The organism is Tsukamurella sp. 1534 (genome assembly GCF_000312385.1).
Classification (GTDB): domain Bacteria; phylum Actinomycetota; class Actinomycetes; order Mycobacteriales; family Mycobacteriaceae; genus Tsukamurella.
On the sequence record NZ_HE997628.1, the window covers coordinates 192,997 to 305,884 of the forward strand.

The 112,888-nt window shown below is 70.6% G+C and carries 113 protein-coding genes, 2 tRNA genes and 1 pseudogene (1 of these 116 cut by a window edge); 72 read left to right on the plus strand and 44 right to left on the minus strand.

Annotated features, from left to right (window positions below):
- A pseudogene (locus tag BN39_RS19000) lies at window positions 1-463 on the plus strand (thiamine-phosphate kinase); the annotation flags it as partial.
- Window positions 460-1,155: a uracil-DNA glycosylase gene (locus BN39_RS19005; RefSeq protein ID WP_040768718.1), complete on the plus strand. Its 696-nt coding sequence runs from the start codon at window positions 460-462 to the stop codon at window positions 1,153-1,155. The pseudogene BN39_RS19000 and the gene BN39_RS19005, both read left to right, overlap by 4 nt.
- A gap of 93 nt (window positions 1,156-1,248) precedes the next feature.
- Here the strand turns inward: BN39_RS19005 and rpmB are convergent, their stop codons facing one another.
- Window positions 1,249-1,440, minus strand: a complete 192-nt coding sequence (gene rpmB / locus BN39_RS19010) for a 50S ribosomal protein L28 (protein ID WP_019204033.1) — start codon at window positions 1,438-1,440, stop codon at window positions 1,249-1,251.
- Between the two features lie 169 nt (window positions 1,441-1,609).
- On the opposite strand from rpmB, the gene BN39_RS19015 reads away from it, so the two are divergent.
- Both BN39_RS19015 and BN39_RS19020 read left to right on the plus strand, forming a co-directional pair.
- Complete coding sequence (locus BN39_RS19015; protein WP_148281536.1) at window positions 1,610-3,283, plus strand: DAK2 domain-containing protein; 1,674 nt, start codon at window positions 1,610-1,612, stop codon at window positions 3,281-3,283.
- Window positions 3,280-5,640: an ATP-dependent DNA helicase RecG gene (locus BN39_RS19020; protein ID WP_019204035.1), complete on the plus strand. Its 2,361-nt coding sequence runs from the start codon at window positions 3,280-3,282 to the stop codon at window positions 5,638-5,640. Before BN39_RS19015 ends, BN39_RS19020 begins: the two co-directional genes overlap by 4 nt.
- Window positions 5,641-5,677: 37 nt before the next feature.
- Here the strand turns inward: BN39_RS19020 and BN39_RS19025 are convergent, their stop codons facing one another.
- The 9 genes from BN39_RS19025 to BN39_RS19065 all read right to left on the minus strand — a co-directional run bounded on the left by BN39_RS19025 (window position 5,678) and on the right by BN39_RS19065 (window position 16,386).
- Window positions 5,678-6,298: a TetR/AcrR family transcriptional regulator gene (locus BN39_RS19025; protein WP_019204036.1), complete on the minus strand. Its 621-nt coding sequence runs from the start codon at window positions 6,296-6,298 to the stop codon at window positions 5,678-5,680.
- A gap of 10 nt (window positions 6,299-6,308) precedes the next feature.
- Complete coding sequence (locus BN39_RS19030; protein ID WP_019204037.1) at window positions 6,309-7,124, minus strand: enoyl-CoA hydratase family protein; 816 nt, start codon at window positions 7,122-7,124, stop codon at window positions 6,309-6,311.
- Window positions 7,125-7,133: 9 nt separating this feature from the next.
- Window positions 7,134-8,291 carry an acyl-CoA dehydrogenase family protein gene (locus BN39_RS19035; protein ID WP_019204038.1) on the minus strand — a complete coding sequence of 386 codons (1,158 nt, stop codon included), beginning with the start codon at window positions 8,289-8,291 and terminating at the stop codon, window positions 7,134-7,136.
- A 14-nt stretch (window positions 8,292-8,305) separates the two neighbouring features.
- Window positions 8,306-10,273 carry a biotin carboxylase N-terminal domain-containing protein gene (locus BN39_RS19040; RefSeq protein ID WP_019204039.1) on the minus strand — a complete coding sequence of 656 codons (1,968 nt, stop codon included), beginning with the start codon at window positions 10,271-10,273 and terminating at the stop codon, window positions 8,306-8,308.
- Between the two features lie 7 nt (window positions 10,274-10,280).
- Window positions 10,281-11,870, minus strand: coding sequence for an acyl-CoA carboxylase subunit beta (locus BN39_RS19045; RefSeq protein ID WP_019204040.1), 1,590 nt, complete (start codon window positions 11,868-11,870; stop codon window positions 10,281-10,283).
- A 28-nt stretch (window positions 11,871-11,898) separates the two neighbouring features.
- Window positions 11,899-13,071 carry an acyl-CoA dehydrogenase family protein gene (locus BN39_RS19050; RefSeq protein ID WP_019204041.1) on the minus strand — a complete coding sequence of 391 codons (1,173 nt, stop codon included), beginning with the start codon at window positions 13,069-13,071 and terminating at the stop codon, window positions 11,899-11,901.
- A complete protein-coding gene (locus tag BN39_RS19055) occupies window positions 13,068-14,789 on the minus strand; it encodes an acyclic terpene utilization AtuA family protein (RefSeq protein ID WP_019204042.1) in 1,722 nt (573 codons plus the stop codon). Before BN39_RS19055 ends, BN39_RS19050 begins: the two co-directional genes overlap by 4 nt.
- Window positions 14,786-15,568: a TIGR03084 family metal-binding protein gene (locus BN39_RS19060; protein WP_019204043.1), complete on the minus strand. Its 783-nt coding sequence runs from the start codon at window positions 15,566-15,568 to the stop codon at window positions 14,786-14,788. Before BN39_RS19060 ends, BN39_RS19055 begins: the two co-directional genes overlap by 4 nt.
- Window positions 15,569-15,654: 86 nt before the next feature.
- Window positions 15,655-16,386 (minus strand): HNH endonuclease family protein, encoded by a 732-nt coding sequence (locus BN39_RS19065; protein WP_019204044.1) that lies wholly within the window; start codon window positions 16,384-16,386, stop codon window positions 15,655-15,657.
- 42 nt (window positions 16,387-16,428) lie between these two features.
- Between BN39_RS19065 and BN39_RS19070 the strand changes: the two genes are divergently transcribed.
- From BN39_RS19070 to holA, 13 genes are all read left to right on the plus strand, one after another.
- Window positions 16,429-17,703, plus strand: coding sequence for a glutamate-5-semialdehyde dehydrogenase (locus tag BN39_RS19070; protein ID WP_019204045.1), 1,275 nt, complete (start codon window positions 16,429-16,431; stop codon window positions 17,701-17,703).
- A gap of 31 nt (window positions 17,704-17,734) precedes the next feature.
- A complete protein-coding gene (locus BN39_RS19075; RefSeq protein WP_019204046.1) occupies window positions 17,735-18,181 on the plus strand; it encodes an SRPBCC family protein in 447 nt (148 codons plus the stop codon).
- 57 nt (window positions 18,182-18,238) lie between these two features.
- A complete protein-coding gene (locus BN39_RS22875) occupies window positions 18,239-18,691 on the plus strand; it encodes an SRPBCC family protein (RefSeq protein WP_019204047.1) in 453 nt (150 codons plus the stop codon).
- Entirely contained in the window at window positions 18,688-19,593 is a 906-nt protein-coding gene (locus BN39_RS19085) for a MoxR family ATPase (protein ID WP_051159090.1), read from the plus strand. Before BN39_RS22875 ends, BN39_RS19085 begins: the two co-directional genes overlap by 4 nt.
- Before the next feature lie 9 nt (window positions 19,594-19,602).
- On the plus strand, window positions 19,603-21,087 hold the full coding sequence (locus BN39_RS19090; protein WP_019204049.1) for a VWA domain-containing protein: 1,485 nt from the start codon (window positions 19,603-19,605) through the stop codon (window positions 21,085-21,087).
- A gap of 31 nt (window positions 21,088-21,118) precedes the next feature.
- Window positions 21,119-21,793, plus strand: coding sequence for a nicotinate-nucleotide adenylyltransferase (gene nadD, locus BN39_RS19095; protein ID WP_019204050.1), 675 nt, complete (start codon window positions 21,119-21,121; stop codon window positions 21,791-21,793).
- Window positions 21,790-22,206 (plus strand): ribosome silencing factor, encoded by a 417-nt coding sequence (gene rsfS / locus BN39_RS19100; RefSeq protein ID WP_040768720.1) that lies wholly within the window; start codon window positions 21,790-21,792, stop codon window positions 22,204-22,206. Before nadD ends, rsfS begins: the two co-directional genes overlap by 4 nt.
- A complete protein-coding gene (locus BN39_RS19105) occupies window positions 22,206-22,907 on the plus strand; it encodes a histidine phosphatase family protein (RefSeq protein ID WP_019204052.1) in 702 nt (233 codons plus the stop codon). The genes rsfS and BN39_RS19105 overlap by 1 nt, the downstream gene beginning before the upstream one ends.
- Before the next feature lie 10 nt (window positions 22,908-22,917).
- Window positions 22,918-23,634: a diglucosylglycerate octanoyltransferase gene (gene octT, locus BN39_RS19110; RefSeq protein ID WP_019204053.1), complete on the plus strand. Its 717-nt coding sequence runs from the start codon at window positions 22,918-22,920 to the stop codon at window positions 23,632-23,634.
- The gene (locus BN39_RS19115; RefSeq protein ID WP_019204054.1) at window positions 23,631-24,473 is read left to right on the plus strand and encodes a DegV family protein; all 843 of its coding nucleotides are present in this window, start codon (window positions 23,631-23,633) and stop codon (window positions 24,471-24,473) included. Before octT ends, BN39_RS19115 begins: the two co-directional genes overlap by 4 nt.
- A 136-nt stretch (window positions 24,474-24,609) precedes the next feature.
- Complete coding sequence (locus tag BN39_RS19120; RefSeq protein WP_019204055.1) at window positions 24,610-25,530, plus strand: ComEA family DNA-binding protein; 921 nt, start codon at window positions 24,610-24,612, stop codon at window positions 25,528-25,530.
- Between the two features lies 1 nt (window position 25,531).
- On the plus strand, window positions 25,532-27,118 hold the full coding sequence (locus BN39_RS19125; RefSeq protein ID WP_019204056.1) for a ComEC/Rec2 family competence protein: 1,587 nt from the start codon (window positions 25,532-25,534) through the stop codon (window positions 27,116-27,118).
- Window positions 27,018-27,995 carry a DNA polymerase III subunit delta gene (holA, locus tag BN39_RS19130; RefSeq protein ID WP_019204057.1) on the plus strand — a complete coding sequence of 326 codons (978 nt, stop codon included), beginning with the start codon at window positions 27,018-27,020 and terminating at the stop codon, window positions 27,993-27,995. Before BN39_RS19125 ends, holA begins: the two co-directional genes overlap by 101 nt.
- 135 nt (window positions 27,996-28,130) lie before the next feature.
- On the opposite strand, the gene rpsT is transcribed toward holA, so the two are convergent.
- A complete protein-coding gene (gene rpsT, locus BN39_RS19135; RefSeq protein WP_019204058.1) occupies window positions 28,131-28,391 on the minus strand; it encodes a 30S ribosomal protein S20 in 261 nt (86 codons plus the stop codon).
- Window positions 28,392-28,516: 125 nt separating this feature from the next.
- Between rpsT and BN39_RS19140 the strand changes: the two genes are divergently transcribed.
- The 3 genes from BN39_RS19140 to BN39_RS19150 are packed head-to-tail and all read left to right on the plus strand — an operon-like array spanning window position 28,517 to window position 31,996.
- The gene (locus tag BN39_RS19140; RefSeq protein WP_081586230.1) at window positions 28,517-30,187 is read left to right on the plus strand and encodes a circularly permuted type 2 ATP-grasp protein; all 1,671 of its coding nucleotides are present in this window, start codon (window positions 28,517-28,519) and stop codon (window positions 30,185-30,187) included.
- Complete coding sequence (locus BN39_RS19145) at window positions 30,174-31,157, plus strand: alpha-E domain-containing protein (RefSeq protein WP_019204060.1); 984 nt, start codon at window positions 30,174-30,176, stop codon at window positions 31,155-31,157. The genes BN39_RS19140 and BN39_RS19145 overlap by 14 nt, the downstream gene beginning before the upstream one ends.
- Entirely contained in the window at window positions 31,154-31,996 is an 843-nt protein-coding gene (locus BN39_RS19150) for a transglutaminase family protein (RefSeq protein WP_040768724.1), read from the plus strand. Before BN39_RS19145 ends, BN39_RS19150 begins: the two co-directional genes overlap by 4 nt.
- A gap of 7 nt (window positions 31,997-32,003) precedes the next feature.
- Here the strand turns inward: BN39_RS19150 and BN39_RS19155 are convergent, their stop codons facing one another.
- Window positions 32,004-32,618, minus strand: coding sequence for a type II toxin-antitoxin system PemK/MazF family toxin (locus tag BN39_RS19155; protein WP_019204062.1), 615 nt, complete (start codon window positions 32,616-32,618; stop codon window positions 32,004-32,006).
- Window positions 32,619-32,725: 107 nt separating this feature from the next.
- On the opposite strand from BN39_RS19155, the gene BN39_RS19160 reads away from it, so the two are divergent.
- Window positions 32,726-33,337: a maleylpyruvate isomerase family mycothiol-dependent enzyme gene (locus BN39_RS19160; RefSeq protein ID WP_019204063.1), complete on the plus strand. Its 612-nt coding sequence runs from the start codon at window positions 32,726-32,728 to the stop codon at window positions 33,335-33,337.
- 7 nt (window positions 33,338-33,344) lie between these two features.
- Window positions 33,345-34,316 carry an RNA polymerase subunit sigma-70 gene (locus tag BN39_RS19165; RefSeq protein WP_019204064.1) on the plus strand — a complete coding sequence of 324 codons (972 nt, stop codon included), beginning with the start codon at window positions 33,345-33,347 and terminating at the stop codon, window positions 34,314-34,316.
- Between the two features lie 18 nt (window positions 34,317-34,334).
- On the opposite strand, the gene BN39_RS19170 is transcribed toward BN39_RS19165, so the two are convergent.
- Genes BN39_RS19170 through betT form a run of 3 tightly spaced genes read right to left on the minus strand, consistent with a single transcriptional unit; the run spans window position 34,335 to window position 39,585 of the window.
- Window positions 34,335-35,918 carry a GMC family oxidoreductase gene (locus BN39_RS19170; protein WP_019204065.1) on the minus strand — a complete coding sequence of 528 codons (1,584 nt, stop codon included), beginning with the start codon at window positions 35,916-35,918 and terminating at the stop codon, window positions 34,335-34,337.
- On the minus strand, window positions 35,915-37,432 hold the full coding sequence (locus BN39_RS19175) for an aldehyde dehydrogenase family protein (RefSeq protein ID WP_019204066.1): 1,518 nt from the start codon (window positions 37,430-37,432) through the stop codon (window positions 35,915-35,917). The genes BN39_RS19170 and BN39_RS19175 overlap by 4 nt, the downstream gene beginning before the upstream one ends.
- Complete coding sequence (gene betT / locus BN39_RS19180) at window positions 37,429-39,585, minus strand: choline BCCT transporter BetT (RefSeq protein ID WP_040768727.1); 2,157 nt, start codon at window positions 39,583-39,585, stop codon at window positions 37,429-37,431. The genes BN39_RS19175 and betT overlap by 4 nt, the downstream gene beginning before the upstream one ends.
- A 111-nt stretch (window positions 39,586-39,696) precedes the next feature.
- Here betT and BN39_RS19185 point away from each other — a divergent pair, with 111 nt between their 5' ends.
- Together BN39_RS19185 and lepA are read left to right on the plus strand one after the other, a co-directional pair.
- On the plus strand, window positions 39,697-40,272 hold the full coding sequence (locus tag BN39_RS19185; RefSeq protein WP_237741735.1) for an N-acetyltransferase: 576 nt from the start codon (window positions 39,697-39,699) through the stop codon (window positions 40,270-40,272).
- Window positions 40,273-40,320: 48 nt separating this feature from the next.
- The gene (lepA, locus tag BN39_RS19190; protein ID WP_019204069.1) at window positions 40,321-42,174 is read left to right on the plus strand and encodes a translation elongation factor 4; all 1,854 of its coding nucleotides are present in this window, start codon (window positions 40,321-40,323) and stop codon (window positions 42,172-42,174) included.
- A gap of 20 nt (window positions 42,175-42,194) precedes the next feature.
- On the opposite strand, the gene BN39_RS19195 is transcribed toward lepA, so the two are convergent.
- Window positions 42,195-43,379, minus strand: a complete 1,185-nt coding sequence (locus BN39_RS19195; protein ID WP_019204070.1) for an MFS transporter — start codon at window positions 43,377-43,379, stop codon at window positions 42,195-42,197.
- A 148-nt stretch (window positions 43,380-43,527) separates the two neighbouring features.
- Here BN39_RS19195 and BN39_RS19200 point away from each other — a divergent pair, with 148 nt between their 5' ends.
- Window positions 43,528-44,001, plus strand: coding sequence for a MarR family winged helix-turn-helix transcriptional regulator (locus BN39_RS19200; RefSeq protein WP_040768881.1), 474 nt, complete (start codon window positions 43,528-43,530; stop codon window positions 43,999-44,001).
- A gap of 137 nt (window positions 44,002-44,138) precedes the next feature.
- Window positions 44,139-44,531: a hypothetical protein gene (locus tag BN39_RS19205; protein ID WP_148281537.1), complete on the plus strand. Its 393-nt coding sequence runs from the start codon at window positions 44,139-44,141 to the stop codon at window positions 44,529-44,531.
- 19 nt (window positions 44,532-44,550) lie between these two features.
- Here the strand turns inward: BN39_RS19205 and BN39_RS19210 are convergent, their stop codons facing one another.
- Window positions 44,551-45,660: a winged helix DNA-binding domain-containing protein gene (locus tag BN39_RS19210; protein WP_019204073.1), complete on the minus strand. Its 1,110-nt coding sequence runs from the start codon at window positions 45,658-45,660 to the stop codon at window positions 44,551-44,553.
- A gap of 35 nt (window positions 45,661-45,695) precedes the next feature.
- Here BN39_RS19210 and BN39_RS19215 point away from each other — a divergent pair, with 35 nt between their 5' ends.
- Together BN39_RS19215 and BN39_RS19220 are read left to right on the plus strand one after the other, a co-directional pair.
- Window positions 45,696-46,661 (plus strand): nitronate monooxygenase family protein, encoded by a 966-nt coding sequence (locus tag BN39_RS19215; protein WP_019204074.1) that lies wholly within the window; start codon window positions 45,696-45,698, stop codon window positions 46,659-46,661.
- Window positions 46,661-47,314, plus strand: coding sequence for a pentapeptide repeat-containing protein (locus tag BN39_RS19220; protein WP_019204075.1), 654 nt, complete (start codon window positions 46,661-46,663; stop codon window positions 47,312-47,314). Before BN39_RS19215 ends, BN39_RS19220 begins: the two co-directional genes overlap by 1 nt.
- Window positions 47,315-47,329: 15 nt before the next feature.
- Here BN39_RS19220 and BN39_RS19225 read toward each other — a convergent pair whose 3' ends face one another.
- Together BN39_RS19225 and BN39_RS19230 are read right to left on the minus strand one after the other, a co-directional pair.
- The gene (locus tag BN39_RS19225; RefSeq protein WP_019204076.1) at window positions 47,330-49,336 is read right to left on the minus strand and encodes an HNH endonuclease signature motif containing protein; all 2,007 of its coding nucleotides are present in this window, start codon (window positions 49,334-49,336) and stop codon (window positions 47,330-47,332) included.
- A gap of 94 nt (window positions 49,337-49,430) precedes the next feature.
- Complete coding sequence (locus BN39_RS19230) at window positions 49,431-49,817, minus strand: hypothetical protein (protein WP_019204077.1); 387 nt, start codon at window positions 49,815-49,817, stop codon at window positions 49,431-49,433.
- Between the two features lie 203 nt (window positions 49,818-50,020).
- Here BN39_RS19230 and BN39_RS19235 point away from each other — a divergent pair, with 203 nt between their 5' ends.
- On the plus strand, window positions 50,021-52,054 hold the full coding sequence (locus BN39_RS19235) for a M3 family metallopeptidase (protein ID WP_019204078.1): 2,034 nt from the start codon (window positions 50,021-50,023) through the stop codon (window positions 52,052-52,054).
- A gap of 15 nt (window positions 52,055-52,069) precedes the next feature.
- Here BN39_RS19235 and BN39_RS19240 read toward each other — a convergent pair whose 3' ends face one another.
- Window positions 52,070-55,084 (minus strand): glycoside hydrolase family 38 C-terminal domain-containing protein, encoded by a 3,015-nt coding sequence (locus BN39_RS19240; protein WP_019204079.1) that lies wholly within the window; start codon window positions 55,082-55,084, stop codon window positions 52,070-52,072.
- A 171-nt stretch (window positions 55,085-55,255) separates the two neighbouring features.
- On the opposite strand from BN39_RS19240, the gene BN39_RS19245 reads away from it, so the two are divergent.
- The 7 genes from BN39_RS19245 (at window position 55,256) to BN39_RS19275 (ending at window position 60,982) form a co-directional block, all read left to right on the plus strand.
- Window positions 55,256-55,492 carry a hypothetical protein gene (locus BN39_RS19245; protein ID WP_019204081.1) on the plus strand — a complete coding sequence of 79 codons (237 nt, stop codon included), beginning with the start codon at window positions 55,256-55,258 and terminating at the stop codon, window positions 55,490-55,492.
- 158 nt (window positions 55,493-55,650) lie between these two features.
- Window positions 55,651-56,745 carry a sulfate ABC transporter substrate-binding protein gene (locus BN39_RS19250; RefSeq protein WP_019204083.1) on the plus strand — a complete coding sequence of 365 codons (1,095 nt, stop codon included), beginning with the start codon at window positions 55,651-55,653 and terminating at the stop codon, window positions 56,743-56,745.
- Complete coding sequence (gene cysT, locus BN39_RS19255) at window positions 56,745-57,536, plus strand: sulfate ABC transporter permease subunit CysT (protein ID WP_019204084.1); 792 nt, start codon at window positions 56,745-56,747, stop codon at window positions 57,534-57,536. Before BN39_RS19250 ends, cysT begins: the two co-directional genes overlap by 1 nt.
- Complete coding sequence (cysW, locus tag BN39_RS19260) at window positions 57,533-58,351, plus strand: sulfate ABC transporter permease subunit CysW (RefSeq protein WP_019204085.1); 819 nt, start codon at window positions 57,533-57,535, stop codon at window positions 58,349-58,351. Before cysT ends, cysW begins: the two co-directional genes overlap by 4 nt.
- Complete coding sequence (locus BN39_RS19265; protein WP_040768730.1) at window positions 58,341-59,339, plus strand: sulfate/molybdate ABC transporter ATP-binding protein; 999 nt, start codon at window positions 58,341-58,343, stop codon at window positions 59,337-59,339. The genes cysW and BN39_RS19265 overlap by 11 nt, the downstream gene beginning before the upstream one ends.
- A gap of 27 nt (window positions 59,340-59,366) precedes the next feature.
- Window positions 59,367-60,608, plus strand: coding sequence for a GNAT family N-acetyltransferase (locus BN39_RS19270; RefSeq protein WP_148281538.1), 1,242 nt, complete (start codon window positions 59,367-59,369; stop codon window positions 60,606-60,608).
- Complete coding sequence (locus BN39_RS19275) at window positions 60,608-60,982, plus strand: hypothetical protein (RefSeq protein WP_019204088.1); 375 nt, start codon at window positions 60,608-60,610, stop codon at window positions 60,980-60,982. Before BN39_RS19270 ends, BN39_RS19275 begins: the two co-directional genes overlap by 1 nt.
- 150 nt (window positions 60,983-61,132) lie before the next feature.
- On the opposite strand, the gene BN39_RS19280 is transcribed toward BN39_RS19275, so the two are convergent.
- Genes BN39_RS19280 through BN39_RS19295 form a run of 4 tightly spaced genes read right to left on the minus strand, consistent with a single transcriptional unit; the run spans window position 61,133 to window position 65,800 of the window.
- Window positions 61,133-62,410 (minus strand): sulfate adenylyltransferase subunit 1, encoded by a 1,278-nt coding sequence (locus tag BN39_RS19280; RefSeq protein ID WP_019204089.1) that lies wholly within the window; start codon window positions 62,408-62,410, stop codon window positions 61,133-61,135.
- Window positions 62,410-63,339 carry a sulfate adenylyltransferase subunit CysD gene (gene cysD / locus BN39_RS19285; protein ID WP_019204090.1) on the minus strand — a complete coding sequence of 310 codons (930 nt, stop codon included), beginning with the start codon at window positions 63,337-63,339 and terminating at the stop codon, window positions 62,410-62,412. The genes BN39_RS19280 and cysD overlap by 1 nt, the downstream gene beginning before the upstream one ends.
- Window positions 63,336-64,070, minus strand: coding sequence for a phosphoadenylyl-sulfate reductase (locus BN39_RS19290; RefSeq protein WP_019204091.1), 735 nt, complete (start codon window positions 64,068-64,070; stop codon window positions 63,336-63,338). Before BN39_RS19290 ends, cysD begins: the two co-directional genes overlap by 4 nt.
- A complete protein-coding gene (locus BN39_RS19295; protein ID WP_019204092.1) occupies window positions 64,067-65,800 on the minus strand; it encodes a nitrite/sulfite reductase in 1,734 nt (577 codons plus the stop codon). The genes BN39_RS19290 and BN39_RS19295 overlap by 4 nt, the downstream gene beginning before the upstream one ends.
- Before the next feature lie 257 nt (window positions 65,801-66,057).
- On the opposite strand from BN39_RS19295, the gene hemW reads away from it, so the two are divergent.
- Entirely contained in the window at window positions 66,058-67,227 is a 1,170-nt protein-coding gene (gene hemW / locus BN39_RS19300; protein WP_019204093.1) for a radical SAM family heme chaperone HemW, read from the plus strand.
- 12 nt (window positions 67,228-67,239) lie between these two features.
- On the opposite strand, the gene BN39_RS19305 is transcribed toward hemW, so the two are convergent.
- The 3 genes from BN39_RS19305 to BN39_RS19315 all read right to left on the minus strand — a co-directional run bounded on the left by BN39_RS19305 (window position 67,240) and on the right by BN39_RS19315 (window position 69,033).
- Complete coding sequence (locus BN39_RS19305; protein ID WP_040768731.1) at window positions 67,240-67,974, minus strand: SIMPL domain-containing protein; 735 nt, start codon at window positions 67,972-67,974, stop codon at window positions 67,240-67,242.
- 67 nt (window positions 67,975-68,041) lie between these two features.
- Window positions 68,042-68,668 carry an SIMPL domain-containing protein gene (locus BN39_RS19310; RefSeq protein ID WP_019204095.1) on the minus strand — a complete coding sequence of 209 codons (627 nt, stop codon included), beginning with the start codon at window positions 68,666-68,668 and terminating at the stop codon, window positions 68,042-68,044.
- An 11-nt stretch (window positions 68,669-68,679) separates the two neighbouring features.
- Complete coding sequence (locus BN39_RS19315; protein ID WP_019204096.1) at window positions 68,680-69,033, minus strand: type II toxin-antitoxin system VapB family antitoxin; 354 nt, start codon at window positions 69,031-69,033, stop codon at window positions 68,680-68,682.
- Between the two features lie 71 nt (window positions 69,034-69,104).
- Between BN39_RS19315 and hrcA the strand changes: the two genes are divergently transcribed.
- The 12 genes from hrcA to BN39_RS19375 all read left to right on the plus strand — a co-directional run bounded on the left by hrcA (window position 69,105) and on the right by BN39_RS19375 (window position 79,339).
- A complete protein-coding gene (gene hrcA / locus BN39_RS19320) occupies window positions 69,105-70,139 on the plus strand; it encodes a heat-inducible transcriptional repressor HrcA (RefSeq protein WP_019204097.1) in 1,035 nt (344 codons plus the stop codon).
- Window positions 70,140-70,253: 114 nt separating this feature from the next.
- Window positions 70,254-71,420, plus strand: coding sequence for a molecular chaperone DnaJ (dnaJ, locus tag BN39_RS19325; RefSeq protein WP_019204098.1), 1,167 nt, complete (start codon window positions 70,254-70,256; stop codon window positions 71,418-71,420).
- Window positions 71,421-71,426: 6 nt separating this feature from the next.
- A complete protein-coding gene (locus BN39_RS19330) occupies window positions 71,427-72,185 on the plus strand; it encodes a 16S rRNA (uracil(1498)-N(3))-methyltransferase (RefSeq protein WP_019204099.1) in 759 nt (252 codons plus the stop codon).
- A 29-nt stretch (window positions 72,186-72,214) separates the two neighbouring features.
- A complete protein-coding gene (locus BN39_RS22445; protein ID WP_019204100.1) occupies window positions 72,215-72,937 on the plus strand; it encodes a S9 family peptidase in 723 nt (240 codons plus the stop codon).
- A gap of 125 nt (window positions 72,938-73,062) precedes the next feature.
- Window positions 73,063-74,124, plus strand: a complete 1,062-nt coding sequence (locus BN39_RS19340; protein WP_019204101.1) for a PhoH family protein — start codon at window positions 73,063-73,065, stop codon at window positions 74,122-74,124.
- Window positions 74,121-74,663 (plus strand): rRNA maturation RNase YbeY, encoded by a 543-nt coding sequence (gene ybeY / locus BN39_RS19345; protein ID WP_019204102.1) that lies wholly within the window; start codon window positions 74,121-74,123, stop codon window positions 74,661-74,663. Before BN39_RS19340 ends, ybeY begins: the two co-directional genes overlap by 4 nt.
- The gene (locus tag BN39_RS19350; protein ID WP_019204103.1) at window positions 74,664-75,980 is read left to right on the plus strand and encodes a hemolysin family protein; all 1,317 of its coding nucleotides are present in this window, start codon (window positions 74,664-74,666) and stop codon (window positions 75,978-75,980) included.
- A complete protein-coding gene (locus tag BN39_RS19355) occupies window positions 75,977-76,300 on the plus strand; it encodes a cytidine deaminase (protein WP_019204104.1) in 324 nt (107 codons plus the stop codon). Before BN39_RS19350 ends, BN39_RS19355 begins: the two co-directional genes overlap by 4 nt.
- The gene (gene era, locus BN39_RS19360) at window positions 76,297-77,265 is read left to right on the plus strand and encodes a GTPase Era (RefSeq protein ID WP_019204105.1); all 969 of its coding nucleotides are present in this window, start codon (window positions 76,297-76,299) and stop codon (window positions 77,263-77,265) included. The genes BN39_RS19355 and era overlap by 4 nt, the downstream gene beginning before the upstream one ends.
- A gap of 79 nt (window positions 77,266-77,344) precedes the next feature.
- The gene (gene recO / locus BN39_RS19365; protein WP_019204106.1) at window positions 77,345-78,151 is read left to right on the plus strand and encodes a DNA repair protein RecO; all 807 of its coding nucleotides are present in this window, start codon (window positions 77,345-77,347) and stop codon (window positions 78,149-78,151) included.
- Window positions 78,129-78,938, plus strand: a complete 810-nt coding sequence (locus BN39_RS19370) for an isoprenyl transferase (protein ID WP_051159080.1) — start codon at window positions 78,129-78,131, stop codon at window positions 78,936-78,938. Before recO ends, BN39_RS19370 begins: the two co-directional genes overlap by 23 nt.
- Window positions 78,935-79,339 carry a hypothetical protein gene (locus BN39_RS19375; protein ID WP_019204108.1) on the plus strand — a complete coding sequence of 135 codons (405 nt, stop codon included), beginning with the start codon at window positions 78,935-78,937 and terminating at the stop codon, window positions 79,337-79,339. The genes BN39_RS19370 and BN39_RS19375 overlap by 4 nt, the downstream gene beginning before the upstream one ends.
- Before the next feature lie 39 nt (window positions 79,340-79,378).
- On the opposite strand, the gene BN39_RS19380 is transcribed toward BN39_RS19375, so the two are convergent.
- The 3 genes from BN39_RS19380 to BN39_RS19390 are packed head-to-tail and all read right to left on the minus strand — an operon-like array spanning window position 79,379 to window position 81,317.
- The gene (locus BN39_RS19380; RefSeq protein ID WP_019204109.1) at window positions 79,379-80,377 is read right to left on the minus strand and encodes a zinc-binding dehydrogenase; all 999 of its coding nucleotides are present in this window, start codon (window positions 80,375-80,377) and stop codon (window positions 79,379-79,381) included.
- Window positions 80,378-80,407: 30 nt separating this feature from the next.
- Complete coding sequence (locus tag BN39_RS19385; RefSeq protein WP_019204110.1) at window positions 80,408-80,833, minus strand: organic hydroperoxide resistance protein; 426 nt, start codon at window positions 80,831-80,833, stop codon at window positions 80,408-80,410.
- Between the two features lie 58 nt (window positions 80,834-80,891).
- Window positions 80,892-81,317 (minus strand): MarR family winged helix-turn-helix transcriptional regulator, encoded by a 426-nt coding sequence (locus tag BN39_RS19390; protein WP_019204111.1) that lies wholly within the window; start codon window positions 81,315-81,317, stop codon window positions 80,892-80,894.
- A 210-nt stretch (window positions 81,318-81,527) separates the two neighbouring features.
- Between BN39_RS19390 and BN39_RS19395 the strand changes: the two genes are divergently transcribed.
- The 5 genes from BN39_RS19395 to BN39_RS19415 are packed head-to-tail and all read left to right on the plus strand — an operon-like array spanning window position 81,528 to window position 84,944.
- Window positions 81,528-82,790, plus strand: coding sequence for an alkane 1-monooxygenase (locus BN39_RS19395; RefSeq protein WP_019204112.1), 1,263 nt, complete (start codon window positions 81,528-81,530; stop codon window positions 82,788-82,790).
- Window positions 82,787-82,948, plus strand: coding sequence for a rubredoxin (locus BN39_RS19400; RefSeq protein WP_019204113.1), 162 nt, complete (start codon window positions 82,787-82,789; stop codon window positions 82,946-82,948). The genes BN39_RS19395 and BN39_RS19400 overlap by 4 nt, the downstream gene beginning before the upstream one ends.
- 30 nt (window positions 82,949-82,978) lie before the next feature.
- Window positions 82,979-83,167, plus strand: a complete 189-nt coding sequence (locus tag BN39_RS19405; protein ID WP_013127360.1) for a rubredoxin — start codon at window positions 82,979-82,981, stop codon at window positions 83,165-83,167.
- Entirely contained in the window at window positions 83,164-84,342 is a 1,179-nt protein-coding gene (locus BN39_RS19410; protein WP_019204114.1) for an NAD(P)/FAD-dependent oxidoreductase, read from the plus strand. The genes BN39_RS19405 and BN39_RS19410 overlap by 4 nt, the downstream gene beginning before the upstream one ends.
- Window positions 84,339-84,944 carry a TetR family transcriptional regulator gene (locus tag BN39_RS19415; protein WP_019204115.1) on the plus strand — a complete coding sequence of 202 codons (606 nt, stop codon included), beginning with the start codon at window positions 84,339-84,341 and terminating at the stop codon, window positions 84,942-84,944. Before BN39_RS19410 ends, BN39_RS19415 begins: the two co-directional genes overlap by 4 nt.
- Window positions 84,945-84,948: 4 nt before the next feature.
- Here the strand turns inward: BN39_RS19415 and BN39_RS19420 are convergent, their stop codons facing one another.
- Window positions 84,949-85,371 (minus strand): Fur family transcriptional regulator, encoded by a 423-nt coding sequence (locus tag BN39_RS19420; protein WP_040768896.1) that lies wholly within the window; start codon window positions 85,369-85,371, stop codon window positions 84,949-84,951.
- Complete coding sequence (locus BN39_RS19425) at window positions 85,368-85,721, minus strand: metalloregulator ArsR/SmtB family transcription factor (RefSeq protein WP_086010339.1); 354 nt, start codon at window positions 85,719-85,721, stop codon at window positions 85,368-85,370. Before BN39_RS19425 ends, BN39_RS19420 begins: the two co-directional genes overlap by 4 nt.
- A 149-nt stretch (window positions 85,722-85,870) precedes the next feature.
- Here BN39_RS19425 and BN39_RS19430 point away from each other — a divergent pair, with 149 nt between their 5' ends.
- Window positions 85,871-87,274: a glycine--tRNA ligase gene (locus BN39_RS19430; protein ID WP_040768897.1), complete on the plus strand. Its 1,404-nt coding sequence runs from the start codon at window positions 85,871-85,873 to the stop codon at window positions 87,272-87,274.
- A gap of 57 nt (window positions 87,275-87,331) precedes the next feature.
- Here BN39_RS19430 and BN39_RS19435 read toward each other — a convergent pair whose 3' ends face one another.
- Complete coding sequence (locus BN39_RS19435) at window positions 87,332-87,763, minus strand: lipoprotein LpqH (protein WP_019204119.1); 432 nt, start codon at window positions 87,761-87,763, stop codon at window positions 87,332-87,334.
- Window positions 87,764-87,812: 49 nt separating this feature from the next.
- Between BN39_RS19435 and BN39_RS19440 the strand changes: the two genes are divergently transcribed.
- From BN39_RS19440 to dnaG, 3 genes are read left to right on the plus strand one after another with little or no spacing between them, the layout of a single operon-like run.
- The gene (locus tag BN39_RS19440; protein WP_019204120.1) at window positions 87,813-88,280 is read left to right on the plus strand and encodes a cold-shock protein; all 468 of its coding nucleotides are present in this window, start codon (window positions 87,813-87,815) and stop codon (window positions 88,278-88,280) included.
- On the plus strand, window positions 88,281-89,618 hold the full coding sequence (locus tag BN39_RS19445) for a deoxyguanosinetriphosphate triphosphohydrolase (RefSeq protein ID WP_019204121.1): 1,338 nt from the start codon (window positions 88,281-88,283) through the stop codon (window positions 89,616-89,618). It abuts the gene before it with no gap.
- 20 nt (window positions 89,619-89,638) lie between these two features.
- Window positions 89,639-91,564, plus strand: a complete 1,926-nt coding sequence (gene dnaG / locus BN39_RS19450; protein ID WP_019204122.1) for a DNA primase — start codon at window positions 89,639-89,641, stop codon at window positions 91,562-91,564.
- On the opposite strand, the gene BN39_RS19455 is transcribed toward dnaG, so the two are convergent.
- Window positions 91,561-91,803, minus strand: a complete 243-nt coding sequence (locus BN39_RS19455; RefSeq protein WP_019204123.1) for a hypothetical protein — start codon at window positions 91,801-91,803, stop codon at window positions 91,561-91,563. The genes dnaG and BN39_RS19455 overlap by 4 nt on opposite strands.
- 33 nt (window positions 91,804-91,836) lie before the next feature.
- On the opposite strand from BN39_RS19455, the gene BN39_RS19460 reads away from it, so the two are divergent.
- Complete coding sequence (locus tag BN39_RS19460; RefSeq protein WP_019204124.1) at window positions 91,837-92,592, plus strand: YggS family pyridoxal phosphate-dependent enzyme; 756 nt, start codon at window positions 91,837-91,839, stop codon at window positions 92,590-92,592.
- Between the two features lie 34 nt (window positions 92,593-92,626).
- On the opposite strand, the gene BN39_RS19465 is transcribed toward BN39_RS19460, so the two are convergent.
- A complete protein-coding gene (locus BN39_RS19465; RefSeq protein WP_019204125.1) occupies window positions 92,627-94,150 on the minus strand; it encodes a glyceraldehyde-3-phosphate dehydrogenase in 1,524 nt (507 codons plus the stop codon).
- Window positions 94,151-94,357: 207 nt separating this feature from the next.
- Here BN39_RS19465 and BN39_RS19470 point away from each other — a divergent pair, with 207 nt between their 5' ends.
- The gene (locus tag BN39_RS19470; protein ID WP_019204126.1) at window positions 94,358-94,564 is read left to right on the plus strand and encodes a hypothetical protein; all 207 of its coding nucleotides are present in this window, start codon (window positions 94,358-94,360) and stop codon (window positions 94,562-94,564) included.
- Between the two features lie 62 nt (window positions 94,565-94,626).
- On the opposite strand, the gene BN39_RS19475 is transcribed toward BN39_RS19470, so the two are convergent.
- Together BN39_RS19475 and BN39_RS19480 are read right to left on the minus strand one after the other, a co-directional pair.
- Window positions 94,627-95,721, minus strand: coding sequence for a hypothetical protein (locus BN39_RS19475; protein ID WP_019204127.1), 1,095 nt, complete (start codon window positions 95,719-95,721; stop codon window positions 94,627-94,629).
- Between the two features lie 250 nt (window positions 95,722-95,971).
- Entirely contained in the window at window positions 95,972-96,328 is a 357-nt protein-coding gene (locus BN39_RS19480; RefSeq protein ID WP_019204128.1) for a hypothetical protein, read from the minus strand.
- 1,042 nt (window positions 96,329-97,370) lie between these two features.
- Between BN39_RS19480 and BN39_RS19485 the strand changes: the two genes are divergently transcribed.
- The 4 genes from BN39_RS19485 to BN39_RS19500 all read left to right on the plus strand — a co-directional run bounded on the left by BN39_RS19485 (window position 97,371) and on the right by BN39_RS19500 (window position 101,038).
- Window positions 97,371-98,264, plus strand: coding sequence for an MspA family porin (locus BN39_RS19485; protein ID WP_159103265.1), 894 nt, complete (start codon window positions 97,371-97,373; stop codon window positions 98,262-98,264).
- A gap of 30 nt (window positions 98,265-98,294) precedes the next feature.
- A complete protein-coding gene (locus BN39_RS19490) occupies window positions 98,295-98,516 on the plus strand; it encodes a hypothetical protein (RefSeq protein ID WP_148281540.1) in 222 nt (73 codons plus the stop codon).
- Complete coding sequence (locus BN39_RS19495) at window positions 98,513-98,995, plus strand: helix-turn-helix transcriptional regulator (protein ID WP_019204133.1); 483 nt, start codon at window positions 98,513-98,515, stop codon at window positions 98,993-98,995. The genes BN39_RS19490 and BN39_RS19495 overlap by 4 nt, the downstream gene beginning before the upstream one ends.
- A gap of 192 nt (window positions 98,996-99,187) precedes the next feature.
- Window positions 99,188-101,038, plus strand: a complete 1,851-nt coding sequence (locus tag BN39_RS19500; RefSeq protein WP_148281541.1) for a hypothetical protein — start codon at window positions 99,188-99,190, stop codon at window positions 101,036-101,038.
- Between the two features lie 663 nt (window positions 101,039-101,701).
- On the opposite strand, the gene BN39_RS24090 is transcribed toward BN39_RS19500, so the two are convergent.
- The 4 genes from BN39_RS24090 to BN39_RS19515 all read right to left on the minus strand — a co-directional run bounded on the left by BN39_RS24090 (window position 101,702) and on the right by BN39_RS19515 (window position 103,367).
- Window positions 101,702-101,842 carry a hypothetical protein gene (locus BN39_RS24090; RefSeq protein WP_371190643.1) on the minus strand — a complete coding sequence of 47 codons (141 nt, stop codon included), beginning with the start codon at window positions 101,840-101,842 and terminating at the stop codon, window positions 101,702-101,704.
- A gap of 69 nt (window positions 101,843-101,911) precedes the next feature.
- Window positions 101,912-102,142 (minus strand): hypothetical protein, encoded by a 231-nt coding sequence (locus tag BN39_RS19505; RefSeq protein ID WP_019204134.1) that lies wholly within the window; start codon window positions 102,140-102,142, stop codon window positions 101,912-101,914.
- A 523-nt stretch (window positions 102,143-102,665) separates the two neighbouring features.
- Window positions 102,666-102,742: transfer RNA gene (locus BN39_RS19510), tRNA-Ile, on the minus strand.
- Between the two features lie 76 nt (window positions 102,743-102,818).
- Window positions 102,819-103,367, minus strand: a complete 549-nt coding sequence (locus BN39_RS19515; RefSeq protein ID WP_019204135.1) for a GNAT family N-acetyltransferase — start codon at window positions 103,365-103,367, stop codon at window positions 102,819-102,821.
- 119 nt (window positions 103,368-103,486) lie between these two features.
- Between BN39_RS19515 and BN39_RS19520 the strand changes: the two genes are divergently transcribed.
- The 5 genes from BN39_RS19520 to BN39_RS19540 all read left to right on the plus strand — a co-directional run bounded on the left by BN39_RS19520 (window position 103,487) and on the right by BN39_RS19540 (window position 107,046).
- The gene (locus BN39_RS19520) at window positions 103,487-103,672 is read left to right on the plus strand and encodes a hypothetical protein (protein WP_019204136.1); all 186 of its coding nucleotides are present in this window, start codon (window positions 103,487-103,489) and stop codon (window positions 103,670-103,672) included.
- Between the two features lie 55 nt (window positions 103,673-103,727).
- Window positions 103,728-104,561, plus strand: a complete 834-nt coding sequence (locus tag BN39_RS19525; RefSeq protein ID WP_019204137.1) for an adenylate/guanylate cyclase domain-containing protein — start codon at window positions 103,728-103,730, stop codon at window positions 104,559-104,561.
- A 146-nt stretch (window positions 104,562-104,707) separates the two neighbouring features.
- Window positions 104,708-106,264 (plus strand): hypothetical protein, encoded by a 1,557-nt coding sequence (locus BN39_RS19530; RefSeq protein ID WP_040768736.1) that lies wholly within the window; start codon window positions 104,708-104,710, stop codon window positions 106,262-106,264.
- Window positions 106,265-106,359: 95 nt separating this feature from the next.
- Window positions 106,360-106,432, plus strand: a tRNA-Asn gene (locus BN39_RS19535).
- A gap of 71 nt (window positions 106,433-106,503) precedes the next feature.
- A complete protein-coding gene (locus tag BN39_RS19540; protein WP_040768902.1) occupies window positions 106,504-107,046 on the plus strand; it encodes a pyridoxamine 5'-phosphate oxidase family protein in 543 nt (180 codons plus the stop codon).
- Here BN39_RS19540 and BN39_RS19545 read toward each other — a convergent pair.
- Genes BN39_RS19545 through BN39_RS22450 form a run of 3 tightly spaced genes read right to left on the minus strand, consistent with a single transcriptional unit; the run spans window position 107,043 to window position 110,111 of the window.
- Window positions 107,043-108,029 carry a bile acid:sodium symporter family protein gene (locus BN39_RS19545; RefSeq protein WP_019204139.1) on the minus strand — a complete coding sequence of 329 codons (987 nt, stop codon included), beginning with the start codon at window positions 108,027-108,029 and terminating at the stop codon, window positions 107,043-107,045. The two genes, BN39_RS19540 and BN39_RS19545, sit on opposite strands and share 4 nt — an antisense overlap.
- A gap of 54 nt (window positions 108,030-108,083) precedes the next feature.
- On the minus strand, window positions 108,084-108,674 hold the full coding sequence (locus BN39_RS19550; protein WP_019204140.1) for a class I SAM-dependent methyltransferase: 591 nt from the start codon (window positions 108,672-108,674) through the stop codon (window positions 108,084-108,086).
- A 30-nt stretch (window positions 108,675-108,704) separates the two neighbouring features.
- Complete coding sequence (locus BN39_RS22450) at window positions 108,705-110,111, minus strand: hypothetical protein (RefSeq protein WP_019204141.1); 1,407 nt, start codon at window positions 110,109-110,111, stop codon at window positions 108,705-108,707.
- 831 nt (window positions 110,112-110,942) lie between these two features.
- Between BN39_RS22450 and BN39_RS19560 the strand changes: the two genes are divergently transcribed.
- The 3 genes from BN39_RS19560 to BN39_RS19570 form a co-directional block, all read left to right on the plus strand.
- Complete coding sequence (locus BN39_RS19560) at window positions 110,943-111,764, plus strand: serine hydrolase (RefSeq protein WP_019204143.1); 822 nt, start codon at window positions 110,943-110,945, stop codon at window positions 111,762-111,764.
- 136 nt (window positions 111,765-111,900) lie between these two features.
- Entirely contained in the window at window positions 111,901-112,416 is a 516-nt protein-coding gene (locus BN39_RS19565) for a DUF3145 domain-containing protein (protein WP_040768737.1), read from the plus strand.
- Between the two features lie 154 nt (window positions 112,417-112,570).
- Window positions 112,571-112,888, plus strand: the 5' portion of a protein-coding gene (locus BN39_RS19570; RefSeq protein WP_019204145.1) for a pyridoxamine 5'-phosphate oxidase family protein. The gene runs 102 nt beyond the window's last position; only the first 318 of its 420 coding nucleotides appear in the window; the start codon lies at window positions 112,571-112,573; the stop codon falls past the right edge of the window.

Genomic DNA, 112,888 nt, shown 5'->3' on the forward strand with positions numbered 1-112,888 from the left:
CCTTGCCGGGCGCGGTGCGGACTTCCCCGCGCTCGTCGAGGTGTACCGCTGCCCCGAACCCCCGCTGGCCGCGGGACCGCGGGCCGCCGCCGGCGGAGCCACTGCGCTCACCGACGTCTCCGACGGCCTGCTGCGCGACGCCCGGGCCGTCGCGCGCGCCGCCGGGGTGGCCATCGAGCTCGACGGTGCCGCGCTCGCACCGGAACCCCTTCTGGCGGAATGTGGTTCGGCGCTCGGCGAGGACCCCCGCGCCTGGGTGCTGACCGGGGGCGAGGACCACGCCCTGCTCGCCACGTTCCCGCCGGAGGCGGCGTTACCGGCCGGCTGGCGGCCGATCGGCGCCGTGCGGGCGCCCGAGGACGGCGCCGCGGGGACGGTCACCGTCGACGGTGTCGCCGGGCCGGCGCACGACGGGTGGAATACGTTCGAGGAGACGGGCGAGAACGAGGAGAGCGGCCGATGACTGCGAGACCGTTGGCGGACAGTGTGGAGGCGGGCTGGGCGCGGGCGTTGACGCCCGTGGCCGACGACATCGCGGCGATGGGCGAATTCCTCCGCTCCGAGATCGCCGCGGGGGCGGGCTACCTCCCGTCCGGCGGGAACGTACTGCGCGCGTTCACCCAGCCGTTCGACGACGTGCGGGTGCTCATCGTGGGACAGGACCCGTACCCGACGCCGGGGCACGCGGTGGGCCTGTCGTTCTCGGTCGACCCGTCGGTGCGGCCGATCCCGCGGAGCCTGCAGAACATCTACACCGAGTACTGCTCGGACCTCGGGCTGCCGATGCCGGCCAACGGCGATCTGTCACCGTGGGCGCGGCAGGGCGTACTGCTGCTCAACCGGGTTCTCACGGTGCGTCCGGGCACACCCGCGTCGCACCGCCGCAAGGGCTGGGAGAAGATCACCGAGTGCGCGATCGACGCCCTCGTGGCGCGCGACGCACCGATGGTCGCGATCCTGTGGGGCCGGGACGCGGCCTCGCTGGGGCCCCGGCTCGGGGACACGCCGCGGATCGAGTCGGTGCATCCGTCGCCGCTGTCGGCGTCTCGCGGCTTCTTCGGGTCGAGGCCCTTCTCCCGCGCCAACGAGGCCCTGGCCGGGCTCGGCGCGGAGCCCGTGGACTGGCGCCTGCCGCACCTCGCTCAGGTTCCTTGAACCGGCGGCCGGGCTTCGGCGGGATGTGGGGCCCGGATACACGAAGGCCCGCGACCGAAACGGTCGCGGGCCCTCGTCGACTGTGGCGCGGAACTAGCCGCGGACGACCTTGCCGGCCTTGATGCACGAGGTGCACACGTTGAGGCGCTTGCTCTGGCCGGGCGCCACCTGGGCGCGCACGGTCTGGATGTTCGGGTTCCACCGGCGGTTGGTACGCCGATGCGAGTGCGACACCGACTTACCGAAGCCGGGGCCCTTGGCGCAGACGTCGCAGACGGCAGCCATGTCGTGTACTCCTCGCAATAGATTGAATCTGTCGTTCCGCCCCGCCGGTCGGGTCCGCGTGGGGCACGCCCGGACGCGAGGCAACCCTGCAATCATAGACCGATAAGGGTCCGCGGGCCAAACCGCTCCGGGCCCCTCCGGCCCGCGGAGGCCCGATAGGCTGGAACCCGTGACGGTACCGATGGCGCAGGACGGCCGCGTGGTGGTGGCCTGGCTGCGGCGCGCCGTCCTCGGTCTCGAGCGCGCCGTGGGCGAGATCAACTCCCTCAACGTGTTCCCGGTGGCAGATGCCGATACGGGCACGAACATGCTGGTCACGCTCCGCGCGGCCGCGCGCGCGGCGGAGGAGGCGGACCGCTCGGAGGGGCCGCACGCCGTGGCCCGCGCGACGGTGGCGGGCGCCGTCTCGGGCGCGCGCGGCAACTCCGGCGTCATCGTGTCGCAGATCATGCGCGGCGTGGCCGCGCAGCTGGGGGCCGACGCCGATCTCACCGCCGACGGGCTGGCCCAGGGCCTGCGCTCCGCGACCGACCTGGTGACCTCCGCCGTCGCCGATCCCGTCGAGGGCACCATCCTCTCCGTGCTCCGCGGCGCGGCCGACGGCGCCGGTGCGGCACTGGCCGGCGGCGCGGACCTCGCCGGATGCGCCCGCGGCGCGGCCGACTCCGCGTTCGACGCACTGCTGCGCACCCGCGATCAACTCGACGTCAACGCCCGCGCCGGCGTGGTCGACGCGGGCGGTCGGGGCCTGCTCGTCCTCCTCGACGCGCTCGTCGAGGTGACGGCCGGGGGCGCGTCCGAGCGCCCCGTCTTCGCCCGGCAGGTGGCTCCGCACGTCCACGTCGACGTCGACGCGCAGGGGGAGGGCACCGTCGGGCATCACCACGGCCACGACGACCCGCCCCGCGGGCCGCACGCCGACTACGAGGTCATGTACCTGCTGCCCGACGCCGCCGAGGCCGCCGCGCACCGCCTGCGAGACGAACTGCAGACCTTCGGGGACTCGGTCGTCGTGGTCGCCGCCTCGGACCCCGACCCCGTCGCCACCTGGTCGGTGCACACCCACACCACTGAGCCCGGCCGCGCCATCCAGGCCGGGCTCGCCCACGGCAAGCTCCGCAGCATCGCGGTCAACGTGCTCCAGGAGGCGGCGCACGGGGACACGCCGCTGCAGGCGCTGCTCGACGCGCCGCGGGCGATCGTCGCGCTGGTCTCCGGCGACGGTGCCGCCGAGCTGTTCACCGAGGCCGGCGCGGACGTGATCCGCTGCGACGCCGGGATGACCCACGCCGAACTGCTCACCGCACTGCACCGGTTCGAGGGCCGCGAGGTGCTGCTCATGCCCAACGGCGCGCTGCCGACGCCCGAACTGCTCGCGGTGGCCGCGCGCTCCCGGGAGTCCGGCGTGCTGGTGACGCTCCTGCCGACCTCGTCGATGGTGCAGGCGATCGCCGCGCTCGCGGTGCACGACCCCGACGGCCCGGCCGCGGACGACACCTACTCCATGGCCGAGGCCGCCGCCGGCGCGCGGTGCGGGTCCGTCGTGGCCGTCACGGAGGACGCGCTGACGATCCTCGGCCCCTGCGGGCCGGGCGACTACCTGGGGATGGTCGGCGGCGAGGTGGTGGTCCTCGAGGAGGATCAGTACTCGGCGGGAGAGGCTCTCGCCGAACTGTTGCTCGCGACCGGCGGCGACATGGTGACCGTGCTGCTCGGGGACGCCGGCGACGGCGACTTCCCGGACCGGGTGAGCGCCGCGCTGCGGCCCGACCGCCCGGAGGTCGAGGTGATCGGGTACCGCGGCGGACAGGCCGCGAGCGTGCTCGAGATCGGCGTCGAATGACGGGCGCCGCACGCGATCTCACCCTGCAGACGCCGCTCGATCAGGCCCTCGACGCCGAGATCGCCGAGTCCGTCACCGCGGAGCTGGGCGCGGTGACGGTCGGTGACCTTCTGCGGCACTTCCCGTTCCGCTACGAGGGCGGCGCCGTCTCGGACGAGGGCACGCGGCACACCGATCCGCGCGTCGGTGACGACGTGGTGCTGATCGGCACGGTCACGTCGATCACCCCGCCCAAGCCGCACCACCGGGGCAAGAAGATGTTCCGGCTGCAGGTGGTCAACAAGGTGCGCGCCTACGAGGTGACGTTCTTCAACTACCTGCCCAAGCCGATCAAGCCCGACCGCCAGATCCTGCTGATGGGCAGGCTCGGCGAGTTCAACGGGAAGCTCCAGTTGACTCATCCCGACTGGCTGCTCATGCCGGACCGCACCATCACCACCGCGCAGGCGCTGGCGGACAACGAGACCGGGAACACCAAGGCCGGATCGAAGCGGCTCAAGTACGCGGACCTGTCGCTGCTGCTCAAACCGATCGTGCCGATCTACCGCGGCACCAAGAACATGCCGACGTGGTTGATCATGTCGCTCGTGCACGACGTGCTGAAGCGGCTGCGGCCCGTCCCGGAATCGCTGCCGGCGGGGTTCCTCGCGGAGCAGAACATGCCCGGCCTCGACGAGGCCGTCCGCGCCGCGCACGATCCCGACGGACGCGCCGCCGCCACCGCCGCGCAGCGCCGGCTCGCGTTCGACGAGGCCATGGCCATCGAGACCGCGCTCGCCCGCAGGGCGTACGAGGTGGGCACCGTGACGGCGCCCGCCCTCGCCGCGGCCGACGGTCCGCTGCAGGCCGGGCTCCGCAAGCGACTCCCGTTCCGGCTCACCGCCGGCCAGGAGGAGGTACTCGACGAGATCCTCGGCGACCTCGCGAACCCGCACCCGATGACGCGGCTGCTGCAGGGCGAAGTGGGCTCGGGTAAGACGCTCGTGGCGTTGCTCGCGATGCTGGCCGCCGTCGACGCGGGCTATCAGGCCGTGCTGCTGGCACCCACCGAAGTGCTTGCGACGCAGCATCTGCTCTCGATCACCAAGCTGCTCGGTGACCTCGGCCAGGGCGGGCAGCTGGGAGCCGCGGAGGGCGCCACCACCGTGACCCTGCTGACCGGTTCCATGAGCACCAAGGCCCGCCGGGCGGCGCTGCTGCGCATCGTGACCGGCGAGGCGGGGATCGTGATCGGCACCCACGCGCTGCTCGAGGACACCGTGGACTACTTCCGCCTCGGGCTGGTGGTGGTCGACGAGCAGCACCGGTTCGGCGTGGAGCAGCGGGACCGCCTGCGGCGCAGGGGCGGCGGCGAGGGATCCACCGACGAGACCGCCATGCCGCACCTGCTGGTGATGACGGCGACGCCGATCCCGCGCACCGTCGCCCTGGCGCAGTTCGGCGATATGGCCACCTCGGTGCTGCGGGAGCTTCCCGGTGGGCGGCAGCCCATCCAGACCTCACTCGTCGCCGTCGCCAAGAACCCGTCGTGGGTCGACCGGGCCTGGCAGCGGGTCGGCGAGGAGATCGACGCCGGGCGGCAGGTGTACGTGGTGTGCCCCCGGATCGGCGACGACCCCAGCGGCGAGCAGGCCAAGTCCTCGTTCACGGATGAGGACTACGCGTTCGACCAGGCGCCCTCGGCGTCCGCCGGCGGCGGCCCGCCCACGAAGGAGGAGGTCGCCGAGGACAAGGCCGAGGAGCAGCGCAAGACCACCTCGGCGATCGAGATGTACGACCGGTTGACGGCGGGCGAGCTGGGACGGCACCGGATCGCCCTCCTGCACGGCCGCCTCCCCGCCGAGGAGAAGGCCGACGTCATGGCCGCGTTCGCGGCGGGGGAGACCGACGTCCTCGTGGCCACCACGGTGATCGAGGTCGGCGTGGACGTCGCCAACGCGACCACGATGGTGGTGATGGACGCCGACCGGTTCGGCATCAGCCAGCTGCACCAGCTGCGCGGCCGCGTAGGCCGAGGCGGGCTGCCCGGCCTGTGCCTGCTGATCACGGAGACCCAGTCGCAGCGAACGTACGAGCGGTTGGTCGCGGTCGCGGGGACCTCGGACGGGTTCGAACTCGCCCAGCTCGATCTGGAGCACCGCGGCTACGGCGACATCCTGGGTGTGGATCAGTCCGGCCTCGCGCGGCGCCTGAGCTTCCTGGACCTCGCGCGCGACGGTGATCTGCTCTACACCGCGCGCCGGCTCGCGTTCGCGCTGGTGACCGACGACCCGGAGCTGGAGCGGCACACCGCCCTCCGCGACATCAACGCCGTCATCCTCGGTGGCAACCGCGAGGACTACCTGGACAAGGCCTGACGCCGCGCCGGTCGGCCGAGGCCGGTGGCGGCCGGGATCAGCCCGCGCGCGCGGCGGCGAGGGAGGCCAGCTGGGCGCCCCAGAACTCGACTACCTGCTCGCGGCGAGCGGCGTCGTCCGACAACAGGTCCGCGAGCCCCAGGCCGCGCGCGAGGTCGAGGGTGGTCTGCACCGCCCGGCGCGCCTGTTCGTCGTCCTTGTCGAACCCGAGCAGTCGCATGGCGAGGCCGAACACCTCCCGCGAATGCCGGTTCTCGAACGGAAGCATGCGCGCCCGCAGCGCGTCGTCGCTCGCGGCCGCTGTCCACACGTGCAGCGCGGCCTTGAACAGGTCGTCGGTGTAGTACTCGACGATCAGCCGGGCCACGGCGTAGGGACGCTCGGGTCCCTCCGGCACCGCGGCGCCCGCCGTCGCCACGTGTGCGAGCCGCTGCTCGCCCATGTACTCCAGCGCCGCGGTGATGAGGTCCTCGCGGGTGGGGAAGTGGTGCTGCGCCGCACCGCGCGAGACGCCCGCCTGACGGGCGACGCTGCCGACCGTTGTCGCGCTCCAGCCGCGCTCGGCCAGGGACGCGATCGTGGTCTCCAGCAGCCGCTGCCGGGTCTCCCGGCTGCGGGACTGCTGCGGCGCCCGGATGGGCGGACGGAGGGCACTCATTCCCGTCAGCCTAATCCGCGGGGGCGGGCTCGGCCCAGCTCGGCGCGCGCTTCTGCAGGAATGCCGTGATCCCCTCGACGGATTCGGCCGAGCCGAACAACCGCGCGGACTGGTCGGCCAGCGCTTCAGCACGCCGGTCGAAGGACTCCAACACGTCGTGCCAGAGGATCCGCTTGGTCTCCCGCAGGCCCTGCGGGCTGCACAGTTGCAGCTCTGCGAGCTGCTCGGCGACCGCGGCGGCGGGATCATCCACGGCAGCGGTGATCAGCCCGTACCCGGCCGCCTCAGCCGCGCTGAACTTCCGGCCGGTGAGCAGCAGCGTCGACGCGACCCGGGACGGCAGGTGCGGCAGCAGCACCAGCGACACCATCGCGGGCGCCACGCCGATCCGCGTCTCCGTCACGGCGAACGAGGACGCCGGGCCGGCGAACACGAAATCGCACGAGCCGATGAGCCCGAACCCGCCCGCGCGCACGTGACCGTCGACCTGCGCCACGACCGGCTTCGGGCACTCGATGATCCCGCGCATCGCGCCGATCATCGCCAGCGTCCGCGACTTCGGGTCCGAGCCCGCGCCGGAACCGTTCGGCCCGCTCGCCGCGGCCTCCTTGAGGTCGGCGCCCGCGCAGAACGTGGTGCCCGCGTGCGTGAGCACCACGGCCCGCGCGACGTCGTCCCCGGCCGCCCGGTCGAGGCCGGCCTGCAGGTCGGCCAGCAGTCGCGCCGAGATCGCGTTGCGGTTGTGCGGGCTGTCCAGGGTGAGATACGCGGCGCCGCCGCGGGTCTCGTACCGGACCAGGGTGTCCGGGGCTGACTGCTCGCCCATGCGGTCCTCCTAGTAGCTCTTGGGCAGGCCGAGCGAATGCTCGGAGATGAAGTTGAGCACCATCTCGCGGCTCACCGGGGCGATGCGGAACAGGCGCGACGCCACCAGCATCTGCGCGAGGCCGTATTCGGTGGTGAGGCCGTTGCCGCCCAGCGAGTGGATTGCGCGGTCCACGGCCTTGGCGCCGGCCTCGGCGCCCGCGAACTTCGCCATGTTCGCCGCCTCCGCGGCGGCGAACTCCTGGCCGGCGTCGTACAGGGTGGCGGCCTTCTGCAGCATGAGCTTCGCGAGCTCGGTCTCCACCTTGAGCTCCGCCAGCGGGTGCGCGATCGCCTGGTGCGCGCCGATCGGCGTCTTGAACACCGTGCGGCCCTTGGCGTAGTCGACGGCGCGGTCGATCGCGTACCGCGCGGAGCCGACCGCACCCGCCGACGCCATGATGCGCTCGGGGTTGAGGCCCGCGAACAACTGCGCGATCGCGGCGTCGGGTTCGCCGGCGAGCGCATCGGCGGGCAGCCGGACGTCGTCGAAGAAGAGGGTCCACTGCGACTCGGGGAGTCCCACCTCCATGGGGATCTTCGTCTTCTGCAGGCCCGGCGAATCGGTGGGCATGAGGAACAGGGCGGGGCGCAGCTTGCCGGACTTCGCGTCCTCCGTGCGAGAGACCACGAGCACCACGTCGGCCAGCTCGATGCCGGAGATGAAGGTCTTCTGACCCGTGAGGATCCAGTCGTCGCCGTCCCGCCGAGCGGTGGTCGTGATGCGGTGGCTGTTCGAGCCCGCATCGGGCTCGGTGATCGCGAACGCCGCGATCGTCTGGCCCGACGCGATGCCGGGCAGCCAGCGCTTCTTCTGCTCCTCGGTGCCGAACCGGGAGATGATGGTGCCGTTGATCGCCGGGGAGACGACGAGCATCAGCAGCGACGAGCCGACGGCCGCCAGCTCCTCGCCGACGATCCCCAGCTCGTACATCCCGGCCCCGCCGCCGCCGTACTCCTCGGCGATGTTCACGCCCACGAGGCCAAGGTCGCCCGCGGCCCGCCACAGCTCGGTCGGGCCCTCGCCCGACGCGATCTTCTCGCGCATGTACTCGGGGCCGAACTGCTTGCCCAGGTCCGAGACGGTGCTCCGGAGCGCCTGGCGCTCGTCCGACTCGATGACGTCCATGGAAATGCTCACGACTACTCCTGCTCCTCCAGCACGGCGACCACGGCACCGGCATCGATGTTCTGTCCGACCTCGACGTCGATCGAGGTGATGACTCCGTCTGCGGGCGCGCTGATCGCGTGCTCCATCTTCATGGCTTCCATCCACAGCACCGGCTGGCCTGCGGTCACGGAATCGCCCGCCGCCGCGCCGATCCGGGTGATGACGCCGGGCATGGGCGCGAGCAGCGAGCCCGCGGCGGCCGCCGCGTCGCCCGACGGCAGGCGGTTGACGAGGGCGAGGGACGCGGCACCGCGCGGGGTGTCGACCTCCACCACCGTCCGGTCGCCGGCGTACGGGGTCACGGTCACGGTGCGCCGGATCCCGTCGCGCTCGATCGCGACGGTCGCCACGGCACCGTCGTCGGTGACGGACGCGACGGTGCCGCCGCCCTCCCCGCCCGCGGCGACCAGGGTGTCGCCGTCGCCGAACTGCGGCACGAGCGTGCGGGATCCGATGTTCCGCCAGCCCGGGGCGACGTGCGGCAGCGGGCTCGCGGCGGCGTCGCGCCTGTCGAGGACGGCGCCCGCGGCGGTCGCGGCCTCCGCGAGGTCGGCCTCGCCGAGCAGCGGCGCGGACAGCCGCTCCAGGCGCTCGCCGGTGAGGAAGTCCGTCGCGAAATCGCCCGCCCGGAAATCGGCGTCGGCGAGGATCCGGACCAGCAGGTCGCGGTTGGTGGTGAGCCCGTGGATCGACGCCTTGCGCAGCGCGGCCTCCGTGATGGCGAGGGCCTGCGTGCGGGTCGGCGCGTAGCCGATCACCTTGGCCAGCATGGGATCGTAGAAGACCTCCACAACGCTGTCCTCCGGCCAGAGCGCGCTGTCGAGGCGGATACCCGGACGGTCGGGCCCGCTGAACTCGGAGACCACACCCGGCACCGAGAACCGGCGCACCGTGCCCGCCGCGGGGCGCCAGTCGTTCGCGGGGTCCTCGGCGTAGAGGCGCGCCTCGATCGCCCAGCCGCGCGTGGCCGGCGGCTCCGCGGACGGCAGGGGGAGCCCCGCGGCCACGTCGAACTGCAGGCCCACCAGGTCCAGCCCGGTGGTGGCCTCGGTGACCGGATGCTCCACCTGCAGGCGGGTGTTCACCTCGAGGAAGAAGAACTCGCCCTCGTCGGTGGCGAGGAACTCCACGGTGCCGGCGCCGGTGTAGCCGATGGCCTTCGCGGCGTTGGCCGCAGCCTCGTACAGCGCGGTCCGCATCGCCGGGTGGCGCTCCACCAGGGGCGACGGTGCCTCCTCCAGGACCTTCTGGTGGCGGCGCTGGATGGAGCACTCGCGCTCGCCCACGGCCCAGACGGTGCCCTGGGAGTCGGCCATCACCTGCACCTCGATGTGTCGGCCGCGCTCGAGGTAGCGCTCGCAGAACACGGTGCCGTCGCCGAACGCGGACTTCGCCTCGCGCTCGGCGGCCTCGAGGTTCTCGGTGAGCTCGGCGCGGGAGCGGACCACCCGCATGCCGCGCCCGCCGCCGCCCGCCGAGGCCTTGACCAGGACGGGGAAGTCCTTGTCGGACACCTGGTCCGGGGTGAGATTGGTGAGCATCGGTACGCCGGCGTCGGCGAGCCTGGCCTTGGCGGCCACCTTGGAGCCCATGGCGGTGATCGCCTCGGGGGACGGGCCGATCCACACCAGCCCGGCGGCCCGGACGGCCGCGGCGAAATCGGCGTTCTCGGAGAGGAAGCCGTAGCCGGGGTGGATCGCCCGCGCGCCGGTGGCCTGCGCCGCGGCGATGATCTTCTCGCCCTGCAGGTAGGTCTCCGCGGGGGTGTCGCCGGGCAGGCGCACGGCCTCGTCCGCCTCCGCGACGTGCGGGGCGCCCGCGTCCGGATCGGAGTGGACCGCCACGGCGCGCAGCCCGCGGGCGTGGGCCGCGGCGATGACGCGGCGGGCGATCTCGCCGCGGTTCGCGACGAGGACGGAATCGAATGTCGTGTCTGTCATTTCTCGCTCACATCCGGAAGACGCCGAAGGCGTCGGTGCCGTTGACGGGGCCGTTGTGGATGGCCGACAGGGCCATCCCGATCACGGTGCGGGTGTCGCGGGGGTCGATGATGCCGTCGTCGTAGAGCATCCCCGACATGAAGGCGGGCAGCGACTCCTTGTCGATCTGCGTCTCGATCGCCGTGCGCATCCCGTCCACGAACGCGGGATCCATCTCCTGGCCGCGCGACGCCGCGGACGCCGCCGCGACCTCGGTGACCACGTCGGCCAACTGCTTGGCGCCCATCACCGCGGAACGCGCGCTGGGCCAGGTGAACACGAACCGCGGATTGAACGCGCGGCCCGCCATGCCGTAGTGGCCGGCGCCGTAGGACGCGCCCGCGATGAGCGAGATGTGCGGCACCTCGGAGTTGGAGACGGCGTTGATCATCATCGACCCGTGCTTGATCATGCCGCCGCGCTCGTATTCGGCGCCCACCATGTAGCCGGTGGTGTTGTGGATGAACAGCAGTGGCGTGTCGTACCGGTTCGCCAGCTGGATGAACTGCGTCGCCTTCTGCGCCTCCTCGGAGAACAGCACGCCGCGGGCGTTGGCGAGGATGCCCACGGGGTAGCCGTGCAGGTTCGCCCAGCCGGTGGTGAGGGATCCGCCGTAGAGGGGTTTGAACTCGTCGTAGTCCGAGTCGTCCACGATGTGCGCGATGATCTCGCGCGGGTCGAACGGGACCTTGAGGTCGTCGGGGACGATGTCGAGGAGGCCCTCGGCGGCGTACCGCGGCGGCTCGACGACGCCGGACGGGGCGGGGCCCTTCTTGCGCCAGTTGAGCCGCTTGACGATCGAGCGGGCGATGCGCGCGGCGTCCAGCTCGTCGTTGGCCATGTAGTCGCCCAGGCCGGAGACCCGCGAGTGCATCTCGGCGCCGCCGAGCGTCTCGTCGTCGGAGATCTCGCCCGTCGCGGCCTTGACCAGCGGGGGGCCGGCGAGGAATACCTTGGAACGTTCCTTGATCATCACCACGTGATCGCTCATGCCCGGGATGTAGGCACCGCCGGCGGTGGAGTTGCCGTACACCACGGAGATGGTGGGGATGCCCATCTTCGACAGCTGGGTGAGGTTGCGGAACATCGCGCCGCCGGGGACGAACACCTCCTTCTGGGTGGGCAGATCGGCGCCGCCGGACTCCACGAGGGACACCACAGGCAAGCGGTTCTCCTTCGCGATGTCGTTGAGCCGCAGCGACTTGCGCAGCGTCCAAGGATTGCTGGTGCCGCCCTTCACGGTGGGGTCGTTGGCGACGATCATGCACTCGACGCCCTCGATCACGCCGATACCGCCCACCAGGGATGCGCCGACCAGGAAGTCGCTGCCCCAGGCGGCCAGCGGCATGAGCTCGAGGAACGGCGAGGCCGGATCGAGCACGCTGTCGATCCGCTCGCGGGCGGTGAGCTTGCCGCGATCGCGGTGCCGCTGCACGTACTTCTCGCCGCCGCCGGCGAGGGCCTTGTCGAACTCGGTCCCGAGCTCGGCGAGTTTGCCGAGCATCGCCTCGCGGTACGCGGAGGCGTCAGGGGAGGGGGTGCTGCGCAGCACCGTCATGGCTGATGTCCTTCGTGTCGGAGATGGGTCACTTGTAGCCGAGGCGGTTCGCCGCGAGCGTGGTGAGGATCTGGGTGGTGCCGCCGCCGATGCCGAGGATGCGGACGTCGCGGTAGTGCCGCGACACCTCGTACTCGGCCATGTAGCCGTGGCCGCCGAACAGCTGGACCGCTTCGTTCGCGACCCACTCGGCGGTCTCGACCGCCGTGTTCTTGGCGAAGCAGGCCTGGGGCACCAGTTCCGCGGCCGCGGCGGGACCGCCGGAGGCCAGCGCCTCGGTGTACAGATCGGCGACGTGCCGGCTGTAGACGCGGGCGACCTCGGTCTTGCGCCGCATCTCGGTGACGCTGTTCTGCACGGCCTGCCGGGTGATGAGCGGGGCGCCGAAGGTCTCCCGCTCCCGGACCCAGTCGAGGGTGAGGTCGAGGCAGCGCTGGGCGTGCGAGTACGCCTGGACCGCGAGCGCGAGGCGCTCGGTCACGAACGCCGCGCCGATGAGCAGGAAACCGCTGTTCTCGGGGCCGATGAGATTCTCGGCCGGGACCCGCACGTCGGTGAACGAGAGCTCGGCGGTGTCGGAGGCGAGCCAGCCCATCTTCTTCAACGGGGCGCTCACCTCGAACCCGGGAAGCCCCTTGGGGATCACCAGCAGGCTGATGCCGCTCGCGCCCTCGCCGCCGGTGCGCACCGCGGTCACCACCCAGTCGGCACGGACGCCGGACGTGATGAACGTCTTGGCGCCGTTGACGATGTAGGAGTCGCCGTCCCGGCGCGCGGTGGTGGTGAGGTGGCCGACGTCCGAGCCGCCCCCGGGCTCGGTGATGGCGAGCGAGCTGATCTTCTCGCCCGCGAGAACGGGGGCTACCCACTTCTCCTTCTGCTCGTCGGTGCCGGCGAGGATGATGTGCGGCACCGAGATCCCGCACGTGAAGAGGGAGGCGAAGAGGCCGCCGGAGCCGCCGGCCTCGTGCATCGCCTCGCACACCACGAGGGCGTCGCGGGGGTCGCCGCCACCACCGCCCACGGACTCGGGGAAGGAGACGCCGAGCAGCCCCAGGTCGCCCGCCTTGCGATGCAGATCGCGGGGGAGCAGGCCCTCTGCCTCCCACTGGTCGAGATGGGGCAGGATCTCGCGCTGCGTGAACGCGATCACGGTGTCGCGCAGGGCGTGGCGCTCCGGGGTCTCCCAGGCGGTGGTCATGCGGTCTCCTCAGTGGGGGCGGGCAGCAGGGACACGGGCAGGTCGACGTGGCGGGCGCGCAGCCACTCGCCCAGCCCCTTCGCCTGCGGATCGAAACGGTAGCCGTGCGCCACCCCCTTGCCCAACAGGTCCTCGATCACGAAGTTCACGGCCTTGAGGTTCGGCAGCTCGTAGCGGCGGATCGGAAGGTCGGCCGCCTCCGGTAGCAGTTCCCGCACACGGGCTTCGGTGAGGTGGTCGCGGAGCCAGGCGTAGCCCTCGTCGTCCTCCGCCCACACCCCGACGTTGGCGCTGCCGCCCTTGTCGCCGCTGCGCGCGCCGAACACGGTGCCGAGGGGCACGCGGACCGTCGGGCCGCCGGGCCCGGCGGAATCCGCGCCGGGCTGCGACGGGTCGGCCGGGAGCTCCTGCACGACGGCGGGCGGCTCGACGTCGACGACGGTGCCGTCCGGCCGGTGGGCGCGGTGCGGCACATCGGCGTTCGGCACGTAGACGGCCTGGTACACCCCGTAGGGACCGCCCTTGGACGGCGGCGCCATCGGTGACGCGCCGGGGTACGTCGCGAGCACGAGCTCGACGGCGGCGGAGCTGAAGGAGCGGCCGACGCGGTTCGGATCCGGGTCCCACGCCACCGCGGTCAGCGTCGCGGAGGCCGCGGCCTCCGTGGCGGCGTCGGGGTGATCGGTCCGGGCCAGGCGGAACTGCAGGTCCGCGGGAGCCGGGTCGAGTGCCCCGCGCAGCTGGGCCTCGAGTAGCGCTGCCTTGTGCTCGATGTCGAGACCGGTGAGCAAGAAGGCGATCTCGTTGCGGAATCCGCCCAGGGTGGTGGTCGCGACCTTCGTGGTGGCGGGCGGCGCCTCGCCGCGCACGCCGGACACCGCGACCCGGTCGGCGCCGTCCTGGGCGAGCGTCATCGAGTCGAGCCGCAGCGTGACATCGGGATTCGCGTATCGCTGTCCGGTGACCTCGTAGAGCAGCTGCGCGGTGACGGTGCCCACCTCCACGATGCCGCCCGTGCCGGGCTGCTTGGTGATGGCGAACGACCCGTCCTCGGCGATCTCGGCGATCGGGAAGCCCGGGTGCAGGAGCTGCTCGATCGGGTGTCGGTCGAAGAAGGCGTAGTTGCCGCCGGTGGCCTGCGTTCCGCACTCGATGATGTGGCCCGCGGCGACGGCGCCCGCGAGGGCGTCGAAATCTGTGCGTTCCCAGCCGAACTCGGCGATCGCGGGGGCGACGATCACCGACGCGTCGGTGACCCGCCCGGTGATCACGATGTCGGCGCCTGCGCGCAGGCAGTCCGCGATGCCGAAGGCCCCGAGGTACGCGTTGGCCGTCACGGCGTTCGGCACGCCGAGTTCGGCGGACCTGGCGATGAGGTCGTCACCGTCGACCCAGCCGACCGTGAGGCCGGCACCGGCCTCGGCGACCGCCTTCTCCAGGGCGGCGGCGAGGCCGGCCGGGTTGAGGCCGCCCGCGTTGACCACCACTTTGACCCGCTGCTCGGCCAGCGTCTGCAGGTGCGGAGTGATGTGTCGCAGGAAGGTCTTGGCGTAGCCCAGGTCGGCGTCCTTGAGGCGGTCGCGGCCGAGGATCAGCATGGTGAGTTCGGCGAGGTAGTCGCCGGTGATGTAGTCCACGCGCGGGCCGGCGAGGATCTCGCCGAGGGCGGCGGCACGGTCGCCGTAGAAGCCCGAGATGTTGGCGATGCGGATGCTCATGAGGTGCCTCCTTGCGGCGCGCGGCCGGCGCCCGGGGCGCCCGCGAAGCACTGGGCGATCGTGAGCCAGTGCGCCGCGTCGTCGCCGGTGGCCACGAGGTCGGTGTCTGTGACGTTGACCCGCTGGGTGGCGAGCCGGCAGAAGTCCTCGAGCGAGCCGGTGACGCGTTGCGCGGCGTCGCCGGGGCCGAAGGAGAGCTCCGAGCCGTCGGCCGCCACGAGGAACACGTCGAAGGGCTCGGCGGGCGGTGTCTCGCCGTTCACCGTGTAGGCGAAATCGCGGGTCTTGTAGGCGATCTTGGCGACATGGGGCAGGGCCTCGGGGACGTCGAGGGTGACGCCCGCGGCATCCGCCACGTCGAGGCCGTGCGCCCACGTCTCCATGAGCCGCGCGTTCGCCATGGTGGCGGGACGCATGGGCGGGCCGAACCAGGGGAGCGGGGTGCCGGGATCGGCGTCGCGGAGGGCGCCGGCGAGGGCCGCGCGGCCGATGTCCCAGCGACCGCGGAGATCGGGATCGGCGACGACCTCCTCGGCGCCGGCGTCGACGAATCCCAGGGGGTCCGCCATCGCCCGCTTGAGCAGGTCGGCGAACCCGTCGGGGTCGGTGGCGGCGACCAGGGAGACCTCGTCGGTCCAGGTCAGGTGGGCGATCTGGTGGGCCACGGTCCATCCCTCGGCGGGCGTGGGGATCGACCAGTCGTCGATCGCATCGGCGATCGCGGCGACGGCGGCCGACGTGGCTTCGAGCGCGTCGAAGACGGGGGCTGATGTGGGCACGCACCAACTCTGGCATTCACCGACCAAAAAACAAGCAGCAATGCTTGTTTGTGGGGAGCGAGGGCGCCGCGTTCGCCAGGGCGCCCTCAGGGGCAGGTACCGACGGCCCGGTCCACGACCGCCGCCGAGGAGCGGTCGACGGACAGCCGGTACTCCCGGGCCACGAACGCGAACTGCCGTGCGTACTGGCAGTGGAAGCGTTCGTTCGACGGCATCCACCGGCCGGGAGGGGAGTCGCTCTTGTTCTCGTTCGCCGGACCGTCGACCGCCACCAGGTTGCGGGGATCGTTGGCGAACCGGGTGCGCGTGGCGTCGTCCCAGGACCACGCGCCCATGTCCCAGGCGTACGCGAGCGGGACGATGTGGTCGATCTGCACCTTCGCCGATGTCTTCTGCCCGCGCTGGAACCGCATCGTCGTACCGCTGTAGGGGTCGGCCAGTACACCCGTGGCCACGGCCGCCGGGCATCCCGAGGTGCGGACGTGAGTCTTCTCCGTCAGGTCCCGGTTCAGCACGTCGTTGCGGGTGTCGCAGCCGTTGTGCCCCTGCGGCGCCGACTGGTCGTCGGTCCACGCCTCCCCGAACGCGGCCCGGCGGTAGCGTTCGGGCGCCCGCTCCCGGGCCGCGACGATCGCGACGCCGGCCAGCGGCGCACCGTCGGGCGGCGCCGCCGACGGTGCCGCGGTGCCGGCGACGACGGACCCGCCCGAGCGGTCCGACCACGCCCCGACGGCGACGGCCACCGCCGTGAGTGCGGCCGCGACGAGCGCCACCCACGTGCGGCGCGCGAGACGGCGCGGCGATCTCCGGCGGGACATGGCCGGAACGTAGCACCGGGCACCGACACGTATCCTCGATCCATGAGCACGCCCACCGCACAGGACGCCGATCTCACCGCCGTGACCGCCGCGGTGGAGGATGCCGCCCGCGCCGCCCGCGCCGCCTCGAAGCAACTGGTCACCCTCACCACCGAGCAGAAGAACGCCGCGCTGCACGCCGCCGCCGACGCGCTGCTGGCGAACAAGGACCGCATCCTCGCCGCCAACGCGGAGGACGTGGAGCGCGCCCGCGCCGCGGGCACCGAGGAGTCGCTCGTGGACCGGCTGGCGCTCAACGAGTCCCGGGTCGACGGCATCGCGTCGGGTCTGCGTCAGGTGGCCGGGCTGCCGGACCCCGTCGGAACCGTGCTGCGCGGCTCCACGCTGCCCAACGGCCTCGAGCTGCGGCAGGTCGCCGTGCCCCTCGGCGTCGTGGGCATCGTGTACGAGGCACGGCCCAACGTCACCGTCGACGCCTTCGGCCTCACCCTCAAGTCCGGCAACGCCGTGCTGCTGCGCGGTTCCAGCTCGGCCGCGTCGAGCAACGCCGCGCTGGTGGAGATCCTGCGTGAGTCGCTCACCGCCTCCGGCATCACCCCGGACGCCGTCGCACTGCTGTCCGCGGAGTCCCGCGCCAGCGTCACCGCGCTCATCCGCGCCCGCGGCCTCGTCGACGTGGTGATCCCGCGCGGCGGCGCCGGCCTCATCGCGGCCGTCGTGCGCGACGCCACCGTGCCGACCATCGAGACCGGCGTGGGCAACTGCCACGTGTACGTGCACTCCGCGGCGGATCAGGACATGGCCGAGCGGATCGTCGTGAACGCCAAGACCCGCCGCCCCAGCGTCTGCAACACCGTCGAGACCGTGCTCGTGGACCGCGCGCTGGCCGACACCTTCCTGCCGCGCCTGCTGGGCACCTTCCAGGCCGAGGGGGTCGTGGTGCACGGCGACGAGGAGGGCATGGTGCCCGCCACCGACACCGATTGGGCCGACGAGTACCTCAGCCTGGACGTCGCGGTGAAGCTGGTCGAGGGTCTCGACGGCGCCGTCGCGCACATCGACCGCTTCGGCACGGGCCACACCGAGGCCATCGTCACCGACGACCTGTCCGCCGCGCGCGCCTTCACCACCCGCGTGGACGCCGCCGCCGTGATGGTCAACGCCTCCACCGCCTTCACCGACGGTGAGCAGTTCGGCTTCGGCGCCGAGATCGGCATCTCCACCCAGAAGCTGCACGCACGCGGCCCGATGGGCCTCCCGGAGCTCACCTCCACCAAGTGGATCGCCTGGGGCGACGGACATGTCCGACCCCGCTAACGACGGGCCGAGCGCGGGGTAGGTTGTCGCCATGGCAATCAACGAGTCACTCGAATTCGACATCGACGCCCCGGTCACGCTCGTGCTGGACACGCTCGCCGACGTCGACGCGCTGCCGGACTGGTCCTCCGCGCACAGCAACGTCAAGGTGGTCGAACGCGACGCCAACGGGCGGCCCAGCGTGGTGGACGCGTCCGTCGGCCTCATGATGTTCAGCGACAACCTGACGTTCGATTACGTCTTCACCGACACCAGCTGCAAGTGGGACACCCGCAACGAGGGCATCGCCGTGCGCAGCCAGGGCGGCATCTACGAGCTGTCCCCGAAGGGTGACGACCAGACCCACGTCAAGGTCACCATGTACCTCGACCCCAAGGTCAAGGCGCCCGGCTTCGTGGTGAAGAAGGGCATCAAGGTGGCCATGGACATCATCAAGAACGGCCTCACCAAAGAGGTCATGAAGCGCAAGAACGCCTGACGACGGTGCCGGGCCTCGCCCACGGCGGCGCCCGTCGGACCCGGCTACATTGTTGCAATGGCAATCAATGAGAAGGTCGAGTTCGAGATCGACGCCCCGGCAGCGCTCGCCTACGCCACGCTGCTGGACGTGGAATCGCTGCCCGAGTGGTCGTCCTCGCACAAGAGCGTGACGGTCGTCGAGCGCGATGAGGCCGGCAACCCGAGCCTCGTCGAGGTGGAGGCCGGCATGGTCGGCATCAGCGACAGCATGCGCTTCCGCTACGAGTTCACGCCGCAGACCAAGGTGTCCTGGCGGTCCGAGGGCGAGGGCAAGGCGGTCCGCGCCCAGGGCGGGTCCTACCTGCTCACACCACTCGCAGACGATCGAGTGCGCGTGTTGTGCGATATGAACATCGACCTCAAGATCAAGCTGCCCGGCTTCGTCGTGAAGAAGGGTGTGAAGATGAGTGCAGAGATCGCGTCGAAGGGCTTCGAGAAGGAGGTCCTCAAACGGAAGGCTGCACGCTGAGCATCGACACCACGACCCCGGCCCCGACGGCGCTGTTCACCAGCGTCGACGACGTCGCCGCGGCTCTCCGCGAGACGGGCTACATCCCGTCGACCGCGACCGCGACGGCCGTGTTCCTCGCCGACCGGCTCGGCAAGCCCCTCCTCGTGGAGGGGCCCGCCGGCGTCGGCAAGACCGAACTGGCCCGCGCCTGCGCCCAGGCCCGCGCGGCCCGGTTCGTCCGCCTCCAGTGCTACGAGGGCATCGACGAGGCGCGCGCCCTGTACGAGTGGAACCACGCGAAGCAGATCCTCCGGATCCAGTCCGCCGGCCCGTCGGGCGGCGACTGGGACGAGACCAAGGAGGACGTGTTCGCCGAGGAGTTCCTGCTGCCCCGGCCCCTGCTGCAGGCCGTGCGGGAGAGCGGACCGTCGGTCCTGCTCATCGACGAGGCCGACAAGGCGGACCTCGAGTTCGAGGGGCTCCTCCTGGAAGTGCTCTCGGACTACGCGGTGACGGTGCCCGAGCTGGGCACCATCGTCGCCGAGCGCAAGCCGCTGGTGTTCCTCACCTCGAACGCCACCCGCGAGCTGTCGGAGGCGCTCAAGCGCCGCTGCCTCTACCTGCACATCGACTTCCCCGATGCCGAGCTGGAGCTGTCGATCATCCGCAGCCGCGTCCCCGACCTGTCGGTCGAGGTGGCGCAGCAGCTGCTCCGGGTGATCGCGACCCTGCGCGGCCTCGACCTGAAGAAGAAGCCGTCGGTCTCCGAGACGCTCGACTGGTGCCGCACGCTGCTGGCCCTCGGCGTCACGGGATCCGCCAGCGGGTCCATCGACAAGGCGGCGCTCGCCGCGACCCTCGGCGTGGTGCTCAAGCACAAGGTCGACATCGAAACCGCCTCGGCGGCACTGGGATTGTAGGTAACCACGATGGCCTCGGCACCGAGCCCCGCGGGGACACCGCTCGATCAGCACCTGCATGCGTTCGTGCGGGCGCTGCGCTCCAAGGGGCTCTCGATCGGCCCCGGCGAGGCGATCACGGCCGCCGAGGTGCTCACGGTGCTCGACCTCGCCGACCGCGCCCAGCTACGGGAGGGAATGGCGGCGGTGCTGCTGCGGGAGCAGATGCACCGCAAGGCCTTCGACGTGATCTTCGACCTCTACTTCCCGGTGCGCGGCGGATTCGGGACCGAGGGGCCCGCGTCCGGCTCGGGTGACGGCGGCGACGGGGGCTGCGAGGGCACGGCCGGCGACGCCGACCCCGCACGGATGCCCGGCGAGCAGCCGGATCCCGATGAGGTCCGCGAGGCGCTGCGCCAGGAGGCGGTCGCCGCACTCGTCGCGGGTGGTGACCACGACGGGATCGCCAGCCAGATCGTGGAGCAGCTCGGCCAGTACCAGTCCGCGACCGGCGGCGCGTACTCCTCGTACCAGGCGCTCAAGGCCCTCAACCCGCAGACGCTCATCGCCGCCATCGCGAACGGACTGCTCGCCGCCGCGGGCGAGGACGGCGCGGAGCCCGGCGGCTTCGAGTACGAATCCGCGCGCCGCGTCGCGCGGGCCCGCGTCGCCGCGCTCACCGAGCGGGTCACCGAGCTCACGTCCGTCGCCATGGCCGCCCGACGGGGCCCCGAGGCCGTCGTCGAATACGCTGCGCCCGTGCTGCCGGAGAACGTCGCCTTCTTCGCCGCCACCCGCAGCGAGCTGCACCGCATGGAGCAGACGGTGCGCCCCCTGGCCAGGCAGCTCTCCACCCGGCTGCTGGTGCGCCGCCGCCGCGCCCGCCGCGGGCCGATCGACCTGCGCCGCACACTTCGCAAGTCGATGTCGACGGGCGGAGTCCCGATCGATCTGGCGCACCGTCGGCCCCGGCCCACCAAGCCCGAGCTCGTGCTCCTGTGCGACCTGTCCGGTTCGGTCGCCGGCTTCTCCAACTTCACGCTGCTGCTCACGCACGCGCTCAGCGCGGAGTTCTCCAAGATCCGGGTCTTCGGCTTCGTCGACGCCGTGGACGAGATCACCGACTACATCGACCCCAGTCGCACGCTCACCGTGGACACGGTGGTCGACATGTTCGACCGGGTGATCCGCGAGACCAAGGTGGCCCGGTTCGGCGGCTCCGACTACGGGAACATGCTGCGCACCTTCGTCCGCGAGTTCCCCGACGCGGTCACGCACCGCGGCACCCTGCTGATCCTGGGCGACGCCCGCTCCAACCACACCGACCCCGCGCGCGGCGAGCTCGCGGAGCTCGTCGAGCAGGCCCGTCACGCGTTCTGGCTCAACCCCGAGCGGAAGGCGTCGTGGGGAACCGGGGATTCTGTGGCCGACGAGTACGGCCGGATCATCGACATGTACGAGTGCCGCACCGCGGGACAGCTCGCCGACGTCATCGGGAGGCTGCTGCCCGTCTGAGGCCGCGGACCGCCGAATAGGATCAGATCCCATGTCTCACGACCGCACGCACCCAGGGGCGACGCCCGCCGCCGCGCGCCGGCGCCGGGTCGGCGTCATGGGCGGCACGTTCGACCCCGTCCACAACGGTCACCTGGTGGCCGCGAGCGAGGTCGCCGACCGGTTCGACCTCGACGAGGTGGTGTTCGTCCCCACCGGCAGGCCGTGGCAGAAGGACGACGTGACGCCCGCCGAGGACCGCTACCTGATGACGGTCATCGCCACCGCCTCGAACCCGCAGTTCTCGGTGAGCCGCGTCGACATCGAACGCGGCGGCGACACCTACACCGTGGACACGCTGCGCGACCTGCGCGCCCAGACCCCGGACAGCGACCTGTTCTTCATCACCGGAGCCGACGCCCTCGCCTCCATCCTCAGCTGGCAGGACTGGGAGGAGCTGTTCGGGCTCGCCACCTTCGTGGGTGTCTCGCGGCCCGGGTACCACCTCGCCGCCGATCACCTCTCCGACGTGCCGCGGGATAGATTGTTCCTCGTGGAGGTGCCCGCCCTGGCCATCTCGTCGACCGACTGCCGCGCGCGCGCCGACTCGGGGCGGCCCGTCTGGTACCTCGTGCCCGACGGCGTGGTGCAGTACATCGCCAAACGAGGGCTGTACCAGAGCCATCCGGAGACCCCGGCCAAGAACCTGAACCCAGGAGGATCATGACCGCATCTACCGCCGCCCGCGAGATGGCCGCCATCGCGGCCCGCGCCGCGGACGACAAGCTCGCCACCGACGTCGTGGTGCTCGACGTCTCCGAGCAGCTCGTGCTCACCGAGGCGTTCGTCATCGCGTCCGCCGGGAACGAGCGGCAGGTCTCATCGATCGTCGAGGAGGTGGAGGACAAGCTCCGCGAGGCCGGCTTCAAGCCGACCCGCCGCGAGGGCGCCCGGGAGGGCCGCTGGGCCCTGCTGGACTTCCTCGACATCGTGGTGCACGTCTTCCACCAGGACGAGCGTGACTACTACGCGCTCGAGAAGCTGTGGAAGGACTGCCCGCACATCGAGGTCGAGGGGCTCGGCGAGCACGCCGGCGAGGACGCCGCGAGCGGTGACGCCGAGGCGGGCGAGGACGCCTGATGCGGGTGGAGGACGGGCTGGACTCGTCGGTCGAGCGGCTCACGCCCGTCGTCCGGCGCCTCATCCTGCTGCGGCACGGCCAGACCGCGTCGAACGCCGAGGGCCGGATGCAGGGCCAGCTGGACACCGACCTCACGGAACTCGGCCGCCGGCAGGCTGCCGCTGCCGCCGCCGCGCTCGCCGACCGAGAGCCCCTCGTCATCCTGAGCTCCGACCTGCGCCGCGCCCGCGACACCGCGGACGCGCTCGGCGCCGCGACCGGCGTCACCGTCGACACCGACCCCCGGTTGCGCGAGACCATGCTGGGCGACTGGCAGGGCATGACGCACGCCGAGGTCGACGCCTCGATGCCCGGAGCGCGGCTGCGGTGGCGCGACGCCCCGGAGTGGGCGCCGCCCGGCGGCGAGGCCCGTGTGGACGTGGCGGCCCGTTCGTTCCCGCTCGTCGGCGAACTGATCGCGAACCTCCCCGAGTGGGGCGACAGCGAGCGGCCCGTCGTCCTGGTGGCGCACGGCGGCCTGGTCGCGGCACTCACCGCCCGGCTGCTCGACCTGCCCGTGACGTCGTGGCCCGTCCTCGGCGGCCTCGGTAACTGCAGCTGGGTGCAACTGTCCGGGCACGGCGACGAGCCGCGCTGGCGGCTGGACGTGTGGAACGCCTCCGCAGACGTCGATCCCCGGCCCGCGCCCGAGGTCCAGTGAGCGACGTCCGATGACCGGCACCCTGCTCGTGCTCAGCGATTCGCTGGGCTTCTACGGACCCGAGGGCGCCCTGCCCGCGACCGACCCGCGGATCTGGCCCAACCTCGTGGCCGAGGAACTCGGCCTGCGGTGCGAGCTGTTCGCCCGCGTCGGCTGGACCACCCGCGACGGGTGGTGGTGCGTGTCCCAGGACCCCCGGGTCTGGGCCGCGGTGCCGGACGTGCGGGCCGCGGTGCTCGCGCTGGGCGGGATGGATTCACTGCCCTCGCCGGTGCCGACGGCACTCCGCGAGCAGATCCGCTACCTGCGGCCCGCTGCCCTCCGCGCCCGCGCCCGCGACGGGTACGCGGTGATCCAGCGCGTGTTCTCCCCGGTGGGCTGGCCCATGGCGCTGCCGCCGAAGGTCACCGCCGAATACCTGGGCAAGACCTACGACGCGATCGCCGCACTACGGCCGGAGGCGCCCGTCGCCGTCATGGGGCCGGCCGTGCACCGGACCCGCGCGTACGCGTACGCGCAGCCCGGCTGGGCGGCGACCGATGCGGCCATGCGGGAGTGGGCCGACGGTGCCGGAGTGCCGTTCGTCCCCGTCCGTGACCTGTGCGAGTGGTCGTTCGACCTGGGGATCAATAACATCGACGGAATCCATTGGTCGTTCGAGATGCATGAGCAGGTGGCGCGGCGCGTGCTGCGCGGCCTGCACGCAGCGGAGGGGAGTACGTCGTGAGCGTTGTCGTCGTCACCGACGCCTCCGCGGCGATCGCCCCCGCGCGGATCGAGGAGCTGGGCATCCACGTTCTGCCCCTGCACGTCCTCTCCGCCGACGGCGAGTTCATCGACCACGGCACCGGATACTCCGCGGAGCGCTTCGTCAAGGAGGGCGTGACCACGTCGGGGCCGTCGGCCGGTGAGGTCCGCGAGGTGCTCGAGGCCGCCGTCGCGCGGGCCGGCGGCGACGGGGTCGTCGTGATCACCATGAGCTCGCACCTGAGCTCCACGTACTCGACGGCTGTCGCACAGGCCGCCCTGCTGGACGCCGGCATCACCGTGATCGACTCCCGCAGCATCGACATGGCCATGGGTTTCGGCGTGCTGGAGGCGGCACGCCTCGCGGCCGCGGGCGCAGACTCCGAGACCATCGCCGGGGCCGCGCAGCAGGTGCTGGACTCCTCCGACGGCTTCTTCTGCGTGGCGAAGCTGGATCACCTCCGCGCCGGAGGGCGGGTCAGCGCGCTCGCGGCCCTGCTCGGCGGCGCGCTGCAGATCGTGCCGGTGTTGCGGCTCGCGGACGGGCGGATCGTGTCCGAGAAGAAGACCCGCACCGTGACCCGCGCCCGGGATCAGCTCGCGGCGCTCGCGGCGCAGCACATCGGCGACCGGCCTGCCCGGATCGCGGTGCACCACGTCGAAGCGCCGGAGGCCGCGGCGAAGGTCGCCGAGCAGGTGCGCGCCGAGTTCCCGCAGATCGCGGAGCTGGTGGTCGGCCCGTTCGGCGGCACCATCGCCGCCCACCTCGGTCCGGGTGCGGTCGGGGTCGCGGTCGCGATCGCCCTCCCCGAGCAGTAGCCGGGCCCTAGCACGGAGCACCGTCACGGACGGCGCGTACGGACCCGTCATCCACAGGTTCGGGGTTATCCACAGGTGGCCCGTTCCGGCGCCTTCCGGGCCGGTTTCCGGCGGGGCGCCCGCATACGGTGCGGACATGGACACCGAGGACGGCACCCGGCGGGACCGGGACGAGGCGGGCGCGGCGCCCGTGGGGCGGGACCAGGTTTTCGCGCGGCCGGCGTGGTTGGGCGATTTCGCCGATCCCGACGACGATCCGCCGCCGCGCGGCGCGCGAGCGGAAGGCGACGACCTCTGGGACGAGGAGCCGACGGGGTGGCGGGCGACCGTCGACCGGGTGCGGACCACGCCGCGGGCGGCGATCGCGCTCATCGTGGTCGGGGTGATCGGCGCGATCGTCGCGGCGGTCGCGGTACTCGGCCCGTCCGACGGTGCCGAATCCGGTCCGTACCCGGTGGTGGACTTCGCGGGGGCCGCGTCGTCGGCGTCCCGCGGCCCGTCCGCGGCCGGGCGGCCGACACCGCCCGCTGCGTCCGCGAGCGCCGTGCCCACGACCGCCGCGCCGACGGAGCTGGTGGTCGCCGTCGTGGGGCTGGTGCGCGCCCCGGGGCTGCACCGATTGCCGCCGGGCTCCCGCATCGCCGACGCGCTCGCCGCCGCGAAGGGGGCCCTGCGGGGCGCCGACACCGCGGGCCTCAACCTGGCGCAGCAGCTGCGCGACGGCGACCAGGTCGTGGTGGGCGTCGTCGACAAGAAGGCGGGGGTCTCGCTGCGCAGCGCGGTGCTCTCCGGCGCCGCCGGCCCCGGGGCCGGCGGCGCGGAATCCGGCACCCCGGCTGCGGCGCCCACGTCGGGTGCGGCGGGCGGCACGGTGAACATCAACACCGCGAACGCCGCGGAACTGGACCGCCTGCCCGGCGTGGGGGAGGCCACGGCGGCGGCCATCATCGAATACCGCGAGAAGAACGGCCCTTTCGCATCCGTCGACGATTTGGCGAAGGTCAGCGGTATCGGCGACGCGAAGCTCGCCCGCATCAGGCCGATGGCCTCGGTGTGACGTGCGCGAGCGCACCGACCTCCGCCTTCTGCCCGCGTCCGTGATCTGTTGGACCGTGGCGACGATCGCGCTGGACTCGTCCGCGGTGGCGTGGTCCGCGGCCGGGGTGCTGGTGGCGTGCGCCACGCTCGCCGGGACGGCCGCGCGGCGGGCCGCCAGTACCCGGCCGGGCGTCAAGGCGGTGTGCGTGGCGCTGGCGGCCGCCACGGGCCTCGGCGCGGGCGTAGCGGTGTCCGTGGCCGTCCGGGTGCACGCCCGCGAGCGGGCCCCGATCGCCGGATTCGACGGCGCGGGAACGGTTCCCGTGGTCGTCGAGGTGGACGAATGGCCGCGGCAGCGCAGCGGCGACCCCGGCGGACACCTGGACGCGTCGCGGATGCTCGTGGCCGGCACGGCACTCGCCGTGCGGACCGATCGGGAGATCCCGGTCGCCGGCGCGGTGCTCCTCCTCGGCAGCACCGTCGACCTCGGCGCGCTGACGCCGGGGGAGCGGGTGGCCGTCCGGGCCACGGTGCTGCGGAGCACCCGCCCCGGGCTCGTGGCCGCGGTCCTCGTCGGATCCGGCCGCCCGACGGTCCTCCAGCGGGCACCGCCGCACTTCCGGACCGCCGCGCGGGTCCGCGCGGCGTTCGCCGCCGTCGCGGCGAACGCGCTCCCCGTCGACCAGGCGGGCCTGCTGCCGGCGCTCGTGCTCGGCGACGAATCGTCGACCCTGCCGACGGTGCGCGGTGACTTCCAGGACGCCGGGCTCACGCACCTGACCGCGGTGTCAGGGGCCAACTTCGCGATCGTCGCGCTGTGCGTGCTGGGGCTGTGCGCGGCCGCGGGTTTGCCGCTGACAGCGCGGGCGGCGGTCTGCGCCGTCGCGATCGTGGGCTTCGTCGGCCTCGTGGGCCCGACGGGGTCGGTCGTGCGGGCGGCGGTGATGGGCCTGGTGGGGGTGGCGGCGCTCGCGCTGCGGCGGGGCCGCCAGCCGTTCGTGGCACTGCTCGCGGCGATCGTGGTCCTCGTGCTGGTGCGGCCGGCGTTGGCGCGGGACATCGGGTTCGCGCTGTCGGTGGCGGCGACCGCGGGCCTGGTGCTGTGGGCGCCGGTGGTGCGGGACCGGTTGGTGTCGATGCGGGTGCCGGACGTTCTCGCGGGCCTCGTGGCGGTGACGGTGGTGGCGCAGGTGGTGACCATGCCGTTGGTGGTCGCGTTCTCGGGGCGGGTTCCGGTGGGCGGTGTGGTGGCGAATCTGTTGACGGGACCGGTGATTCCGGTGATCACGATCGCCGGCACGGTTGCGGCCGTGGCGGCGCCGGTTCTCGCGGCGCCCGCGGAGTTGGGGGTCCGGGCGACGGGGCCCGAGCTGTGGTGGGTGATCGCGGTGGCGCGGCGGTGCGCCCGGTGGGGTGTGGTCGAGGTGCCGGGCGGAGCGGGAGCAGGACTGCTGCTGGTCGTGGCCTGCATCGTCGTCGGTGGGGTCTGGCAGCATAGGAGCCGTGGTGGAGAACGCGCGCGTACACGTCGTGGTGGGGACCGAGGGCCTCCTGGTGGAGCGGGCGGTCGGCGCGCTGGTGGAGTCGGCGCGCGCGGGAGCGGGTGACGCGGGCGCCCTGGCGGGTGAGTCGGTGCCCGTCACCCGGATCCGCGCGGGGGACGTGGACCAGTCCGAGCTCGCCGAGCTGCTGAGCCCGTCGCTCTTCGCCGAGGAGCGGATCGTGGTGCTCGAGGCCGCCGCCGAGGCGGGCAAAGCACCCGTCGACCTGATCGTGGAGGCCGCGAAGAACCCGCCGGACGGCATCACGATGGTGATCGAGCACAGCGGCGGCGGCCGCGCGAAATCGATGGTCGCCGCGCTGAAGAAGGCGGGGGCCGACATCGTGGAGGTGCCCACCATCACGTCGGCGAGGGACCGCACGGACTTCGCCAAGTCCGAGTTCCGGGCGCAGAAGGTGCGCGTCTCCGACGAGCTGGTGGACCTGCTGGTGGACTCCGTGGGCAAGGATCTGCGCGAGCTCGCCGCCGCCATCGCCCAGCTCGTGGCGGACACCGGCGGGCGCGTCGATCTGGCCGCCGTGCACCGGTACTACGCCGGCCGGGCCGAGGTCACCGGGTTCGAGATCGCGGACAAGGCCGTCGCGGGCCAGACCGCTGCCGCGCTGGAGGCGTTGCGTTGGGCGCAGCACCGCGGCACCCCGCACGTGCTCATCGCCGATGCCCTGGCGGACGCGGTGCACTCGGTGGCCCGGATCCGCGGCCTGGGCCGCACCCCCGACCAGTACCGGGACGCGGGCGAGCTCGGAATGGCCCCGTGGAAGGTGAAGAAGATGACGCAGGTCGCCCGCCGCTGGCGGGCGGAGAACGTGGCGGGCGCGCTGCAGGCGGTCGCCGCGGCCAACGCGGACGTCAAGGGCCAGGCCGCCGATCCGGACTACGCGCTCGAGGTCGCGGTCCGCAAGGTCGCCACGTACGCCTCCTGACCGCGCCTCGCGACGGTTCGGCACCGCGCACCGTCGAACCCGGTGCGGAAACGCGAAAACCGCGCCGCTCCTGCTCCCGGCTCGCGTGGTGCCGGAGGAGGATGCGGCGCGGTGATACGCGCGTCTAGCGGAGGATCAGAGCTTGTTCAGCGCCACGGCCAGGGCCGACTTCTTGTTGGCGGCCTGGTTGGCGTGGATGACGCCCTTGCTGGCGGCCTTGTCCAGCTGACGGCTGGTGCTCAGCAGCAGCTCGCCGGCCTTGCCCTTGTCCCCGGCCTCGACGGCCTCACGGAAATGGCGGATGGAGGTACGCAGCGACGACTTGGTCGACTGGTTGCGCAGGCGGTTGCGCTCGTTGGTCTTGATCCGCTTCATCTGGGACTTGATGTTGGCCACGCGTCAAACTCTCTTGTCACTCGAAAAGGCATTACGACAGCCGGTACTGACTGCCGACGTACCAGGTTACCAGCGGGGGTGGGACAACCCAAATCGCAGAGCGGCTTCTTGCCATGTACGGCACGATGGTGCGGGTGACCCCGCAGAAACAGGCCAAGCCCACCCGGCGACCGGCCACCCCCCGACTGTCCGACGACGCGCGGCTGTTCGCGGGGTACGACGAGGCATCGTCGTTCGGCCACGCCTTCGACGAGATGTTCGCCGAGGACGGCACCGTGCGATCGCCGTACAAGCGGATCTTCACCGCGCTCTCCTCCTCGGACGAGGCCGATCTGGCGGCGCGCGTCGACGCGCTGGGTACCGCGTTCATCGACCAGGGCATCACGTTCTCCCTGGAGGGACGCGAACGCCCGTTCCCGCTGGACCTGGTGCCGCGCGTGATCGCCGCAGCGGAGTGGAACCGGTTGGAGAAGGGCATCAAGCAGCGGGTGCAAGCGCTGGAGATGTTCCTCGACGACGTGTACTCGGAGCAGGAGATCCTGCGCGACGGGGTGGTTCCGAAGCGGCTGATCACCTCGTGTCAGCACTTCCACCGGCAGGCGGCGGGGATCCGTCCTCCGAACGGGGTGCGGATCCACGTATCGGGCATCGACCTGATCCGCGACGCGGAGGGCACCTTCCGGGTGCTGGAGGACAATCTCCGGTCGCCGTCGGGTGTGAGTTACGTCATGGAGAACCGGCGGACCATGGCGCAGGTCTTCCCCGACCTGTTCCTCAAGCATCGGGTGCGGGCCGTCGCCGACTACAGCTCGCACCTGCTGCGCGCCCTGCGGAATTCGGCCGCGTCCAACGAGGGCGACCCCACGGTGGTGGTCCTCACGCCGGGCATGGCCAATTCGGCGTACTTCGAGCATTCGCTGCTGGCCCGGCAGATGGGTGTGGAGCTCGTCGAGGGGCGTGACCTCTTCTGCCGCGACAACGTGGTCTACATGCGCACCACGAGCGGTGAGCAGCAGGTGGACGTGATCTACCGCCGCATCGACGACGACTTCCTCGACCCCATGCAGTTCCGGCCCGATTCGGTGCTCGGCGTCGCGGGCCTGCTCAACGCCGCCCGTGCCGGGAACGTGGTGATCAGCTCCGCGGTCGGCAACGGCGTCGGCGACGACAAGCTCACCTACACCTACGTGCCGGACATCATCGACTACTACCTCGGCGAGAAACCGCTGTTGCAGAACGTCGACACGTGGCGGTGCTGGCTCGACGACGAGCGCGAGGAGGTGTTCGACCGCATCGATGAGCTGGTGATCAAGCCGGTGGAGGGCTCGGGCGGTTACGGCATCGTCTTCGGCCCCGACGCGACGGAGAAGGAGCTGGCCACGCTGCGGCGCAAGGTGGCCGCCGATCCGCGCGGCTGGATCGCGCAGCCGGTGGTCCAGCTGTCGACGGTGCCGACCAAGATCGGCGAGGAGGCCCGGCCGCGGCACGTGGACCTGCGGCCGTTCGCGGTGAACGACGGTGACGACGTGTGGGTGCTGCCCGGCGGCCTGACCCGCGTGGCGCTGCCGGAGGGCTCGCTGGTGGTGAACTCCTCGCAGGGCGGCGGCTCGAAGGACACCTGGGTGCTCGCCGCCCGGTCCTCCGCCGCCGAGGCCGAGCTGGAGGGCGCCGAGGTGGTGCCGTCGCGCGACCTCGCCGAGCAGCAGCAGGTGGAGCTGGGGCCCGAGCTGACCACGCAGGACCAGCAGCAACAGCAGGCGACGGAGTACCAGGAGGCCGGACATGCTCGCTCGTAACGCCGAGGCGCTGTACTGGATCGGCCGGTACTCCGAGCGCGCCGACGACACCGCCCGCATGCTCGACGTGACGGTGCACCAGTTCCTGGAGGACATCACCGTCGACGAGGACCGGGTGTCCCGGCAGCTGGTGCGGGTGCTCGGCATCCCCGAGCCGCCCGCGGACCAGCCCCTGGACCTGCGCGCCCTCACCGAGGTCGTGGCCTACAACCGGGATCCCGGCAGTGGCTCGATCGCGGCGAGCGTCGCCGCCGCCCGCGAGAACGCCCGCGGCGCACGGGAAGTCACCTCGTCGGAGATGTGGGAGTGCCTCAACTCCACGTACAACGGGCTGGCGGAGCGGGAGCGGGCGGGGCGACGGCTGGGCCCGCACGAGTTCCTCAACTACATCAAGAACCGCGCCGCGATGTTCTCCGGCCTCACCGACTCCACGCTGTCCCGCGACGAGGGTTATCAGTTCCTCCTGCTGGGCCGCTCGATCGAGCGCATGGACATGACGGTGCGGTTGCTGCTCTCCCGCGCGGGTGACCGGGCCAACTCGCCGACGTGGGTCACGGTGCTCCGCGCGACCGGCGCCCACGACACCTATCTGCGCACGTACCGCGGCGTCCTGGACGCCACCCGGGTCGTCGAGTTCATCCTGGTCGACCGGCTGTTCCCGCGGTCGGTGATCCACGCGCTCACCACCGCGGAGGAGTGCCTCAACGCGATCGAGGGTGGCCGGGAGGGTCGCCTCGGCACCCGCACCGAGGCGCAGCGGCTCTTGGGACGCGCCCGTGGCGAACTCGAATTCCTCGCTCCTGGTGAACTTCTCGACGATCTGCAGCGCCGCCTGGTGGCCCTGCAGGAACTCGGTCACGCCGCGGGTGAGGCCATCACGGCCCGCTACTTCCACGTCACGCCGTACGTGGCCTGGACCGACGCCCGCGCTCGGGGCGGGATCGACACCATCCTGGAGGGGGAGCTGTGAGCTGGCGTCTTCGAGTCGTGCACTCCACCGGATTCGGCTACAACGCACCGGTCACATCGTCGTACAACGAGGCGCGCCTGACGCCGCGATCGGACCAGCGGCAGAATGTGATCCTCAACCGAGTCGAGACCGTCCCGGCGACCCGTGCCTACCGGTACACCGACTACTGGGGCACCGCCGTCACCGCGTTCGACCTGCACGCGCCGCACACGGCGCTGGAGGTGACCGGGGCGTCCGTCGTGGAGACCGACGCCCCGGAGGAGGCGGAGGAGACGATCGCCTGGGAGGAACTGGGCACGGACCAGGTCCGGGACCGCTACGACGAGGTCCTCGGTTTCACCGATTACGTTCCGCGGCACCGCAAGCTGGCCACTCAGGCCCGCAAGCTGGTCAAGGATCTGGAGCCCGACGAGGCCGTCCTCGCGATCTGCAGGTGGGTGCACGACGAGCTGGATTACGTGCCCGGCACCACCGGTGTGCACTCGTCGGCGATCGACGCGTGGGACGAGCGCAAGGGTGTGTGCCAGGACTACGCGCACCTGACCCTGCTCATGCTGCGCAGCGTCGGCATCCCGGGCCGGTACGTCTCCGGATACTTGCACCCGCACCGCGAGGCGGAGATCGGCTCGACGGTGGCGGGGGAGTCGCACGCCTGGATCGAGGCCTGGACGGGGCACTGGCGCGGCTACGACCCCACCAACGACGTCCCCATCGCCGAACGCCACGTGTCTGTGGGCGTGGGCCGCGACTACGCCGACGTACCGCCGCTGCGCGGCGTGATCGCCGGCGGCGGCGCCTCGGACCTCGACGTCGTCGTCGAGATCACCCGCCTGGCATGACCCGCCGTCAGCTCCAGCCGTAATCCGCCCGGAGGCGCTCGGCGACGAGTTCGAAGCGCTCCCGGGACAGGACCGCACCCTCGCGGCGGATGCCGTCCTCGGGGACGTCGAGGACGCGGTCGAGCCGCACCCACGACGGGCGGCGTTCGGCGTCCCAGGTGCCGGCGCCGATGGCGACCCAGCCGGCGTCGTCACGGTGCCTGTCCTGGCTGGACAGCATCAGGCCGAGCAGGCTTCCGCCCGAGCGGCCCACGACCAGCACGGGGCGGTCCTTGCCCTGGCCCGCGTTGGGCCCGGTGGTCTCCTCGAACTCGACCCACGTCCACACGACCTCGCCGGGGTCGGCGCGGCCGTCGAGCTGCGGCGCGTACGCGATGGCCCGGGCCATCAGCTCCGACGGCGTCGAGGTGCGCGTCACCGGTCGTCCCGGCGTGAACTCCTTCGGCTCCGCCGGGGCCTCCAGGCCCATGGCCTCCTTGACGGTCTGGGTCACCGCCTGCGTGATGGCCTCCCGCCCCGCCCGTACGGGCGGGCTGTTCACCACCTGCGCCGCGATGCGCGGGCCGTGCTCGCGGGCGAGCTTCGCGGCCACCGCCGCGAACCGCGTGAAGTCGTTCGCCATACCCACAGGATAGGCGCGGACCGTCGGCGGTCGCCCGGCGCGACGAATTCCGGAGGTCCCACTCGTATGTACCTGTGACGACCGTTCCCCGAGCGCAGGAGGCTCTCATGTCCCACTTCACCGACTCCGATCTGTACGACGCCACCGTCGCCGAGCGGACCCGGATGGCCGCGTTGCTCGACGGGCTCACCCCCGAGCAGTGGTCGGCCGACTCGCTGTGCCCGGGCTGGCGGATCCGCGAGGTGGTCGCACACCTGGACATGACCGAGACCCAGACGCAGGAGGAGTTCGCGGCCGCCGTGGCTGCCGCGGACGGCGACGTGAACGTCGCGGTGGACCGCACGGCCCGAGCGGACACGGCGCGGTTCTCGGACGCAGAGCTGCTGGCCGTCCAGAAGGCCCGGATCGCGAGCCGCTGGACTCCGGGACCGGACGCGACGCAGGGGGCGCTCACGCACGAGGTGGTCCACGGCCTCGACATCACCCTGCCGCTCGGCCTGCCGGGCCCGGAGCCCGCCGTGCTGGCGGCGACGGTGGAGGGCGCTTCGCCCGAACACCTCGCGTTCTTCGGTGTGGACCTCACGGGCGTTCGGTTGACGGCCACCGACTCGGACCTCGTGGTGGGCGACGGTCCGCGCGACGTGGCGCTTCCGACGCTGACGATCGTGCTCATCGCGACCGGGCGACACGAGGTCCCGGCGGTCACGGCCGTGGGATGATCGCGGCGTGACGGTGACCGGGGTGGTGATCGACGAGGCCGTGCTCGGCGAGCTGCGCCCCGAGCTGGTCCGGTACTGCTACCGGATGATCGGCGACGGGGCCGGCGCGGAGGACGCGGCGCAGGAGGTGCTGCTACGGCTCTGGCGCGCCCGGGATCGTTACGATCCGGCGCGGGCCGGCGTGCGCACCTGGGCCTACGCGATCGCGGGCCGGTACTGCATCGACCTGCTGCGGGCCGCCCCGCGGCGCGCCCTGCCGACGGAGCTGACCGAGCGCGCCGCGGTGGGCGATCCGGTGTCCTCGGACCTGACGCCCGGCAGCTGGGTCACCCCGCTGCCCGATGCGGAGGGGCCGGATCCGGCGGTAGCCGCCGAGCGGCACGAGACTATCCGGATGGCGTTCGTCGCGGCGCTGCAGCACCTCACGCCGTCGCAGCGTGCCGTGCTCGTGCTGCGGGACGTGTACCGGCACAGCGCCGCCGAGACCGCGGCGATCCTGGGGATCAGCGCGTCCGCGGCGCACTCGTCGCTGCAGCGGGCCCGGCGCGTGCTGGCCGGGGCCGCGCCCGCCGCCTCCGACGTCGCCGCCGGATCGGTCGACCCCCACCTGCTCGACGGGTTCGTGCGCGCCTTCGAGCGGCACGACGTCGCGGGCCTGGCGGCGCTGCTCGCCGAGGACGTCGTGTTCTCCATGCCGCCGGTCGCGTTCTGGCTCCGGGGTGCCGACGATTACGCGGCGCTGTTCGGCTCGGGCGATGCATGCGTGGGGCACCGGCTCGTGCCGACGACCGCGAACGGCGGTCCCGCGTTCGGGCAGTACGCGCCCGCCGTCGACGGTGGCGGGATGCGGCCGTTCGCCCTCGTCCTCGTCGAGTCCGACGGTGCGCGGATCACCCGGGTGACCACGTGCCTGGACATGACGCAGCGCTTCGAGGCGTTCGGCCTCCCGCCGAGCCTCCCGCTGCGGCCGGCCGGTTGAGGGCCGGCCGCGGACGGGTCAGCGGCTCTCGGTCAGGAGCTCCGCGCAGCGCTCGCCGACCATCATCACGGTGATGTTCGGGTTGACCGTCGTGTGCTCCGGGAACACCGAGGCGTCGGCGACCCGCAGGCCGGCGGTGCCCTTCACCCGCAGCTCGGGGTCGAGCGGCGACAGCGCGTCGTCGGGCGCGCCCATCCGTACCGTGCCCGCGGGGTGGTACACGGTGTTGTGGGTGCGGCGGATGTAGTCGGCGAGCTCCGCGTCGGACTGCACGCCCGGTCCGGGGTAGAGCTCGCGCTCGATCCAGTCCGTGAGCGGGCCCGCCGCGGCGATCTCCCGCGCCTTGCGGATCCCGGCGATCATCACCTTCATGTCGTGGCCCTCGGCATCGGTGAAGTAGCGCGGGTCCACCTTGGGCTTGTCGCGGAAGTCCCTCGACCGCAGCCGGACGGTGCCGCGTGAGCGGGCGTGCGTCACGTTCGGTGTGAGGCAGAAGGTGTTCTCGGCGGTGGGGTAGCCCTGGCGCAGCGTGTGCATGTCGAACGGTACGGAGCCGTAGTGCATCATCAGGTCCGAGCGGTCCAGGCCGTCCTCGGTGGGCGTGAAGATGCCGATCTCCCACCACTGGGTGGATTCGCGGACCATCGGCTTGGAGGTCTCGAAGCCGATCACGCCCTCGGGGTGGTCCTGCAGGTGCGCGCCCACTCCGGGGGAGTCCACCAGCACCTCCACGCCGTGCTCGCGCAGGTGATCGGCGGGCCCGATCCCGGAGAGCATCAACAGCTTCGGCGAATCGATCGCGCCCGCGCTGACGACCACCTCGCGCGTCGCGGTGATCCGGGTGGTGCGCCCGAACGCGTTGTCGGTGATGTCCACCCCGACGGCGCGGGGCTGCTCGCCCGAGGTGTCGAACGCCACGCGCTTGGCCCATGCGCCGGTGCGGATCGTGAGGTTCTCGCGGTCCAGGATCGGGTGCAGGTAACTCACCGACGACGACGAGCGGGTGCCGTCGGCCCGGCGGTTGATCTGGAAGAAGCCGGCGCCGTTGACGACGGTCGTGCCCGAGTTGAACTCGGCGCGCGGGATACCCACGGCCTCACACGAATCCAGCAGGGCGACGCCGCACGGATCGTTCGGCGGCACGCTCATGATGTGCACCGGTCCGGAGCGGCCGTGGTGATCGCCGGGAGCGTCGTTCGTCTCGATCTTCGGGTAGAGCCGGTACACGGAATCCGATCCCCAGCCGGCGGCGCCGTGGTCCCGTTCCCACGAGTCGAGGTCCTCACGCGGCGCCCAGAAGGCGATGCAGCTGTTGTGGGAGCTGCAGCCGCCCAGCACCTTCGCGCGGGCGTGCCGCATGAACGAGTTGCCGTTCTCCTGCGGCTCGATCGGGTAGTCCCAGTCGTATCCCGATTCCAGCAGCTCCATCCACCGGTCCAGCTGCAGGATCGCGTCGTCGCCCACGTCCGACGGGCCCGCCTCCAGCAGGCACACGCGGACCGTCGGATCCTCCGACAGGCGCGCGGCGACGGCGGCCCCGGCCGATCCGGCGCCCACCACCACGTAGTCGTAGGTGTCGCTCGCTGCTTCGTTCGAGCTCACTGCTCTTCCTTCCGCTCGGCGAACCACCCGGTCACGGACGGCCGCAGGTTCTCGTACACGTGCTTGGCCTCGAGGTACTCCCCGAGACCGGTGGGCCCGAGCTCGCGGCCGATGCCGGACGCGCCGAAGCCGCCCCACTCGGCCTGGGGCAGGTAGGGCCCGAAGTCGTTGATCCACACGGTGCCGTGCCGCAGCCGGCGGGACACCCTGCGTGCCTTGCCCCCGTCGCCCGACCACACCGCGCCGGCGAGGCCGTACTCGGTGTCGTTGGCGATGGCCACGGCCTCGTCCTCCGTGGTGAAGGTCTCGACGGTGACCGTGGGCCCGAAGGCCTCGTCGTGCACGCAGGCCATCGACGGGTCGCACGCGTCGAGCACCGTGGGGAGGTAGAAGTAGCCGTCGTCGAGGGAGCCGGAGCCCTGATCGCCGGTGGCGAAGGCGCCGCCGGTGCGGACCACGGCGCCGTCGGCGCGGGCCTGTTCGACGTAGGCGTGCACCTTGTTCCGGTGCGCCTCCGAGATCAGCGGGCCGGTCTCGGTGCCGTCGGCGAACGGCAGGCCCTGCCGGATCCCCTCGGCGCGGCGCACCAGCTCGTCGACGAACACGTCGTGCACGGACTCCTCGACCACGAGCCGCGCGCCGGCCGAGCACACCTGGCCCGAGTGCAGGAACGCGGCGTTGAGCGCGTTGTCGACGGCGGCGGCGAGGCCCTCGGGGGTCGCACACGCGTCGGCGAAGATCACGTTCGGGTTCTTGCCGCCGAGCTCCAGCGCGACCTTCTTCACGGTGCCCGCGGCGTTCGCGGCGATGATCCGGCCGGTCACCAGGCCGCCCGTGAAGGACACGAGATCCACATCGGGGTGGGTCGACAGCGGCGCGCCCGCCTGCGCGCCGGCGCCGAGCACGAGATTCGCGACGCCGTCGGGCAGGCCCACGTCCTGCAGCACGCGCATCAGCAGGATCGAGGTGTGCGGGGTCAGCTCGGAGGGCTTGAGCACGAACGCGTCTCCCGCGGCGATCGCGGGGGCCACCTTCCAGGCGGCCTGCAGCAGCGGGTAGTTCCACGGCGTGATCAGGCCGCACACGCCGACGGGCTCGTACACGATCTGCGAGCTCACGTCGGCCGAGCCGGCGTCCACCACGCGGCCCGCATCCTGCGCGGCCAGTTTCCCGAAGTAGCGGAAGCACGCGGCGATGTCCTGCATGTCGATCACGGACTCGGACAACCGCTTCCCGGTGTCCAGGGTTTCGGCGCGCGCGAAATCGTCCTGCCGCCGGTCCAATTCGTCGGCGACACGCAGCAGCAGGTCCCCGCGTTCGGCCGCGGGGGTGTGCGGCCACGGACCGGTGTCGAACGCGCGGCGGGCAGCGGCGATCGCCGCCTCGGTGTCGGCGGCGGTGGCCTCGTCGACCACGGCCACCTCGGTGCCGTCCGCCGGGCACACGATGGTGCGGGTGCCGCCGTCGGAGGAGTTGCGCCAGGTTCCGTCGATGAACAGGGTGGGTTCGGTCATGCGGGGGTCCCTTCGGGTTCGGACGCCTCGGGGTGGGCGTCGGGACGGGTGTCGGCGGATTCGTCGCGCCCGTCGTGGTGATCGGTGGCGGCGCGCCGCAGGTGCAGGTAGCCCAGGTGCCGCTCGTACTGGTCGAGGATGTCGCCGATGATCTGCTCGCGGGTGTAGCCGTTGAGCGTGTACCCCTGCGAGCCCTCGGCGAGGTAGACCTCGCAGCGGAAGTACCGGTCGCCCGACCGCTGCGAGAGCACCGCGTAGGTGGGCGCCGGCGCGGAGACGGGCCACACGCAGTACTCGAAGCCGGGCTCGCCGGCCAGGTCCACCTTGAGGGTGGGGGAGGGCAGCGATTCGCTCCGGCCCGATTCGTCGACGGTGGCCGTCATGCCCTCCGAATCGAATTCGGCGGCCACCTCCCGCATCGCCGGCGCCACCGTGTTCTCCAGGAACCGTTGGGTGGCGGCCCGGCCGGGGTAGTGGATGGTCGCGATGAGGCGGCGCCGCCAGCTGCCCGGCTCCCCGGAGCCGCGGCCGGCGGCGAGAGCCTTCGGCAGCGTCGCCCGGAAGCTGTCGGTCTTGTAGGACTCGGTGTGCAGAGCCCGCAGCAGTGAGAGCCCCACCAGGGCGAGCACGAACGAGAACGGCAGCCCCATGATGATCGTGGCCTTCTGCAGCGTCACGATCGATCCGTCCTCGCCGGCGAACAGCATGGCCAGGGTGAGCAGGCCGATCGCGAACGACCAGAAGATGCGGGTGCCGCGGGCGCAGTCCGCCATCGGATCGGACAACCGGGAGGTGAAGTTGCCCATCACCAGGGAGCCGGAATCGGCGCTGGTGACGTAGAACAGCAGACCGGTGAGGGTGGCGATGGCCAGCAGGATGGGCGCGCCGGGGTACTTCTCCAACAGGGAGTAGAAGCCCACCTCGGGGGTCGACGCGGTGGCCTCGGCGAAGGCCTTGTCCCCGCGGGCCACCTCCAGTGCGCTGTTCCCGAACACCGAGATCCACACGAGGATGAAGCTGAAGGGCACCACGAGCACGCCGAAGATGAACTGGCGCAACGTGCGCCCGCGCGAGATCCGCGCCAGGAACAGCCCGACGAACGGCGCCCACGCGACCCACCAGGCCCAGAAGAACAGGGTCCAGGAATCCAGCCAGCCCTTCGCGTCCGCGCCGGGAGTCTCCGGATTGGTCTGTTCCCAGGCGAAGGTGTCCATGGTGCGGTCGAGGAACGTCGAGAGGTAGTCGCCCGTGTTCTGCACCAGGCCGTTGAGCAGGAAGTCGGACCGGCCGGCGACCAGGATGTAGATGAGCATGAGGATCGCGAGGATCACGTTGAGCTCGCTGAGCCGCCGGATCCCCTTGTCCACGCCCGAGGTGGCCGAGATGGTGGCGACGATCACGGACAGGATGATCAGCCCGATCTGCGCGGCCTTGCCCTGCTCGATGCCGAACAGCTCCTTGAGGCCGTAGTTCAGCTGCACGATGCCGATACCCAGCGACGTCGCGATGCCGAAGATCGTGCCGAGCACGGCGGCCACGTCGACCGCGTCGCCGAACCGGCCGTGCACGCGCTTGCCCAGGATCGGGTACAGCGCGGCCCGGATGGTGAGCGGCAGATTGTGCCGGAACGCGAAGTACGCCAGTGCGCCGCCCATCAACGCGTACATCGCCCAGCCGGTGAGGCCGTAGTGGAACACGGTCCACGTCACCGCCTCCCGGGCCGCGTGATTGGTCTCGCTCATCCCGGCGGGCGGGGCCAGGAAGTGGCTCACGGGCTCGGCGACGGAGAAGAACATCAGGTCGATGCCGATGCCCGCCGCGAACAGCATCGCCGTCCAGGTGAAGAGGCTGTACTCCGGCCGGGACTCCTCGGGGCCGAGGCGGTACTTGCCGTACCGGCTGAGGCCGATGAAGACGACCACGCCCACGATCGCCGTGGCGAGCAGGAAGTACCACCAGCCGAACCAGGCGGTGATGAAGTCGACCACCCCGCTGATGACGCCCTCCGCGGATGTCGGAGAGGCGAGCGCCCACAGGGCGAGTGCGAGGACCGCGCCCGCCGCGGCGAGGAAGACCGGAACATTCAGGGAGCTCGTCGGTGTCGGCGTCGGATCAGCTGGTTTCGATGTTTGTGAGGATTCAGAATCGCTCATGTCCTTCGACGTTACCGTGGTGTGCGTGAGCCCGGACGATGTAGGCGGAACCCGCTCGGCGGTCGCGCAGTGATACGGGTGCGCCCCTACCGCCCCGCGGACGGAGCCGCCTTGCGCTCGTTGTTCGTGCGGGCGGGGGACGGGTCACCGTCGGGCGAACTGTGGCGCCACCCGCCCTCGGAACGGGCCGTCTACCTCGATCCGTACATCGAGCACTGCCCCGAGACGCTGTTCGTTGCCGAGGAGGCCGGGTGCCCGCCGGGTTCCTCGCTGCCCTCCGAGGACGACAGGTTGGTGCGCGCGTTGGGCAGGCCGGCGGTGCTGCTGCGCCCGGCGACGGTCCGCTTCCTCGGCCGGGCGGCGGTCGACGCGGTGGCGGCGCGCCGGCGGGGCGAGCCCGCCTCGGGTGAGCTGCACGACGGCCGGTGGCCGGCGCACCTGCACATCGACGTCGCGCCGGAGGCCCGCGGCACGGGCGCCGCGTACGGGCTCATGGACGCCTGGCTGGACGCCCTCGGCGGCACAGGATGCCATCTGCAGACGCTCGTGGAGAACGATCGGGCGGTGCGGTTCTTCGAGCGCTACGGGTTCGTCCCGCACGGCCCGTGCCCGACGGTGCCGGGCGTGCGGTACCGAGGCGGGCGGGTGCACCCGCTCACCATGGTGCGGTCCGACGATGCGGCATGAGAAACTGGAGGGTGACATGTGCCGGTACGCCGGTTAGCCGCCCGAGGAGTGAGTCAGATTCCCAGCTTCGCCGACGAGACGTTCACCACCCCTGAGCGCATTCGCAATTTCTGCATCATCGCCCACATCGACCACGGGAAGTCCACGCTGGCCGACCGGATGCTGCAGCTCACGGGCGTGGTCGAGGCGCGCGCGATGCGCGCGCAGTACCTCGACCGGATGGACATCGAGCGCGAGCGCGGTATCACGATCAAGGCTCAGAACGTGCGGCTGCCGTGGAAGGTGGACGACACCGAGTACGTCATGCACCTGATCGACACCCCGGGCCACGTGGACTTCACCTACGAGGTGTCCCGCGCGCTGGAGGCGTGCGAGGGCGCCGTGCTGCTCGTGGACGCCGCCCAGGGCATCGAGGCGCAGACCCTGGCGAACCTCTACCTCGCGATGGACAAGGACCTCGAGATCATCCCGGTCCTCAACAAGATCGACCTGCCCGCCGCCGATCCGGACCGCTACGCCGACGAGATCGCGCACATCATCGGGTGCGAGCCCGACGACGTGCTGCGCGTCTCGGGCAAGACCGGTGAGGGCGTCGGCGCCCTGCTGGACCGCGTCGTCGAGAAGATCCCCCCGCCGGTCGGCGACGCCGATGCGCCGCCCCGCGCCATGATCTTCGACTCGGTGTACGACACGTACCGCGGCGTGGTGACCTACATCCGCGTCGTGGACGGCAGGATCGTCCCGCGCGAGAAGATCCAGATGATGTCGACCGGCGCCACCCACGAGTTGCTGGAGGTGGGCATCGTCTCCCCGGAGCCGAAGGCCACCAAGGGGCTCGGCGTGGGTGAGGTGGGCTATCTCATCACCGGTGTGAAGGACGTGCGGCAGTCGAAGGTCGGCGATACGGTGACCACCGCTCGCAAGGGCGCGGAGGAGCCGCTGACCGGGTACAAGGAGCCGCGGCCCATGGTCTATTCGGGGCTGTACCCCGTGGACGGGTCGGACTACCCGGATCTCCGTGAGGCGTTGGACAAGCTCCAGCTCAACGACGCCGCGCTCACCTACGAGCCCGAGACGTCGGTGGCGCTGGGCTTCGGTTTCCGCTGCGGCTTCCTGGGCCTGCTGCACATGGAGATCACCCGGGAGCGGCTGCAGCGCGAGTTCGACCTCGATCTCATCTCGACCTCGCCCAACGTGGTCTACCGCGTGATCGGCGAGGACGGCAAGGAGCAGATCGTCACCAACCCGTCGGACTGGCCCGAGGGCAAGCTGCGCGAGACCTACGAGCCGATCACCAAGGCGACGATCATCGCCCCCAGCGAGTTCGTGGGCACGATCATGGAGCTGTGCCAGGGGCGTCGCGGCGAGCTCGGCGGGATGGACTACCTCTCGGAATCCCGTGTGGAGCTGCGGTACACGCTGCCGATGGCCGAGATCATCTTCGACTTCTTCGACTCGCTGAAATCTCGCACCCGCGGCTACGCCTCGATGGACTACGAGGAGTCGGGAGAGCAGCTCTCCGACCTGGTCAAGGTCGACATCCTGCTGCAGGGCGAGGCGGTCGACGCCTTCAGCGCCATCGTGCACAAGGACGCCGCGCAGGCGTACGGCAACAAGATGACCGTGAAGCTCAAGGAGCTCATCCCGCGCCAGCAGTACGAGGTGCCGGTGCAGGCCGCGATCGGCTCGAAGATCATCGCCCGTGAGAACATCCGCGCCATCCGCAAGGACGTGCTCGCCAAGTGCTACGGCGGCGACATCAGCCGCAAGCGCAAGCTGCTCGAGAAGCAGAAGGAGGGCAAGAAGCGCATGAAGACCATCGGCCGGGTCGACGTCCCGCAGGAGGCCTTCGTCGCCGCTCTCAGTTCGGACGCGCAGGCGGACAAGCCGAAGGGCAAGTAGCGTTCGGGCTGCTCCACGGATCACGCTGCGACGGGCACCCTCTCGTCGCGCTCGTCTGCGTACTCGCCGCCGCGGAGACGCGATGCGCTCAGGTATGCGACGAGGCCGGCCAGCGTGATGGCGGCGCCCACCCAGAGCGGGGCGACGAAGCCGAATCCCGCTGCCAGCGTGAGGCCACCGGCCCAGGCGCCGAAGGCGTTGCCGAAGTTGAACGCGGCGATGTTGGCCCCGGATGCGAGGGTCGGCGCGTCCGCCGCGTGGTTCATGATGCGCATCTGCAGGCCGGGCACCGTCGCGAAACCGAGTGCGCCCATGAGGACCAGCGCGATCACGGTCGCCACCTGTGACGTGGCGGTGAGGGCGAACACCGCGAGCAGCACGGTGAGCGCCGCCATGAGGGCGATCAGGGTGCGCGGCAGGTTCCGGTCGGCGGCGCGACCGCCCAGCAGGTTACCGGCGAACAGGCCGACACCGAACAGCACGAGCAGCCACGGGACGGCGGAGGAACTGAACCCGCTGACCTCGGTGAGAGTGAACGCGATGTAGGTGAACGCACCGAACATGCCGCCGTACCCGAGGATCGTGACCAGCATCGACAGCCACACCTGGGGGTTGCGGAAGATCCGGAACTCGGCGAGCGTGTTCCCGCCGATCGGCGCGGGCGTGTCCTTCACGAGCAGGGCGATACCGGCGAGGGCGATCACGCCGATCGCGGTGATGGCCCAGAAGGTGGACCGCCAGCCGGCGGCCTGGCCGAGGAACGTACCGAGCGGGACACCGAGGACGTTGGCGATGGTCAGCCCGGCGAACATGACGGAAATCGCTGCGGCGCGACGGTTCTCGGGGACCAGATCGGCGGCGACCACGGCGCCGATGCCGAAGAAGGCGCCGTGGCACAGCGCGGCCACGATCCGCCCGGCGAGCATCGCCTCGTAGCTGCCGGCCAGGGCGGACATCATGTTGCCCGCGATGAACAGCACGAGGAGGCCGAGCAGCGCGTGCTTGCGGTTGACGCGGCCGAGCGCGGCGGTGAACAGGATGCCGCCGATGGCGACGGACAGTGCGTAGCCGGAGATGAGGTATCCGGCCACGGTCTCCGTGACACCGAAGTCGGCGGCGACCTCGGGGAGCAGCCCCATGATGACGAACTCGGTCAGACCGATGCCGAATCCGCCGAGGGCGAGCGCGTAGAGCGCGACGGGCATGACGACTCCTAAAGGGAAGAACGATGGTTAGGCGCGTGTGCAATCACCGGCGTCTGCAGTAGTTGCACACACAATGAATAGATAGTTGCACACGCTGGTTATTGGCGCAAGGTGGTAGGCTCAGCAGCACGAAGAAGGGGTGCTCACCATGGGGATTGCCGACGATGCGGTCGAGATCCGGGCGCGGGGATGGCGCACGCTTGTCGCGCTCCACTCGCTGATCGAGACGGAACTCGAGCGAGCCCTGCAGTCCGCCCACGAGATCACCGTGGTCGAGTACACGGTGCTCGACGCGCTCAGCCGGCAGGACGGGTGGCACATGCGCATGCGCCAGCTCGCCCGCGCCGCCGCACTCTCGAGCAGCGCGACCACCCGGCTCGTGACCCGGCTGGAGGACCGGGGGCTGCTCACCCGGATCCTGTGCGCCGACGACCGTCGCGGCATCTACACGGAACTGACCCCCGCGGGGTGGGATCTGCTCACGGCGGCCCGGCCGACGCACGAGCGGGTGCTGCGCGAGGCGCTCGCGGACGCGGCCGAGCAGCCCGAACTGCGGTCGCTGGTCGATGCGCTGCACGCGACGGTGCCCGGCGCACAGCAGTCCGCCGCCGCGAACGCCTGACCGGCGGATCCTCGCGAATTCCTGCACCGGTGTAACGATTCCGTTCCGTTAACCGACATTGTGAACAGCGTCACGCGACGCTGCCGTCAGGGAGAGGCGGCCATCGCAGAGAGGCAACGAACGGAACGGGGAAGATCATGAGGAAGATGGCATTGGCGGCCGCCTCGGTCGCGGTAGCAGGAGCCGCATCGCTCGTCACGACGCCGTCGGCGAGCGCGATTCCCTTCGTGGATCTGATTGTCACCGGAGGGATCTCGTGCGCGGGGCCGCTCCCCGGGCGGCCAGAGACGCATTCTCAGACCGACCACGGTTACGTCCGCAACAACGGCAACGCGCCCGCACTGAACGTGTGGCTGGGCTTCGGCGGTGGCGGCGGCGAGGGCCGCCCGGTGCTGAACCCCGGCGAGGGTTTCCCCGTGATGCGGACGGTTCCCACCTGGGGCTGCCCGCCCCGGCAGACGTGGGTTCACACGTCCACCAGCACGTTCGACGTGAACTACCAGAACAACGCCTTCCTGGCGGTCAACTGATCGACGCGATCCGGTCGGGTCAGGCGAGCGTCGCCTCGAGCCCCAGGAACTCCCCGTAGCCACGGGCCGCTCCTGCGAGGCGGCGCCTCGTCGCGACCGTGATCCGAGTGAACGGTTCGACGGTGATCTTCACGGCCTTCGCCGTCGACTTCCGCGCCCACGTCCCGACGATCTCACCGTCGACCACCACCATCGGCTTGAAGACGCCGTTGCGTCCGGGCACGATGCGATTGAAGTAGGTCTCGTCGAGTTGTGCTGCACGGGAGCCGTATCCGATGACGTACTCGTCGAACCCGGGGAGCAGGAGTGGCGACGCGAGGGCGGCGTCCACCTCGTCGTCGGTGATATCCGCGGTGCCCGCCGGCACCAGGTAGTGGGTGCCCGCGAGCGTGATCCGGTCGATGGCGTCACCGGCGGCCTCGATGCCCTCGTCGACGGCGCCCATGGGCAGGTACGCCCACTTGCCGACGTCCTGCCGGGTCACCGGACCGCGGCCGCCCACGAAACGCGAGACCGCCTCTCCCAGAGCATGGTCCGGTTCCCGGCGGTCGGTGATCCAATCGTCGGCGAGGGCGAACGCATCGCCCTTCGCCGTGGGGTCGGCGAACACGATCGTCATCGCCTCGGTGAGATCGCGCAGGACGTGGCTCGCCTGCGACGTGTCGAACGCGATGCCCGCGGCTGCGCACGCGTCCACGAGATCCGTTCGCGGTAGGCTCTTCCCGCCCGCGAGCGCGGTCCGGACGGCGGCGTCGGCACCGTCGACCATGGCGTCGGTGAGGCCGAGCTGCGGCCGCCTCCTGGCGGATTCGGCGCGCGAGCGCACCGTGAGGGCCGCGCTGAGCCAATGCAGGTCCTCGGGCGCGCAGATCTGTAGCGTCCCGCGGGCCGGCCGGTTGCGAACTAGCCTGCGTTCGGCGAGGTCGGCGAGCACCGCCGCATCGTCGGGCCGGTCCGCGGCGCGCAGCGACAACGCGAACCGGGCAGCCCCGGCGTCCTGGGCCTGGACGGCCAGCATTCCGCGGGCCGCGTCCGCCGCCGTGCGCCAGTCCCGGACGCCGGGCACGAGCCCCTGGGCACGGAGCCGGAGGGCGCGAACGCGGCGGATCTCGGGATCGACGGTCACCATGAACCCGATCCTTCCACGGGCGTAGCCTCGTCGGTGTGTGGAACACCTGGTTGACTCGCACCCTGAACATCGACCTGCCGATCCTCGGTGCCCCCATGGGCGGCCGCGCCGGAGGAGCGCTCGCGGGGCAGGTGACCGCCGCCGGTGGCCTCGGCATGATCGGCGCCGCCCGGTACGCCACTCCGGAGTGGATCGCGGAGCAACTCGCGGTGATCCGCGAGGCGGCCGGAGAGGACGCGCCGCTCGCGTTCGGGTTGCAGACCTGGTCCCTCGGCGAGGGGGAACTGCTCGACGCCGTTCTGGCCGCGAATCCGACACTGGTCTCCCTCTCGTTCGGTGATCCCGCGCCGTACGTGCAGCGGGTCAAGGAGTCCGGTGCCGTGGTGATCTCGCAGATCAACTCGATCGAGGATCTGCGTGAGGTGGAGGCGGCCGGGGTGGACGCCGTCGTCGCGCAGGGCGCCGAGGCGGGCGGTCACACCGGCAGGATCGCGACCCTCCCTCTGCTGCAGGAGATCCTGCGCGCCACGGAGCTGCCCGTACTGGCCGCGGGCGGCATCGGCAGCGGCGCCGGCCTCGCGGCGGTGCTGGCCGCGGGCGCCCAGGGCGCGCTGGTGGGAACCGCCCTGCTGGCGTCCCCGGAGACGGTCGGACCGGAGTACGCGGTGCCCGCGCTGCTCGAGGCCGGGAGTGCCGACACCGTGTACACCGACGTGTTCGACAAGGCGAGACACCAGCCGTGGCCCACCCGGTGGTTCGGCCGGGCGCTCACCAACGACTTCACGTCGCGCTGGCACGACGGCGACGGCGCGGGGCCGTCGAGCGGCGACGAGGAACAGGTCAGCGCCGCCTACGACGGTAACGACCCCGCGCAGGGCGTGGTGTACGCCGGGCAGGTCGCCGGGCTCGTGGACACCGCGCGCCCCGCCCGGGAGGTGGTGGCGAGTATCGCCTCCGACGCGGAGGCCAGGCTGCGCGCCGTGGCGGGGGTGCTGGACTGATGGCCGGGATCGTCGCACCCAAGATCTCGTCGTTCACGCTCGCCGGCCTGGAGGACGGCGACACCGAGGCGCTGGTGCCGGGGGAGACGTACGACCGCCTGCGGTTCGCGGGCCCGACGGTCCGCGGCCGCGATCTCGGCGGAATCACGTTCAGTGAGTGCGAGCTTGCCGAGTGGGAGATCCGCGACACCACGTTCGCCGATGTCGCCCTGCTGGAGACACGGATGACCGGGCTGTTCGCCACCGGGTTCAAGGCCCCGCGGTCGACGCTGCGGCAGGTGGAGATCACGGATGCGCGAATCGGCGCCGTCGAGCTCATGGACGCCAAGCTCCGGTCCGTCGTGTTCACCGACGTCCGTCTGGGTTTCGTGAACCTCCGCGGCGCCGGCCTGACCGACGTGGTGTTCCGTGACTGCGTGCTGGAGGGGGTCGACGTGGGTGACGCCGGCCTCACGCGGGTGTCCTTCGAGGGCTGCCGCGCGGGCGAGCTGGACCTCACGCGGGCGACGCTGAGTAACGTCGACCTCCGGGGGCTGCAGGTCGAGCGGATCCGCGGGGTCGAGGGGATCGCCGGCGCCACCATGTCGCACACCCAGGTGGTCGGGCTCGCGGAGTCCTTCGCAGCACACCTGGGGATCCAGATCCTGGGCTGACGCACGCCCGGTTCCTCAGAACGGCGGGGGTTCGGGTTCGGTGTTCGGGACGAACTCGACGCCCTGCTCTTCGGCCTGCTTACGTTGGCGTTCCAGCTCCTTCCGGAGTCGTTCCTCGGCGCGCTTCTTGGCCTTCTCGAGTCGGATGCGGCGGTTGCGGGTGCGTTCGTCCCGGCGTTGTTGGGCGCGGTGTTCGGCGTGGGTGTCGAAGGTCTGCGGCTGTTCGGGTTCCTCTTCTGATTCGGTGCGGGCAGGGGTGTCCCAGATGAGTTTCCCGAGTCCGGGCAGGATCTCCTGCGCGGCGCCGGGTGGGGTGAGCCAGATCCCGCCGGCGGGGTGGTGCCATTCGACGGTGCCGTCGTCGAGGAGGTCGGAGAGCCATCCGGTTTCGGTTTTGATGCGGTGGTGGAATCCACAGAGCGGTACGAGGTTCCCGGGGCCGTCCTTCCCGGCGACGGTGGTGGGTCCGCCGCGTTCGGGGTTGCGGTGGTCGTATTCGGCGACGTGGTCGGCCTGGCAGCGGGTGGACGGCACGCTGCAGCCGGGGAACACACACGTCGGGTAGGTCAGCCGCATGATCAGAAGCTGATACTGCGTCGGCGTGTAACCCGAGGCCCCCGCGATGTGGATCTCCCCGGTGACCGAGTCCCGTTTGCCGAGGACGCGGATGGTGGTGTCGCAGTCGGCGATCAGGTCGTTCGCCTGCTCCGCGGTGACCGGCCCGGAGATCCCGAGTTCGTCGCACACCACATACGCTCCACCCGACGAGCTCGGGGCTGATGCCGATTCAGGCGATAATCCTGGGCCGGTCGATTCGCGAGATTCATGCGCCGCGGGCGAAGTCGGCGGAGATGCCGCGGGCTGCGCACCCGAGTCGCCGGAGACGATGCCCCCGGTTGTTACGAATACGTCGCCCGCACCATCTGCGTTGTCCGCGTCGTTCGTGACGTTCGCGCTGCTTGCGTCGTCCGCATCGGTCGTGGTGTCTTCGGTGGCGGGTGGTTCGTCGAACAGGGTGATCGTGTCGTCGACCGCGGACTCGGCGGCGGGGTCGCAGGCCGTGGCGGGGGCTTCGGACGTCGTGGTGGCGGGCTGGGGTTCGGCTGCGGCGGCATCCGGTGTGCGGAGGTCGGATTCGTTGAGGAGGATCAGCGCCAGGGCTTTCACTTCCGATGCCACGGCCGCCGTGCGGGGTTTGCGTTCCTTGAACCGGCAGGCAGCGTTGGAGCATTGGCAGCCGAGGGTCTCGTAGCCTTCGATCAGGGCGGCGTGGGCGGCGACCTGTCGTTCGCCGAGGGTGCGGGGGTCTTTGCGGCAGGTGGTCTTGAACATGTCCGCGAGGAGGGCGGCGAACCGGATGCCGTCGGCCTTCGGGATGATCGCTTCGATGTCGACGGTGCCGTCGGCGCGGGAGTGCATGTCGATGCCGAAGCGGGGCTTCTTCTCCGGCACCTGGGGGACGGCGTCGATGTCGATCCGCACCAGGATCTGCTTCGCGGCCTCCTCCACCGCCGAGGCGGTGACGGCGGTGTCCGGATCGGACAGTATTCCCGATAACCAGGCGGCCATCCGGACGTCGAATTCGTGGAGCACGTACTCGTCGATGATCGCCGAGGCGTACCGCAGCACGGCGTAGAGCTGCTGGTTCGTCACGATGCCGGTGGCACAGACCGCGAACACGCGCGGCAACCGTTCGCGGAGGTCCAGCCCGCGGTGCACGGCCGCGGAGGCGCCGCCGCGCCCGACCTGCAGCACCGCACCCGCCTCGGCGACGAGTTCGTCCCAGTCTCCGACGAACCGGCGATCGGACTCGGCCCGGCACCGTCGGGCATCGTCACGGACGGCGAACAGTTGGGAGAGCACTGCGTTCTTGCGGGCCTCCAATCGGTTCGCCTCGGCGAGCACCGAGCGCAGGTCTGCCAGCAGGGCGCCGGCGTCGAGGCCTGCGACGTCCTCGAAATCGGGAGGCAGCGGTCGGCGGACCGCTCTCCCGTGTTCGAATGCATCGTCTACCTGGCTCATACATTCGATGATACGCGCCTCTCCCAGACAAAGCTGCACAACATATGCTGAATGTTCCTGGGGTGCACTATGTGTGGAGGCGCCCCGGCGGGGCTCACGCGAAGACCGGGGAGGCGAGGGCCGTCCCGTACATCCACCCGACGATGGTGAACGCGAATCCTGCGAACGGCCACAGCACCGTCGACTCCCGGCGCCCCATGGCGCGGAAGTACCAGAACAGTGCGAAGACGATGCCTGCCAGCGTGAGCCCGCCCATCGTCCACACCGCCGGCCAGAAGGATCCGTGCGACGAGCAATCCTGGTACGTGCACGGATCCGAGGCCATGCCCGCGGCGTACCCGAACGCCATCACGGCGAGGGCGTCCACGAGGACGAGCGCGACGAGCAGGATCGCGCCCACGGTCGCGTCGACGAGTTGCCCCGTCGTGCGGGGAGCCCCCGGTTCGGTGTCCGTCGAATGATGCTGGGTGAGATCGGTCATCAGATTCCTCCTGCCAGTGTTGCGAGATGAACGCCCAGCGCGGTGGCGCCGAGGTGACGGCGATGCCGAGGAGTGGCGAGTCCCCGACGTATCGCCGTGCATGGAATGACTTTCGCGCGGATCGGCGCGGGGCGGATCCGCGGAAATACTCAGACGGAGCGGGGGAACACACCCGATCGCGCGGCAGCGGTAGGTTCGACGGTGTGACAGTCGACGCCGTTCTCGCACCCAGCACCCTGCCGTTCGCACTCCCGGACTTCGGAACCTTCGCCGAGGTGGACTTCGTGGCGGCCTTCGCGGAGGCCTTCGCCCGGAACCGCCGGGAGATCGCCGCGATCGCGGAGAACCCGGACCCCGCAACCTTCGAGAACACCGTCGAGGCGTTGGAGCGGGCAGGGCGCGACCTCGGCCGCGTGGCGGCGGTGTTCTTCTCGCTCACGTCGACGGACCGCACCGATGCGCTTGAGGAGGCGCAGGCGACGATCTCCCCGCAGCTGTCCGCGCACTCCGACGCGATCCTCATGGACAGTGCCCTGTTCGGGCGGGTCGACGACGTGCATACGCGCCGCGAATCGCTCGATCTGACCGAGGAGCAGCGACGCCTGCTGGAGCGCTACCACCTCCGGTTCACCCGCGCCGGCGCGGGACTCGACGACGCCGCGCAGGAACGACTTCGTGCGATCAACACCGAGCTCGCGGAGCTCACCACCGAGTTCTCGCGCCGCGCGCTCGCCGAGACCAACGCCTCCGCCGTGCATTTCGCGTCCGAGGCGCAGCTCGACGGGCTGGAGCCCGACGCCGTCGCCGCCGCGCGCGCCGCCGCCGAGGCCGCGGGGAAGGACGGCTACCTGCTCGCCCTCGGCTATCCCCTGAACCAGCCGAACCTGGCCCGCCTGACGGACCGCGAGTCGCGGCGCCGCCTCTTCGAGGCCTCGTCCGGCCGCAACACCCGCGGGGACGCCAACGACACCCGCGAGCTGATCGCCCGCGTCGCCGGTCTCCGCGCCGAGCGGGCCGGGCTCTTCGGCTACCCGCACCACGCCGCGTTCCAGATCGCCGACCAGACGGCGGGAACCGCCGAGGCCGCACAGCAGATGCTGCGCGACCTCGCCGCCCCCGCGGCGCGCAACGCGGCCGCCGAGCGCGCCGAGTTGGAGGAGATCGCGGGCCACCCGATCGAGGCGTGGGATTGGCCGTACTACGCGCGCATCGCCGAGCGGCGCGCGCAGGCGAGCGAGGGAGCCGAGGACGGCCCCCCGCTCAGCGAGTTCCTCGCACTCGACAGCGTCATCGAGAACGGCGTCTTCGAGGCGGCGCGGCGCATGTACGGGCTCGACTTCACCGAGCGCACCGACCTTGCACTGCACAACCCCGCCGCGCGCGCCTGGCAGGTCACGGGCCCCGACGGTGCGCCGCTGGGCCTGTTCGTCGGCGACTACTTCGCGCGCCCCAGTAAGCGGGGCGGCGCGTGGATGACGAGCTTCGTGGACCAGTCGCACCTGCTCGGCGAGCAGCCCGTGGTGATCAACGTGTGCAACTTCGTGGCGCCTCCCGCCGGCCGCCCCGCGCTGCTCACACGCGACGAGGTGACCACCGTCTTCCACGAGTTCGGGCACGCGCTGCACGGCCTGCTCTCCGACGTGCGGTACCCGTACTTCTCGGGCACCAGCGTGCCCCGCGACTTCGTCGAGTTCCCCTCGCAGTTCAACGAGATGTTCGCGGCGTGGCCCACCATCCTCGACGGGTACGCCCGGCACCACGAGACGGGCGAGCCGCTGCCGCAGCACCTGCGGGAATCCGTGCTCGAACCCGGCACCCGCGGTGAGGGGTTCAGCACCGTCGAATACCTCGGCGCCGCCGTCATCGACCTGGCGTGGCACACCATCACGCCGGGCACCGTCGTGGACGACGTCGAGGCCTTCGAGGCGGGCGCGCTGGCGGACGCGGGGCTCGACGTGCACGGTGTGCCGCCCCGCTACCGCGGCCCGTTCTTCAACCACGTCTTCGCCGGCGGGTACAGCGCCGGCTACTACAGCTACATCTGGTCGGAGGTGCTCGACGCCGACGCCACCGCCTGGTTCACGGAGAACGGCGGCCCGACGCGGGACAACGGCGAACGGCTCCGTGCGGCCGTGCTGTCGCGCGGCGGCAGCGTCGACTCCTCACAGGCCTACCGCGACTTCCGCGGCGCCGACGCCGATATCGCGCCGCTGCTCGCCCGTCGCGGCCTGGGCTGACGATCCACCGCCGGATCAGCGGCGGAAGCGCAGGGTGGCGATCATGAAGGGGCGCAGCGCCACCCGCACCGCGCCGGTCCCGAGATCGGTGCCGTCCAGGGGCCGCTCCAGGAGGTCCGTGAACACGGCACCGTCGTGCGGGAAGGCCGCGGTCACCGTCGCGTCGGCGCGGCCACCGCGCGACTCGTACAACCGCACCACCACGTCGCCGCTGCCGTCCTCGGCCAGCTTCACGGACTCCACGACCACCGCCGGATCATCCACGGCGACGAGCGGTTCCACGAGGGTGGCGGCACCGTCGACGATCCGCGGCGAGAGGTTGCGCCGGTAGCCCTCCTCGACGGCGTCACCGATCGCGGCGCCCGGCCGGACGGACGCCGACAGCACGTGCCGCCCCCGGTCGGCCTGCGGATCCGGGTAGCGGGGCGCCCGGAGCAGCGACAGCCGCACGACGGTGCGCGTGGCCCCGTCCTCGCCAGTGTGCCGCCCGATGTCGTGGCCGTATGTGGAGTCGTTGGCGACCGCGACCCCGTAGCCGGCCTCGCCGACGTGCACCCAGCGATGCGCGCAGATCTCGAACTTCGCCGCGTCCCACGACGTGTTGGCGTGCGTCGGGCGGAACACGTGGCCGAACTGGGTCTCTGCGGCGCTGCGGTCGGCGTGCACGTCGAGCGGGAACGCCAGTTTGAGTAGTTTCTGCGTCTCGTGCCAGTCGATCTCGGTCTCGATGTCGAGGGCGGGGGAGCCCGCGCGCAGCGTGATCCGCTGCGTGATCGTGGAGTCCCCGAACGTGCGGCGCACCACGACCGCGTCGCCGCCGACCGCCACGGATCCGGCCTCGACAAGGTCGGTCACGTCGCGGCGGTAGAAGGAGTCGATGTCCCACGCCTCCCAGTGGTTCGGGATGTCGCGGTGCACCTGGAGCAGGTTGCCCGGCGCGGCCATCGCCTCCCTGCCGGTCGCTGTGTCGACGAGCGAGACCAGCAGGCCGCGCGCGTCGACGAGGGCGGAGACGACGCCGTTGTCCAGCCGGAAGCCGTCGCCCTCCGCCGTCGGGGCGAGTGGGCTCGCGACGTCGACGAACGCGGCGCCCAACGCGGGCACGCCGTCGCGCGGGTGCGGGGCCGCGTTGAACACCAGCCGCCGGCCGGTCGACGCCGAAATCGGTTGTGCGCCGGCGTCACCGCCGTTCGCCAGCGCCTCCAGGGCGGTGCCGATGATCCGCTCCAGTCGTTTCGCCACCGCCGCGTAGTTGCGCTCGGCGTCCTGGTGCACCCAGGCGATCGAGCTGCCGGGCAGGATGTCGTGGAACTGCTGCAGCAGCACCAGCCGCCAGATCTCCTCCAGTTCCGCGGCCGGGTAGGCGGAACCGGTGCGCACCGTCGCCGTCGTCGCCCACAGCTCGGCCTCGCGCAGGAGGTGTTCGCTGCGCCGGTTGCCCTGTTTGGTGTTCGCCTGCGAGGTGTAGGTGCCGCGGTGGAACTCCAGGTACAGCTCGCCGGACCACCGTGGCGGTGAAACGTATTCGGCCTCGGCGCGCGCGAAGAACGCGGCGGGGGATTCGATGGACACCGTCGGGGAGCCCTCCAGCGAGGCCGTGCGCCGGGCCGCCGCGAGCATCTCCCGAGTGGGGCCGCCGCCACCGTCGCCCCACCCGAACGGGACGAGCGAGCACGTGCCCGCGCCCTGCTCCCGGTAGTTCTTCTGCGCCCGCGCCAGATCCGCGCCGGACAGGTCCGAGTTGTACTTGTCGACGGGCGGGAAGTGCGTGAACAACGCCGTGCCGTCGATGCCCTCCCACAGGAACGTCGAGTGCGGCATCCGGTTCGTCTGGTTCCACGAGAGCTTCTGCGTGAGGAAGTAGCGTGATCCCGCGGCCGCCACGATCTGCGGCATCGCCGCGGAGTATCCGAACGAGTCCGGAAGCCACGCCTCGGGGGTGTCCACCCCGAACTCCTCGAGGAAGAACCGCTTGCCCTGCACGAACTGTCGCGCCATCGCCTCGCCCCCGGGCATGTTCGTGTCGGCCTCCACCCACATGCCGCCCACCGGGACGAACCGCCCCTCGGCCACCTTCTCCCGGATTCGCTCGTACAGGTCCGGGTAGCGCTCTTTGACCCAGGCGAACTGCTGCGCGGACGAGCACGCGAACCGGAACTCCGGATCGCGGTCCATGAGGTCCACCACGTTGGCGAAGGTCCTGGCGCACTTCCGCGCCGTCTCCCGGACCGGCCACAGCCACGCCGAGTCGATGTGCGCGTGTCCCACCGCCGAGACCCGGTGCGCGCTCGCGTACGCCGGCCGCTCGAGAGCGCCCGCCAGCTCGGCGCGGCCCGCCGCCGCGGTGCCCGGAACGTCGTGCGGGTCCACCGCATCGAGCATCCGCTCCAACGCGCGCAGCACCTCGTGCCGTCGTGGCAGATCGAACGGCAACTCGTGCATGAGGCCGTTCAGCGTCCACACGTCCTGCTGCAACTCCCACACGGCGAGGTCCCGCTGCGCCAGCTCGATCCGGCCCAGCCAGTACAGCGGACCGTCGCCCGCGGTCGTCCTGTCGCCCAACGGGGTCGGCGAGACGAAGTCCCCGCCGAGGTCCGGGTTGGCGGCCGCCTCGATGTACAGGTCCACGCGCTCGCCAGGCTCCAGCGGGACGTGGGCGTTGAACGGCGAGACGCCCTTGACGACGGTGCCGTCGGCCCGGTAGACCAGCGCCTCCGCGTTGAATCCCGGCCCGCCGGTGAAGCCCAGCTCTACCCGCAGTTCCGTCGCACGGGCGCCGTCCGCCGCCCACGCCGCTGGAGGAGCGCCGGTCACGTGCAGCCAGAGCGTGGACCACGGCGCGCCCCACGGAGTTCCCTCCACGATCGGCGTGAACTCCTGCCGGGCCGCCTCGGCGAACGGCACTGGCTCCCCGGGCGCGGCCCACGCCGTCACCGTGACCGGTGCCGTCTCGCCGTACACGGCCCCGTTGAGGAAGCCGTTCACGAACCTGTCGAGACGCTCTTCGGTCAGCCGCCGGTCGTCATGCATGACCGAAGATTACGACCTCAGGGCGTGTGATGGGCGGCGAAGGAAACGCCGAGGCGGGACCGTTCGCCGGCCATCGGGGACTCGACGGCCGGGACGTCGTTCTGCGCGCGCACGGTCATCACCCTGAGGCGCCGGGGCGACCGCCCTATGTGCGGTCGCTAGGCTGGCCCCATGCAGGCGATCGCGCGGTGGTGGGATTCGGTCGAGCTCTGGCTCACCGGTCTGCCCTTCGTGCCGCAGGTCGTGCTGGTGATGGTTGTGCTCGCGATGATCGCAATACTGGTGGTTCGGGTACTGACCGCGCTCATCGATCGCGTCGCAGACGCGCTCGACGCCCGCCTGGCGCGCGCCGGACACACCGACGCCGCAGGTCGGGAGCCATATGAAGGGAACGATGACGGTGTCTGAGAGCAGCGGAGGCAGGCGACTGCCGATCCCCAAGTCCAAGGTGACCCTCGCGCTGATCGGGTTGCTGGTGCTGCTCGTCGTCGCGTGGGCGCTCACCCTCTGACCGAGGCCTCGTACCATTCCCGCCTGACCTGCCCGCGCGACGAGAACGGCGAGAATTGACCGACAGGACCCTGCGCGGCCGCGCCCGCGGCGTGGTCGCCGTCGCCCTGGTGACCCTGCTCACCGCGTGCGGGGGCGGCGCGACGGACGATCCGGACGGCGTCGACATCTCCAGCGGCGAGTACCAGGTGAACCTGGTGGGCTTCGCCGCCGCCAAGCCCGCGTTCGACAAGGCCATCCCTCTGTTCCGCGAGTCCAACCCCGACGTGGGCTTCTCGCAGTCGTACGGCGCCTCGGGGGACCAGTCCCGTAAGGTCGCGCGGCACGTCCCCGCCGACGTGGTGAACTTCTCCGTACAGCCCGACGTGACGCGCGACGTCAAGGCCGGCGTGATCGACGCGGACTGGGAGAAGGCGCACCCCTACGATTCCGTGCCGTTCTCCTCGTACGTCGCCGTGGTCGTGCGACCCGGGAACCCCAAGGGCATCCACGACTGGCAGGACCTGCTCAAGCCCGGCGTCGAGGTGATCACCCCCAATCCGGCCAGCTCCGGCTCCGCCAAGTGGAACCTGCTCGCCCCGTACGCCGCGCTGTCCGACGGCGGCAAGAACCCGGCGGCGGGGCTGGACTTCGTCAAGCGGCTCGTCCGCGAGCACACCACCGTCAGCCCCGGCTCCGGCCGCGACGCGACCGCCGCCTTCGAATCGGGGCAGGGCGACGTCCTGCTCAGCTACGAGAGCGAGGCCGTGCTGCTGCAGCGCCAGTCCGAGGCCGGCCGGAAGCCGCGGCCCGAGTACTTCATCCCGCCCCAGACGGTGCGGATCGAGCTGCCCGTCGCCGTGGTGAACACCGCCCAGGACCCCGAGGCCGCGCGGCGGTTCGTGGACTTCCTGTTCTCGCCGGCCGCCCAGCGCGCGCTGCCGGCCTCCGGTTTCCGCGCCTCGGATCCCGCGATCGCCGCCGAGACCGCGAGCCTGTTCGGCGCGCAGCCGCAACGGGTGTGGACCGTCGAGGAGCTCGGCGCCGAGCTCGGCAGGGGCACCGCGGCCAAGAACAAGGGCAAGGACCTCACCGGATGGCCCGCAGTGGACGCCGCGCTGTTCGGCGACAAGGGCACCGTCTCCGCCGCCTACAAGTCCGGGGGCAAGTGATGCGCGCGCTGGGGTCGCTGCGCATCGGCGTGGCGTGGCTGTGGGTCTCCGTGATCGTGCTGCTGCCGATCGCGGCCATCACGACCAAGGCCTTCGACAACGGCTTCTCGGGCTTCTGGGAGGCGCTCACGGCCAGGAACGCGGTCTCCACGCTGCTCATCACGGTGTGGGTGTCGCTCCTGGTGACGCTCCTCAACGTGGTGATGGGCACCGTGATCGCCTGGGTGCTGGTGCGCGACGACTTCCCCGGGAAGGGGATCGTCAACGCCCTCATCGACCTGCCGTTCGCGCTGCCCACCATCGTCGCGTCGATCGTGCTGCTCTCGCTCTACGGGCCGGACAGCCCCATCGGCCTGACGCTCAACGCCACCCAGCCCGCGCTGATCATCGCCCTCGCGTTCGTCACGCTGCCGTTCGTGGTGCGGCAGGTGCAGCCGGTGCTCATCGAGCTCGACCGGGAGGTCGAGGAGGCCGCGGCGTCGCTGGGCGCGCCGAACCGCGTCATCGTGGCCACCATCGTCCTTCCCACGCTGCTGCCCGCGATCCTGTCCGGCGCCGGGCTCGCGTTCACCCGCGCGATCGGCGAGTTCGGCTCCGTCGTCCTCGTGGGCGGCAACATCCCGGGCCAGACCCAGGTGGCCTCGCAGTACATCCAGCAGCAGCTCGAGGTCGACAACCAGGTGGCCGCCTCCGCGGTGTCCGTGGCGCTCCTCGCGATCGCGTTCGTGCTGCTGGCCGTCATGCGCGTCGTCGGATCGCGGGCCGCGAAGCGGGAGGAGACGGACGAATGAGGCTGTCGAAGAAGTCGGTCCTGGGGCTGCGCACCGTCGCCCTGCTCTACCTGTTCCTGCTCCTGATCCTGCCGATCGCGATCATCCTGTACCGCTCCTTCGAGCGTGGTCTGGGCGTGTTCTGGGAATGGATCACCACGCCCGCGGCGATCTCGGCGCTGCAGCTGTCGATCCTCATCGTGCTGATCGTGGTGCCGCTCAACGTGGTCTTCGGCGTGCTCACGGCCCTGGCGCTGGCGCGCACGAGGTTCCGCGGGAAGGCCGCCCTGCAGGCCGCGGTGGACCTGCCGTTCGCGGTGTCGCCGGTGGTCGTGGGCGTCGCCCTGATCATGCTGTGGGGCGTCGGCGGCTGGTTCGGAGGCATCGAATCGACGGGCTTCCGCATCGTGTTCGGCCTGCCGGGCATGGTGCTCGCCACGATCTTCGTGACGCTGCCGTTCGTGGTCCGCGAGGTGGAGCCGGTGCTGCACGAGATCGGCACCGAGCAGGAGGAGGCGGCGTCGACCCTGGGCGCGAACGCGTGGCAGACGTTCTGGCGGATCACGTTGCCCGCGATCCGCTGGGGCCTGACCTACGGCGTGGTGCTCACCGTCGCGCGGGCGCTGGGCGAGTACGGGGCCGTGCTCATGGTGTCCTCGAACTTCCCGGGGATCTCGCAGACCCTCACCCTGCTGGTGAGCTCCCGCAACCACGACGACTACAACACCTTCGGCGCCTACGCGGCCGCGACCCTGCTCATGGGGCTCGCGCTCATCGCGCTCGTGGTGATGACCCTGCTCGAAGCGACCCGGCGGAGGAACCGAGATGACGATTAGCGTGGTGGGCGCGAACAAGCACTACGGTGACTTCGCCGCCCTGGACGACGTTTCCCTGGAGATCCCCGACGGTTCGCTGACCGCGCTGCTCGGCCCGTCGGGTTCCGGGAAGTCGACGCTGCTGCGGTCGATCGCCGGCCTGGACCGGCTCGACTCGGGACGGGTCGAGATCAACGGCGCCGACGTGACCGACGCCTCGCCGCAGGAGCGGGACATCGGCTTCGTGTTCCAGCACTACGCGGCGTTCAAGCACATGACGGTGCGGGAGAACGTCGCGTTCGGACTGAAGATCCGGAAACGCCCCGCCGCCGAGGTCAAGGCGAAGGTCGACGAGCTGCTCGACGTGGTGGGCCTCGCGGGCTTCCAGAAGCGGTACCCCGCGCAGCTGTCCGGCGGCCAGCGCCAGCGGATGGCCCTCGCCCGCGCTCTCGCGGTGGACCCGCAGGTGCTGCTCCTCGACGAGCCGTTCGGCGCCCTCGACGCCAAGGTGCGCGACGAGCTGCGGGCGTGGCTGCGCCGCCTGCACGACGAGGTGCACGTGACCACCGTGATCGTGACGCACGATCAACAGGAGGCCCTCGACATCGCCGACCGGATCGCCGTGCTCAACAAGGGCAGGATCGAGCAGGTGGGCACGCCGGAGGACGTGTACGACAGGCCCGCGACGCCGTTCGTCATGTCGTTCCTCGGCTCGGTGGCCAAGCTCAACGGAGTCATGGTGCGGCCGCACGACATCCGCGTCGGCCGTACGCCCGAGATGGCCCGAGCCGGCGGCCTCACCTCGGAGGAGGCGGGCGTGCTGCGGGCCGAGGTGGAGCGCGTCGTGTACCTCGGATTCGAGGTGCGGGTGGAGCTCAGGAACGCCGCCACGGGCGAGCGTTTCCAGGCGCAGATCACCCGTGGCGACGCGTCCGCGCTGGACCTCTCCGACGGCGACGTGGTGTACGTCCGCGCCACCCACGTGCCGGAGATCGCCGCGCGGAATTAGGTTGTGCGCATCGGTACCGTGGTCGGTATGACCGATACCGGCGGAATCGACTTCCAGCGCGTCACGACCCCCGAGCAGTACACCGGCTTCCAGGAATGCGCGTCCATCGGCTTCCAGCACCGACTGGAGAACGCCGAGGCGTGGACCGAGGCGATCCTGGCCGATCTCGAAAACCTCGATCACCGGGTCGCCGTCGACGGCGGCCGCACCGTGGGCACCTTCCTCTCCTTCGATCAGGAGCTCACCGCGGTCGGCGGTGCCCGCGTGCCCGTGCGCGCCGTCTCGGCCGTCACCGTGCTGCCCACGCACCGCCGCCGCGGGATCCTGGGGCGCCACATGCGCGAGTGCCTCGCCACCGCCGTCGAGAACGGCGCCGCCGCAGCGACTCTCATCGCGGCGGAGCACGCCATCTACGGCCGCTACGGCTTCGGGCAGAGCACCGAGGTCGTGGACTACCGGATCACCGTGGACCGGGCCCGGCTGCCGCGACCGCCCGTCGACGAAGTGCGGTACGTGTCCGGCGAGGAGTACCTCGAGGCGGCGAACCTGATGCGCGAGGTTCTCACCTTCCCCGGCCGGGTCTCACGCCTGGACGTCAACGGCCGCAAGGCCGCCGGCGTCCTCGGCCCCGACACCGGCGACAAGCAGCGGCTCGTGCTGCGCCGCGGCGGGGAAGTGGCGGGCGTGCTCTCGTACACCGTCGCCGGCAAGTGGTCCGACGCACGACCCGATTCGACGGTCACCGTCACCGAGTTGCTCGGCGTCGACGCCGCCGCCGAGCGCGACCTGTGGGCGTTCGCCATGAGCATCGACTGGGTGACCTCGGTCGTGGCCGCGCAGCGTGCGCTGGACGACGTGGTGACCACGGTGCCCGCCGACCCGCGCACCGTTCAGGTGTCCAATCGCATGGACTACCTGTGGATCCGGCCGTTCGACGTGCCGGCGCTGTTTTCCGCGCGCCGCTACGCCGCGCCCGGCCGCCTGGTGCTCGACGTGACCGATCCCGGGTTCGACGATGCCGGCCCCGGTCCCGCGCACGGGCGGTTCGCCATCACCACCGACGGCGGCGCGGGGGAGTGCGTGCGCACCGATGAGCCCGCGGACCTCGCGGTCGGCCTCGCCGACCTCGGCCGCCTGTGGCTGTACGACGAGCCCGTGTCCCGGCGGGTGGCGCTCGGCGACATCCGCGAGCTGGCCGACGGCGCCGCCGCCCGTGCGGATCTCATGCTGTTCAGCCCGCGCCGGCCGTGGACCGTCGAGATGTTCTGATGCGCGACCCGGCGACCTCGCCCGCGCTCCTGCGGGTGGAGCGGGACATGCACGTGTCCGGGCTGAAGTACGCACTGGAGTGGCCGCCGCAGGGAGCCGTGGAGCTGTGGTTGTCGTTCCCCGGGATCACCGGTGCCACCGGAATCGGATTCCTCCCGGATGCCGGCGAGGAGTACGAGACGTACCACGTCGCGGACCAGATGCAGGAGTACGTGCTGGACTCACTCCGTGTGCGCGGACGTGCCCGCACCTGGCCGCGTGCCGTAATCGGCGGTGCTCCGCTCTGGGCTGCGATGCACGACGGAGTCGCCGTGTGGGAGAGCGTCGACGGCTCGGAGCGACATCGGATCGGCGAGTTGCCGGAGGGGCGGTAGAGCAGGGCGATCGACTCGCGGATGACTCTCTGATCCTGTCCGGGGTGGACACGCTGTCACGGACGGACAGAATCCGAGAGCTCGGTTCTCGTCGACCTGCGCTCCCGGGCCGCGCCCCGATCAACAGGGCGCGGCGGCGGACCGTCGGGCCTACTCCAGGTGGGCGAGGGCGTTGCCGACCAGGCCGGCGGCGAGCGTGTTGCCGCCCGCCGGATCGATGAGCAGGAAGCTGCCCATCTCCCGGTTCTTGTCGTAGTCGTCCGCCACGATCGGCTCGGCGGTCTGCACGGCGATGCGGCCGATCTGGTTGAGCTCCAGGCCGTCTCCCTCGGCGATCGCCAGGTTCTGCTCGTCGAACACGGCGTCGACGCCGCCCACGATCGCCTGCGTGGTCTTGGTGCCGTGCTTGAGCAGCAGGCGCGCGCCGATCCGCAGCGGCTTCTCCGCCAGCCAGCACACGGTGGCCTCGAACTGCTGCATCGGCTCGGGGGCGTCGGCGGCGGAGACGATGACGTCGCCGCGGGAGACGTCCACGTCGTCGGCGAGGATCACGGTGACCGAGCGGCCGGTGTGCGCCGAGGCCAGCTCACCGTCGGCGGTGTCGATGCGCTCGACGCGGCTGCGCGTGCCCGCGGGGAGCACCAGGACCTCGTCGCCCACGTCGACCGTGCCCGCGGCCACCTGACCGGCGTAACCGCGGTAGTCGGGGAATTCGGGCGTGCGGGGACGGATCACGTACTGCACCGGGAACCGGAAGCCGATCGGCTTGGTGTCGGGGTCCGTGGGGATCGACTCCAGATGCTCGATCAGCGACGGGCCGTCGTAGAACGGGGTTCCCGTGGAGCGGGAGGCGACGTTGTCGCCGTGCAGCGCCGAGACGGGGATCGCGTGCACCGAGTCCTCGGCCCAGCCGAGCGAGCGGGTGAGCTCGCGGAACTCGGCCGAGATCTGCTCGAACACCGCGGCCGCGTCCTCGACGAGGTCGATCTTGTTGACCGCCAACACGAGTCGCGGAACACCGAGTAGCGAGAGCACCGCGGCGTGCCGGCGGGTCTGCTCGATGACGCCCTTGCGCGCGTCCGTCAGCAGGATCACCACCTGTGCGGTCGACGCGCCGGACACCGTGTTGCGGGTGTACTGCACGTGCCCGGGGGTGTCGGCGAGGATGAAGGACCGGCTCGGCGTCGCGAAGTACCGGTAGGCCACGTCGATCGTGATGCCCTGTTCGCGCTCGGCGCGCAGGCCGTCCACGAGCAGCGACAGGTCCGGGGTGTCGAGCCCCTTGTCGACCGACGCGCGCGTGACCGCGTCGATCTGGTCCGCGAGAACCGACTTCGTGTCGTACAGCAGCCGCCCGACCAGAGTGGACTTACCGTCGTCGACCGAGCCGGCGGTAGCCAGGCGCAGGAGCGCGGGAGCGCTGCTCATCAGAAGTAGCCTTCCTTCTTGCGGTCTTCCATGGCGGCCTCCGAGACCCGGTCGTCGCCACGGGTGGCGCCGCGCTCGGTGAGCCGCGACGCCGCGACCTCGGCCATGATCTGCTCGTTGTCCGAGGCGGTCGACTCGATCGCGCCCGTGGTGGAACCGTCGCCCACGGTGCGGTACCGCACCGACAGCGTGCGCACCTGCTCACCCTCGCGGGGGCCGCCCCAGACCCCGGACGTCATGAGCATGCCGTCGCGGTCGTACACCTCGCGCTCGTGCGCGTAGTAGATCGACGCCAGCTCGATGTCCTCGCGCGCGATGTAACGCCAGATGTCGAGCTCGGTGAAATTGCTGATCGGGAACACCCGCACGTGCTCACCCGGTGCGTGCCGGCCGTTGTACAGGTTCCACAGCTCGGGGCGCTGCTTCTTCGGGTCCCACTGCCCGAAGGCGTTGCGCAGCGAGAAGATCCGCTCCTTGGCGCGGGCGCGCTCCTCGTCGCGGCGGCCGCCGCCGAACACCGCGTCGAACCGGTTCTCGGTGATCGCGTCGAGCAGCGGCACCGTCTGCAGCGGATTGCGGATGCCGTCGGCGCGCTCCTCCAGCCGGCCGTCGGCGAGGTAGTCCTCGACCTTCGCCACGTGCAGGCGCAGGTTGTACTTCTCGACCATCCGGTCGCGGAAGTCGAGCACCTCGGGAAGGTTGTGCCCGGTGTCCACGTGCAGCAGCGCGAACGGCAGCGGCGCCGGCCAGAACGCCTTCACGGCGAGGTGCAGCAGGACCGTCGAATCCTTGCCGCCCGAGAACAGGATGACGGGGCGCTCGAACTCGCCCGCCACCTCCCGGAAGATGTGAATGGCCTCGGATTCGAGCGCGTCCAGCGTGCTGAACTCGCTGTCCGCGGGCGTGGTGGGGGGCTCGGTGATGGTCATGAGGCGTGCAATCCGCATTCTGTCTTGGTCGAACCGGCCCAGCGGCCGCTTCGAGGATCGGATCCGGGTTCGGGCTTCTTGGTGCACGGCTGGCAGCCGATCGACGGGTAGCCCTCGTCGACCAGCGGGTTCACCAGGATGCCGTTCTCGTCGATGAACTGCTGCATCCGCTCGTCGGACCAGTCGACGATCGGGTTCACCTTGAGCAGGCCGAAGCCCTCGTCGAACGAGATGAACGGCGCGTTCGCGCGGGTGGGCGACTCGACCCGGCGGATCCCGGTGACCCAGGCGCGGTAACCCGAGAGGGTCTCGCGCAGCGGCACCACCTTGCGCAGGTTGCAGCACTGCGCCGGGTCGCTCGCGAACAGGTCCTTGCCGACGGTGGCGTCCTGCTCGCCGACGCTCTGCGCGGGCGTCACGTTGAGCAGTTCCACCTCGTAGATCGACTCGACCGCGTCGCGCATGCCGATGGTCTCCGGGAAGTGGTAGCCGGTGTCCAGGAAGAGGACCTTCGGCCGCTCCTGCACCTGCTTGGCGAGGTGCACCAGCACCCCGTCCTGCATGTTCGAGGCCACCACGAAGTCCTCGCCGAAGGTGTCCATCGTCCACTGGAGCAGGGTGAGCGCGTCGGCGCCCTCCAGCTCCTTCGACGCGCGCTCCGCGAGGGCGCGCAGCTCGTCGGCGTCGCGTCCGGTCAGGGGGTTCGACGGTGTCGTGTGGGGCGCGTTCATCGCAGGTCCTCATCCGCGGCGCGGAGCGTCCACTGCGCGAACCGCTCGTCGGGCTCCCGCTGTGCCACGAAGTTCCGCACCACTCGCTCGATGTAGTCCCCGAGCTCCGTCGACAGCACCTTGTGCTGGCGCAGCTTGCGGCCGAACCCGCTGTCGAGCCCGAGGCTTCCACCAAGGTGAACCTGGAAGCCCTCGACTTGATTCCCCTCGTGGTCGTCCACGAGCTGGCCCTTGAAGCCGATGTCGGCCACCTGGGACCGGCCGCACGAATTGGGGCAGCCGTTGATGTTCACCGTGATCGGGACGTCCAGCTGCGCGTTGATGTCGGCGAGCCGCTCCTCCAGGTCCGGCACCAGCACCTGCGAGCGCTTGCGCGTCTCGACGAAGGAGAGCTTGCAGAACTCGATGCCGCTGCACGCGATCAGGTTGCGGCGCCAGATCGACGGGCGGCCCTGCAGGCCCAGCGGCTGCAACTCGTCGATCAGGGAGTCGACCCGGTCGTCGGGGACGTCGAGGACGATGAGCTTCTGGTACGGCGTGAACGCGGCACGGTCCGAACCGACCCGCTCCATCGCGTCGGCGACCCCGCTCAGGACGGTGCCCGAGACGCGGCCGGCGATGGGGGAGAAGCCGACGGCGTTGAGGCCGTTGCGCAGCTTCTGCACGCCGATGTGGTCGACCGGGCGCTCCGGCTTCTCGGGCGCGGGACCGTCGATCAGCGTGCGGCCGAGGTACTCGGTTTCGAGGACTTCACGGAACTTCTCCACGCCCCAGTCCTTGACCAGGAACTTCAGCCGCGCCTTCGCGCGGAGCCGCCGGTAGCCGTAGTCCCGGAAGATCGAGACCACGCCCTCCCACACGTCGGGTACCTCGTCGAGCGGGATCCACGCGCCCAGCCGCTGCGCGAGCATCGGGTTCGTCGACAGGCCGCCGCCGACCCACAGGTCGAGGCCGGGGCCGTGCTCGGGGTGCTCGACACCGACGAAGGCGACGTCGTTGATCTCGTGGACCACGTCCTGCTGGCCCGAGATGGCGGTCTTGAACTTGCGCGGCAGGTTCGAGTACTTCGGGTCACCGATGTAGCGGCGCACGATCTCGTCGATCGCGGGCGACGGGTCGAGGACCTCGCCGAAGGACTCGCCGGCCAGCGGAGAACCGAGCACCACGCGGGGGCAGTCGCCGCAGGCCTCGGTGGTCTTGAGGCCGACGGCCTCGAGGCGCTTCCAGATCTCGGGAACGTTCTCGATCTCGATCCAATGGAACTGGACGTTCTCGCGATCCGAGAGGTCGGCGGTGTCGCGGCCGAACTCGGTGGACAGTTCGCCGAGGGTGCGCATCTGCGCCACGTCGAGCTTCCCGCCGTCGCACCGCACCCGCATCATGAAGTACGGCGCTTCCAGCAGATCGATGTTCTCGTCGCCCGTGTACGTGCCGTCGTAACCCTGCTCACGCTGCGTGTAGAGGCCCCACCAGCGCATCCGCCCGCGCAGATCGGCCTTGTCGATCGAGTCGAAGCCCTGCTTCGAGTAGATGTTCTCGATCCGGGCCCGCACGTTGAGCGGGTTGTCGTCGCGTTTGGTCTGCTCGTTCGCATTGAGGGGAGTGCGGTACCCCAGCTTCCACTGACCCTCCGACTTGCGCTTGGCAGGACGCGTGCGCGCCGGCCGCGTCGGCCGCGTCGGGGCGGCGTCACCGGCGGAGGGGACAGGGGCGTCGGCGATCGACGTCATGGAGACTCCTGGGATTCATGGGATGGCGCGCCAGGGCTGGTGGCGCTCAGGGGCTCGACGCGCGAGGACGCGTCGGGAATCAGGCCCGACAGCCGCTGCTGCAGACCCGCAGGTAGTCGATGTGCCGGCGCGATGCCAGCAGCTCACCCTGTCCATCCATCGAGATCATTGTGCCACCGGATGGGCGCAGATGTGGAATCGGGTTCCGCTCACCGGTGCGCGAAATCCCGTGCCTGCGGACCTGCCAGACTGGACCCGTGCCCGTGCCCTCGACCCCAGAGCTCCGCCGGCTCGACGGTGCGACACCGTTCGGCCTGTACCTGCACGTTCCGTTCTGCGCGACACGCTGCGGGTACTGCGACTTCAACACCTACACGGCCGGTGAACTGGGGGGCTCCTCCTCGCCGCAGGCGTGGGCCGAGGCGATCGACGGCGAGCTCGCGCTGGCCAGGCGCACCGTCGGCGATGCCGAGGTCTCGACGGTGTTCGTGGGCGGGGGCACCCCGTCGCTCCTGGGCGGCGACGGCCTGGCGGCCCTGCTGGACACCGCGCACCGTCATTTCCGGTTCGCCGACGACGCGGAGATCACCACCGAATCCAATCCCGAGTCCACCTCGCCCGAGTTCTTCGCCCGACTCCGGGAGGCGGGGTTCACACGGGTGTCGCTGGGCATGCAGTCGGCGGCCGAGCACGTCCTTCGCGTCCTCGACCGCACGCACACCCCGGGAAGGGCCGTCGCTGCGGCGCGGGAGGCGCGCGAGGCGGGATTCGAGCACGTCAACCTGGATCTCATCTACGGCACGCCGGGGGAGTCCGACGACGACCTGCGGGCCTCGCTGGGCGCCGTGCTCGACGCGGGTGTCGATCACGTGTCGGCCTACGCCCTCATCGTCGAGGACGGCACGGCGCTGGCCCGTCGGATCCGCCGCGGCGAGCTCCCCGACACGGACGACGACGTGCTCGCGCACCGCTACGAGATGGTCGACGCGGCGCTGCGGGACGCCGGATTCGACTGGTACGAGGTGTCCAACTGGGCCCGCAGCGAGGCCGGGCGGTGCCGGCACAACGAGCTGTACTGGGAGGGCGCCGACTGGTGGGGAGCCGGGCCCGGCGCGCACGGGCACGTCGCGGGCACGCGATTGTGGAACGTCAAGCACCCGGCCCGGTACGCCGAGGCCGTCGCCCGCGGCGAGCTGCCGGTTGCCGGTCGCGAGACGCTCACGGACGAGGAGAAGCACGTCGAGGATGTGATGCTCCGGGTGCGGATGCGCTCCGGGCTGCCGCTCTCCGCGCTGCGCGCGGAGGAGGCCGTCCGCGCCGATCGTGAAGTGGCGCAGGGCAACCTGTCGCGCGAGGGGGAGTCGTACGTGCTCACCGACGCCGGCCGGCTGCTGGCCGACGGGGTGGTCCGCCGGATCCTGGATTGAGGGGTCGGAGGATCACGACAGCCCCCACACCACCGTCACGGTCACCTTGAGGGACTGCTCGCCGGTCTCGATCGGCACCGGCGACGCGGCCGCGCCGGGGACGCCGTTGGCGCCGAACTCGCGGGTGGTCGGCTTGGTGGTGACGGGGACCTCGCTCACCGTGCGCACCTCGCCGAGCGAGCCGCCCGAGAGCTTCGCGTACTGCTCGGCGCGGGTCTTCGCCTCGGCGAACGCCTTGTCCCGCGCCGACGCCTTGAGCTCGTCGTCGTTCTCGATGTCGAAGCCGACCGACTCGATCCGGGTCGCGTCGCCGCCCGCCGTGGTCACGTCGCCCAGCAGCTTCGACGCCGTCTCCAGCTTGTGCACCTTGATGGTCAACGACTGGGTGGCCTCGTACGACGTGATCTCGGAGCCGGGCCCGTAGCGCGGATTGAGCTTCACGTTCGCCGTGCTGATCTGCGCCTTGTCCACGCCGTTCGCGCCCGCCGCGTCGATCACCTTCTGCGCGCGCGCCGACGCCTCGTTGAGGGCGGTGGAGACGTCGCCGGCCTGGTGCTGCACCGACATCTGCACGGTGAGCACGTCGGGCTTACCCGAGGACTCGCCGACGCCGACCGCCGTGATCTCCCGCGGGGAGTCGTTGGAGGAACCGGAGGAGCCGCACGCCGTCAGCGCGCCCGCCGTCAGGGCCGCGGCCAACAGCGCCGCACTCGTCCGTCGTGCCGTGGTCGATCCGGAATTGGACATGACCTCAGGGTGCCAGCGCTCCGCGCGCCCCGTGGCGCTTCGCCGGTTACGGCAACGCCGTCCCCGGTTACCCCAACTCCCATTCCACGGTGACCCGGGCGGACACGGTGCGCTCGCCCGCGTGCATCGCCGGGGCGCCGCCGCCGGGCGCGGCGCGCGCCGCGAACATCACCTCGCGCTGCGGGGCGGCCCGGGGTTCGTCGACGATCGACAGCACCGCTCCCAGCGACGCCCCGGCGAGCGCGGCGTACTGCTCGGCGCGCGCCCGCGCATCCGCGAACGCCGCCTCCCGCGCAGCGGCGGCCGGGCGCTCACCGTCGGACAGCGCGAACGTGACGGAGTCGATCCTGGCCGCGTCCCCGGCGGCGACCGCGACGGCCTGCAGCACCCGCGCCGCGTCCGCGACGTCCCGGACGGTGAGTACGAGGGCCTCGGTCGCGGAGTAGCCCTCCAGCCGGCGGTCCTCCCAGGGCCCCGTCTCGACGGTCTGCAGTCCGAGGTCCGTGGTGGCGACATCGGCCTCGGCGACGCCGGCGGCGCGCACCGCGTCCACCACGGCGCGGGCGGCGTCCCCGGCGCCGGCGAACGCGGACTGCACGTCGGCGGCGCGCTTCTCGACCCCCACCCGCGCCACCACCACGTCCGGGATGGCGGGGGCTGAGCCGGTGCCGGTCAGGCGGATGGAGCGCGTCATGGTGGATCCCTTCAGTCGCGGCGGGCGTGTTTGCCGTACGCCCCCGAGGATGCCGGACGCGGCGGGGTGCCGGGCGGCAGCGCGTGCACGCGGCAGTGCAGGACCTCGCGCCCGCGCAATGCGGAGCGCACCGCGCGATGCAGGCCGTCCTCCAGGTACAGGTCGCCGTTCCACTCGACCGCGTGCGGGAACAGGTCGCCGAAGAACGTCGAGTCCTCGGACAGCAGCCGGTCCAGGGCGAGCACCGTCGTCGTGGTCACGATGTCGGACAGGCGCACCTGCTGCGGCGGGATCTGAGACCATTCCCGGGCGGTGAGGCCGTGGTCGGGATACGGCTTCCCGTCGATGACGCCCTTGAAGATCACGGCTCGACTGTAGCCCGCGTAAACTGGACCTTCGAGAGAAGACGATGGGAACGGGAGGTGTCACGCCCACGATGTCGACCACCGAGGACCGTCGATTCGAGGTGCTGCGCGCGATCGTCGCCGATTACGTGGAGACGCAGGAGCCCGTGGGCTCCAAGGCCCTCGTCGACCGGCACCACCTGGGCGTGTCCAGCGCCACCGTCCGCAACGACATGGCGGTCCTCGAGGCCGAGGGCTACATCACCCAGCAGCACACCAGCTCGGGCCGGATCCCCACCGAGAAGGGGTACCGGCAGTTCGTCGACCGGATCGCCCAGGTCAAGCCGCTGTCGGCCGCGGAACGGCGCGCCATCCTGCAGTTCCTGGAGACCGGGGTGGACCTCGACGACGTGCTGCAGCGCTCGGTGCGGCTGCTGGCCCAGCTCACCCGCCAGGTCGCGGTGATCCAGTACCCGGTGCTGAGCTCGGCGCGGGTGCGCCACCTGGAGGTGGTCGCGCTCGCCCCCACCCGCCTGCTGCTGGTGGTGATCCTCGATTCGGGCCGCGTGGAGCAGCGTCTCGTGGAGCTGGGTGACCCGGCGTCCGACGAGGACCTCTCGCGGCTGCGGGAGCTGTTCGGCGCCGCGGTGCACGGCAAGCTCATCCCGGACGCCTCGATGGCCGTCGCGGATCTGGCGCCGCTGGCGGACCGGGACCTGCGGGACGCCGTGATCCGGGTGTCGACGGTGCTCGTCGAGACCCTCGTCGAGCGCGCCGACGACCGCCTCGTGCTCGGCGGCACCGCGAACCTCACCCGCAACGCGGGCGATTTCGACGCGATGTCCGGATCCCTCCGGAGCGTGCTGGAGACGCTGGAGGAACAGGTCGTCGTGCTGAAACTGCTCACCGTGCGGCAGCAGCCGGGCATGGTGTCCGTGGCCATCGGGTCGGAGACGCAGGACGAGAACCTGCGCGGGACCTCGGTGGTGTCCACCGGCTACGGTTCGTCGGGCGCCGTGTTCGGCGGTGTGGGCGTGCTGGGGCCGACCCGCATGGACTACCCGGGCACCATCGCCTCGGTGGCGGCCGTGGCGCGGTACGTCGGCGAGGTTCTCGGCGACCGCTGACCTCGCCGAATGGCCGCATCGCCATACGTGGTGGAATCATGGGTTGAGTGCGGGTGTGTCAGGTCCGCAGACAGAACGTAGACGACGAAGTACGTGCAAGGGGATTTATCAACCGTGGCCCGTGACTACTACCGCATCCTCGGGGTCGATTCGAAGGCCTCCGACCAGGAGATCAAGCGCGCGTACCGGAAGTTGGCCCGCGAGCTGCATCCGGATGTGAATCCCGACGAGGCGGCGCAGGAGAAGTTCCGCGACGTCTCCGACGCGTACGAGGTCCTCAGCGACCCCGAGAAGCGTCGCGTCGTGGACATGGGCGGTGATCCGCTCGACAGTTCACCCGGGGGCTTCGGCGGCGCCGGCGGCTTCGGCGCCGGCGGATTCACCGGCGGCCTGGGCGACGTCTTCGAGGCGTTCTTCGGCGGCGGGATGGGCGGCGGCGGCCGCGGGCCCCGCGGCCGTGTGCGCCCGGGCAACGACGCCCTCATCCGCATGGAGCTCGACCTGGAGGAGTGCGCGACGGGCGTGAGCCGGGAGCTCACCGTCGACACCGCGATCCTGTGCGACAAGTGCCACGGCTCGGGCACCGAGGGCGACTCCAAGCCGTCGATGTGCCCCACCTGCCACGGCGCCGGCGAGGTGCAGTCGGTGCAGAGGTCGTTCCTCGGCCAGGTCATGACGTCGCGGCCGTGCCCCACCTGTTCCGGGGCCGGCGAGGTCATCGAGAACCCGTGCACCAAGTGCAGCGGCGACGGCCGGGTGCGCTCGCGCCGCTCGCTCACCGTGAAGATCCCCGCCGGCGTCGGCGACGGGATGCGGGTGCGGCTGGCCGGTCAGGGCGAGGTGGGCCCGGGCGGCGGCCCCGCCGGCGACCTCTACGTCGAGGTCACCGAGTCCGAGCACGAGTTCCTCGTCCGCGAGGGCAGCACGCTGCACGTCACCGCGCGGGTGCCGATGTTCGACGCCGCGCTGGGCGGCAGCATCGACGTGCCAACCGTGATCGACGGGGAACTCACCGTGGAGATCCCGCCCGGCACCCAGTCCGGCGACACCAAGGTGCTCCGCGGCCACGGCATGCCCCAGGTGAACGCGCAGACGCGCGGCAACCTGGTGGTCCACTTCGACGTGGTCGTGCCCGCGCGCCTGGACAAGAAGCAGACCGAGAAGCTGCGCGAGTTCAAGGCGCTGTTCCCCGGGGAGCAGCCGCAGGTGGCGCGGCGCGGCACCGCCGACCAGGGCGGCGGCCTGTTCTCCCGCCTGCGCGACACGTTCGCCGGACGGTAACCGCCGGTGGCGGCCACCGTCTTCCTCGCCGAGCGGCTGCCCGCCCCGGGCGAGGAGTGCCTGCTCGACGGTGACGAGGGGCGCCACGCGGCGGCCGTCCGCCGGATCCGGGTGGGGGAGGAACTGGTGCTCTCCGACGGTGCCGGGGGCTTCGCCCGGTGCTCCGCGGCCGCCGTCGGCAAGGCCGATGTGACGCTCCGCTGTGCCGAGGTGTGGACGGTGCCGGCGGCGTCGCCGCGCGTGGTACTGGTTCAGGCGCTGCCCAAGTCCGACCGCGCGGATCTCGCCGTCGAACTCGCCACGGAGGCGGGGATCGACGAGATCGTGCCGTGGCAGGCGGCCCGTTGTGTGGCGCGGTGGGACGGCGGCAAGGGCAAGGCCGAGAAGGGTGTCGCGCGGTGGCGCGCCGTTGCCCGCGCGGCGGCGAAACAGGCTCGGCGAGCGTATGTTCCGCGCGTGCACGACGTGGTGACGACGCGAGAACTCGTTCCACTACTCACCAGTATGGATGCGAATGTAGTTGTCTTGCACGAGGGTTCGGCGGTGCCTCTCGGCGAAGTTGACTTCTCGGTAACCGAAACCGTCGTTATTGTGGTGGGACCGGAGGGCGGAATCAGCCCCGAGGAACTGGACGCCCTGGTCGCGACGGGTGCGCAGCCCGCGCTCCTCGGACCGACGGTGCTGCGGACATCCACGGCCGCGGCCGTCGCACTCGGGGCGATCGGTGTCCTGACCACCAGGTGGGAGCAGACCCCACCCGCATAGCGGGTATTCGACGAGGAGATTGAAGAACGATGGCGCGTCGCATCTTCTACGGCAGCGAGGAATCGCAGCACGGGCACTTCTACCCGGGTGACGCCTCCAAGCCGCTCATCACGCTGGTGCACGGCGGCTACTGGCGCAATCTCTACACCATGACGATGGAGTCGAAGATCGCCAAGGACCTCAACCAGCGCGGATACCCCGTCTGGAACGTCGAGTACCGCCGCGTCGGCGAGCCCGGCGTCAAATGGCCGATCCCCGGCGAGGACGTACTGGCCGCCGTCGATTACGGCACCGAGAAGCTGGCCGGCCCGGCCGGGCACATCGTGGCCGCGCACAGCGCCGGCGCCACGCTCGCGGTGTGGGCCGCGGCGCAGCGCCCCGAGCTCCTCGGCGTGATCTCCCGCGGCGGCGTGCTCGACCTCATCGAGCGCGGCGACGGTGACCAGTCCATGCGGCTGCTGTTCGACCTCGGCCCCAACGCGAATCAGCGCCTGCTCAAGCGCACGTTCGCGCAGGCGAGCCCCGTCGCGGCGATGCCCTTCAAGACCCGCGTGCGCGCGCTGCACGGCCGGCTCGACGAGCAGGTTCCCTACCAGCTCTCCGAGTGGTTCCTCTCGCAGGCGCAGGAGAACGGCATGGACGCCGCGCTCACCATGATCGAGGGCGAGGGCCACGACGACTTCCTGGAGCCGGGCTCCAAGGGCCACGCGGCCACGCTCGCCGCCATCGAGGAGCTGACCAGCACGAAGTAGTCAGAGGGACGCGTTCGCCGTCCGCTGAACCGGCGGGGCGAATCTCGGAGGCGGCGCGGCCCTTCGAGGGACTAAACTGGGCGTATCCGCCTCGGCTGGGGCGGTGACCGCCGCAGACCGAAGGAATGACCCACCGCGTGGCAGACGCACACAGTTCCGATACCCGTAGCCCGGCCGCAGGCCCGGCACGGTCCACCATCGAGATCCCCATCGAGCTGACCTTCGGGCTGCTCGGTCCCGCGGACGCCAACCTCCGCGCCCTCGAAGGAGCGCTCACCGCGGACATCCACGCCCGCGGGAACGTGCTCACGCTGTCCGGGACACCTGCCGACGTGGCGCTCGCCGAGCGCGTGGTCGCCGAGCTGCTGGCCGCGGTCCGCAGCGGTGTGGCGGTGAGCCCCGAGGAGGTGCGCCGCTCGGTCGCGATGATGACCGACGGTTCCGGCGAATCGCCGGCCGAGGTGCTGACGCTGGACATCATCTCGCGCCGCGGCAAGACGGTGCGCCCGAAGACGGTCAACCAGAAGAAGTACGTGGACGCGATCGACGAGCACACCATCGTGTTCGGCGTGGGCCCGGCGGGCACCGGCAAGACGTACCTCGCGATGGCCAAGGCCGTGCAGGCGCTGCAGTCCAAGCAGGTCAGCCGCATCATCCTGACGCGTCCCGCCGTCGAGGCCGGCGAACGGCTGGGCTTCCTCCCGGGCACCCTCAACGACAAGATCGACCCGTACCTGCGGCCGCTGTACGACGCGCTGCACGACATGATGGACCCCGAGGCCATTCCGAAGCTGATGGAGGCGGGCGTGATCGAGGTGGCGCCGCTCGCGTTCATGCGCGGCCGGTCGCTCAACGACGCGTTCATCATCCTCGACGAGGCGCAGAACACCACCGCGGAGCAGATGAAGATGTTCCTCACGCGCCTCGGTTTCGGCTCCAAGATCGTGGTCACGGGCGATGCCTCACAGGTGGATCTGCCCGGCGGGGCGATGAGCGGGATGCGCGCCGCCGTCGACATCCTGCGCGGTATCGACGACATCCACATCTCGGAGCTGACCAGCGCCGACGTGGTGCGGCACCGGCTCGTCGCGGAGATCGTCGACGCCTACGCCCAATTCGAGGCGCAGCTCGCGAGCACCAAGCGCCCGCAGCTGGGCGGCGCCCGACGGATTCCGGGGCGCCGATGAGCATCGAGTTCGCCAACGAGTCCGGATTCGACGTCGACGAGGCCGAGGTCGTCGCCATGGCGGCCTTCGCCATCGCCGCGATGGACGTGCACCCGGGCGCCGAGCTGAACATGCTCGCGGTCGACCTGGACACCATGGCCGACCTGCACGTGAAGTGGATGGACCTGCCCGGGCCGACCGACGTGATGAGCTTTCCGATGGACGAGCTCACCCCCGGCGGCCGCCCGGACATGGCCGACGCCGGCCCGGCGACGCTGGGCGACATCGTGCTGTGCCCGCAGTTCGCCGCCGAGCAGGCGCAGTCCGCGGGGCACTCGACGGAGCACGAGCTCAACGTGCTCACGGTGCACGGCGTGCTGCACCTGCTGGGCTTCGACCACGCCGAGCCGGACGAGGAGCGCGAGATGTTCGCACTCCAGGACAGCATCATCGCCGAGTACTACGCGCAGGAGCGCGACAAGGAGCGTCGCGCCCGGCAGGCCGCGCGCGACGACAGGCTCCTGGGGCGCACCGGCTTCCTGGGGCGGCGGGACGGCTAAGTGCAATCGTCGATCCTCCTGATCGTCGGCGTCGTCGCCTTGGTGCTCCTGGGCGGGCTGTTCGCGGCGATCGACTCCGCCCTGCTCACCGTCTCGCCCGCGCGCGTCGAGGACCTCGTCGACGAGGGACGCCCCGGTGCGAAGCGCCTGCAGCGGCTGCTGAACAACCGGCCGCTGTACGTCAACCTCGTGGTGCTGTTGCGCACGGCCTGCGAGATATCGGCGACGGTGCTCCTGTTCCTGGTTCTCGATCGCGCCCTGTCCACGGTGTGGACCGCGGTGGTCACCGCCGCGGCCATGACGGTGATCAGCTACGTGCTGATCGGGGTCGGCCCGCGCACCCTGGGCCGGCAGCACGCGTACTCGCTGGGGTGCTCGACCGCACTGATGGTGCAGGCCATCGCGATCCTCATCGCGCCCGTCACCCGCCTGCTGATCCTGCTGGGCAACGCCGTCACTCCGGGGCGCGGCTTCCGCAACGGGCCGTTCGCGACGGAGGTCGAGCTGCGCGAGCTGGTCGACATGGCGCAGCAGCGCGGCGTGGTGGCCGAGGACGAGGGCAAGATGATCCAGTCCGTCTTCGAACTCGGCGACACGGCCGCGCGCGGCGTCATGGTGCCGCGCCCCGAGATCGTGTGGATCGAGGCGGGCAAGACGGTCGCGCAGGCGGTCCGGCTCGCCGTCCGGTCCGGGCATTCGCGGATCCCCGTCATCGGGGAGAACGTGGACGACGTGCGGGGCGTCGTCTACCTCAAGGACCTGGTCGCACTGCCCGACGGTGCCGACCGGCACGCCATCGATGTGGCCGAGATGGCCCGGCCCGCGGTGTTCGTGCCCGATTCCAAGCCCGTGGACGCGCTGCTGCGGGAGATGCAGCGGACCAACAACCACATGGCCGTGCTGGTCAACGAGTACGGCTCCATCGCCGGCCTGGTGACGATCGAGGACGTGCTGGAGGAGATCGTCGGAGAGATCACCGACGAATACGACGCGGGCGAGATCGCCCCCGTCGAGGACCTCGGCGAGGGCCTCTTCCGGGTGTCCGCGCGCCTCGACCTGGAGACGCTCGGCGAGCTCTTCGACGAGGAGATCGAGGAGGACGAGGTGGACACCGTGGGCGGCCTGCTGGGGCTCGCGCTCGGCCGGGTGCCGCTGCCCGGTTCCGAGGCGCAGGCCCACGGCCTGGTGCTGGAGGCCGAGGGCGCCACGAACCGTCGTGGGAGGATGCGGATCACGACCGTCCTGGTGCGGCGCGCCGAGGACGGGAACGGCGAGCCGGAGGACGGCGCCGACGACGAGGAGAAGGAGACCGCGTGAGCGAGCCGAGCGAGGAGGACCGCAAGCTCGTGACGCTGGCGCGCGGTGCGATGGGACGGGCGGGGGCGCCGCACGGCGCCGCCGTGCGCGACCTGGACGGGCGCACCTACGCGGGCGCCCCCGTGCGCCTGGACGCGCTCGCGCTGACCGGCCTGCAGGTGGCCGTCGCGTCCGCGCTGAGTTCGGGCGCGGAGGGCTTCGAGGCCGCGGTCCTGGTGGGCGATGCCGACGACGCCGACGCGGGCGTGGCGGCGCTGCACGAGGTCTCCGGCACCGCGCCGGTGCTGCTGTTCGACGCGGCGGGGGAGGCCCGACGGTGACCGGAACCCCCGAGGCCGAGACCGGCGGACCCGAGACCGGCGAGGACGAATTCCGTTCCGGGTTCGTGTGTTTCGTCGGACGCCCGAACACGGGCAAGTCCACGCTGACCAACGCGCTGGTGGGCACGAAGATCGCGATCACCAGTTCGCGGCCGCAGACCACCCGTTCCACGATCCGCGGCATCGTCAACCGGCCGAACTGCCAGCTGATCCTGGTGGACACCCCCGGCCTGCACCGGCCGCGGACCCTGCTGGGGCAGCGGCTGAACGACCTGGTGCGGGACACCTACTCCGAGGTGGACATCATCTGCCTCACGATCCCCGCGGACGAGAAGATCGGCCCGGGCGACAAGTACATCCTCGATCAGGTGCGGCACATGGCGCCGCGTACGCCGCTGCTGGGCATCGTGACCAAGATCGACAAGGTCGGACGCGACAAGATCGCAGAGCAGCTCATGGCGGTCTCGCAGTTCCTGGGTGGGGAGTCGGACGTGATCCCCGTGTCCGCCACCTCGGGGGAGCAGGTCGAGGACCTGGTGCAGCTGCTGGCGTCGAAGATGCGGCCGGGGCCCGCGTTCTACCCGGACGACGAGGTCACCGACACCGACGACGACACGATGATGGCCGAGCTGATCCGCGAGGCCGCCCTGGAGGGCGTGCGGGACGAGCTGCCGCACTCGCTGGCCGTGACCATCGAGGAGGTCCTCGAGCGCGAGAAGACCGAGGCGCAGGAGAAGTCGGGTAAGCCGGGCCTCCTGGAGGTGCACGCGCTGCTGTACGTGGAGCGGCCCTCGCAGAAGGCGATCATCATCGGCAAGGGCGGTTCGCGGCTGAAGTCGGTGGGCACCGCGGCCCGCGGCGAGATCGAGAAACTGCTGGGCCGCAAGGTGTTCCTGTCCCTGCACGTGAAGGTGGCCAAGGACTGGCAGCGCGACCCCAAGCAGCTGGGCCGCCTGGGCTTCTAGCGCCCCAGCAGCCGCTGCCACCCCCGGATTGCGGCGCGGCGCGGCGGCATCCGTCAGTCGGGGGTGGGATGATGGGGGAATGAGGTCGTACCGGGACAGCGCCGTGGTGCTGCGGCAGCACAAGTTGGGGGAGGCCGACTACATCCTCACGCTGCTGACCCGCGACAACGGCCTGGTCCGCGCGGTCGCCAAGGGGGTGCGCCGGCCGCGGTCGCGGTTCGGCGCCCGGCTGGAGCTGTTCGCGCACGTCGACCTGCAGTTGCACCCCGGCCGCAGCCTGGACGTGGTGACCCAGGTGCATTCCATCGCGGCCTACTCGGGCGACCTGACGGAGGACTACGGCCGGTACACCACGGCCTGCGCGGTGATCGAGACCGCGGAACGGCTCGCGGGCGAGGAGCGCGCGCCGGCGCTGGATCTGCACCGGCTGACCGTCGGGGCGTTGCGCGCGATCGCCGCCGGCGCCCGCGACCGCGACCTGATCCTGATCTCGTTCCTGCTGCGGGCCATGGACGCTGCGGGCTGGGCGCCCGCACTCACGCTGTGCTCGCGCTGCGGCGACGAGGGGCCGCACCGCGCCTTCCACGTGGCGGCCGGCGGCGCGGTCTGCGTGCACTGCCGCCCGCCCGGTGCGGCGGTGCCGTCCCAGGGCGTGCTCGACCTCATGGCCGCGCTCGCGCTGCCGGACTTCGACTATGCGGAGACCACCGACGAGCGGCTGCGCAGGCAGGCGAACGGCCTCGCGGCGGCGCACCTACAGTGGCACGTGGGGCGGCAGCTGCGGTCGCTGCCCATGATCGAGCGGCACGCGCCGCACAGCACGGCCCTCGCCAGCGCGGGCCGGGACATCGAGGAGGTCGACGGTGCCGGGACTGCGGCGGGGTAGGTCGAAGACGCCACCGAAGCAGGTGGCGACGGTACGCCCGCCCGATCCGCATCCGTCGGGTGCGACGCCGCCCGAGATCCCCGCCGAGCTGGTGCCGAAGCACGTCGCCCTGGTGATGGACGGTAACGGGCGCTGGGCCAAGGAGCGCGGCATGGCCCGCACCGAGGGGCACAAGCGCGGCGAGGCTGTGCTGATGGACACGGTGTGCGGGTGCATCGAGATCGGCGTGACCCAGTTGTCGGCGTACGCCTTCTCCACCGAGAACTGGTCGCGCAGTCCCGAGGAGGTGCGCTTCCTCATGGGCTTCAACCGCGATGTGATCCGCCGCCGCCGCGACGAGATGCACGAGATGGGCGTCCGCGTGAAGTGGGCGGGGCGCCGTCCGCGGCTGTGGCGCAGCGTGATCCGGGAACTCGAGGTGGCGGAGGAGCTCACCCGGGACAACACCGTCATGACACTCACGATGTGCGTCAACTACGGCGGTCGCGCCGAGATCGTCGATGCCACGAGGGAGATCGCGCGCCGTGCGGCGGCCGGCGAGATCAGCCCGGATCACATCACCGAGCAGTCGTTCCAGAGCTACCTGTATCAGCCGGACATGCCCGACGTGGACCTGTTCCTGCGCCCGTCGGGGGAGAAGCGCAGCTCCAACTTCCTGCTGTGGGAGAGCGCGTACGCCGAATACGTCTACCAGGACACGCTGTTCCCGGACTTCGACCGCCGGAACCTCTGGGACGCCTGCCTCGAATACGCCAAGCGCGACCGTCGGTTCGGCGGCGCCCAGTGATCGCCCCGGACCGCCTCGAGGGACTGCGCACCCGCCTGGAGGAGGCCCTCGGTGAGGGAATCGGGCTGCGCCGCGACGGCAAGGACGCCGTCCTGGTGGACCTGGGCGACACGCCCGCGTCGGTCCAGGTCTTCGAGCTCGCCGCGGGGGTGGACGTGTACTCGCTGACCCAGGTGGTCGCGTGGGACCTGCCGCTCACCGACGAGTTGCGGTCGGACGTGGGCGCGACGGCGGAGGGCGTCCAATTCGGCGCCCTCCGGCTCATGGAACGCGAGGTGTCCGCGGATCTGGTGCTGCACTACTCCTTCCCGGCGGGCACCCTCGACGACGAGGCGCTGCGGGAGTTCGTGCTCTTCGTACTGACGCAGGGAGTGGAAGCGCGGCGGCGCCTCGTCGGGTGACCTCCGGGGCCCGGCGAGGCGTGCCGCCCCTCGTCGTGGCTACGGGCGCAGCAGCACCTTGCCCGCGCGCCCCGGCCGGCCGGAGGCGGCCGCCGCCTGAGCGATCTCCTCGAACGGGTACACGCCGTCCACCGGAAGGGCCAGCGTGCCCTCGGCCGCGCCCCGGATGATCTCCTCGAGCAGCTCGCGCTGCTTCGCGGGCGGCATCTCCTGCGCCACGATCTTTCCCCAGAAGCCCTTGATCCGGAGCTGCTTGAAGATCACGTCGTTCACCGGGATCTCCAGCTGCGCGGTCTGTCCGGCGCCCGCCGCACTCATGGCGCCGAAGGACACCAGGGTGCCGCGTTCGCCCAGCAGGCGCGCGAGATCGGTGCTCGCGGCGCCGCCGATCGAGTCCACCGCGGCGGCGTACCCGGCGTCACCGGCCAGCTCGGCCGCGCGTTCGCGCCACCCGTCCACGTCGGTGGCGATCACGTTCTCCACGCCGAACGCGGCGAGCTCCTCGACGGCGGCGGACCGCCGGACCAGGCCGGTGACGTTGACGCCCCGCGCGGCGGCGAGCTGCGCGAGGAGCCGGCCGACCATCCCGTTCGCGGTGTTCTGCACGACCCATTGGCCGGGCTGCACGTCGAGGTGGTCGAGCAGCGAGGCGGCGCTGAACGGCATGGCGAACAGCTGCGCGGCGGCCTCGTCGGGGATGGAGTCCGGGACCGGGACGAGCGTCGCCGCGTTCGCCAGGAAGTACTCGGCCCACGTGCCGAAGGCGCCGCCGGTCATGACGCGCTGGCCGACGGTGACGCCCTCGACGCCCTCGCCGAGCGCGTCCACCACGCCGACGCCCTCGGACCCGGAGCGCGCCCCGGGCAGCGGCGGCTTGAAACCGTAGTCGCCCTTCACGGTCCACAGGTCGTGGTTGTGGATGGGCGCCAGGATGGTGCGGATCCGGACCTGGCCGGGGCGCGGCTCGGGCACGGAGACGTCGTGGACGGAGAGGACGGTGGCGGGGTCGCCGAATTCGTCGTGAAGCAGTGCACGCATGGGATTCTCTTTCCTGCAGGTGGTTTCGGATCAGTCGTCGGCGACGGTCACGGTGACGTCGACGTTGCCGCGGACGGCGTTGGAGTAGGGGCACACCTGGTGCGCCGCGTCGGCGAGGCCCTGTGCGGTGGCCCCGTCGAGATCGGGGATCACGACCTCGAGCGCGACGGTCAGCCCGAAGCCCCCGGATCCGTTGGGGCCGATGCCGACCCGGGCGCCGACGCTGGAGTCGCCGAGTGCGACCTTCTGTGAGCGGGCGACCATCTGCAGCGCGGAGTGGAAGCAGGCGGCGTAGCCGGCGGCGAACAGTTGCTCCGGATTGGCGCCGTCGCCGGATCCGCCCATCTCTCGGGGGACGGCGAGCTGCAGGTCGACGCGGCCGTCGTCGGTGCGGGTGCGGCCGTCGCGACCGGCGCCGGTGGCGACGGCCTCGGCGGTGTAAGCGATATCGGGCATGGTGACCTTCGTTCGTTCGGTGTCGGGTGGTTCGGGTGAGGGGTGGGCGCGGTGGCGGTCAGGAGTGGGCCGCGCAGAACCTGTTCGCGAGGTCGCGCAGGAGCACGGCCTCCTCGGGGGAGAGATTGAACCCGTCGCGCACGGTGCGCTGCACCCCGGCGACGCGGGGCTGCATCGCCCTGCCCGCGTCCGTGACGTGGACGGTGACGAGGCGTTCGTCGGCCTGCTCGCGGCGGCGCTCGACGAGGCCCATCGTCTCGAGGCGGCGGATCAGAGGCGAGAGGGTGCCGCTGTCGAGCCGGAGGCGTTCGCCCAGCGCCGACACGGTGACACCGTCGCGCTCCCACAGGGCGAGCAGGGTGACGTACTGGGTGTACGTCAGGCCCAGCGCCGCGAGCCCGTCGCGGTAGGCGTTGGAGGCCACCCGGGCCGCGGAGTACAGGGCGAAGCAGACCTGGGAGTCGAGTAGTTCGTCGCGTTCCACGACAATCAGAGTGCCACGCAACTCAATTGTGCACAACTTAAAACGGGGCGTTTGGACACATCGAGGGGAGTCGTCTACCTGCGGGTTTACATCCAATGCGAATGTGTCCACGAAGAGCTTGACAGATCGACGACATCTGTCAAATACTGTCCTCAGTGCATATGACCTCAGTCACAGCCCCGCCCGGGGCGAACTCGTAAGGAGGCACCGATGAAGGGCCTGGCCTATATCGACGCGGACGGCAACGAGGCCGTCTGGACCGACCACAAGAAGCGGCTGTGGCTGTGGGGGCTCTTCGTTCCCACCGCGCTGTTCTTCGCGGTGGGGCTCATGATGCTGCTCGGCATCGGCCACACCCCGCTGATGTACCTCGCGCCCGTCCTCTGGTGGATCGGCCCGCTGCTCCTGTACGTGATCCTCCCGATCGTCGACATCAAGGCCGGCGACGACGGCGAGAACCCGCCGGAGGAGGTGATGGAGGCGCTGGAGGAGTCCAAGTACTACCGCTGGCTGACCTACATCTTCCTGCCGTGCCACCTGGCCTCGCTCATCGCGATGTGCTACTTCCTCACCGCGGACGACCTCAGCTGGCTGGGCGGCGTCTACTCGAACGGCGGCGGCCTGGGCCTGATCAGCCAGATCGGCATCACGCTGAGCCTGGGCGTGGTCACCGGTATCGGCATCAACACCGGCCACGAGCTGGGCCACAAGAAGCCCGAGAACGAGCGCTGGATCGCCAAGCTCACCCTGGCGCCGGCCATGTACGGCCACTTCTTCATCGAGCACAACCGCGGCCACCACGTGCGCGTCGCCACCCCGGAGGACCCGGCCAGCGGCCGCTTCGGCGAAACCTTCTGGGAGTTCCTGCCGCGCAGCGTCTGGGGCAGCCTGAAGTCCTCGTGGAACCTCGAGAAGACGCGCCTGCACCGCCTCGGCAAGAGCCCCTGGACTCTGAAGAACGACGTGCTCAACGCCTGGCTGATGACCGCCGTCCTGTTCGGCGCCCTCACCGCGGTCTTCGGCTGGTACGTGCTGCCGTTCCTGATCATCCAGGGCGTCTACGGTTTCAGCCTGCTGGAGTCGGTGAACTACCTGGAGCACTACGGGCTGCTGCGGCAGAAGACCGCCTCGGGTCGTTACGAGCGCTGCGCCCCGCGGCACTCCTGGAACTCGGACCGCATCGTGACCAACGTGTTCCTGTACCACCTGCAGCGGCACAGCGACCACCACGCCAACCCCACGCGCCGCTACCAGACCCTGCGGTCGTTCGAGGAGGCCCCGTCGCTGCCCCAGGGCTACGCCACCCTGATCGGCGTGACCTACTTCCCGCCGGTGTGGCGCAGGATCATGGACCGTCGCGTGCTCGATCACTACGACGGCGACATCACGAAGGTCAACATCCACCCCCGCGTCCGCGACAAGGTGCTCGCCAAGTACGGCGCGCCGAGCACCGGAGAGCAGGCCGCCGCATGAGCGCCTTCAAGTGCCCCGTCTGCGACTACGTCTACGACGAGGCGACCGGCGCCCCCCGCGAGGGGTGGCCTGCCGGCACCGCCTGGACCGACATCCCCGACGACTGGAACTGCCCCGACTGCGGGGTCCGAGACAAGATCGATTTCGAGCCCGTCTGACGCGGAATCGACACTGCGAAAGGAAGACCCATGAGTGACGCACCCTTCAAGCTGTTCCGCTGCCTGCAGTGCGGCTTCGAGTACGACGAGGCCGAGGGCTGGCCGGAGGACGGCATCGAGCCCGGCACCCGCTGGGACGACATCCCCGAGGACTGGTCCTGCCCCGACTGCGGCGCCGCGAAGGCCGATTTCGAGATGGTCGAGGTGGCGCGGGGATGAGCGGCGCGGTGATCGTGGGGACGGGCGTCGCGGGAGCCTCCGCGGCACTGGCGCTGCGGTCCGGCGGGTTCGACGGGGACGTCACCCTCGTCGGGCGTGAACCGCACCTCCCGTACCGCCGTCCCACGCTCAGCAAGGACGTGTTGCTCTCGGGCATGGAGGTCGAGAAGGCGCTCCTCAAGCCCGGATCGCACTGGGCGGAGATCGGCGTCGACGTCCGCACCGGGGTCACGGTGACCGGCGGGGACACCGCGGCGCACGAGCTGGAGCTGTCCGACGGCGGCGCCCTCGGCTACGACTCGCTGGTGCTGGCCACCGGGGGAGCGGCCCGGCACCTCCCGGGCATCGAGCCCGGACCGCGCGTGCGGTACCTGCGGGACTTCGCCGACGCCGCCGCCCTGCGCGACGACCTCGGGCGCGCCGGCACCGTGGTGGTGCTCGGCGCCGGGCTGATCGGTTCCGAGGTCGCGTCGGCCGCGGCCAAGCTGGGCGCGCGGGTCACCGTCATCGAGCCGGCGCCCCTGCCGCTGGTGCGGGTGGTCCCGCCCGTGATCGGGGAGCGACTCGCCTCGCTGCAGCGCGGCGCCGGCGTCGACCTGCTGCTCGGCGTCCGTCCGGGGGAGGTCACCGTCGACCCGGACCAGGTGACGGTCGCGCTGCCCGACAGTGCCGCCGTGGTCGCGGACCTGCTCGTGGTCGCCGTCGGTTCGGCGCCCGACACCGGACTCGCCGAGCGCCTCGCGCTGCGGGTCGACGACGGTATCCTGGTGGACGAGCGGTATCGCACATCCGCCGAGGACGTCTACGCGATCGGCGACTGTGCGCGGGTGCCCAACCCTCTGGAGGGCGGCACCTACCGCGCGGAGAACTGGTCCGCCGCACAGGATCAGGGCACGGCCGTCGCGCAGGTGCTCCTGGGGCAGACCCCGGCGCCGACGGTGCCGTGGGGCTGGTCGAACCAGTTCGGTGCGGTGCTGCAGTTCGCGGGGTGGCCCGCGGCCGAGGACGCGCTGGAGGTGGACGGAACGGTGGACGGGGAGACCGGAGGAACGTTCGTCGCGCGCTGCAGCCGGGCCGACGGCCTGGTGGGCGCGGTGGCGATGGGCCGGCCGAAGGAGCTGCGCGCCGTGCGCGGCGAGCTGTCCGAGAAGATCGCCTCGGCGGTCGTGCGATGACCGTCCTCGCGGGCCGCGAGCCCGACGCCGTTCCCAAGCCCACGGTGCGCGATCAGGCGCTCGACGCCGTGAGCCACTTCCTCAACGGGCGGGAATGGTCGGCGGTCACCATGGCGGCCGTGGCCCGCGAGGCCGGAGTGAGCCGGCAGACCCTCTACAACGAGTTCGGCTCCCGCAAGGGGCTCGCCGTCGCCTACGTGACCCGGTTCGTCGACGGGTTGCTGGCGTACGTGCAGGACCGGATCGACGCGCATCCCGGAGAGATCGCGCTCGCGGTCGAGGACGCCATGCTCGGGGTGTTCCGCACCGGTATGGGTGACCCCGTGGTGCTCAACATCGTCGGGCCCAACCCGCACCGCGACCTCATGGGGATCGTCACCGTCGACGGCACCCCGATCCTCAAGCGGGCCAGCGCGGGGCTCGCCGAGATCCTCGTTCTGAGCTGGGCCCAGGCCCGGCGCGACGACGCGCAACTGGCGGCAGGTGTGCTGGTGCGCCTCGCGTTCAGTCACCTCACCATGCCGCTGGAGGGCCCCGAGGAGGCGGCCAAGGAGGTCTCCGCGGTGGTCTCGCCGTACCTGGAGCGGGCCGTCCGCGCCTGAGTCGTCAGCCCCGCCCGGCCGAGCACTCCTTGCAGCGGCCGAAGATCTCCAGCGTGTGCGTGACGTCGGTGAAGCCGTGCGCCGCGGCGGTCCGCGCGGACCACGCCTCCACCGCCCGGTCCGTCACCTCCACGGTGCGCCCGCAGTCCCGGCACACCAGGTGGTGGTGATGCTCCCCCGAGCACATCCGGAACAACGCCTCGCCGCTGTCGGTGCGCAGCGTGTCCACCGCGCCGGCATCGGCCATCGCCTGCAGGTTCCGGTACACGGTGGTCAGTCCGATCGATTCCCCGTCCGCGCGCAGCTGCTCGTGCAACTCCTGCGCGGACTTGAACTCCGACACCGATTCCAGGGCGTGCGCGATGGCGCCGCGCTGCTTGGTGGCGCGCACGCCGATCACCTTCGCGGCTTCGCCGGCCACCGTCAGGCCCCCTGCCGCTCGGTGGAGTGGGCGACCGCGTCGACCACGATGTGCGCGAGGTGGTCGTCCACGAGCCGGTAGACGATCTCCCGGCCGTTGCGCTCGCCCCGCACCACGCCCGCGGACTTGAGCACCCGCAGGTGCTGGCTCACGAGGGGCTGCGTGACACCGAGCGAATCGACCAACTGGTGCACGCACAGCTCGGACCGCATGAGCTCCAGGACGATCGAGATCCGCACGGGCGCCGCGAGGGCCCGGAGCAGGTCGCCCGTGGCGGCCAGCACCTCGGGGCTGGGGGCCGGCTGCGGTTCGCAGTCGGCGTCGACGGGGCAGTCTGCGGCGACGTCGGTAGGAATGGGGGCCACCTCCTGTTATCAAGAATCATTTTCATATGCGGTTTCGGCTACGTCAAGTCCGAGCCCGGCGTCGACCCGCGGGGGAGGGTGACCGGTAGAGTCGATGTGTTCTGTAGTCCTGTCGCAACCCGTCGGAGATGAAGCGAGCCGTGGCCAAAGCAACCAAAGTGGAAACCGTCGCCAACCTGTGCAAGCGCAGGGGGCTGGTCTACCCCTCGGGTGAGATCTACGGCGGAACCAAATCGGCCTGGGACTACGGCCCGCTCGGTGTGGAGCTCAAGGAGAACATCAAGAAGCAGTGGTGGCGCAACATGGTCACCTCGCGCGACGACGTGGTGGGCCTCGACAGCTCGATCATCCTGCCGCGCCAGGTGTGGGTCGCCTCGGGTCACGTCTCGGTGTTCAACGATCCGCTCGTCGAGTGCCTGAACTGCCACAAGCGGCACCGTCAGGACCACCTCCAGGAGGCCGTCGCCGAGAAGAAGGCGGCCAAGGGGGAGGAGATCGATCCGGACGACGTGCCCATGTCGGAGATCGTGTGCCCGGACTGCGGCACCAAGGGGCAGTGGACCGAGCCCCGCGACTTCAACATGATGCTCAAGACCTACCTCGGCCCTATCGAGTCCGAGGAGGGGCTGCACTACCTGCGCCCCGAGACGGCGCAGGGCATCTTCGTGAACTTCAAGAACGTGATGACCACCGCGCGCAAGAAGCCGCCGTTCGGCATCGGCCAGATCGGCAAGAGCTTCCGCAACGAGATCACACCGGGCAACTTCATCTTCCGGACCCGCGAGTTCGAGCAGATGGAGATGGAGTTCTTCGTCAAGCCGGGCGAGGACGAGACCTGGCACCAGTACTGGATCGACTACCGCCTCAAGTGGTACACCGACCTCGGAGTCGACCCCGAGAACCTGCGGCTGTACGAGCACGCGCCGGAGAAGCTGAGCCACTACTCCAAGCGGACAGTCGACATCGAGTACAAGTTCGGGTTCTCCGGCAGCGAGTTCGGCGAGCTCGAGGGCGTGGCGAACCGCACCGATTTCGACCTGGGTACGCACACCGAGCACTCGGGTGAGTCCCTGGAGTACTTCGATCAGCAGTCCGGTGAGCGGTACACGCCGTACGTCATCGAGCCCGCGGCCGGCCTCACCCGCTCGTTCATGGCCTTCCTCGTGGACGCGTACACCGAGGAGGAGGTGCCGAAGGCCAACGGCGGCACCGATACCCGTGTGGTGCTCAAGCTTGACCGGCGCCTGGCCCCGGTCAAGGCCGCGGTGCTCCCGCTCTCGCGGGACGAGAAGCTCTCGCCCAAGGCGCGCGAGCTCGCCGCCGAGTTGCGCCAGTACTGGAACGTCGACTTCGACGATGCGCAGGGCATCGGCAAGCGGTACCGGCGCCAGGACGAGATCGGCACCCCGTTCTGCATCACGGTCGACTTCGACTCACTCGAGGACGACGCCGTGACGGTGCGCGAACGCGACACCATGACGCAGGAGCGCGTGCCGCTGGCCGAGGTCCGCGACTACCTCGCGGCGCGCCTCGCCGGCTGCTGAGCCGCCGCGGCCGTCGGCGGATGAACCGCCGCGGTCGCCCGCGGCGGGCCCGGCCGGTCAGCCGCAGGTGACCTCGACGCGGAACTTCTTCATGCTCAGGTCCGCGGCCCGGGCCTCGCCCGTGATCGTGTAGCGGTTGCCCGCCCGCGAAGCGGTCGCCGAACCGACCTGTCCGACAGGGGTGTTCAGCACGGTCATGGCGCTGCCGCCGGTCGAGACGAACAGGCTGTTCACCCGTGGCGGGTTGCCGTCGGTGATGATCGCGCCCACCCCGCGCGCCGTCTGCACGCTGCCCGAGCCAATCGAGATCGTGTCGCCCGCGCGCTCGCACCCCGCGTTCACGTACTCCGCCGCGGTCTGGTTCTGCCCGTCCACCTGGACGACCGTGCTGGAGTCGATGTTCGGGGACGTGCAGGCCGCCACGGCGGCGGCGGTGCCCAGGGCTACGGCACCGGCCGCGAGGCGGACGGGGATTCGGCTCGATCGCATAGCGATACCGTACCGGTGGATCCGGCGGTCGCCGTGGGATACTGGGGGCATGACGAGCGGCAAGGTTGTGCATTTCGACACGCAGCGCGGTTTCGGGTTCCTCGCCCCGGACGCCGGAGGCGAGGACGTCTTCCTCCACGTGAACGACATCGATTTCGACGAGGCGGCGCTCCGGCCCGGTACCGAGGTCACCTTCGACGTGGAGAACGGCGACAAGGGGCTCAAGGCGGTCAACGTGGCCGTCGTCGGCGGTGCGCCCGCCGCGGCGAAGCGTGATCACCGCGACAACCGAGGCGACCGGGATCACCGGGGCGACCGCCGGGAGCAGCGCGAGCACAAGCCCCGCCGGGACACCGCGCCGCGCGCGGCGGCCGGCGCGGTGGGCATGCAGTCGTTCCTGGACGATGTCACCGAGCTCCTCCTGGACTCCTCGGACGAGCTGACCGCGGGGCAGATCATCGCGATCCGGCAGCGCTTCGCCGATTTCGCGTTCGAACACGGCTGGGTCAGCGAGTAGGTGCCGCTGCTCCCCGGTCCCGCCGCCTACCAGCCGGCCGACGTCGAGCGCCTCGTGGACGAGGCGCCCAAGACGGCCGGCCTCTCCGGCGATCCCGAACCGGCACTGTTCTCGGGGCCGGAGTGGGAGGCGCCGCGCTGGGAGGGGCACAGCTCGGCGTTCGCCCGCGATCGGGCGCGGGTGCTGCACTGCGCCGCGCTGCGTCGCCTGGCCGATAAGACCCAGGTGGTCGGGCCGCGCGAGGGCGACACGCCGCGCACCCGCCTGACCCACTCGCTGGAGGTCAGCCAGATCGGCAGGGGCATCGCCCTCGGCATCGGCTGCGATCCGGATCTGGTGGACCTCGCCGGCCTCGCGCACGACATAGGCCATCCGCCGTACGGGCACAACGGCGAGCGCGCGCTCGACGAGTTGGCCACGCGCATAGGCGGATTCGAGGGCAATGCGCAGAACCTCCGGATCCTCACCCGGCTCGAACCCAAGGTGCTCGACGCGTACGGCCGGTCGGTGGGGCTCAACCTCACCCGCGCCGCGCTCGACGCGGCCACCAAGTATCCGTGGCTGCGCACCGAACCGGGCGGCAAGTTCGGGGTGTACGACGACGACGCCCACGTCCTGGACTGGATGCGCGGCGGCGAGAACGGCCCGCACGGCCGGCGCCAGTGCCTCGAATCGCAGGTCATGGACTGGTCCGACGACGTCGCCTACTCGGTGCACGACGTGGAGGACGGCATCATGTCCGGGCGGCTGGACCTGCGCGCCCTCGCCTCGCCGGAGGAGGTGCGCAACCTCTCCGGCTTCGGCGCCACCAGCTTCCGCGCCGTGGAGGCCGCCGAGCTCGAGGAGGCCGGCCTGCGGCTCGCGTCGTTCGACGTGGTGGCCGCCGCGTCCACGTACGACGGCACCCTCGCCACGTCGGTCGCCCTCAAGCGGATGACGAGCGAGCTGGTCGGCCGGTTCGCCTCCGCCGCGATCGACGCGACCCGCGCCGCGACGGGGGACCGGCCCGTGTGCCGGTACGAGGCCGACCTCGCCATCCCGCGGGCCGTCAAGGCCGAGGTGGTGCTGCTCAAGACGATGGCTCTGCAGTACATCTATTCGAACCAACGGCACCTGGCCGTGCAGCAGGGGCAGCGGGACCGGATCCACCGCGTGGCGGACTGGCTGATGGGGGCGTCCCCGTCGAACATCGACCCCCTGTACTCGCCCGCCTACCTGGCCGCGGAGTCCGACGCCGCGCGCCTGCGCGTGGTGGTGGACCAGATCGCCTCCATGACGGAGACCCGCCTGGAGCGACTCGACCAGGTGGTGCTGGCGGCTCCCGCGGCTGAGCGGTAGGCACGTCTACACTCGAACCCGTGGTCGGCAGAATCTCGGAGCGTGACATCGCGGCGATCCGCGAGCGCGCGCGCATCGAGGACGTGGTCGGCGAGTACGTGGCGCTGCGCCCCGCCGGCGTCGGGTCGATGAAGGGGCTGTGCCCATTCCACGACGAGAAGACCCCGTCGTTCCACGTGCGCCCCACCCAGGGCTTCTTCCACTGCTTCGGCTGCGGCGAGGGCGGCGACGTCATCTCCTTCCTGCAGAAAATCGAGCACGTCCCGTTCGTGGAGGCCGTGCAGCAGCTGGCCGACAAGGTGGGCATCCAGATCACCTACGAGGGCGGCGCACCCGGACCGAAGGTGGACCGCGGCACCCGGATGCGGCTGGTGGCCGCGAACGCGGCCGCGCAGAAGTTCTACGCCGAGCAACTGCGGACCCCCGAGGCCGAGGCCGCCCGCGCGTACCTGCAGGAGCGCGATTTCACCGGCGAGGACGCCGAGTTCTACGGCTGCGGATACGCCCCGTCCGGCTGGGACACGATGACGAAGGCGTTGCTGCGCCAGGGATTCGAGGTCAAGGAGCTCGAGGCCGCGGGACTCACCAAGCAGGGCCAGCGCGGACCCATCGACAGGTTCCACCGGCGCCTGCTGTGGCCGATCAAGAACCTGGGCGGCGACGTGATCGGCTTCGGCGCCCGCAAGTTGTTCGACGACGACAACCTGGGCAAGTACATGAACACCACCGAGACCATGCTCTACAAGAAGTCCCAGGTGCTGTTCGGTCTCGACCACGCCAAGAAGCACATCGCCAAGGGCCACCAGGTGGTGGTGGTCGAGGGCTACACCGACGTGATGGCCATGCACGCCGCCGGCGTGGAGACCGCCGTCGCCTCCTGCGGCACCGCCTTCGGTGAGGACCACGTCTCGCTGGTGCGTCGACTCATGATGGACGACAGCTACTTCCGCGGCGAGGTCATCTACACCTTCGACGGCGACGACGCCGGCCGCGCCGCCGCGATGAAGGCCTTCGACGGCGACCAGAAGATCGCGGGGCAGACCTTCGTCGCCGTCGCTCCCGACGGCATGGACCCGTGCGAGCTGCGCCAGAAGCACGGCGACGAGGCGGTGCGCGACCTGATCGCGCAACGGGTTCCGATGTTCGAGTTCGCGGTGAAGACGCTCATCGCGGAGTTCGACCTCGACACCGCGGAGGGCCGCGTGCACGCGCTGCGCCGTTCGGTACCCGTGGTGGCGCGGATCAAGGACATGGCGCTGCGGGACGAGTACGCCCGGCAACTCGCCGGTTGGGTGGGCTGGGACGACGTGACGCAGGTGCTGCGCCGGGTCCGCGAGGAGTCCGCGAAGATCCGGCGCGGTCAGGGCCGGCCCGGGCCGGGTGCACCGGCACCGTCGAACAACCGGATCCGCGAGCCCGAGGCCCCGGCCCCGCAGGCCCGCCCGGCGGGGCCGCAGCGCCCCAACCCGGCGGACCCCGTGCTGTGGGTGCAGCGCGAGGTGCTCAAATGCGCCCTGCAGGTTCCTGCGTTGTGCGGCACCGTCTTCGACGCCCTCTCGGATGACATGTTCACCGACCCCGCGTACCGCGGCGTGCGGCTCGCGATCGAGAGCGCCGGCGGTATCGCCGCGGGAATGGGCGGCGCCGAGTGGGTGGACACCGTGGTGCGGCACGTGGACGGACCCGTCCTCGAGCCCCTCGTGACCGAGTTGGCGGTGGAACCCCTACAGGTGCAGGAGGACCCGTCGCCCCGGTACGTCGAGAGCGTCATGGCGCGCCTGCAGGAGGTGTGGGTCGGCGGCCAGGTGGCCGACCTCAAGAGCAAGCTCAAGCGGATGTCTCCGAACGCGGACGACGACTACAACCGGCTGTTCGGCGACCTGGTGGCGCTGGAGTCCTACCGCCAGAGCCTGCTGAAGATGGCGGTGGGGGACGCCGAGTACTAGTCGAGGTCCGTCTTCGGCGAGTACACCACCGTCTTCGGGTCGATCTCGCGCATGGTGCGCATCTGCGGATCGGGGTTGAGCTGCTCGGCCAGCTTGCGGCGCCCCACCTCGACGGCCTTCTTCGTGGCGGGGCTCGTGGCGATGGCCTTCGCGGTGCGATTGATCTGCTCGTACCGGCGCCGGCCCGCCTTGGTGCCCAGCACGTAGCCCGCGCCTGCGGCGATAACCAGACGGATCATGGGGCCATGCTACCCGCCGGATAGTGTCGGTCCGTGACCTCCTACCCGCCCGCCGAGTCCACCGCGGCGTTCGCCGCGAACATCGCCGCCGTCCGCGCCCGGATCGACGCCGCGGCCGCCCGGGTGGGCCGCGCACCGTCGGACGTGCGGCTGCTGCCCGTGAGCAAGACGGTGCCCCAGGAACGCCTCCGTCTCGCGGTGGCCGCCGGATGCCGCGAGCTGGGCGAGAACAAGGTGCAGGAGGCCAAGCGCAAGCACTCCGAGATGGCCGACCTGGACGTGGCGTGGGCCGTGATCGGGCACCTGCAGACCAACAAGGCCAAGGACGTGGCGGCGTTCGCCGCCGAGTTCCAGGCCCTCGACAGCGTGCGGGTCGCCGACGCGCTGGACCGCCGCCTGCAGATGCTGGGGCGGTCCCTCGACGTGTACGTCCAGGTGAACACATCGGAGGAGGAATCCAAGTACGGGCTCGCCACCGCCGACGTGCCCGGCTTCCTGGCCGAGTTGCCGGCCTTCTCGGCGTTGCGGGTGCGGGGGTTCATGACGCTCGCGGAGTTCTCCACCGACGAGGCGCGGGTGCGCGCTTGCTTCCGCAGGCTGCACGAACTGCGGGACGCCGCCGCGGACCCCGGCCTGGGCGAACTGTCGATGGGGATGTCCGGCGACTACGAGATCGCCGTCGAGGAGGGCGCCACCTGTGTGCGGGTGGGGCAGGCCGTGTTCGGGTCGCGCGCCCTCCCCGACAGCCACTACTGGCCGACGGGGACTGAGACGACGCCGCCCCGGTGACGCGAGGCGTTCACCGGGGCGGGAGTCGAAAGGCCTACGCGCCGGGGGAGACCCGGACGTCGGCGCGGGCGGGGATCACCACGGGATGTACGCCCGACATGCGCTCCAGCACGCGGACCACCTGGCAGGAGTAGCCGTACTCGTTGTCGTACCAGACGTAGAGCACGAGGTCCTTGCCGTCCGCGATGGTCGCGAGACCGTCGACGATGCCGGCGCGGTGCGAGCCGACGAAGTCGCTCGACACGACCTCCGGGGACTCGATGTAGTCGATCTGCTGACGCACCTTGGAGTGCAACGAGATCCGGCGCAGGTAGTCGTTGACCTCGTCCTTGTTCGTGGGCTTCTCGAGGGTGATGTTGAGGATCGCCAGCGAGACGTCGGGCGTGGGGACGCGGATCGACGAGCCGGTGAGCTTGCCCTCCAGCTCCGGCAGCGCCTTCGCGACGGCCTTCGCCGCACCGGTCTCGGTGATCACCATGTTCAGCACCGCCGAGCGGCCGCGGCGGTCGCCCTTGTGGAGGTTGTCGATCAGGTTCTGATCGTTGGTGAACGAGTGCACGGTCTCGACGTGGCCGCGCTGAATGCCGTAGCCCTGGTTCAGGGCCGCGAGCACCGGGGTGATCGCGTTGGTGGTGCAGGACGCCGCGGAGAGGATCTTGTCGTCCGCGGTGATCGTGTTGTCGTTGATGCCGTGCACGATGTTCTTCAGCGGCGCCTTGCCGGGCGCGGTGAGCAGCACGCGCGAGGCGCCCTTGCTCTTGAGGTGCTGGCTGAGGCCCTCCTCATCGCGCCAGCGGCCGGTGTTGTCCACGATCAGTGCGTCGTTGATGCCGTACGCGGTGTAATCGATGGTCGACGGGTCGTCCGAGTAGATGACCTTGATCCGGGTGCCGTTCGCGATGATGACCTCGTTCTCGGCGTCGATCGACACCGAGCCGGGGAAGGGGCCGTGCACCGAGTCGCGGGCCAGGAGGCTGGCGCGCTTCTCGAGGTCGTTCTTCGGGCCGCGGCGCACCACGATGGCGCGCAGGCGCAGGCCGTGGCCGTTGCCGGCGTGGCTGATCAGGATGCGGGCCAGCAGGCGGCCGATGCGGCCGAAGCCGTACAGCACCACGTCGGCGCCCTCGGCCTCGTCGGAGGTGGGCACGTTGCGCTTGGCGATCTCCTCGCGCAGGAGGCTCTCGACGTCCGCGTCGGACTCGATGTCCGCGGCCAGCATCGCGAGGCGCCCGATGTCGATGGACGCCGGATCCGGGCCGATCGAGAGCAGGCCGCGCAGCACCTTCTCCGTCTGCGACAGGGTGAGGGCCTGGTGGCCCAGCTCCTGGGCGCGTTCGTGCGCCGAGATCACGCCGGCAGTCGACAGGTTGATCACCCGGTGACCGTGGATCGACGACACCACGCCGTGATCGCGGTACAGGCGACCGATCATCGGGATCAGGCGCTCGGCCTGCTCCTCGCGCGCCACCCAGGCGTCGCGATGGCTGTCGAAGGCGTCGCGGTGGCCACTCGGGCCGTCGACGGTGGACTGGGAATCGGGCTCAAGCTGCTGCGTCACAGTTGTCATTATGCGCGAGCGGCTCGCGGCCATGGGCGGGGGAGTGTATAAGCGTGACGAGGTTCGCGCTCGGCGTACGATTCGAGGCGCCGACGGTGCGCGGTGCGCTCGTCGGGTTGGGGGAGTGATCGCGTGGTGCGCTAGATTCGTTCCCCCACGTGCCATCGTCACCCGAGCGAGACACCCGAGCGAACAGTTCCGAACACCATGTCCTCCGTGCAGATCCTCACCACCGTCGTCGCGCCGACGGGATGGGACGCCGCGGCCATCCGCGATTACGCGCGGTACAAGCTGTGGGAGACCGAGCCGGCGCGCCGGCGGCGCTGGCCGATTCTGACGGAGCTGCAGGAGTTCGAGCGCAGATCGAACCACACGACCGTGTGGCGGGTCAGGCACACCCTCTCCGTGACGTAGCGGCGGGTGCGGAGGGCGGCGCGGCGCGCCCGCGTCGACGGTTCGGCGACGGTCAACAAAGGTCAACAGGGTCGGGATCGGTCGGCGAGTGTGCGCTCGATGAGATCCGCCGCCTCGGCGGGTGCGAGGTGATTCGTGTCGACCACCAGGTCGTGATCGCCCGAGTGGCGGAAGCGGGCCGCCTCCCGGTTGGCACGATCGGCGACGACCCGCTGTCGATCCGGCCCGATGCCGAGGAGTTCGTCGCCGGGGAGGCGTCCCGTGCTCGTCTGCGACCGCAGCGCCACCCGATCGGCGAGGGGCTCGGCGTCCGCGTCCAGGAGGACTCGCGTCACCGGTCCGCCGCCGCGGGCATCGGCTACCAGACCCGGGTCCCGCGTCACCGCGATGATGTCGGTCGCGCCCGCGTCCGCGTACCCCAGGGTCACGGCCGCGTACGCGTTCGCGTGCACGCGCCGGGAGTAGGCGGGCCCGTGGAAGCCGAGCTGTTCGACGTCGATGAACGCGGTGGCCCGGCCCGTCGCCCAGCGGCGCCGGACCAGTTCCCACCCGACGGTGGACTTGCCGGCCGCGGTGGCTCCGTGGAGCACCGTCGTCGGTATCGGGGCCGCGGGTACGGACGGTGCCGGGACCAACGGGGCGTCGCTGATCGCGCAGTGCCGGTCGAGCAGATCGTGTGCGACCTCGTCGACGCCGGCCCGTGTGGTGTCGACGGAGTCGCCGGTACCGGTGTCGTACCGCTCGGCGACCGAGGCCAGTTCGGCGAGGGTCTCGGGGTCCGATCCGCGGGCCAGGTAGCGCCGCCGCAGCTCGGCCCAGTCGCAGTGGAGTCGTACGTGGGTCGGGTCGACGCCCGCCGCCGACGCGCGCTCCTCGAACCGCGTGATGCCGACCTCCGGGTCGACGATCCCCGAGACGATCATCTGCCGGAGCCCGCAGTCCCGGAGCGACTCGATCAGTCGCGCGGCGTTCGCCTCCTTCACGAGGTGCGGCGCCGCACCCGAGAGACGTTCGAAGGGGCCCAGCATCCCGAGCTGATCGATGTCGACGTATGCGGCGTTCCTGCCCGCCGCGGTGAGGAGTTCGAAGACCCGCCAGCCCGTGGTGGTCTTGCCCGTTCCCGGCGCGCCGCTGATCCAGAGTGCGGATGTCCTCACGGAGACAACGTATCCGGCGCCGCAAGCGATTAACCGTGTCAGCCGCCGGGTGCGTGTGGTGGTTCAGGCGGGGCGCGACCCCGCGACCTACGGATGATGAGTCAGTAGTCCGCGATGCGGGCCAGTCATCTCGACCTCGCTCGGTCTTGTGACCTGCGAATAGTGGATGATTCAGCGCTGTATGGTCCCGGATAATCCAGTTCGGTCGTACGGAGTTGAGGCAACGATGAGGCACCGAGCCTCGAGGAGGTCACCGGCGCCTGGGCGCTGGCACGCACGTTGGTTCGTTTCCGGGATCGACCTCGACCCCTACGTCGGAAACCCCCGACCGTACAACCGTGTTGACGCCGATACCCGCGTGCGCGGCGGAACTGGCCGGGCTCGATCGACCCGCTGCGGTGAGGGTGGTGTAGAGGCCGCGGACGAAGTCGGAGTCCACGCGGGCCCCAAGGTTGTCGATCACGTACTGGGCGGCATCGCGCAGATCCTCGAGGAGGCTGCGGTCGGGGCGTGAGGTGACGTCGTCGAGGTTGCCCGAGCGGGCGAAGTTCTCCGTGCCGAGCTGGTCGGTGGACAGGCCATCGAAGGCCTTGCCGGAGGAGTGCACAATGCCGGCCAGGTCCCCGATGGTGAGGTTCTCGTTGCCCGTCGCGTGTCAGCGTAGTTTGCGGGCGCGACGTGCGGCCTCTGGCGCGCGGTCACGGACGAGGCGATGCCACGGTACCGGCAGCTCTGAACTGCGCTGATCAGTCGAAGCTTGCGTACAGATTTCCATGCCTCATACTCCTGCGCCCCGGGATGTCCGGGCCACTATGAAGGAGGCACCGTGCATCGCAACTTCGAACGACTGCCCTGGTTCTTTCCTTGCCTTGATGTTCTTGGTCGCGTTCGGCGGCTCGCTCTGGCTTTGGACGACCAGCGGCGCGGCCCTGCGCTTCGCCGGAAACGCGCTCGGCCTCGGAGGCTAGAGCAGTTGCTGGCCGGGGCGGATCCACAACAGGGCGGACTCCGCCTCGGCCGTCCGGGCGAAGCAGATGCGGTGCTGGCCGATGATCGACCTGGCAGAACATCCAGAGCGGAGGTTGGCGACGCGCTGAGGGGAGGTGGCTGGAGAGTGCTGTTGCATAAGGGGTGAGGCACGCCTTGAGGCGGAGCTCGGCGAATGCGAGTGATCCGTATCACTGGAGATCTCTGCGGTTAGCGATGCAGAAGACCTCGGCAGGATGCTCTTGACCAGCTAAAACGGGAGGCCTGGTCCGTGTTGACGGGAATGCGATATCGAGAGTTCTGGATGTGTCGATTGCGTAACGATCGTACGTAGGGCTTCTGATAATCCCGAAGGTCTGATTCTCTGTTACAGAAGTTGTTCATGAGACTGTAGTGAACTCAGTGAGGATGGGGTCAGCGTGATCAGTACTGGAGCGAACCGGACTGTGAGGCAGGGCAACCTCGAGCAGCGTCGCCGAGACAGAGGGGTCCGCAAGAGGCTTTGGAAGGCCGGAGCGTTCGGTGTCGTCGGGGCCACAGTGCTCGCGGGTGGCGTCGTCGCGGCGGCACCACCGGCGGCGGACAAGGCGCCGCGGCCCGGAGCCGTCCGGACGGGCTTGTTCGCCGACACCTCCCGAGCTCTGGAGACTCGCGAGGGGTACGTGATTAGGGCGTGGAAGTACGGGGAGGAACTGCGGTCGATCATCCCGCTCGGTCGTGCCCTGAACACGTATGAGGCGATCGTCTCGATCGCCGGCGAGGGCCTGATCGAGTTCAAAGACCCGAAAAACAAGCCGAAGGTGCCGATCCGTAGCGCGTCGATCACGGTGGGTCTGACGTTGGCGTGTGCTGCGACACCGCAGAATCTGCAGATCGGCGGAACCTTGTCGAATGCGGTGAACGCGTCGGTGACGCCGTCGCTAGCGGGCACTGTCGGCGCCACCGCTGGCGGCCAGGGTGGTTCGAGCGGCGGTCAGGGCAGCGGCTCGGTGAACGGGTCCATCACCCCGGGCGTCTCGGGAACGCTCGGCGACACGGTCACCACGTCGGGGACCATGACCGGCACCATCGCACCGGGAACGTCGAAGGACTTCCCGATCGCCAAGAAGAGCCTCGCCGGCCAATCCGGGTACGTGGTGACCAAGGAGACGCGGATCGCGATGGACTCGTGCCTCGGTGGCGCGCAGGTCCGGGCGTATGCCACGGCGACTCTGTCGACCGATCAGGGCGATTCCGCGATCACGACGTACGGCAAGCCGCTGTTCATCGAGCGCGACAATCCCGGTCCCGCGAAGAACCCGCCGAAGATCAGCGAGGATCCGAAGCCGGCCCCGGCTCCGGCTGTCGCGGGAACCGCGATCGCCGCCAAGAAGACCGAGCCGGTCAAGCCAGCTCCGAAGCCGGCCGCTCCGGCCTCGAGGCCCGTCGGCACGGCGTCGAAGCCGGTCGATGTGTCCTCGCCGAAGCCCGCACCGGCGCCGAAGCCGGCCACCGCACCGCCGGCGAAGCGCGGCTCGGCGAAACCTGCCACCGAACAGCTGGTGCAGGCCCGGTGACCGCGCGCCGCCGAGCAGGGGAGCGGACTCATGGCTGAACAGGGACGCGGGAGCGTGCTCAAGGACGCGCTGGGCTTCGCCGCGGGCGCCGTGCTGATCCTGTGCTGCGCCGTGACGCTCCCGCAACTGCCGAAGGCGGTCGAGGCCATCGGGCCGTGGCCTGTGTGGGGCGGGTTCTTCGTCGTCACGATGGTCGCGGGCTGGCTGTTCTGGTCGAACATTCAGAACCTCTACGACCGCCTGAAACGATGACGAATCCCGGCGAGCTGAACTTGGCCCAGGCGTTGCAGCGGGCGTTCATCGAGGCCGGCGAGCCGAGCATCAGCTCGGTCGCGACCGGGTCGGGCGTCTCCCGCCAGCGCCTGTCGGCGTGGCGGTCGGGCCGGCACGTCCCCTCGCGATTCGAGGACCTCGAGCCCGTTGTCGCGTATCTGCACCTCGCCGGTGACAGCTCGAGCGACCCTACGGACGGTTCGCTGGGTGCCGAGCGGGTCACCCTCTGGGAGGCAGAGCACTGGAGGCAGGCATGGACTCGCTCGCTCACGGCCGGACCGGGCGGAGACGCCGGCGAGAGGGGGCGAGGTGGCGCGAACGCCCCGGCTCCACTGGCCGAGGATCCGCCGGACGAGTACGACCGCAAGCCACTCGCTCTCGCCGTCGTCACCCTTCTGGTCCTCCTCGTCGCGGCCCTCGCGGTCGGGGCGTTCTTCTTGAGCAAGGCCTACATCTGATGGTGCTGGAGGCCGCAAGACCGCAAGACCCGCGCCTCTTGCAGGCTGCCGGACAGCTTCCCTCCAGGTCACGGCTTGGCCACGGAAATCGCTGTGACCAGCAGTCCAGTGCCGCAAGACCGCGCAAGACCCCGCCGGAACGTTGAACCCGCGCCCCGCGCCGTGCTCTGGTGAACCCACTCCCCGCTGATCGTGAACACCGCACCGATCGGCACCCGCTTCTCCTCACGAAACGAGGCACACGTGGCATCCCCATCCGATCCACCCGCCGGCCACGCCGGCGACACGGAGCAATTCCCGGTTGCCCGCACCGGCGCGAACACGGCGCAGCCCAGAGACGCCGCACCTACCGGCGGCCCCGCGCACGCGGTCTCCACCGACTCGGGCTCCGGCATCACGCGTGGCAGCTGGTGGGCGATCACCATCGCCGCTGCGGTCCTGCTGATCCTCGGGTTCCTGCTGACCTTCGGACCGGCCCGCTACTGGACTCCGGTGCCGGTAGCCTTCCTCGGCTACTTCCTCATCTCCGGGCTGATCGGGCTCGTCTTCTGGAAGGGCGTCAGCGAGCTCCGCGACTCGAACCCCACCCTGCACTCCGGCGACGGACCCGCCTCACCCGGCACCCGCGTCGCCGCCGCGATGTGCGCCGTCGGCATCGCGTCCGCGCTGATCCTGCTCCCCGCCGGCCTGATCGATGCACCCGCCGGCGCAGCGCCGTGCCCGGACGGGACGAACACCTGCGGGCCGCAGCCGACCATGGGCCCGCAGCCCACCCAGGGCAACGGCGGCAACACCACCGCCCCGCAGGCGCCGAACACCACCGTCCCCGGCTACACCGCCCCGGACACACCCCCGCAGCAGGGCAACGGCAGCACCCCGACCGTGCAGGGCCAGGTCCCGACGATGCCCACCGGCGACACACCGTCGAACGGCTGCATCTTCAATTGCGGCCCCACCCAGGCTCCGCAGCAGGCCCCGCAGACGGGGCAGGCTACCCCGCCGCAGACCGGCCAGAACCCGGTCACCACCGCACCGAACACGCCCGCGACCACCCCGCAGGCACCGACCACGACGCCGCGCCTGCGCACCCCGACGCCGGAGACCACGACCTCAACGACCTCGAGCAAGGCGCGCGATCGCGACGACGACCAGCAGCGCAGCGGCGACGAGGACCGCGAGAAGAACTCGGGTATCCCGTATCAGGCCGCCGAGATCGCCGCTCTCGCCGGCACGTACCGGCGGAAGAAGACTTCGGACGCGATCCGCGACGGGCAGGTCGTCTCCGAGAGCGTGACACGGACGCTGACGAAGGACGTGACGGATCAACCGATTCTGGTCACGCACGACCAGACAATCACCGTCGATTCAATTGGCGATCCATTCGGTCGGTCTGCCTATCCGAAGGAGGCCGACATGGGATTGGCGCTCAATGCACTGAGATTCGGACGTATACCGAACGAAGGCTTGAAGAACAAGGCCGAGGCGACCGCTCTTTCGGCCAAAGCTGGCGAGATATTCGGTTTTCAAACCCCGTCGTCCCAGGGGCTTTATCACTACCTCACGAGGTCTGGTGATGACTTCGTTATCCACGGGAAGGATATGGACAAGATTACATCCACTGATGGTTACCAAAATAGGATTCGGAACCTACTGGGGGAGCAAGCTCGCCTAATTGCGAGTAATACTGACCTGAAGCCGGGGCAATCTGTAACTCGATACTTCAAATCTGACTGGAATGTCGTATCAAATCCTGGTGACGTGCTGCCGGAGGGCTATTACAACCTTCTGGGGGACTACTCTGACATGATTATGGGTAAGATGACAGTCTCAAAGTCGAGTAGTGGAACCCTGAGCTGGAACGCGGATTACGCGACAAGCATCTATGACGCCTACGACTTTGATCCCGCGAAGCCGGCACCTGGTCCACTACGTGCCTTGGGGGTCACTCTGAAGGACCTGGACGATATGGTTGGAGCTGGATATGCTCAGAACTTCCGCACAGTGGGAACGTCAGGCGTGTCATCGGCGATAGGATTCTCGTGAGGCGATTCTGTCAACCTGTTGTTCGGGTCGTCCTGCTCATATCTTTGGCGGTCACGCTACCCTTTGGGGTTGTCGCTTGCGTGGCTGCGGGGCCAGCGGTTCCTGGCGCCAACGTTGATGTACTAACTTCTCCCGAGAATGCGGATTCTGCTGCCCGTTGGTCTGCACGTGCAGCGATCCAACTGCCTCCAGGGTACCAAATAGTTTCGGCAACAAGTGACACAAGAGGGATCCGTCAGGTGGACTATTACTTCCACTTCAAGTTTTCAACCGGACAATCGTCATACGATCAGTTCTTGCAGAACTCGAATTTGCGACAGGGAAGGGCTCTGTTGGTGGGAGAAGGTGCTTCACGATGGGTCGCCCGTGGCGATCCGCGACCGATAAGCACTCCTGATTCTGCCCTGGTTGAGCTGGAACGATTCGGGTCTCAAGGAATTCCAGTCTCGATCGGGTACCAGATTCTCGCTAGAGTTGGAATCGACGCTGTGGATCTGTTCGTATCTCCGTCGTAGCCCATGGATTAGGCGGTGTCGCGACGGCAGGCGGAGCGTGAAGTCGCGATGGTCGCCCTGTCGAGCCACGTGGAACCCCGGCCGCCGCGACGCAGCCCTGTAGCGGCCGCCAGTTCGGCCGTCGGGACTTCAACGGCAACAAAGCCCGTCATCCTCCCCGGAGAAGGTGATGGGCTCCGTTGCTGTTCCAGCAGCCTCTACGCCGCGAACTTCGCCAGCAGGCCGCCCGCTGCCGCTTCCCGAGGCCGGTCACGCTGCGGGTGGGCGCGATCTCCGGCTCCTCCATGATCTCGGCGGCGCGCCGCGTAGTCCTCCATTCGTCGAGTCGTACGCCTGTTCGAGTTAGAGGCCAATGCGTCTATTCTGCTCGGCGGACGGCGCCCTCGATACGCGGCCACATGGTGTTCATCCACACTTCCGCGGCGTGCATCATCGTCCGGTCGCGCGGCCACGCTGCGGGTGCGTCGGGGTCTGCGCGCCCGGCGGCCATGTTCCGCACCCACGTGACCGTGTCGGGCTCGGAGTCGTTAGGTTGCTCGGCGCGGTACAGACGCTCCGCGGCGTTCATGTACGGGGCGATCGTGGACATTCGGGCTCCTTCGTTAGGCGCGGCCCGGCGACCGCGCGACGGAGGCCCTCTCGGCGTGCGGCGGAGATCGAAGCCCCGGCGGGCTCTGAGGTGGCCGCGACGATCTTCGCGACCATGCTCCGGTGGAGGCCGCTGGCCGCGGCGGCCGCTCGCTGGGACTCGCCGGCTGCCAGCTCGGCCAGCGCGGTGGCCACCGCGGCCGGGTCGGCCACGAACGACACCGTCGGCGACGAGCCGCGCGGCCGCGGGCATGTGCTTGGCGGCCGGGTCAATGGCCGACTCGGCCACCTGCGCGGCCGGGGTCGTGGCCAGGGTGGCCGGAGTGGTGTCGGTCCAGTTCAGGGGTACTTCGAAGTCGGCCGTCGCGTCTCCGAACAGGTCCGCGTGGCCACCTACGCGCACTCGCGGGATGAGGCACTGAAGGCGGCTGGACAGAGTTTCCGACCAGTTGAGGCGATCTGGCGCACTGAGCCTCCAGAGAGGGCCGGTCTTGGCGGGGTTACCGCTACGACCTGGCCTTTCCTGGTGGGGCAGGCGGGGCTCGAACCCGCGACCTACGGATTATGAGTCCGCGGCTCTAACCGACTGAGCTACTGCCCCCCGGCGCGGAAGGCGACTTCCGCAGCGGGTCGATAGTACCCGCGGGAGGTCCGGACGGGCCGCAGCCTCCGGCGTCTCACCGGTCGTCGCGGAGGATGCCGTAGACCAGGTTGTCGGTCCACTCGCCCTTGCAGTGGAAGGACCGGCGCAGGAGCGCCTCGCGTCGCATCCCGATCGCCTCGGCGACCTTCGCCGATCCGGCGTTGCGGCCGTCCATCTGCGCGGCGATGCGCTGCAGGCCGTAGTGGTCGAACGCGATGCCCACCAGGGCCCGCGCGGCCTCGGCCGCGAAGCCCCTGCCGCCGTGGGTGGGGTCGAGGGTCCAGCCGATCTCGGCGCCGTGGTTCATCACGTCCGTTCGCCACAGCGTGAACGCGCCCATCGGCGCACCGTCGAACTCGGCGACCAGCGAGAGCGAACCGCTCTCGGTCTCGAGCCCCGTGCGTCGCATCCGCTCGTCGAGCTTGCGGGCCGCTACCTCCCGGGACCACGGCGGATCGAGGAGGTAGCGGGTCACGTCCGGCCGGGAGAACACGCGATGCATCCAGTCGACGTCGCCCGCCGCGTACGGCCGAAGGTGCAGTCGTTCGGTCGCGATCGGGAACCGCAGGGATTCAGGGGACACCCGGCCAAACTACTGCGGGTCCATCGCGGTTCCGGCGCGTCGTGACGGTATTCGTCGCGTCGTGGGGAAACCCGTTCTACTGTGTGGTTCAGATCACGTAATCGGACGAGGAGGGCGCGGTGCTCGATCACTACGACGTTCGAGGCGGGGATTTCGCCCTGGGGATCCGGCCGCCGGCGGCGCGCCGCGCCGACCTGGGGGTGTGGCGGCTGATCAAGGCCGTGCTCAACGCCGCCGCAGATCTGGACGCCCAGGTCTACGGTGCGCGGGTGCGTGCGCAACTCCATTGCGGCGCACGACGCTAGCGGACCGTCGGCGACTAGAGTGACGTTGCGGACGACGCGACGGGAGACATCACGCATGGCCGACGACGCACTCGACGTTCCCCGGAACGGATCCGGCGCTCCGGCCGCCGGCGACGGGGCGGGCGACAAGCCCCGGCGTTCGGTCGCCCGCGCCGCCCACGCGGCGAACCACAGCAAGACCGTGACGGGCCTGGTACGCGCCGCCCGCGAGAACATGCCGGGCGGACCGAAGAAGGACCTCTTCCGCCCCGATGCGGAATCCACCGAGCGCCTGTCGAACCTCATCGACCGCATCGTGGGCGACGAACCGACGGTGACCCGCGAACTGGGGAACCTGGCCACCGCCACGTGGCAGGCGCTCATCAGCCGCCGCGACCGCGACTACCTCCCGCCCAAGCCCATCACGATCATGTTCACCGATCTGGTCAGCTTCTCGACGTGGGCGCTGCACCGCGACGACGACGACATCGTGCGCCTCTTGCACGCGGTCAACAAGACCACCAAGGACCTCGTGGAGCGGCACGGGGGAGTGATCGTCAAGACCATGGGCGACGGTGCGCTCGCCGCGTTCGACGGTGACACCGCGATCGAGGCCGCCGCCCAGGTGATCGAGGCCGTCGGCGCGATCGAGGTGGCCGAGGGGTACCGCCCCACGCTCCGCATCGGCCTGCACACCGGCACGCCGCGGCAGATCAAGGGCGACCTCATCGGGGTGGACGTGAACATCGCGGCCCGCGTCGCGGAAGCGGCCAACGGCGGCGAGGTGTTGGCCTCCGAGACGGTGTTCAGCGTGGCCGAAAAGGACCGCTACCAGGTGCGACCGCGCCGATTCAAGGCGAAGGGCGCGCCTCAGAAGCTACAGGTGTTCTCTGTCCGTCCCCTGTACTGAACCTCCGGGTTTCCCCTGAATCTCCGGAATTCTCCGGTTCGTCTGTAACGAACCGGGGCTCCGTCCGGATAGAGCGTGTGACTTGCCGAACAGTCCCGCGGTGGTGCTCACCCGCCACCGTGCACTCTGTCAAGGATGGAAACCACATGAACACGAAGAAGATCGGAGCCGCGACGTTCGCCGTTGTGGCGGCGGCGGGCATGCTGGCCGGTTGTGGAAAGTCGACGGAGGGCGAGAGCCCCGTCGCCTTCTCGCCCGTCTCCGGTGACCAGTTCACCGCGAACCCCGGCGCGTTCCAGACCGACGGCGTCGCAGCGCCGCCCGAGGGCGTCACGATGGTCGGTAACGCGGTCGCCGCGCAGGCGGTCGCGAACTCCGGTCTTCCGCAGGGGACCGTCACCTCCACGGCGAACAACACCACCGTGTACTACCCGCCGGCACCTGTGATCCCGGGCGTTCGGCCCGCGCCGCAGCCCAAGCCCCCGGCCCCGATGGTGCGCCCCGCCAACTACCGGCCGTGGCACTACACCCAGGAAGAGATCGCGATCTACCAGCAGATCTGCGAGTCGGGTAGCTGGAAGCGGACCACCACCACCCCGGGCGGCAGCGTCAGCACCGAGGTGCAGACCCAGACCTGCTGGACCCTGTACGGCCGCCAGCTGGGCGTGAAGCCGTGGCATCCGGGCGAGCCCCGTCCGTGGCACCGCCCGGACTACCCGAAGCCGTGGTTCGAGGCCGAGTTCAAGGTCGACGTGCCGCTGTTCTGGGTCTACCCGCGTGACTGGACCCGCCCGCGCCCGCAGCCGCTGATCTCGGTGTCCATCGGCATCAACCTGCCCGGCAACCCGTACGTGCGCCACAACCCGCGGTACAACGACCCGTACTACCCCGTGTGGGCCGTGACCCCGGGGCGTGTGGTGGACGTCCGTGACCAGGCGTGGATCGTCGCGCCGGTGTACTCGACCTCGACCACCACCACGACGTCGACCACGACGACCGTCTACGGCCCCGCGCCGGTGGCCCCGGGCGTCGTCCTGGCGCCGCTGCCTACCACGGGTAAGGCGACGCTGGAGACCGCGGTGCCCGGCGCCAAGGTCGTGGGCAACGTCAACCTCGACGCCAACGTGACCGTTCCCATCGCCGCCGCTGTGCAGGGCGCGACCATCCAGGCCGGCACCAAGGCCTCGCTGGAGGCCGCGATCGGCTCGTCGGTCGACGCGACCGTCGCGAAGGCCGGCTCGGACAACGCCGGCAAGGTGACCGGTAAGGCCGGGGCCACCGTCGAGGGCGGCGCGACCGTCTCCGGCGGCGCCAAGGTCGACGGCGGTGCCAAGGTCGACGGCGGTGCCAAGGTCGACGGCGGTGCCAAGGTCGAGGGCGGCGCGACCGCCACCGGCGGCGCCAAGGCGACCGGCGGTGCCGAGGCCACGAAGTCGACTCCGGCGACCAAGGAGACGACCGAGAAGACCCAGGAGAAGCCGCAGACCAAGACTCAGGAGCCGACCAAGACTCAGGAGCAGACGAAGACGCAGGAGCCCACGCAGGAGCAGCCCGCGACCACCACGACGACCGCGCCGAAGGCAACCCCGCAGGCGACCAAGTCCACCGTGGCCCCGCGGACGCAGACGCAGAAGCCCGCGACCAAGGCCTGCACCCCGGAGCAGGCCGAGGCCGGAACCTGCAGCACCACCGCCGGTCAGTAAGTAACTGAACGCCTCTCGGGGAGACCGTCGGCAGGCCCTCTGACCTGCCGATTGGTCTCCCCGAGTGCGGTGCGCTAGAGTTCTCTTTCGGTCAATCCCCCATAGCTCAATTGGCAGAGCATTCGACTGTTAATCGAAGGGTTACTGGTTCGAGTCCAGTTGGGGGAGCAAGAAAACCGCCTCAGCCGAGGCGGTTTTTTCGTTTCCGGTGGCGGTCACCGATGGGCCATGATGTGACCATGGCGACGCAGTACGACCACATCACCGAACGGCTCCGCGAGTTCGTCGAAGCGCAGCACATGTTCTTCGTCGCGACCGCCGCGCCCGACGGCCGGGTGAACGTCTCTCCCAAAGGATTGGACTCGCTTCGCGTCGTCGGAGCGAACCGGGTGGTGTGGCTCAACGGCACGGGCAGCGGCAACGAGACCGCCGCGCACCTGCTGCGGAACCCGCGGATGACGCTGATGTTCTGCTCCTTCGATGCGAAGCCGCTGATTCTGCGGTTCTACGGCACTGCGACGGCAGTCCATGCGGGGGACCAGCGGTGGCCCGAGATGCTGGCGCTGTTCCCGGCGATGCGCGGCGCGAGGAACGCCTTCGACGTGCACGTGGAACTCGCACAGACCTCCTGCGGCTTCGGGGTGCCGCGGTACGAGTACGAGGGGCAGCGCACCCTCATGGACTCGTGGGCGACCAACAAGGGCGAGGAGGGGCTGGAGCGGTACCGTCGCGACCGGAACGCGCTCAGCATCGACGGATTCCCCACGGGGCTGCCCGTCTAGCGGTCGGCCCCGTCGCGCAGCGGCCGCCGCGCCAGCCAGGCGGCGACGATCGCCCCGGACACGTTGTGCCAGAGCGAGAAGACGGCCGAGGGGAGCGCCGCGAGCGGCGAGAAGTGCGTGGTCGCGAGAGTGGCCGCGAGGCCCGAGTTCTGCATGCCCACCTCGAACGCCAGGGCGCGCCGCGCCTTGTCGTCGAGCCGGCCCAGCTTGCCGGCCAGGTAGCCCAGCCCGAGGCCGAAGCCGTTGTGCAGCACCACGGCGAGGAACACGATGCCGCCCGCGGCGGCGATCTTGTCCGCGCTGCCCGCCACGACGATCGCCACGATCACGGCGATGACGAGCGCCGACGCCCACGGCAGCACGGGCAGGGCCTTCGCCACGAGTCGCTTGGCGAACATCCGCGCCAGGACGCCGAGAACGACGGGCAACAGCACCGTCTTCACGATGTCCAGCACCATCGTGCCCGCATCGATGGGCAGGTAGGAGCCGGCCAGCCACAGCACGAGCAGGGGCGTGACGATCGGCGCGATGAGGGTGGACACGCTGGCCACCGCGACGGACAGCGCCACATCGCCCTTCGCGAGGAAGGCCATCACGTTCGACGCCGTACCCGACGGCGCGCAACCGACCAGGATCACGCCCACCGCCAGCTCGGGCGGGAGCTGCAGCGCGTGGGCGATCACCCAGCCCGCGCCGGGCATGATCACGTAGTGCGCGACGATGCCCAGCACCACCGCCCACGGGCGCCGGGCGACCGACGCGAAGTCCGGCGGGGTCAGCGTGAGCCCCATGCAGAACATCACCACGCCCAGCAGGTAGGGAACGTCCGGTGCGAGGGGCTTGAAGGTGCCGGGCAGGAGGTAGCCCGCGACGCCGGCGGCGAGCACGAGCAGCGGGAACACGGTGACCGCGGTGCGCGCCGTCCTCGCCTCCTCGGCGGGCTCGGGATCCGGGGCGACGGTGTCGGGGTGCGGCTCGGACATCCTTCGATACTTGCACTACCGACCGGGCCCGGGTGGCCCACCCCTGGGTGTCGGTCAGGCGCGGCGGAACGCCAGGACCGGATACACGGGGTCGCGCCCCGGCCCCGTCTGGCCGGTGCCGACGAACGACGTCGCTCCCGCGAGCTCCAGCCCGGCGGCCGCGCACTCCCGGACCAGGAGGGCGGCCGCGTCCTGTGCGGTGCCCTCGCCCGGCACGCGTCCCAAGGAAAGCCGGCTCGCCGCCCGTTTATCCGCGGTGGTGACGAAGCAGCCGCCGGAACCGAGCGCGCGGGCGACCTCACCGAGGACCGGACGCGCGTCGTCGAGCAGGTGCAGGAGCCAGATGGCGGCGATCGCCTCCAGCGTGCCGTCCGCGAAGGGCAGCGCCGCCGCGTCCGCGCGGACGAGGGCGCCGGGCAGGCGGGGCGATGCCAGGGCGAGCATCCCCGCCGACATGTCGAGGCCGACGGTGCGGTGCCCCAGGTCCGCCAGTTCCCTTGCGACGATGCCGGTTCCGGTCGCGAGGTCGAGCACCGTCGACCTGGTGGGCAGGAGGCGGTCGATCGCGTGGGCCGCTTCGACGGCGCGCGCGACACCGCCACGGGTGGCGTCGTACTCGGACGCGATGTCGTCGTAGTCGGCCATCCCGTGACGGTACCGAACGGGCGCCCTCCGTCAGGCGGCAGCGGGCTCCGCGGGTGCGGTGCCCTCGGACTGTTCCGTGGGGGTCGAGTCCTCCGTGTCGGTGGCGGTCGTCGACGGTGCGGAGTCCTCGGCCGTGGCTGCCTCGGCCGGGGCCGACGGTTCCTCGGCGGCGGGCTCCGAGGTGACCGGATTCTCCTGCGACGGTGCGGGTTCCGGAGTGCTCTCCGGTTCCGGCATGGTGGGCGCAGGGGTGGTCGGTTCCGGGGTGATGGGCTCCGGGGTGACGGCCTCCGGGGCGGTGGTCGTCGACGGTGCCGGGATCGTCACCACGGGGTCGGCGGCGGATTCGACGGTGTCGGGTTTCGTGGGCGCGTCGGCCGGGGCGGTCGCCGGGGCGCTCAGACGCTCGGCGAGCGCGGAGAAGGGCTCGCCGCCGCTCTCCAGGCTGTGTGCGCCGACCTTCTCCGTGACAGTGGTGGTCTTCGCCGTGGTCGCCGCGTCCGAGGAGGACGAGTCGGCGCCGGGCAGCTGCGCCGCGCCGTCGGCGAGGGTCTTCGACAGGTCCAGGATCGACGACGCCGACCCGTTGACGAACGGCCCGTATTGCTGCGTCGCGAAGTCGGAGAGCGGCTTGAGCGCGATCGCCGAGAACACCTGGTACACCGGACCGAACGCGGTCATCACGGGCTTGATGACGGTGTCGAGACCCAGGATCTGCGTCAGCGAGCCGACACCGAAGGGGGCGGTGACGCCGGTGACGATCTGGCTGAGCGGGTCCGTGGGGAGGAACCCGGGCGGAATCAGTCCCGCGCTCGTGTTGGGGCCGGTCTGGGTGCCGAGCTGGAGCAGGTCGTCCGAGAACAGTTTGATTCCGAACAGCGACGGCGAGGTGAGGCCCGCGCCCTCGACGCCGAAGTTGAATCCGCCGAGGCCGTACAGGAGGGGTAGCGGGACGCCCAGCGGGTTCTGCAGGAGCAGGAGGTTCTGTCCGTTGTTGACGTTGATCCCGTTGGTGCCGATGTAGTTCCCGGTCGTGACGTTGATGTTCGTGAACCCGATGGGAAGGATCGTGTTGACGTTCGTCATGGTCAGGCCGATGGGGGAGTAGACGCCGTTCTGCGTCGGCAGGAGGACGTTCGCGCCGAGGACGCCCGCCTTCGCGAGGCCGAGGGGCAGCTCCACGCCGGCGGCGCCGATCGGTACCGATAGGACCGTTTCGGAGCCGCCGAGCCAGCCGGGGATCTTCAGCGCGGCAGTCGGCGCTGCGGCCCACCACCCGGCCTTACCGCCGAGCGGGAACTCATAGGTGCCGTCTCCTTGCGGTACCCATACAGTTCCCGACGGGAGCGAATCGTTCGGGAGGACCTGGATGGGGCCGATGTTCCCGAAAATCGGAACGTTGACCTCACCGATGGTGAGGCCGCTGGGGGTCTTCACAAACGTGTTCAGGAAGTTTGTCTGGCCTTTGAGGCCGAACAAGGGCCAAGCGTAGTTGCTGGCGTAGTCGCTCTGGGTTGCTTCCAGCCCGACGATAATCTGGCTCAGCGGAGGTAGCGAATCGATCGCTGACCCCACAAAAGGAAGGTTGGTTATAGCGCTGAGTGTGCTCGCTGCGCCTGTCAAGAGCTCCTTGCCGGGCATTGTCGTCGGCAGGATCGACGAGAGGTCAAGCTGAGATCCACCTGGAAGAATGACGTTCGGCACTACGCCGGGAACGCCTGTCGGCAGATTCAGGTTCGCGATGCTGTTCAGCACTGTCGGCAGGTTCGAGATCTTGGTGACGTCGACCTTCGTGAAGGTCGATCCGAAAGTCGGAAGGATGCCCCCGGTCTGGCTCGCGATCGGGTTCCACACGGATCCGGCGCTGCCATTGACGTTGTTCGAGGCGTTGAGGAAGTTGTCCAGCGCGTGCGAGTAGTCGCTGATCGCTCGGCTGTAGTCCGGGGCCGCGGCCTGCGCGGGCGCTCCCATCATGCCGATGCCTGCGGTCGCGCCGATGGCGGTGGCCGCCACGGCGGCGCGTCTGGCCGCCGATCTCGATGCCTTGCGATGCTTCGCGCTCATGGTCGTAGGTTCCTTTCGGGCAAATGCAGACCCGTCAACGACGAGCCCATCGCGACAGTAAGACTTTTGAAACTTGAAAAATCGGAATTATGCAATACCGAACGTTTTTGCGCGTAGAAGGTTGCGCGAATGTGCTGACGGCGAGCTTTCCCGCAGCGGATCGGCCCGCGGGTAGGGTGATCGCCGTCGAGGAACGGAGTGGGAATGAGTCTCTCGGAACTGTCGGAGTGGCCCGTCGACAACGCGGCCGGCGCCCTGCTGCGCACCGATGACGCGCGCACCGTCGACGCCTCCGGCGACCGTGACCGGGTGTACGAACTGGCCTCTGTGACAAAGCTTCTCGTGGCCTACGGGGTGCTCGTGGCGGTTGAGGAGGGGGCGATCGAGCTCGACCAGCCCGCCGGGCCGGAGGGCAGCACCGTCGAACACCTCCTCGCGCACGCGTCGGGCGTGGCGTTCGACTCCGCGGCCGTGCAGGAGCCTCCGGCGATGGAGCGCATCTACAGTTCCTACGGCTACGAGCTCCTGGCCCGGCTGGTGGCGGAGGAGGCCGGGATCGCGTTCCCCGAGTATCTCCGCGAGGCGGTGTTCGCGCCGCTCGGGATGGCGCGTACGGAGCTCGCGGGGCCGGCCGGGCACGGAGCACGCTCGACAGTCGACGACCTGTCGCGGTTCGCCCTCGAGGTCGCCACACCCACCCTGCTGCACCCAGCCACGGTCGACGGTGCGCTCGCGGTCCACTTCCCGGGCCTACCCGGGTTCGTTCCCGGCTACGGAAAGTTCCGCAACAACACGTGGGGGCTGGGCTTCGAGGTGAAGGGCGCAAAGCGCCCGCACTGGACGGGCACCCGGAACTCGCCGCGCACCGTCGGGCACTTCGGGCAGGCCGGTACGTACCTCTGGATCGACCCCGATCTGCGGCTCGCGGCGGTGGTCCTGACGGACCGCCCGTTCGGTGCGTGGGCCAAGCCGCTGTGGTCCGAGTTCAACGATCGGCTGATTTCTCAGGAACTTCAAGGCGAGTAACTGGCGCAACACGCGCATCATGGTGCACAATGGCTTCATGACTACATCGATGTGATAAGGCCGCGGCTGGTGGCGCACACGATTCGACAGGTGGCTTGGGGAAGACGTCCTCGTCGAATCGAAGAAGGTGGCAACCATGCAGCAGCTGAGTCAGTTTGCAGAGGTGACGACGGGAGTCGTGTGGATTCACGCCGCGCCTGCTGCACTGTGCCCGCACGTGGAGTGGGCACTGTCGAGGACCCTCGACGCCCGGGCCACGCTGAAGTGGTCCGCGCAGGAAGCGGTCCCCGGCATGCAGCGCGCTGTCGTCGACTGGGTGGGCCCGGTCGGCAGCGGCGCGCGGATGGCGAACACCCTCCGGGAGTGGAACTCCATCCGTTTCGAGGTCACCGAGGACCCCTCCGAGGGGGTCGACGGTGAGCGGTTCTGCTACGCCCCGGGCCTGGGCCTGTGGCGCGGCACGATGAGCGCGTCCGGCGACACCCTGCTCGGCGAGGCGCAGCTGCGTTCGCTCATGCTCGAGCAGAGCGGCGAGGGCCTGCAGGTCGCCATCGATTCCCTCCTGGGCACCGCCTGGGACGACGCACTGGAGCCGTTCCGCATGGGCGGCCAGGGCGCCGAGGTCACCTGGCTGTCGCAGGCAGTCGGCTAGAGCCAGCCCGAAACCCGGCCCTGGCGGGTGAGCGCGGCGCGGCCACAGCGCAGGCGCCCCGCCGGGACCGGGATACGCGGCCCCCGTCGCCGGCGTCGTCCGGCCTTCTCCTCGACCGCCGGAACGTGTCGGACCGATCTGCCACCATCGGTCCATGGCACTTTCAGCGTCCGAGAAGCAGGCATTCCTGGCAGAACCGCATGTCGCGGCGTTCTCCGTGACCGAGCCCGATCGCGGGCCGCTCACGGTTCCCGTCTGGTACGGCTACGAACCGGGCGGCCGGCCGTGGATCACCATCGGCCCCGGTTCACGGAAGGCCGAGGCGCTCGAAGCCGCCGGCCGGTTCACCCTGATGGTGGACACCGTGGAGCCGCGGACCGCGTACGTCTCGGTCGAGGGGCCCGTCGCCGAATCGCGCCCGGCCACGGACGCGGAGATCCGGGAGATGGCCGCCCGGTACCTCTCCGGTGCG

Coding starts and splice junctions, on each gene's coding strand:
- BN39_RS19005 (WP_040768718.1), top strand. CDS start 460: ATGACTGCGAGACCGTTGGCGGACAGTGTGGAGGCGGGCTGGGCGCGG.
- rpmB (WP_019204033.1), bottom strand. CDS start 1,440: ATGGCTGCCGTCTGCGACGTCTGCGCCAAGGGCCCCGGCTTCGGTAAG.
- BN39_RS19020 (WP_019204035.1), top strand. CDS start 3,280: ATGACGGGCGCCGCACGCGATCTCACCCTGCAGACGCCGCTCGATCAG.
- BN39_RS19025 (WP_019204036.1), bottom strand. CDS start 6,298: ATGAGTGCCCTCCGTCCGCCCATCCGGGCGCCGCAGCAGTCCCGCAGC.
- BN39_RS19030 (WP_019204037.1), bottom strand. CDS start 7,124: ATGGGCGAGCAGTCAGCCCCGGACACCCTGGTCCGGTACGAGACCCGC.
- BN39_RS19035 (WP_019204038.1), bottom strand. CDS start 8,291: ATGGACGTCATCGAGTCGGACGAGCGCCAGGCGCTCCGGAGCACCGTC.
- BN39_RS19040 (WP_019204039.1), bottom strand. CDS start 10,273: ATGACAGACACGACATTCGATTCCGTCCTCGTCGCGAACCGCGGCGAG.
- BN39_RS19045 (WP_019204040.1), bottom strand. CDS start 11,870: ATGACGGTGCTGCGCAGCACCCCCTCCCCTGACGCCTCCGCGTACCGC.
- BN39_RS19050 (WP_019204041.1), bottom strand. CDS start 13,071: ATGACCACCGCCTGGGAGACCCCGGAGCGCCACGCCCTGCGCGACACC.
- BN39_RS19055 (WP_019204042.1), bottom strand. CDS start 14,789: ATGAGCATCCGCATCGCCAACATCTCGGGCTTCTACGGCGACCGTGCC.
- BN39_RS19065 (WP_019204044.1), bottom strand. CDS start 16,386: ATGTCCCGCCGGAGATCGCCGCGCCGTCTCGCGCGCCGCACGTGGGTG.
- BN39_RS19070 (WP_019204045.1), top strand. CDS start 16,429: ATGAGCACGCCCACCGCACAGGACGCCGATCTCACCGCCGTGACCGCC.
- BN39_RS19075 (WP_019204046.1), top strand. CDS start 17,735: ATGGCAATCAACGAGTCACTCGAATTCGACATCGACGCCCCGGTCACG.
- BN39_RS22875 (WP_019204047.1), top strand. CDS start 18,239: ATGGCAATCAATGAGAAGGTCGAGTTCGAGATCGACGCCCCGGCAGCG.
- BN39_RS19090 (WP_019204049.1), top strand. CDS start 19,603: ATGGCCTCGGCACCGAGCCCCGCGGGGACACCGCTCGATCAGCACCTG.
- nadD (WP_019204050.1), top strand. CDS start 21,119: ATGTCTCACGACCGCACGCACCCAGGGGCGACGCCCGCCGCCGCGCGC.
- rsfS (WP_040768720.1), top strand. CDS start 21,790: ATGACCGCATCTACCGCCGCCCGCGAGATGGCCGCCATCGCGGCCCGC.
- BN39_RS19105 (WP_019204052.1), top strand. CDS start 22,206: ATGCGGGTGGAGGACGGGCTGGACTCGTCGGTCGAGCGGCTCACGCCC.
- octT (WP_019204053.1), top strand. CDS start 22,918: ATGACCGGCACCCTGCTCGTGCTCAGCGATTCGCTGGGCTTCTACGGA.
- BN39_RS19120 (WP_019204055.1), top strand. CDS start 24,610: ATGGACACCGAGGACGGCACCCGGCGGGACCGGGACGAGGCGGGCGCG.
- BN39_RS19140 (WP_081586230.1), top strand. CDS start 28,517: ATGGTGCGGGTGACCCCGCAGAAACAGGCCAAGCCCACCCGGCGACCG.
- BN39_RS19145 (WP_019204060.1), top strand. CDS start 30,174: ATGCTCGCTCGTAACGCCGAGGCGCTGTACTGGATCGGCCGGTACTCC.
- BN39_RS19155 (WP_019204062.1), bottom strand. CDS start 32,618: ATGGCGAACGACTTCACGCGGTTCGCGGCGGTGGCCGCGAAGCTCGCC.
- BN39_RS19160 (WP_019204063.1), top strand. CDS start 32,726: ATGTCCCACTTCACCGACTCCGATCTGTACGACGCCACCGTCGCCGAG.
- BN39_RS19175 (WP_019204066.1), bottom strand. CDS start 37,432: ATGACCGAACCCACCCTGTTCATCGACGGAACCTGGCGCAACTCCTCC.
- betT (WP_040768727.1), bottom strand. CDS start 39,585: ATGAGCGATTCTGAATCCTCACAAACATCGAAACCAGCTGATCCGACG.
- BN39_RS19195 (WP_019204070.1), bottom strand. CDS start 43,379: ATGCCCGTCGCGCTCTACGCGCTCGCCCTCGGCGGATTCGGCATCGGT.
- BN39_RS19200 (WP_040768881.1), top strand. CDS start 43,528: ATGGGGATTGCCGACGATGCGGTCGAGATCCGGGCGCGGGGATGGCGC.
- BN39_RS19205 (WP_148281537.1), top strand. CDS start 44,139: ATGAGGAAGATGGCATTGGCGGCCGCCTCGGTCGCGGTAGCAGGAGCC.
- BN39_RS19210 (WP_019204073.1), bottom strand. CDS start 45,660: ATGGTGACCGTCGATCCCGAGATCCGCCGCGTTCGCGCCCTCCGGCTC.
- BN39_RS19220 (WP_019204075.1), top strand. CDS start 46,661: ATGGCCGGGATCGTCGCACCCAAGATCTCGTCGTTCACGCTCGCCGGC.
- BN39_RS19225 (WP_019204076.1), bottom strand. CDS start 49,336: ATGAGCCAGGTAGACGATGCATTCGAACACGGGAGAGCGGTCCGCCGA.
- BN39_RS19230 (WP_019204077.1), bottom strand. CDS start 49,817: ATGACCGATCTCACCCAGCATCATTCGACGGACACCGAACCGGGGGCT.
- BN39_RS19240 (WP_019204079.1), bottom strand. CDS start 55,084: ATGCATGACGACCGGCGGCTGACCGAAGAGCGTCTCGACAGGTTCGTG.
- BN39_RS19245 (WP_019204081.1), top strand. CDS start 55,256: ATGCAGGCGATCGCGCGGTGGTGGGATTCGGTCGAGCTCTGGCTCACC.
- cysT (WP_019204084.1), top strand. CDS start 56,745: ATGCGCGCGCTGGGGTCGCTGCGCATCGGCGTGGCGTGGCTGTGGGTC.
- cysW (WP_019204085.1), top strand. CDS start 57,533: ATGAGGCTGTCGAAGAAGTCGGTCCTGGGGCTGCGCACCGTCGCCCTG.
- BN39_RS19265 (WP_040768730.1), top strand. CDS start 58,341: ATGACGATTAGCGTGGTGGGCGCGAACAAGCACTACGGTGACTTCGCC.
- BN39_RS19270 (WP_148281538.1), top strand. CDS start 59,367: ATGACCGATACCGGCGGAATCGACTTCCAGCGCGTCACGACCCCCGAG.
- BN39_RS19275 (WP_019204088.1), top strand. CDS start 60,608: ATGCGCGACCCGGCGACCTCGCCCGCGCTCCTGCGGGTGGAGCGGGAC.
- BN39_RS19280 (WP_019204089.1), bottom strand. CDS start 62,410: ATGAGCAGCGCTCCCGCGCTCCTGCGCCTGGCTACCGCCGGCTCGGTC.
- cysD (WP_019204090.1), bottom strand. CDS start 63,339: ATGACCATCACCGAGCCCCCCACCACGCCCGCGGACAGCGAGTTCAGC.
- BN39_RS19290 (WP_019204091.1), bottom strand. CDS start 64,070: ATGAACGCGCCCCACACGACACCGTCGAACCCCCTGACCGGACGCGAC.
- BN39_RS19295 (WP_019204092.1), bottom strand. CDS start 65,800: ATGACGTCGATCGCCGACGCCCCTGTCCCCTCCGCCGGTGACGCCGCC.
- BN39_RS19305 (WP_040768731.1), bottom strand. CDS start 67,974: ATGTCCAATTCCGGATCGACCACGGCACGACGGACGAGTGCGGCGCTG.
- BN39_RS19310 (WP_019204095.1), bottom strand. CDS start 68,668: ATGACGCGCTCCATCCGCCTGACCGGCACCGGCTCAGCCCCCGCCATC.
- hrcA (WP_019204097.1), top strand. CDS start 69,105: ATGTCGACCACCGAGGACCGTCGATTCGAGGTGCTGCGCGCGATCGTC.
- BN39_RS22445 (WP_019204100.1), top strand. CDS start 72,215: ATGGCGCGTCGCATCTTCTACGGCAGCGAGGAATCGCAGCACGGGCAC.
- BN39_RS19340 (WP_019204101.1), top strand. CDS start 73,063: ATGACCCACCGCGTGGCAGACGCACACAGTTCCGATACCCGTAGCCCG.
- ybeY (WP_019204102.1), top strand. CDS start 74,121: ATGAGCATCGAGTTCGCCAACGAGTCCGGATTCGACGTCGACGAGGCC.
- recO (WP_019204106.1), top strand. CDS start 77,345: ATGAGGTCGTACCGGGACAGCGCCGTGGTGCTGCGGCAGCACAAGTTG.
- BN39_RS19380 (WP_019204109.1), bottom strand. CDS start 80,377: ATGCGTGCACTGCTTCACGACGAATTCGGCGACCCCGCCACCGTCCTC.
- BN39_RS19385 (WP_019204110.1), bottom strand. CDS start 80,833: ATGCCCGATATCGCTTACACCGCCGAGGCCGTCGCCACCGGCGCCGGT.
- BN39_RS19395 (WP_019204112.1), top strand. CDS start 81,528: ATGAAGGGCCTGGCCTATATCGACGCGGACGGCAACGAGGCCGTCTGG.
- BN39_RS19400 (WP_019204113.1), top strand. CDS start 82,787: ATGAGCGCCTTCAAGTGCCCCGTCTGCGACTACGTCTACGACGAGGCG.
- BN39_RS19405 (WP_013127360.1), top strand. CDS start 82,979: ATGAGTGACGCACCCTTCAAGCTGTTCCGCTGCCTGCAGTGCGGCTTC.
- BN39_RS19410 (WP_019204114.1), top strand. CDS start 83,164: ATGAGCGGCGCGGTGATCGTGGGGACGGGCGTCGCGGGAGCCTCCGCG.
- BN39_RS19415 (WP_019204115.1), top strand. CDS start 84,339: ATGACCGTCCTCGCGGGCCGCGAGCCCGACGCCGTTCCCAAGCCCACG.
- BN39_RS19435 (WP_019204119.1), bottom strand. CDS start 87,763: ATGCGATCGAGCCGAATCCCCGTCCGCCTCGCGGCCGGTGCCGTAGCC.
- BN39_RS19440 (WP_019204120.1), top strand. CDS start 87,813: ATGACGAGCGGCAAGGTTGTGCATTTCGACACGCAGCGCGGTTTCGGG.
- BN39_RS19455 (WP_019204123.1), bottom strand. CDS start 91,803: ATGATCCGTCTGGTTATCGCCGCAGGCGCGGGCTACGTGCTGGGCACC.
- BN39_RS19470 (WP_019204126.1), top strand. CDS start 94,358: ATGTCCTCCGTGCAGATCCTCACCACCGTCGTCGCGCCGACGGGATGG.
- BN39_RS19490 (WP_148281540.1), top strand. CDS start 98,295: ATGGCTGAACAGGGACGCGGGAGCGTGCTCAAGGACGCGCTGGGCTTC.
- BN39_RS19495 (WP_019204133.1), top strand. CDS start 98,513: ATGACGAATCCCGGCGAGCTGAACTTGGCCCAGGCGTTGCAGCGGGCG.
- BN39_RS19505 (WP_019204134.1), bottom strand. CDS start 102,142: ATGTCCACGATCGCCCCGTACATGAACGCCGCGGAGCGTCTGTACCGC.
- BN39_RS19525 (WP_019204137.1), top strand. CDS start 103,728: ATGGCCGACGACGCACTCGACGTTCCCCGGAACGGATCCGGCGCTCCG.
- BN39_RS19530 (WP_040768736.1), top strand. CDS start 104,708: ATGAACACGAAGAAGATCGGAGCCGCGACGTTCGCCGTTGTGGCGGCG.
- BN39_RS19540 (WP_040768902.1), top strand. CDS start 106,504: ATGGCGACGCAGTACGACCACATCACCGAACGGCTCCGCGAGTTCGTC.
- BN39_RS19545 (WP_019204139.1), bottom strand. CDS start 108,029: ATGTCCGAGCCGCACCCCGACACCGTCGCCCCGGATCCCGAGCCCGCC.
- BN39_RS19550 (WP_019204140.1), bottom strand. CDS start 108,674: ATGGCCGACTACGACGACATCGCGTCCGAGTACGACGCCACCCGTGGC.
- BN39_RS19560 (WP_019204143.1), top strand. CDS start 110,943: ATGAGTCTCTCGGAACTGTCGGAGTGGCCCGTCGACAACGCGGCCGGC.
- BN39_RS19565 (WP_040768737.1), top strand. CDS start 111,901: ATGCAGCAGCTGAGTCAGTTTGCAGAGGTGACGACGGGAGTCGTGTGG.